The 115343-nt window shown below is 43.1% G+C and carries 107 protein-coding genes, 1 tRNA gene, 2 pseudogenes and 1 riboswitch (1 of these 111 running past the window's edge); of the genes and pseudogenes, 57 read left to right on the top strand and 53 right to left on the bottom strand.

The genetic code is table 11. From position 1 onward, the window contains the following. Positions 1–357, bottom strand: partial view of a CoA transferase gene (locus AB2J24_RS14415; RefSeq protein ID WP_367385954.1) — the start only. The gene continues 1014 nt to the left of window position 1, outside the view; only the first 357 of its 1371 coding nucleotides appear in the window; the start codon lies at positions 355–357; its stop codon lies beyond the left edge, outside the window. Positions 358–462: 105 nt separating this feature from the next. Here AB2J24_RS14415 and AB2J24_RS14410 point away from each other — a divergent pair, with 105 nt between their 5' ends. Next, positions 463–1560: a citrate/2-methylcitrate synthase gene (locus tag AB2J24_RS14410; RefSeq protein ID WP_367385953.1), complete on the top strand. Its 1098-nt coding sequence runs from the start codon at positions 463–465 to the stop codon at positions 1558–1560. Here AB2J24_RS14410 and AB2J24_RS14405 read toward each other — a convergent pair. Then, positions 1535–2149, bottom strand: coding sequence for a TetR/AcrR family transcriptional regulator (locus tag AB2J24_RS14405; RefSeq protein ID WP_367385952.1), 615 nt, complete (start codon positions 2147–2149; stop codon positions 1535–1537). The genes AB2J24_RS14410 and AB2J24_RS14405 overlap by 26 nt on opposite strands. An 86-nt stretch (positions 2150–2235) precedes the next feature. On the opposite strand from AB2J24_RS14405, the gene AB2J24_RS14400 reads away from it, so the two are divergent. Further along, entirely contained in the window at positions 2236–2742 is a 507-nt protein-coding gene (locus tag AB2J24_RS14400) for a DUF1772 domain-containing protein (protein ID WP_367385951.1), read from the top strand. On the opposite strand, the gene AB2J24_RS14395 is transcribed toward AB2J24_RS14400, so the two are convergent. The 4 genes from AB2J24_RS14395 to AB2J24_RS14380 all read right to left on the bottom strand — a co-directional run bounded on the left by AB2J24_RS14395 (position 2731) and on the right by AB2J24_RS14380 (position 5282). After that, the gene (locus AB2J24_RS14395; RefSeq protein WP_367385950.1) at positions 2731–3156 is read right to left on the bottom strand and encodes a hypothetical protein; all 426 of its coding nucleotides are present in this window, start codon (positions 3154–3156) and stop codon (positions 2731–2733) included. The two genes, AB2J24_RS14400 and AB2J24_RS14395, sit on opposite strands and share 12 nt — an antisense overlap. Positions 3157–3184: 28 nt before the next feature. Further along, complete coding sequence (locus AB2J24_RS14390) at positions 3185–4063, bottom strand: AraC family transcriptional regulator (protein WP_367385949.1); 879 nt, start codon at positions 4061–4063, stop codon at positions 3185–3187. Between the two features lie 88 nt (positions 4064–4151). Continuing rightward, positions 4152–4358, bottom strand: a complete 207-nt coding sequence (locus AB2J24_RS14385; RefSeq protein ID WP_367385948.1) for a DUF1737 domain-containing protein — start codon at positions 4356–4358, stop codon at positions 4152–4154. 3 nt (positions 4359–4361) lie between these two features. After that, positions 4362–5282, bottom strand: coding sequence for an HpcH/HpaI aldolase/citrate lyase family protein (locus tag AB2J24_RS14380; protein WP_162654634.1), 921 nt, complete (start codon positions 5280–5282; stop codon positions 4362–4364). A gap of 210 nt (positions 5283–5492) precedes the next feature. Here AB2J24_RS14380 and leuD point away from each other — a divergent pair, with 210 nt between their 5' ends. The 5 genes from leuD (at position 5493) to AB2J24_RS14355 (ending at position 9881) form a co-directional block, all read left to right on the top strand. After that, positions 5493–6098: a 3-isopropylmalate dehydratase small subunit gene (leuD, locus tag AB2J24_RS14375; protein WP_367385947.1), complete on the top strand. Its 606-nt coding sequence runs from the start codon at positions 5493–5495 to the stop codon at positions 6096–6098. A gap of 31 nt (positions 6099–6129) precedes the next feature. Beyond that, a complete protein-coding gene (locus tag AB2J24_RS14370; protein WP_367385946.1) occupies positions 6130–6513 on the top strand; it encodes a RidA family protein in 384 nt (127 codons plus the stop codon). 14 nt (positions 6514–6527) lie between these two features. Continuing rightward, positions 6528–7637, top strand: coding sequence for a 3-isopropylmalate dehydrogenase (gene leuB, locus AB2J24_RS14365; RefSeq protein ID WP_162654631.1), 1110 nt, complete (start codon positions 6528–6530; stop codon positions 7635–7637). Positions 7638–7935: 298 nt separating this feature from the next. After that, positions 7936–8958, top strand: a complete 1023-nt coding sequence (locus tag AB2J24_RS14360; protein ID WP_162654630.1) for an aspartate-semialdehyde dehydrogenase — start codon at positions 7936–7938, stop codon at positions 8956–8958. 116 nt (positions 8959–9074) lie between these two features. Further along, on the top strand, positions 9075–9881 hold the full coding sequence (locus AB2J24_RS14355) for a lytic murein transglycosylase (protein ID WP_162654629.1): 807 nt from the start codon (positions 9075–9077) through the stop codon (positions 9879–9881). A gap of 28 nt (positions 9882–9909) precedes the next feature. Here the strand turns inward: AB2J24_RS14355 and AB2J24_RS14350 are convergent, their stop codons facing one another. Both AB2J24_RS14350 and pdxY read right to left on the bottom strand, forming a co-directional pair. After that, the gene (locus AB2J24_RS14350; protein ID WP_162654628.1) at positions 9910–10554 is read right to left on the bottom strand and encodes a carbonic anhydrase; all 645 of its coding nucleotides are present in this window, start codon (positions 10552–10554) and stop codon (positions 9910–9912) included. Between the two features lie 66 nt (positions 10555–10620). Continuing rightward, positions 10621–11508, bottom strand: coding sequence for a pyridoxal kinase PdxY (pdxY, locus tag AB2J24_RS14345; protein WP_367385945.1), 888 nt, complete (start codon positions 11506–11508; stop codon positions 10621–10623). Positions 11509–11786: 278 nt separating this feature from the next. On the opposite strand from pdxY, the gene AB2J24_RS14340 reads away from it, so the two are divergent. Continuing rightward, positions 11787–16574: an NAD-glutamate dehydrogenase gene (locus tag AB2J24_RS14340; protein ID WP_367385944.1), complete on the top strand. Its 4788-nt coding sequence runs from the start codon at positions 11787–11789 to the stop codon at positions 16572–16574. Positions 16575–16603: 29 nt separating this feature from the next. Here AB2J24_RS14340 and purH read toward each other — a convergent pair whose 3' ends face one another. The 3 genes from purH to AB2J24_RS14325 all read right to left on the bottom strand — a co-directional run bounded on the left by purH (position 16604) and on the right by AB2J24_RS14325 (position 21493). Next, positions 16604–18226 carry a bifunctional phosphoribosylaminoimidazolecarboxamide formyltransferase/IMP cyclohydrolase gene (gene purH / locus AB2J24_RS14335; RefSeq protein WP_162654625.1) on the bottom strand — a complete coding sequence of 541 codons (1623 nt, stop codon included), beginning with the start codon at positions 18224–18226 and terminating at the stop codon, positions 16604–16606. Between the two features lie 113 nt (positions 18227–18339). Continuing rightward, on the bottom strand, positions 18340–19983 hold the full coding sequence (locus AB2J24_RS14330; protein ID WP_367385943.1) for a heparinase II/III family protein: 1644 nt from the start codon (positions 19981–19983) through the stop codon (positions 18340–18342). 163 nt (positions 19984–20146) lie between these two features. Further along, positions 20147–21493, bottom strand: coding sequence for an RsmB/NOP family class I SAM-dependent RNA methyltransferase (locus AB2J24_RS14325; RefSeq protein ID WP_367385942.1), 1347 nt, complete (start codon positions 21491–21493; stop codon positions 20147–20149). Between the two features lie 340 nt (positions 21494–21833). Between AB2J24_RS14325 and nadA the strand changes: the two genes are divergently transcribed. The 8 genes from nadA (at position 21834) to AB2J24_RS14285 (ending at position 28708) form a co-directional block, all read left to right on the top strand. Beyond that, positions 21834–22883, top strand: a complete 1050-nt coding sequence (nadA, locus tag AB2J24_RS14320) for a quinolinate synthase NadA (RefSeq protein ID WP_367385941.1) — start codon at positions 21834–21836, stop codon at positions 22881–22883. Positions 22884–22891: 8 nt separating this feature from the next. Then, positions 22892–24463 (top strand): L-aspartate oxidase, encoded by a 1572-nt coding sequence (locus AB2J24_RS14315; protein ID WP_367385940.1) that lies wholly within the window; start codon positions 22892–22894, stop codon positions 24461–24463. After that, complete coding sequence (gene nadC, locus AB2J24_RS14310; RefSeq protein ID WP_367385939.1) at positions 24460–25308, top strand: carboxylating nicotinate-nucleotide diphosphorylase; 849 nt, start codon at positions 24460–24462, stop codon at positions 25306–25308. The genes AB2J24_RS14315 and nadC overlap by 4 nt, the downstream gene beginning before the upstream one ends. 21 nt (positions 25309–25329) lie before the next feature. Then, positions 25330–26175 carry a pantoate--beta-alanine ligase gene (gene panC, locus AB2J24_RS14305; RefSeq protein WP_367385938.1) on the top strand — a complete coding sequence of 282 codons (846 nt, stop codon included), beginning with the start codon at positions 25330–25332 and terminating at the stop codon, positions 26173–26175. Further along, positions 26168–26980, top strand: coding sequence for a 3-methyl-2-oxobutanoate hydroxymethyltransferase (panB, locus tag AB2J24_RS14300; RefSeq protein WP_367385937.1), 813 nt, complete (start codon positions 26168–26170; stop codon positions 26978–26980). Before panC ends, panB begins: the two co-directional genes overlap by 8 nt. Before the next feature lie 138 nt (positions 26981–27118). Further along, positions 27119–27331, top strand: a complete 213-nt coding sequence (locus AB2J24_RS14295; protein ID WP_367385936.1) for a DUF1674 domain-containing protein — start codon at positions 27119–27121, stop codon at positions 27329–27331. Between the two features lie 52 nt (positions 27332–27383). After that, positions 27384–27842 (top strand): thermonuclease family protein, encoded by a 459-nt coding sequence (locus AB2J24_RS14290; RefSeq protein WP_367385935.1) that lies wholly within the window; start codon positions 27384–27386, stop codon positions 27840–27842. 152 nt (positions 27843–27994) lie between these two features. After that, positions 27995–28708: a DUF1013 domain-containing protein gene (locus AB2J24_RS14285; protein ID WP_162654616.1), complete on the top strand. Its 714-nt coding sequence runs from the start codon at positions 27995–27997 to the stop codon at positions 28706–28708. An 85-nt stretch (positions 28709–28793) separates the two neighbouring features. Here the strand turns inward: AB2J24_RS14285 and AB2J24_RS14280 are convergent, their stop codons facing one another. The 3 genes from AB2J24_RS14280 to AB2J24_RS14270 all read right to left on the bottom strand — a co-directional run bounded on the left by AB2J24_RS14280 (position 28794) and on the right by AB2J24_RS14270 (position 32249). Further along, complete coding sequence (locus AB2J24_RS14280) at positions 28794–29573, bottom strand: SDR family NAD(P)-dependent oxidoreductase (protein WP_162654615.1); 780 nt, start codon at positions 29571–29573, stop codon at positions 28794–28796. Positions 29574–29588: 15 nt separating this feature from the next. Continuing rightward, positions 29589–31487, bottom strand: coding sequence for a propionyl-CoA synthetase (locus AB2J24_RS14275; RefSeq protein WP_367385934.1), 1899 nt, complete (start codon positions 31485–31487; stop codon positions 29589–29591). A gap of 93 nt (positions 31488–31580) precedes the next feature. Further along, positions 31581–32249 (bottom strand): YggS family pyridoxal phosphate-dependent enzyme, encoded by a 669-nt coding sequence (locus AB2J24_RS14270; RefSeq protein WP_367385933.1) that lies wholly within the window; start codon positions 32247–32249, stop codon positions 31581–31583. Positions 32250–32468: 219 nt separating this feature from the next. On the opposite strand from AB2J24_RS14270, the gene leuS reads away from it, so the two are divergent. Genes leuS through holA form a run of 3 tightly spaced genes read left to right on the top strand, consistent with a single transcriptional unit; the run spans position 32469 to position 36615 of the window. Then, positions 32469–35084 carry a leucine--tRNA ligase gene (leuS, locus tag AB2J24_RS14265; RefSeq protein WP_367385932.1) on the top strand — a complete coding sequence of 872 codons (2616 nt, stop codon included), beginning with the start codon at positions 32469–32471 and terminating at the stop codon, positions 35082–35084. Further along, complete coding sequence (locus AB2J24_RS14260; RefSeq protein WP_367385931.1) at positions 35071–35580, top strand: hypothetical protein; 510 nt, start codon at positions 35071–35073, stop codon at positions 35578–35580. Before leuS ends, AB2J24_RS14260 begins: the two co-directional genes overlap by 14 nt. A gap of 6 nt (positions 35581–35586) precedes the next feature. Beyond that, on the top strand, positions 35587–36615 hold the full coding sequence (gene holA, locus AB2J24_RS14255) for a DNA polymerase III subunit delta (protein WP_367385930.1): 1029 nt from the start codon (positions 35587–35589) through the stop codon (positions 36613–36615). A gap of 14 nt (positions 36616–36629) precedes the next feature. Here holA and AB2J24_RS14250 read toward each other — a convergent pair whose 3' ends face one another. The 8 genes from AB2J24_RS14250 to hemE form a co-directional block, all read right to left on the bottom strand. Then, entirely contained in the window at positions 36630–37520 is an 891-nt protein-coding gene (locus AB2J24_RS14250) for a ParB/RepB/Spo0J family partition protein (RefSeq protein WP_162654609.1), read from the bottom strand. 40 nt (positions 37521–37560) lie between these two features. Beyond that, positions 37561–38379 (bottom strand): ParA family protein, encoded by an 819-nt coding sequence (locus AB2J24_RS14245; RefSeq protein ID WP_305792186.1) that lies wholly within the window; start codon positions 38377–38379, stop codon positions 37561–37563. A 25-nt stretch (positions 38380–38404) separates the two neighbouring features. Further along, positions 38405–39043: a 16S rRNA (guanine(527)-N(7))-methyltransferase RsmG gene (gene rsmG / locus AB2J24_RS14240; protein WP_162654608.1), complete on the bottom strand. Its 639-nt coding sequence runs from the start codon at positions 39041–39043 to the stop codon at positions 38405–38407. Next, positions 39033–40916, bottom strand: coding sequence for a tRNA uridine-5-carboxymethylaminomethyl(34) synthesis enzyme MnmG (gene mnmG / locus AB2J24_RS14235; RefSeq protein ID WP_367386009.1), 1884 nt, complete (start codon positions 40914–40916; stop codon positions 39033–39035). Before mnmG ends, rsmG begins: the two co-directional genes overlap by 11 nt. Before the next feature lie 157 nt (positions 40917–41073). Next, on the bottom strand, positions 41074–42399 hold the full coding sequence (mnmE, locus tag AB2J24_RS14230; RefSeq protein ID WP_367385929.1) for a tRNA uridine-5-carboxymethylaminomethyl(34) synthesis GTPase MnmE: 1326 nt from the start codon (positions 42397–42399) through the stop codon (positions 41074–41076). A gap of 49 nt (positions 42400–42448) precedes the next feature. Then, entirely contained in the window at positions 42449–43714 is a 1266-nt protein-coding gene (gene rho / locus AB2J24_RS14225; protein WP_174244260.1) for a transcription termination factor Rho, read from the bottom strand. 124 nt (positions 43715–43838) lie between these two features. Beyond that, positions 43839–44303 carry a protoporphyrinogen oxidase HemJ gene (hemJ, locus tag AB2J24_RS14220; RefSeq protein WP_367386008.1) on the bottom strand — a complete coding sequence of 155 codons (465 nt, stop codon included), beginning with the start codon at positions 44301–44303 and terminating at the stop codon, positions 43839–43841. 40 nt (positions 44304–44343) lie between these two features. Next, entirely contained in the window at positions 44344–45378 is a 1035-nt protein-coding gene (hemE, locus tag AB2J24_RS14215) for a uroporphyrinogen decarboxylase (protein WP_367385928.1), read from the bottom strand. A gap of 437 nt (positions 45379–45815) precedes the next feature. On the opposite strand from hemE, the gene AB2J24_RS14210 reads away from it, so the two are divergent. From AB2J24_RS14210 to dnaQ, 4 genes are read left to right on the top strand one after another with little or no spacing between them, the layout of a single operon-like run. Further along, the gene (locus AB2J24_RS14210) at positions 45816–46415 is read left to right on the top strand and encodes a Maf-like protein (protein ID WP_367385927.1); all 600 of its coding nucleotides are present in this window, start codon (positions 45816–45818) and stop codon (positions 46413–46415) included. Further along, positions 46408–47244: a shikimate dehydrogenase gene (locus AB2J24_RS14205; protein ID WP_367385926.1), complete on the top strand. Its 837-nt coding sequence runs from the start codon at positions 46408–46410 to the stop codon at positions 47242–47244. The genes AB2J24_RS14210 and AB2J24_RS14205 overlap by 8 nt, the downstream gene beginning before the upstream one ends. 29 nt (positions 47245–47273) lie before the next feature. After that, a complete protein-coding gene (gene coaE, locus AB2J24_RS14200; protein ID WP_367385925.1) occupies positions 47274–47858 on the top strand; it encodes a dephospho-CoA kinase in 585 nt (194 codons plus the stop codon). 22 nt (positions 47859–47880) lie between these two features. Next, positions 47881–48585 carry a DNA polymerase III subunit epsilon gene (dnaQ, locus tag AB2J24_RS14195; RefSeq protein ID WP_162654602.1) on the top strand — a complete coding sequence of 235 codons (705 nt, stop codon included), beginning with the start codon at positions 47881–47883 and terminating at the stop codon, positions 48583–48585. Positions 48586–48635: 50 nt separating this feature from the next. On the opposite strand, the gene secB is transcribed toward dnaQ, so the two are convergent. Continuing rightward, positions 48636–49139 carry a protein-export chaperone SecB gene (gene secB / locus AB2J24_RS14190; RefSeq protein WP_162654601.1) on the bottom strand — a complete coding sequence of 168 codons (504 nt, stop codon included), beginning with the start codon at positions 49137–49139 and terminating at the stop codon, positions 48636–48638. Between the two features lie 114 nt (positions 49140–49253). Beyond that, positions 49254–49835, bottom strand: coding sequence for an FxsA family protein (locus AB2J24_RS14185; RefSeq protein WP_367385924.1), 582 nt, complete (start codon positions 49833–49835; stop codon positions 49254–49256). Between the two features lie 163 nt (positions 49836–49998). Here AB2J24_RS14185 and AB2J24_RS14180 point away from each other — a divergent pair, with 163 nt between their 5' ends. Genes AB2J24_RS14180 through AB2J24_RS14165 form a run of 4 tightly spaced genes read left to right on the top strand, consistent with a single transcriptional unit; the run spans position 49999 to position 52818 of the window. Then, a complete protein-coding gene (locus tag AB2J24_RS14180) occupies positions 49999–50706 on the top strand; it encodes a Tim44/TimA family putative adaptor protein (RefSeq protein ID WP_162654599.1) in 708 nt (235 codons plus the stop codon). A gap of 24 nt (positions 50707–50730) precedes the next feature. After that, positions 50731–51834 (top strand): murein transglycosylase A, encoded by a 1104-nt coding sequence (locus tag AB2J24_RS14175; RefSeq protein ID WP_367385923.1) that lies wholly within the window; start codon positions 50731–50733, stop codon positions 51832–51834. A gap of 43 nt (positions 51835–51877) precedes the next feature. Next, positions 51878–52465, top strand: coding sequence for a Smr/MutS family protein (locus AB2J24_RS14170; RefSeq protein WP_367385922.1), 588 nt, complete (start codon positions 51878–51880; stop codon positions 52463–52465). Next, entirely contained in the window at positions 52462–52818 is a 357-nt protein-coding gene (locus AB2J24_RS14165; RefSeq protein WP_162654597.1) for a helix-turn-helix domain-containing protein, read from the top strand. Before AB2J24_RS14170 ends, AB2J24_RS14165 begins: the two co-directional genes overlap by 4 nt. A gap of 20 nt (positions 52819–52838) precedes the next feature. Here the strand turns inward: AB2J24_RS14165 and AB2J24_RS14160 are convergent, their stop codons facing one another. Genes AB2J24_RS14160 through hslV form a run of 3 tightly spaced genes read right to left on the bottom strand, consistent with a single transcriptional unit; the run spans position 52839 to position 55768 of the window. After that, the gene (locus AB2J24_RS14160) at positions 52839–53783 is read right to left on the bottom strand and encodes a DUF1402 family protein (RefSeq protein WP_367385921.1); all 945 of its coding nucleotides are present in this window, start codon (positions 53781–53783) and stop codon (positions 52839–52841) included. Positions 53784–53837: 54 nt separating this feature from the next. Further along, a complete protein-coding gene (gene hslU / locus AB2J24_RS14155; protein WP_162654595.1) occupies positions 53838–55145 on the bottom strand; it encodes an ATP-dependent protease ATPase subunit HslU in 1308 nt (435 codons plus the stop codon). 59 nt (positions 55146–55204) lie between these two features. Beyond that, positions 55205–55768, bottom strand: a complete 564-nt coding sequence (hslV, locus tag AB2J24_RS14150) for an ATP-dependent protease subunit HslV (RefSeq protein WP_162654594.1) — start codon at positions 55766–55768, stop codon at positions 55205–55207. Between the two features lie 228 nt (positions 55769–55996). On the opposite strand from hslV, the gene hisB reads away from it, so the two are divergent. The 8 genes from hisB to AB2J24_RS14110 all read left to right on the top strand — a co-directional run bounded on the left by hisB (position 55997) and on the right by AB2J24_RS14110 (position 61772). Beyond that, a complete protein-coding gene (hisB, locus tag AB2J24_RS14145) occupies positions 55997–56593 on the top strand; it encodes an imidazoleglycerol-phosphate dehydratase HisB (protein WP_420883659.1) in 597 nt (198 codons plus the stop codon). A gap of 23 nt (positions 56594–56616) precedes the next feature. Then, entirely contained in the window at positions 56617–57051 is a 435-nt protein-coding gene (locus tag AB2J24_RS14140) for a DUF2628 domain-containing protein (RefSeq protein ID WP_367385920.1), read from the top strand. Between the two features lie 8 nt (positions 57052–57059). Then, positions 57060–57710 carry an imidazole glycerol phosphate synthase subunit HisH gene (gene hisH, locus AB2J24_RS14135; RefSeq protein ID WP_367385919.1) on the top strand — a complete coding sequence of 217 codons (651 nt, stop codon included), beginning with the start codon at positions 57060–57062 and terminating at the stop codon, positions 57708–57710. Positions 57711–57726: 16 nt separating this feature from the next. Then, positions 57727–58461 carry a 1-(5-phosphoribosyl)-5-[(5-phosphoribosylamino)methylideneamino]imidazole-4-carboxamide isomerase gene (hisA, locus tag AB2J24_RS14130; protein ID WP_367385918.1) on the top strand — a complete coding sequence of 245 codons (735 nt, stop codon included), beginning with the start codon at positions 57727–57729 and terminating at the stop codon, positions 58459–58461. Beyond that, complete coding sequence (gene hisF / locus AB2J24_RS14125; RefSeq protein ID WP_367385917.1) at positions 58454–59227, top strand: imidazole glycerol phosphate synthase subunit HisF; 774 nt, start codon at positions 58454–58456, stop codon at positions 59225–59227. Before hisA ends, hisF begins: the two co-directional genes overlap by 8 nt. A gap of 77 nt (positions 59228–59304) precedes the next feature. Continuing rightward, positions 59305–59628: a phosphoribosyl-ATP diphosphatase gene (locus AB2J24_RS14120; protein ID WP_367385916.1), complete on the top strand. Its 324-nt coding sequence runs from the start codon at positions 59305–59307 to the stop codon at positions 59626–59628. Beyond that, entirely contained in the window at positions 59621–60598 is a 978-nt protein-coding gene (gene coaA, locus AB2J24_RS14115) for a type I pantothenate kinase (protein WP_367386007.1), read from the top strand. The genes AB2J24_RS14120 and coaA overlap by 8 nt, the downstream gene beginning before the upstream one ends. An 85-nt stretch (positions 60599–60683) precedes the next feature. After that, positions 60684–61772 carry a phosphatase PAP2 family protein gene (locus AB2J24_RS14110; protein WP_367385915.1) on the top strand — a complete coding sequence of 363 codons (1089 nt, stop codon included), beginning with the start codon at positions 60684–60686 and terminating at the stop codon, positions 61770–61772. A gap of 4 nt (positions 61773–61776) precedes the next feature. Here the strand turns inward: AB2J24_RS14110 and AB2J24_RS14105 are convergent, their stop codons facing one another. The 4 genes from AB2J24_RS14105 to AB2J24_RS14090 all read right to left on the bottom strand — a co-directional run bounded on the left by AB2J24_RS14105 (position 61777) and on the right by AB2J24_RS14090 (position 65146). Then, on the bottom strand, positions 61777–62391 hold the full coding sequence (locus AB2J24_RS14105; protein WP_367385914.1) for an alpha-ketoglutarate-dependent dioxygenase AlkB: 615 nt from the start codon (positions 62389–62391) through the stop codon (positions 61777–61779). 63 nt (positions 62392–62454) lie between these two features. Then, the gene (gene lysM, locus AB2J24_RS14100) at positions 62455–62907 is read right to left on the bottom strand and encodes a peptidoglycan-binding protein LysM (RefSeq protein ID WP_162654584.1); all 453 of its coding nucleotides are present in this window, start codon (positions 62905–62907) and stop codon (positions 62455–62457) included. A 90-nt stretch (positions 62908–62997) separates the two neighbouring features. Then, a complete protein-coding gene (gene arfB / locus AB2J24_RS14095; protein ID WP_367385913.1) occupies positions 62998–63432 on the bottom strand; it encodes an alternative ribosome rescue aminoacyl-tRNA hydrolase ArfB in 435 nt (144 codons plus the stop codon). A 100-nt stretch (positions 63433–63532) separates the two neighbouring features. Beyond that, on the bottom strand, positions 63533–65146 hold the full coding sequence (locus AB2J24_RS14090; RefSeq protein ID WP_367385912.1) for a phosphoenolpyruvate carboxykinase: 1614 nt from the start codon (positions 65144–65146) through the stop codon (positions 63533–63535). Positions 65147–65472: 326 nt separating this feature from the next. Here AB2J24_RS14090 and AB2J24_RS14085 point away from each other — a divergent pair, with 326 nt between their 5' ends. From AB2J24_RS14085 to trxA, 11 genes are all read left to right on the top strand, one after another. Continuing rightward, positions 65473–66180, top strand: coding sequence for a response regulator transcription factor (locus tag AB2J24_RS14085; protein WP_162654581.1), 708 nt, complete (start codon positions 65473–65475; stop codon positions 66178–66180). A 183-nt stretch (positions 66181–66363) separates the two neighbouring features. Further along, positions 66364–68034 (top strand): stimulus-sensing domain-containing protein, encoded by a 1671-nt coding sequence (locus AB2J24_RS14080; protein WP_367386006.1) that lies wholly within the window; start codon positions 66364–66366, stop codon positions 68032–68034. Between the two features lie 161 nt (positions 68035–68195). Continuing rightward, a complete protein-coding gene (locus tag AB2J24_RS14075; RefSeq protein WP_367386005.1) occupies positions 68196–68600 on the top strand; it encodes a PTS sugar transporter subunit IIA in 405 nt (134 codons plus the stop codon). Next, a complete protein-coding gene (locus tag AB2J24_RS14070) occupies positions 68597–68887 on the top strand; it encodes an HPr family phosphocarrier protein (RefSeq protein ID WP_162654580.1) in 291 nt (96 codons plus the stop codon). The genes AB2J24_RS14075 and AB2J24_RS14070 overlap by 4 nt, the downstream gene beginning before the upstream one ends. A 125-nt stretch (positions 68888–69012) precedes the next feature. Next, positions 69013–70404: an adenosylhomocysteinase gene (ahcY, locus tag AB2J24_RS14065; RefSeq protein ID WP_162654579.1), complete on the top strand. Its 1392-nt coding sequence runs from the start codon at positions 69013–69015 to the stop codon at positions 70402–70404. Positions 70405–70552: 148 nt separating this feature from the next. Then, positions 70553–73144 (top strand): sensor histidine kinase, encoded by a 2592-nt coding sequence (locus AB2J24_RS14060; protein WP_367385911.1) that lies wholly within the window; start codon positions 70553–70555, stop codon positions 73142–73144. A 9-nt stretch (positions 73145–73153) separates the two neighbouring features. After that, positions 73154–74665 (top strand): tRNA (adenosine(37)-N6)-threonylcarbamoyltransferase complex ATPase subunit type 1 TsaE, encoded by a 1512-nt coding sequence (gene tsaE / locus AB2J24_RS14055; protein WP_367385910.1) that lies wholly within the window; start codon positions 73154–73156, stop codon positions 74663–74665. An 18-nt stretch (positions 74666–74683) separates the two neighbouring features. Next, positions 74684–75400 (top strand): nucleotidyltransferase family protein, encoded by a 717-nt coding sequence (locus tag AB2J24_RS14050; protein WP_367385909.1) that lies wholly within the window; start codon positions 74684–74686, stop codon positions 75398–75400. Between the two features lie 8 nt (positions 75401–75408). Continuing rightward, on the top strand, positions 75409–78639 hold the full coding sequence (gene addB, locus AB2J24_RS14045; RefSeq protein WP_367385908.1) for a double-strand break repair protein AddB: 3231 nt from the start codon (positions 75409–75411) through the stop codon (positions 78637–78639). Continuing rightward, entirely contained in the window at positions 78632–82186 is a 3555-nt protein-coding gene (addA, locus tag AB2J24_RS14040; protein ID WP_367385907.1) for a double-strand break repair helicase AddA, read from the top strand. Before addB ends, addA begins: the two co-directional genes overlap by 8 nt. Positions 82187–82257: 71 nt before the next feature. After that, the gene (trxA, locus tag AB2J24_RS14035) at positions 82258–82578 is read left to right on the top strand and encodes a thioredoxin (protein ID WP_162654575.1); all 321 of its coding nucleotides are present in this window, start codon (positions 82258–82260) and stop codon (positions 82576–82578) included. A gap of 65 nt (positions 82579–82643) precedes the next feature. On the opposite strand, the gene AB2J24_RS14030 is transcribed toward trxA, so the two are convergent. The 8 genes and pseudogenes from AB2J24_RS14030 to AB2J24_RS13995 form a co-directional block, all read right to left on the bottom strand. Then, complete coding sequence (locus AB2J24_RS14030) at positions 82644–84005, bottom strand: bifunctional folylpolyglutamate synthase/dihydrofolate synthase (RefSeq protein ID WP_367385906.1); 1362 nt, start codon at positions 84003–84005, stop codon at positions 82644–82646. 22 nt (positions 84006–84027) lie between these two features. Continuing rightward, positions 84028–85011 carry an acetyl-CoA carboxylase, carboxyltransferase subunit beta gene (gene accD, locus AB2J24_RS14025; RefSeq protein ID WP_367385905.1) on the bottom strand — a complete coding sequence of 328 codons (984 nt, stop codon included), beginning with the start codon at positions 85009–85011 and terminating at the stop codon, positions 84028–84030. 54 nt (positions 85012–85065) lie between these two features. Continuing rightward, positions 85066–85890, bottom strand: a complete 825-nt coding sequence (gene trpA, locus AB2J24_RS14020; protein ID WP_162654573.1) for a tryptophan synthase subunit alpha — start codon at positions 85888–85890, stop codon at positions 85066–85068. Next, complete coding sequence (gene trpB, locus AB2J24_RS14015; protein WP_367386004.1) at positions 85890–87110, bottom strand: tryptophan synthase subunit beta; 1221 nt, start codon at positions 87108–87110, stop codon at positions 85890–85892. Before trpB ends, trpA begins: the two co-directional genes overlap by 1 nt. 57 nt (positions 87111–87167) lie before the next feature. Continuing rightward, a pseudogene (locus tag AB2J24_RS14010) lies at positions 87168–87791 on the bottom strand (phosphoribosylanthranilate isomerase); the annotation flags it as partial. 71 nt (positions 87792–87862) lie between these two features. Further along, on the bottom strand, positions 87863–88609 hold the full coding sequence (locus tag AB2J24_RS14005; protein WP_420883658.1) for a M48 family metallopeptidase: 747 nt from the start codon (positions 88607–88609) through the stop codon (positions 87863–87865). Between the two features lie 90 nt (positions 88610–88699). Beyond that, entirely contained in the window at positions 88700–89143 is a 444-nt protein-coding gene (locus AB2J24_RS14000) for a DUF2852 domain-containing protein (RefSeq protein WP_162654570.1), read from the bottom strand. Positions 89144–89343: 200 nt separating this feature from the next. Then, a complete protein-coding gene (locus AB2J24_RS13995) occupies positions 89344–90582 on the bottom strand; it encodes a polyhydroxyalkanoate depolymerase (RefSeq protein ID WP_162654569.1) in 1239 nt (412 codons plus the stop codon). Positions 90583–90861: 279 nt separating this feature from the next. On the opposite strand from AB2J24_RS13995, the gene grpE reads away from it, so the two are divergent. Together grpE and AB2J24_RS13985 are read left to right on the top strand one after the other, a co-directional pair. Further along, on the top strand, positions 90862–91521 hold the full coding sequence (gene grpE, locus AB2J24_RS13990; RefSeq protein ID WP_162654568.1) for a nucleotide exchange factor GrpE: 660 nt from the start codon (positions 90862–90864) through the stop codon (positions 91519–91521). A gap of 194 nt (positions 91522–91715) precedes the next feature. Beyond that, positions 91716–92471: an SDR family oxidoreductase gene (locus AB2J24_RS13985; RefSeq protein WP_367385903.1), complete on the top strand. Its 756-nt coding sequence runs from the start codon at positions 91716–91718 to the stop codon at positions 92469–92471. Positions 92472–92552: 81 nt separating this feature from the next. Here the strand turns inward: AB2J24_RS13985 and AB2J24_RS13980 are convergent, their stop codons facing one another. From AB2J24_RS13980 to AB2J24_RS13965, 4 genes are all read right to left on the bottom strand, one after another. Then, positions 92553–93548 (bottom strand): adenosine kinase, encoded by a 996-nt coding sequence (locus AB2J24_RS13980; protein ID WP_162654566.1) that lies wholly within the window; start codon positions 93546–93548, stop codon positions 92553–92555. A 1-nt stretch (position 93549) separates the two neighbouring features. Beyond that, positions 93550–96273, bottom strand: a complete 2724-nt coding sequence (gene mutS, locus AB2J24_RS13975) for a DNA mismatch repair protein MutS (protein ID WP_420883662.1) — start codon at positions 96271–96273, stop codon at positions 93550–93552. A gap of 165 nt (positions 96274–96438) precedes the next feature. After that, positions 96439–97092 carry a peptide-methionine (S)-S-oxide reductase MsrA gene (gene msrA, locus AB2J24_RS13970; RefSeq protein ID WP_367385901.1) on the bottom strand — a complete coding sequence of 218 codons (654 nt, stop codon included), beginning with the start codon at positions 97090–97092 and terminating at the stop codon, positions 96439–96441. Positions 97093–97106: 14 nt separating this feature from the next. After that, positions 97107–97427 carry a hypothetical protein gene (locus tag AB2J24_RS13965; RefSeq protein ID WP_367385900.1) on the bottom strand — a complete coding sequence of 107 codons (321 nt, stop codon included), beginning with the start codon at positions 97425–97427 and terminating at the stop codon, positions 97107–97109. Positions 97428–97659: 232 nt separating this feature from the next. Here AB2J24_RS13965 and AB2J24_RS13960 point away from each other — a divergent pair. Continuing rightward, positions 97660–97749, top strand: a tRNA-Ser gene (locus AB2J24_RS13960). A 173-nt stretch (positions 97750–97922) separates the two neighbouring features. On the opposite strand, the gene AB2J24_RS13955 is transcribed toward AB2J24_RS13960, so the two are convergent. The 4 genes from AB2J24_RS13955 to AB2J24_RS13940 all read right to left on the bottom strand — a co-directional run bounded on the left by AB2J24_RS13955 (position 97923) and on the right by AB2J24_RS13940 (position 102676). Beyond that, positions 97923–98606, bottom strand: a complete 684-nt coding sequence (locus AB2J24_RS13955; protein WP_162654563.1) for an energy-coupling factor ABC transporter permease — start codon at positions 98604–98606, stop codon at positions 97923–97925. A gap of 50 nt (positions 98607–98656) precedes the next feature. Then, a riboswitch (cobalamin riboswitch) is annotated at positions 98657–98870 on the bottom strand. A 161-nt stretch (positions 98871–99031) separates the two neighbouring features. Next, entirely contained in the window at positions 99032–100069 is a 1038-nt protein-coding gene (locus AB2J24_RS13950) for a substrate-binding domain-containing protein (protein ID WP_367386003.1), read from the bottom strand. A gap of 49 nt (positions 100070–100118) precedes the next feature. Then, positions 100119–101141, bottom strand: coding sequence for an ABC transporter permease (locus AB2J24_RS13945; RefSeq protein ID WP_162654561.1), 1023 nt, complete (start codon positions 101139–101141; stop codon positions 100119–100121). A 2-nt stretch (positions 101142–101143) separates the two neighbouring features. Beyond that, positions 101144–102676: a sugar ABC transporter ATP-binding protein gene (locus AB2J24_RS13940; protein WP_367385899.1), complete on the bottom strand. Its 1533-nt coding sequence runs from the start codon at positions 102674–102676 to the stop codon at positions 101144–101146. 137 nt (positions 102677–102813) lie between these two features. Between AB2J24_RS13940 and AB2J24_RS13935 the strand changes: the two genes are divergently transcribed. After that, a complete protein-coding gene (locus tag AB2J24_RS13935; RefSeq protein WP_197742897.1) occupies positions 102814–103833 on the top strand; it encodes a LacI family DNA-binding transcriptional regulator in 1020 nt (339 codons plus the stop codon). 11 nt (positions 103834–103844) lie between these two features. Here the strand turns inward: AB2J24_RS13935 and AB2J24_RS13930 are convergent, their stop codons facing one another. Beyond that, a complete protein-coding gene (locus AB2J24_RS13930) occupies positions 103845–104744 on the bottom strand; it encodes an SMP-30/gluconolactonase/LRE family protein (protein ID WP_367385898.1) in 900 nt (299 codons plus the stop codon). Between the two features lie 69 nt (positions 104745–104813). Between AB2J24_RS13930 and AB2J24_RS13925 the strand changes: the two genes are divergently transcribed. Further along, positions 104814–105236, top strand: a complete 423-nt coding sequence (locus AB2J24_RS13925) for a GlcG/HbpS family heme-binding protein (RefSeq protein WP_367385897.1) — start codon at positions 104814–104816, stop codon at positions 105234–105236. 19 nt (positions 105237–105255) lie between these two features. Here AB2J24_RS13925 and AB2J24_RS13920 read toward each other — a convergent pair whose 3' ends face one another. Further along, complete coding sequence (locus tag AB2J24_RS13920) at positions 105256–106293, bottom strand: L-idonate 5-dehydrogenase (RefSeq protein WP_367385896.1); 1038 nt, start codon at positions 106291–106293, stop codon at positions 105256–105258. Positions 106294–106302: 9 nt separating this feature from the next. After that, a complete protein-coding gene (locus AB2J24_RS13915) occupies positions 106303–107250 on the bottom strand; it encodes a 2-hydroxyacid dehydrogenase (protein ID WP_367385895.1) in 948 nt (315 codons plus the stop codon). A 100-nt stretch (positions 107251–107350) separates the two neighbouring features. On the opposite strand from AB2J24_RS13915, the gene AB2J24_RS13910 reads away from it, so the two are divergent. From AB2J24_RS13910 to AB2J24_RS13890, 5 genes are all read left to right on the top strand, one after another. Further along, on the top strand, positions 107351–108118 hold the full coding sequence (locus tag AB2J24_RS13910) for an SDR family oxidoreductase (RefSeq protein WP_367385894.1): 768 nt from the start codon (positions 107351–107353) through the stop codon (positions 108116–108118). Between the two features lie 10 nt (positions 108119–108128). Further along, positions 108129–108656, top strand: a complete 528-nt coding sequence (locus tag AB2J24_RS13905; RefSeq protein WP_367385893.1) for a gluconokinase — start codon at positions 108129–108131, stop codon at positions 108654–108656. Continuing rightward, positions 108657–109544, top strand: a complete 888-nt coding sequence (locus AB2J24_RS13900; RefSeq protein ID WP_367385892.1) for an NAD(P)-dependent oxidoreductase — start codon at positions 108657–108659, stop codon at positions 109542–109544. It begins immediately after the preceding gene. 61 nt (positions 109545–109605) lie between these two features. Further along, positions 109606–110622, top strand: coding sequence for a LacI family DNA-binding transcriptional regulator (locus AB2J24_RS13895; RefSeq protein WP_367385891.1), 1017 nt, complete (start codon positions 109606–109608; stop codon positions 110620–110622). 220 nt (positions 110623–110842) lie between these two features. After that, positions 110843–112084 carry an NAD(P)/FAD-dependent oxidoreductase gene (locus AB2J24_RS13890; RefSeq protein ID WP_367385890.1) on the top strand — a complete coding sequence of 414 codons (1242 nt, stop codon included), beginning with the start codon at positions 110843–110845 and terminating at the stop codon, positions 112082–112084. A 4-nt stretch (positions 112085–112088) separates the two neighbouring features. Here AB2J24_RS13890 and AB2J24_RS13885 read toward each other — a convergent pair whose 3' ends face one another. From AB2J24_RS13885 to AB2J24_RS13875, 3 genes and pseudogenes are all read right to left on the bottom strand, one after another. Further along, positions 112089–112163, bottom strand: a complete 75-nt coding sequence (locus tag AB2J24_RS13885; RefSeq protein WP_367386002.1) for a hypothetical protein — start codon at positions 112161–112163, stop codon at positions 112089–112091. A 25-nt stretch (positions 112164–112188) separates the two neighbouring features. Further along, positions 112189–112932, bottom strand: a complete 744-nt coding sequence (locus AB2J24_RS13880; RefSeq protein ID WP_367385889.1) for an SDR family oxidoreductase — start codon at positions 112930–112932, stop codon at positions 112189–112191. A gap of 304 nt (positions 112933–113236) precedes the next feature. After that, a pseudogene (locus AB2J24_RS13875) lies at positions 113237–113946 on the bottom strand (IS6 family transposase). A gap of 186 nt (positions 113947–114132) precedes the next feature. Between AB2J24_RS13875 and AB2J24_RS13870 the strand changes: the two are divergent. Continuing rightward, positions 114133–115221, top strand: coding sequence for a Fic family protein (locus AB2J24_RS13870; protein ID WP_367385888.1), 1089 nt, complete (start codon positions 114133–114135; stop codon positions 115219–115221). The last annotated feature ends 122 nt before the right edge of the window (positions 115222–115343 follow it).

Here is a 115343-nt window from a genome sequence, read left to right as displayed (position 1 = left end):
AACATTTCGATGATGGGGTGCATTTGTATGCAATCTTATCCACCCATCTTGAGTTTGATAATCACCTGCAAGATCATCCCACGGTGAGGCCAAAGACCAGCGAACCGGGCGCACAGAACTGCCAAGCCAGAAATAAGACAATCGTTGATCTACTATAATTTGCCTATCTAAAGCATCATGACCAAAAGCATATTGGATAAGCGCAGCACCAGCTAATGCAATCGAGTTTGCTGCCAGTTCTGTAACGGAAAAAACATCTTCGGAACCAATATTTCTGTTTCGAAAACTAATTTGGTCAATATACAAATTACCTTCAAAGGCAGGTAATGTGTCACACATTTTTTGAAGAAGCTTCATAGATACTCCAATCATCCATCATTAAAGAATGGCTGAAAGCTTGACAGAGCGTCAAGGTTGATCAACATAATCAACATGAATAAAGTGGACAGAAACCCATTTTCCATGACAGCTAAGGAGGTTTGCGAAGCATTAAATATTTCGCGGCAAACCCTTTACGCTTATGTCAGTCGCGGCAAGGTTCGAGCCAGCGCACAAAAGAGCGATGCGCGCAAAAGCCTTTATCACACACACGATGTGGATGCATTGATCGCCAATAAAAAACGAGGGAGATCGCGGCGCGCAATTGCTAAATCGACGCAAAATTTTGGCGAGCCTGTTCTTAAGTCAGAAATCAGTCACATTGACCAAGGCAAGCTCTATTACAAAGGCCAAGATGCAATCAAACTATCGCAAACTAAAACATTTGAAGATATTGCAAAGTTGCTAATCAATGTGGATTTGGAACCAGATGTTGATCAAAAATTTGACCTCATCAAAGGTCGAAACTCATTCGAACGTATGTTTGCAGCTACGGCTGAGATAACTATTTCCAAAAATACACCACCAAATAAAAATACAAATAGCTTTATCATAAAACGCTTACTGGCAGCGATCTGTAATACCAATACGCTTAGTGACGAACCTATTCATATGCAACTGGCGAAATATTTCTCTGACAGCATTGATTTTATTGATGTAACACGCCGTTGCCTTGTTCTTTGCGCAGATCATGAATTAAATCCATCAGCCTATACCGCTCGAATTGCCGCTTCGACTGATGCCCGCACTCCAGCTTGCATACTTGCCGCCTTATCAACCTTTTCCGGTACAAAACATGGATCGATGACATCCATGGCTCGCTGGTGGGTAGGGCGCGCAACCATGAAAGATGATCATCAAGAAGCGGCGTTCATTAAAACTATAAAATCACCGCCTGGATTTGGTCATCCAATTTACGCACAAACAGATCCACGAACACAAGAACTTCTCAAACATTTCGAAATACCAGAAGGATGGGAGAGGATTAGTCGGCACGTCAGCAAAACATACAAGATATACCCTAATCTTGATTTCTCACTCGCTGCCATGGAGAAAAGCTTTAAACTCCGACCAAAAACAGGACAAACCCTTTTTGCCTTTGGCCGTCTGTTAGGCTGGATTGCCCATGCAGAAGAACAGCGCAAAAATGGCGCACTTATTCGTCCACGATCTTGGAATTAGATAATAGCATAAGATATTGAAGAGCTTGCGAGGCCTGATCATGAATTTGCTTTTGCGATAAAACTTCATGTGCACCGATCAAACGACGAATTTGAAGGTCACCAACGAGGAGCTTCATATAAAGTGAACACAACTCATCCATTGCAAAACCGAGAAATAATCCATCATCTTGTACTCGTTCAAAAATCAGGGCAATGATTGGTAATATATCTTGACGACCGGCTTCTGATAACTCCGCTCCCAACACGCCAGACGCATCCGCAGCTGCAGCTCGGTTAAGCGCAATAGCCCGTTCACTTGTTAAAAGCTCTAAAAGAAGTGGGCTGATCTTTTTAATCGCTTCAAATGGTGCGTCTTGCACCTTAAGATCATCTTCTAATTGTTGTTTAATATGCACCGCATTTTGCGAAACCAGTGCTTTGAACAAACCAATTTTATCACCATACCACCTATAAAGTGTCTCATTGGAAGCTTTTGCTCGTTTAGCAATACTTAGCATTGAAACATTGAGAAAACCTTTTTCATCAATCAGCTCATAAGCTGCCTTCTCAATTTCAGCTCGCCGCTCTTTCTGCAATTCTTTGCGCATATATCTTCCTTCAACATTGACAATAAATGTACACTATATTACGGATATGTAAATCAGTAATATAGTGTACGCTTTTGGAGAAGCAAATGTTCAACCTATTAAAACTAAGTGCAATAACATCACTCACACTAGGAGGTGCTATCTTTGGTTTCTTCTACGCTTGGATATGTTCGACAATGTGGGGTTTGGATGCAACTGATCCCAGAATCGCGATCGCTGCCATGCAGGCAATGAACGCATCGGTTAGAAATGCAATTTTTGCTCCGGCATTTTTTGGTACCGCGCCAATAATGATCATTACAGGCATTATTGCTTTTTCTTGCCACAAAAAAGCTGCGGCAATAATGTTTATTGCGGCAGGTATTATTTATTTTATTGGAGGAAATGTCCTGACCTTTAGTATCAATGTCCAGATGAATGAAGCTCTTGCACTTGTCAAAATTCCACAAGCAATCGACGAAGCTCACACAATTTGGCAAGCCTACTCACAAAAATGGCAATTCTGGAACCAGATTCGTACAATAGCGTCTGGTATATCACTTCTACTCATAGGTTTAGCGATAATGCAGATCGGACAAAAATCAGAGGCTTAAACGTTCGGCATCCTGTTGCTCAAAGTAAGGTGCTAAATCAAACGATACTTTCTTTGTGATCGGTGCTTTTTCACCTATCACACGCCAAAAAGGTAAAAGTTCGCTCATGGGGCAACCGGCTTCATAATCTTCATGTGCGGCCTCTACTGCAACACGTAAAAAAATACCAGTTGTTATAGGACACGTAACGTCAGCCCCCACTCGTTCTGACAATATTTTACGTAAGTAAGGGGTATCTTTCACCTCACCTTTCGGAATTTCCTTGATTACTTCCGACACCATATCTGGTGTCGGAATAAGCATTAATTGTCCCTTTTTCATACCCATCATATCCTTAGCAACAGGCTTAACAATATGACCTTTGGCATTAATTTCAGCGTATTTTTCGCCCCATGTCTTATTTGACTTTGCCATTAAACTATCTCCTATGATGGTCTTCAATTCAGCTCTTCAATGGAACATGAATTTCAGTTATCAAGTCTGCTGGTGCTGTATCATGTGGACTGTTGAGATATTTCTCAAATGGCGGTGCATCAGCAAATTCCAAACCAGACTCTGCCATCCACGTTCCATAAAACCAAGTATAGGCTTTTGATAACTCACCATACGGTCCTTTATGAGTAAGGACAGCATATTTACCGACATCTATATTTGCAATTTCAAGCGGGGCTTCAACAGATTGACCCTTTTCAATCACAGCACCTGCAAATGATCGTAACTCATCAAGAGCAACGGCCCCTGGATCATCATAATAAATTCCGATCATAGCAACCATATCTTTGATAGCGCCTTGACCAATGGCCAGGCCAACAGCTTGCTCAAATTTACCACCGATTTCCATATAAGAACCTTTATGCGGCAAACCTGCCAAGGTCATAGCTTCAATGGTTTTTATCTCTACATCGTACATTTTTGCATCTCTTTCTGAACTAGGAATGTCATAAACCGTATGATACCCGCGACGACGATATTCACCGGGCGGCATATCAAAGTGGCTTGCGAAAATGCGTGTGAAAGATTGCAAGTTAGGATAACCATAGCGCTTGCCAATATCTTCTACCGATAATTCGGTAGATATCAGATCATGACCAGCACGCTGCAAACGAAGACGTTTGACAGTTTGTGTAATCGTTTCACCCTTCATTCCGGCATATACGCGATGCCAGTGATAAGGTGACAAACACGCAATATCTGCCAGAACCATCAGATCAAGGTCTTTATCAAGATTCTTCAAAATAAAGTCAGTCACCCGCTCCATCCGATCATGATAGTTAATCCAAAGGCCCTTGGAGTTCATGGGGGCATCAGATGATGTTTTCATACATATATCCTATCGCAATTTTCACTCGCAAATTAGATGTAACACCACCCGATTTGACAAATCTTGCTGACTTGAAAACAAATTAAAATTATTGTTCGCCAAGCTTCATATCTGGTGTGTAAGCCTTGTCATTAACATCTTTAACAACAGCTTGTCCGCACTGCATTTTCCCTGTTTCCTGGTTAAACACATAACTTGGCGATCCATGTAAAACCCACCCTTTATTCAAAGCATCAGTTACACGATGACAAAAGGAAGAATCATCTGGACCTGTTAAAAATCTGTATAGTTTCAAAACCTATCCTTCTCTCTGCTTGATAATATTAGCTTTAAGTACAATCTTTTCGGCCATTTCCAAGTGAAGCCTCTCTACCATTTCTCCCGCGATCTGGATAACGCCTAATTCTTTATTCTCCGGCTCCCGAAACGCTGCAATTATCGTTTCCGCCTTGCTAAAATCCTCATCACTAATACCGAATATATCATTTGCTAACGAAATTTGATTTGGATGAATAAGACTCTTACCATCAAAACCCATCGCGCGAGCATTATCACACTCGTCTTTATAACCAACAAGATCATTGAAATCATTGAAAACACCATCAATGACATCAAGTTCATATGCACGGGCAGCCAGAATAATCTGCATCAGCCATGTTGAAATATAAGGTCGCCCTTTTATTGGCTTAGCACCAGTTTCTTTTAGAAGGTCATTCGTACCGACAACGAAACAATCTAATCTTGTTCCGGGTGTTCTAGCATATTGCGCTATGGTAGGCGCGTTCAACACACCCTTTGGTGTTTCTATCATCGCCCATAAGCGCAATGTATTTGGCGCATCCAGCTCAAGTAATGCATCACTAATTTCAATGACATCATCAATCTCAGATACTTTTGGCGTCAAAATCGCTGATGGCATCAATGAGCGAGCGGCAAGTAAGTCTCTTTTGCCCCATTCGCTAGCAAGACTATTAATGCGAATTATGATTTCACGTGAATCATTTGAAGTACCATTTGGAAAATTCTCAGTTAAAAATGCATGCAGCTGTTCTCTTGCATCATCCTTATGGTCCGGTAAAATTGCATCTTCCAAATCATATATAACGGCATCGCAATTTAGCTTAAGTGATTTAACCAACGCGCGTGTATTGTCAGCTGGTACATATAAAACAGAACGGCGTGGCCGGGATGGCCTGACATAAAAATTGTTACTACTCATATGACTTAATCCAATGGTCGTAAAAACAACCAAACCCTGATTATTATAAAAAACACTTCTTTTTCTCACATATGTTTGGTAAACGCAGCTAGAAACTTTCATTAACGCAGATCTTTTGCAAATGGGAACATTCAAAAAAGATCAAAAAAGCTTACTGACTTAATTGAATTTCTTATTCAACTGAAGTCTGGCATAGTTTGGGTAAATATTATGGACAAATTTACAACGCTCACAGGTGTCGCAGCACCTTATCCGGTTATCAATATCGATACGGATATGATCATTCCAAAAGACTATTTGAAAACAATTAAGCGCACAGGTCTTAGTGTTGGTCTTTTTGCTGAATCCCGCTTCAACGAAGATGGCTCTGAAAAACCCGATTTCGTTTTGAACAAACCCGCTTACAGAAATGCTGAAATTCTGGTTACTGGCGATAATTTCGGCTGCGGTTCATCCCGTGAACATGCCCCTTGGGCCTTACTTGATTTCGGCATTCGCTGCGTGATCTCAACAAGCTTTGCAGACATCTTCTATAATAACTGCTTTAAGAATGGTATTCTTCCGATTGTTGTAACAGCAGATGAACTTGAAAAATTGCTAGACGATGCTGATCGCGGCTCAAACTCGACAATGACTGTTGATCTTGAAGCCCAAGAGATCAAAGGACCTGATGGCGGTACAATTCGCTTCGATATCGATCCATTCCGCAAGCATTGTTTAATGAATGGTCTTGATGACATCGCGCTAACACTTGAGAAGGCAGCTTCTATTGACACATATGAAGGCAAACTTGCTGAAACTCGCCCTTGGGCATAGACTTAAACGAATACCAACTTGATGGAAGTACATGTCACGTAAACTAATCTCAACCGGATCAACAACAGAAGTAACGGCCGGTTATTCACGGGCCGTTGTTCAAGGGAATTGGTGTTTTATCGCTGGTACCACTGGCTACGATTATAGCACAATGAAAATACCAGCTAACATCGAAGACCAGTGCGCAAATTGCTTTGATACAATTGACAAAACGCTGCAAGAAGCAGAGTTTGAACGGGCAGATATTGTTCGGGCCAATTATATCGTAACAGATCAAAAATTTGTCGATATAGTGTTTCCGCTTTTGGGGCAATATTTTGACGGGATACGTCCAGCAGCGACGATGATTATTGCCGATCTCATCAAACCAGAAATAAAATTTGAAATTGAAGTAACCGCTCTTAAACAGAGCTAAAAGACAGGCAAATTATGACAAATAAACTCTTCCTTCTTCCTGGCGATGGTATTGGTCCCGAAGCCATGAACGAAGTTCGTAAATTCATTACCCTTATGAACGAAAAGCAAGGTTCAAATTTTGAAACCGACGAGGGTCTTGTTGGCGGCTCAGCCTATGATGCGCACGGCCAGTCTATTTCTGATGCCGACATGGAAAAGGCAATGGCAGCCGATGCTGTGCTCTTTGGCGCTGTTGGTGGACCAAAATGGGATGATGTGCCTTACGATGTTCGCCCCGAGGCAGGATTGTTACGCTTACGTAAAGACATGGAACTTTTTGCGAACCTACGCCCCGCGATTTGTTATCCCGCGCTAGCGGCTTCATCATCATTAAAAGCTGATGTTGTTGAAGGCCTCGATATTTTAATCGTTCGTGAGCTTACAGGCGGTGTTTACTTTGGTGAACCAAAGGAAATTCATGATCTTGGTGATGGACAGAAACGTGCAATTGATACGCAAGTTTATGATACATATGAAATCGACCGGATTGCAGGCGTTGCATTTGAACTTGCACGTACACGTCAAAATAAAGTCTGCTCTATGGAAAAGCGTAATGTGATGAAATCTGGTGTTCTTTGGAACGAGGTTGTCACAGCTACTCACAAAGCTAAATATTCTGATGTTGAGCTAAGTCATATGCTTGCAGATGCAGGTGGAATGCAACTCGTTCGCTGGCCGAAACAGTTTGATGTGATCGTTACAGATAACCTGTTTGGTGATATGCTGTCTGATATTGCAGCAATGCTAACAGGTTCACTCGGCATGTTACCATCTGCTTCATTGGGTGCACCAGATGCTCAAACAGGTAGTCGCAAAGCACTTTATGAACCCGTTCATGGCTCAGCGCCTGATATTGCTGGTCAAGGCATTGCAAACCCGATTGCTATGATCTCATCATTTGCGATGTGCCTAAGATATTCATTTAATATGATCGAAGATGCTGATCGCGTCGAAAAAGCTATTGCCAATGTTTTAGAGACTGGCAAACGCACAGGCGATATCATGACGGACGGCATGACAAAAATCACAACATCTGAAATGGGTGATGCGATTTTGGCTGAATACACGTCTCTACTTGGCTAATTTAACCAAGAATTGAAGACTTACGCTGTAAGATCAATTGACTCTGAAACCAAATCGGGGCATTACCGCCCCGATAGGAAAAGACATGAACTTTTATGAAGCTCAAAATTTGGAAGCATTTCAACTTGCACTTTGTGTAAGTGATGCATCTGTGCGCTCTTTTCAAATCAATCAGACAATGACCAAGACGACAAAAACAACCTAACACCTCTCGTCTGTCGCACTCTCCCCGATAGTCGGGGATGAAGGACACGAGTTTTCGTGGACCAAAGCGGAGAGAGACAGGATAAACCAAAAAATGAGTTTTAAAATTGCAATCGCTGGCGCTACCGGCAATGTGGGCAGAGAAATGCTCAATATTCTCGAAGAGCGTAATTTCCCAGCATCGGAAATCATCCCGCTAGCATCATCTCGATCAGTCGGTAAAGAAGTCTCTTACGGTGATAAAACGCTTGTCGTAAAAAATCTGGAGAACTACGATTTTTCAAACACGGATATCTGCCTTATGTCAGCTGGTGGTTCTGTCTCTAAGAAGATGTCTCCAAAAATTGGCGCACAAGGCTGCATTGTCATCGATAATTCATCGGCATGGCGTTACGATTCAGAAGTTCCATTGATCGTTCCGGAAGTGAATCCAGATGCAATTGATGGTTTTCGCAAGAAAAACATCATCGCCAACCCAAATTGCTCAACGGCACAATTGGTTGTCGCGCTAAAGCCTTTGCATGATGTTGCAAAAATCAAGCGTCTTGTTGTTTCAACTTACCAGTCTGTTTCTGGCGCTGGTAAAGATGGCATGGATGAACTGTTCAACCAAAGTCGCGCTGTTTTTGTCGCTGATCCGATTGAAAACAATGTGTTTACAAAACGCATTGCGTTTAACGTTATTCCTCATATCGATAGCTTCATGGAAGATGGCTACACAAAGGAAGAATGGAAAGTTCTGGCTGAAACTAAAAAGATGCTTGATCCTAAAATCAAGGTCACTTGTACAGCGGTTCGCGTGCCTGTGTTTATTGGTCATGCTGAATCTGTCAATGTCGAATTTGAAAGCGAACTTTTAGCGGATGACGCACGTAATATCTTGCGTGAAGCTCCGGGTTGTTTGGTCATCGACAAGCATGAAGATGGTGGATACATTACACCTGTAGAATGTGCAGGCGATGATGCGACTTACATCTCTCGAATTCGTGAAGATGCAACGGTTGAAAATGGCCTTAATCTTTGGGTGGTTTCAGATAACTTGCGCAAAGGTGCAGCACTCAACACAATTCAAATCGCTGAACTTCTGATTAATCGTGGATTACTAAAAGCAAAGTAGATTGAGTTTATGCCGAATAAACGAAAGCGCTGGATGGCAACATCCGGCGTTTTTTGCGATTATATGATCTTTGATCTATCATTTGATTCGTATCAATTTAGATAGAGAGAAGCTTCATGATCCGCGCTTATACAATTGCCGCTGTTTTAGCGATTGGCCTGAGTTCAGCAAATCCAGCATTCGCAGCTAAATGCTCTAATACATCAGCAAATTTCTCGAATTGGGTTACACAATTTAAAAAAGAAGCCGTGCGCAACGGAATCTCTAAGAAAACACTCGATAGAGCTTTTGCAAAAGCCAGCTACGCTAAAAAGACGATCAGCCTTGATCGAAACCAACGCAGCTTTAAACTTACGTTTAATCAGTTCATGAAAAAGCGCGGGGCCGCTTCCATCATCTCCAAAGGCAAACGACTTAAGAAGCAAAATGCGAGTTTCTTTGGTAAACTAGAACGGAAATACGGCGTACCGTCAGGTGTACTTATTGCAATTTGGGGTATGGAAAGTGGCTTCGGCTCATTTACTGGAAACCAACACACCGTGTCAGCGGTTGCTACACTCTCCTATGATTGCCGAAGATCAGCATTCTTCACAAAGGAACTTTATGCGCTTTTAACACTCATCCAAAAAGGTTGGATTAGCCCGAATTTTAGGGGTGCTGCTCATGGTGAAATCGGACAGACCCAATTTCTGCCAAGCAATGTTTTAAAATTCGGCGCAAATGGCGACGCAAACCGCCGCGTTGATCTATCCAATAAATTTGATGCTCTTGCCTCAACCGCTAATTTTCTGCGTGGTAAAGGGTGGAGAAAAGGTGGGGGGTATCAGCCCGGTCAAACTAACTACCGTGCGATACAAGCTTGGAATGCAGCAGGCGTATACCAAAAAGCAATTGCGGCAATTGCTGCAAAAATCGATGGTTAGATATCTACACAATTTTGCATAAAGACCTCTAGTCAAACTCCGGTCGCTTGAAATCTCCCGTATCTCCATCCATGATCCACAGTTCGCCTGTCGATATATCAAACCAGGCACCATGAATAGACAGTGTTCCGCGTTCCTCTAAAATTTTAACGCAAGGGAAAGTCCGCAGATTATCGATAGAGTTTCTAACCGAGATTCGTTCTAAAGCGGTCTGACGTTCAGACTGTGTCATTAATGGGCTATCTTGAATAGTTTCAGCCGCAGGCTTTAACATTTCCATCCATCGGCCAATAAAATCACCGGGAGATAACGGTTCAGAATCTTGAGCAAGAGCCGCAGAAATACCACCGCAACGCCCATGACCCATGACAACAATTTGCCGAACCTTGAGTGATTGAACTGCAAACTCAAGAGCCGCAGATGTCCCATGATTTTCACCATCGGGCTTATAAGTTGGAACAAGGTTAGCAACATTACGAACAACAAACAGTTCACCCGGACCGCTATCAAATATTGTCTCAGGCCCTGATCGGGAATCACAACAAGCAATAACCATTGTATGAGGTTTTTGCCCACGATCTGCGAGTTCTTTATATCGAGAACTTTCCGTTAAATAACGACCACTCATAAAATTCTGGTAGCCAGTAAGAAGATCTTTTGGAAATTTATTCATAAAATCAGATAACCAATTTATTAGACATATAAAGGCTATATCAAACTATAATACAATGTGCCAATTTCAAATCCTGCCTATTGGCAATTTTGTAATTTTGATGGGTATATTTGGTGTTTTAAGACTCGAGATATTTTGTTCCAATATCAATTCGTTACCACCCGCATGAATAGTCCGCTCCAATATTTCATAAACACTGGATGTCACTAAACCAAGTGTGGTACGCGCATCATTTTCACCCATCAAACGCGACATCAAGATTGCTGAGGTTAGATCGCCTGGACCATTTATGGGTACAGCAAATGAGCGATGCTCGGCTACAAAGCAATTCTTACCATCAAAATACAAATTCGCGGTTTGCTCAACCTTGTCAGAAAATGCTGATGTAGCCAAAACACACTGAATATCAGTTGTTTTGATGCAAGATAAAATATCACTATTTGTTTGAATATCCATACCTGTCAGCCACGACAATTCAAATCGATTTGGAGTGATAATATCAGCAAGAGGCAGCAGATCACTTTTAATAGAAAGAGCAATATGTTCCGGCACATACAACCCGCCTAGATCACCAATAACAGGATCACATAGATATAAAGCTTCTGGCGACGCGCATTTAACTGCATGGACCAGCTTTGCAACGCTTTTTGCTTGATCCTTATCGCCCAAATAACCTGAAATAATTCCTCCAACTTCCGATAACCAGGGCGAATTACACAGATCTTCGATGACAGCATCAAATTGTTTCGCATCAGGTACAATTCGCGTTGAAGGCCCATGACCAGGATGCCAAGGCAAGGTAACCGTCTGCAATGCCCAAACCTGATGGCCCAAAGCTTCCAACGCAAAAACCGCAGCACGATTACCAACACTTCCACGAACAACATGGCTTGAAATAACAATGACCGCTTTCTTTAAATCAGACAGTTTATCATTCCTCTTAACTAACCCCATGAAAACAGAAAACTCTGCTCTAGTTCTAGTAACAGATAAGCTATATCACACAAAAAATTGCGATCTGAAATTTGATCTAAAGTGATTCGATCACAAGCCTCAAATTCCATTTCGTTCATATATTAGGCAATTACGAACCAAATTTATTCAAATTTACGAGTAATTTTCACAGAATTACATTTTTTATACCCAAATGGTTACATTATTTGGGAATTTTCTCGCCATATTAATTTCTTTTGTTAGGCTTCTAGAAATTTCGAAGCAAAGGGGACAGGCGCATGGCAAAAGCAAACGGTTCGAATGATTCAGATTTTAATACGCTTATCAAAGATACTGAAAAGCTTCTTAAATCCAAAAAGATGGGTCACATATTTCCGCTAACCGCATTTGATCAATCCAATAGTGATGATATCGAACTATTTTCCGCATCCATGCTCGCTGATATTGCAATATATTCAGCAGAAGAAATCAATTCATGGGGAGGACGAACCCCACGTGTGATCATTGATGATATTCCTGGCATTAAGGTAGAAGGCGAACAGACATCTGTCATCTCCGTTATTTCTCAAAATAAGCCATTCCTCTATGATTCGATCATTGGTGAAATTACCAATGGTGCACGGCAAATCCATATGGCATTGCACCCTATATTGGTGAAAGATGAAGATGGACATTTGGCACTTCGAAATAAACGCCATAAACCAGCCCAAAAACTTCAGATAAGTTACATCCAAATACATCTTCCTAAACTCTCAAAAGCAGATGCAGTTGAACTTAAAAAACGCATCAACCATGTGCTTAAACAGGTCACTCAAGCCGTTAATGGCTGGAAACCAATGTTGACTAAACTTGATCAGGCCATTGCCGGAATTAGTAATATTCCAGGCTCCATAGAGCTTAAAAAACGCCAGGAAGCAGTGGCATTTCTCAACTGGTTGCGCGAGGAGAATTTCACATTTTTGGGCATGCGTGAATATAGCTATTCTAAGCGCGGTAAAAAAGCCGAGCTTAAATATGACGGCAAAAACGGCCTCGGTATATTATCGGATCCCAAACTAGCTGTGCTACGTCTTGGCACAACACCTGTGATTTCTACACCTGAAATTATTGCCTTTCTAAACGGCAAGGATCACCTCCTTGTTACGAAAGCTAATGTGAGGTCTGTAGTTCATCGACGCACGTATATGGATTGTATTGGCATTAAAAAATACGATGCTAAAGGCAATGTCTGTGGTGAATTAAGAGTTATTGGCCTGTTTACGTCTTCAGCCTATAATCATTCTGTCACGAAGGTACCTGTGTTGCGTGAAAAAATGCATCGGGTAACGACAAAATTTGGCTTTGACGAAAACAGCCATTCAGGCAAAAGCCTGCTAAACACGCTTGAATCCTACCCCCGCGATGAACTCTTCCAGATCTCTGCAAAGCAACTTTATGAATTTTGCGTTCAAATCAACGATATGGAAGACCGCCCTCGCGTCCGCGTTCTTACACGAATTGATAGGTTTGATCGCTTTGTATCCATTATCGTTTACGTGCCACGCCATCAATATAACTCACTCTCGCGCGAGAAAATCGGCCTTTACCTGAAAGCAATTTATGGAGATCGAGTGTCTGCATATTACCCAGCATTTCCAACAGAAGGCGTTGCACGTGTCCACTTTATAATTGGGCGGTCAGGCGGAAAAACCCCCATTCTAGATCAAAAGCTTATTGAACAAGATATCAAAGCAATTGCGACCCGCTGGGAAGATAAGTTTGCTGATTTAGCAAAGGACGAAAAAACTCGAATTGAAGTCAATCAGTCCTATATGGAGCACTTTACAGCCGAAGAAACCTTTGCTGATTTGGACCATCTTAAAGCATGTACAAGTGCAGGAGAGATGCGTGTCATCTTTATGCGCAGACCAATCGCAAGCGACGATCAGCTTTCAATTAAAATATTTCATGCACGAAAACCACTTAGCCTTTCAAGACGAGTACCCCTCTTAGAAAATATGGGCTTCGGTGTAACCAGCGAACATACCCTTGAAATCGATGTGCGTGATAAAGACAATCAATTACAAACCGTTGTCATCCACGATATGGAGCTGGAACTACCGCAAGGCGCCAAAATCGATCTCGATAAAGATCATGATCGATTAGAAGATGCATTCTTGACTGTTTGGAGCGGTGAAGTGGATAACGATCCATTTAACCGGCTTATTACCCAAACCAATCTTACGATATCAGAAATCAAAGTCTTACGTGCCTATGCAAGATATCTCAAACAAGCAGGTGTTACATACTCACAACGGTATATGGCCGAATGCCTCATTCGATATCCTAAAATTACGGCTTACTTATTTGATTTATTTAATACTCGTTTTGATCCATCACATCATGATGAAATTCGCGAAACAGAATTGAGTAATATCCAAAACAATATCAATATCGAACTAGAAACAGTGCCTAGTCTTGATGATGATCAAATTATCAAACGGTTTTCAAATATCATATGGAGCACACTACGTTCAAATTACTTCCAAATCATGCAGAATGGCGCCCGCAATCCAATTTTAGCCTTCAAATTTGATCCCAACGCGATCGAAGGATTGCCTGAACCTGTACCTTTCCGCGAAATATTTGTTTATGGAGCCGATGTTGAGGGTCTGCATTTAAGATTTGGACCAGTTGCACGTGGTGGTCTTCGTTGGTCTGATAGAGGAGAAGATTATCGCACAGAGGTTCTAGGTCTTGTAAAAGCTCAACAAGTCAAAAACGCTGTTATTGTGCCGGTTGGTTCAAAAGGTGGATTCTATCCCAAACAACTCCCGGCAGGAGGAGACCGAGATGCAATTTTTAACGCCGGGCGTGAAGCTTATAAGCTCTTTATTTCAACCATGTTATCAATCACCGATAACTTAACTGGTGCCAAAGTTATACCGCCAAAGAATACGATACGTCATGATGGCGATGACCCGTATTTTGTCGTGGCTGCAGATAAAGGGACCGCAACATTTTCTGATACTGCAAATGCAATCAGCCAGGAACACGGATTCTGGCTTGATGATGCTTTTGCATCGGGTGGTTCAGCTGGTTACGATCATAAAAAAATGGGCATTACCGCCAAAGGTGCATGGGAAGCTGTTAAACGCCATTTCCGTGAAATGAACACCGACATACAGTCTGAACCATTTACAGTCTCCGGTGTTGGCGACATGTCGGGTGATGTGTTTGGCAACGGCATGTTGTTATCAAGGAAAATATGCCTAAAAGCTGCATTTGATCATCGTGACATCTTCATCGATCCAGATCCTGATTGCGATACAAGCTTTATCGAACGAAAGCGCTTGTTTGAGTTGGATCGTTCATCTTGGCAATCCTACGATACGTCGCTATTATCCAAAGGCGGCATGATAATTTCTCGGCAGGAAAAGTCCGTAAACCTGACCAAAGAGGTCGCTGACTTTCTTCAAATCAATGGTAAAAATGTTTCACCACATGATATCTTGCGAGCAATTTTAAAGGCACCAGTAGATCTCTTGTGGTTTGGGGGCATCGGCACTTATATCAGAGATGTAAGTGAAAATGACGCAGAGGTTGGTGATCGTGCAAATGATCCAATCCGAATTATAGCCACCGAAGTTGGTGCGAAAGTAATAGGAGAGGGCGCTAATCTTGGCATCACGCAAGAGGCACGTATTGCTTATGCTGCGTCAGGTGGCCGTTGTAATTCGGATGCGATTGACAACTCGGCAGGCGTTAATTCCTCTGACGTCGAGGTAAACATCAAAATTGCTCTGGCAAATGCAATGCGCGAAGACAGGCTAACGTTGCCTAAACGAAATCGCCTGTTATCATCGATGACCAATGATGTATCCAAACTAGTATTGCGCAACAATTACCTTCAAACATTAGCTATATCGCTTGTGGAGCGCAATGGCGTGGCAGCTGGCGACGAGCTAGCTCGACTTATGTCCACATTAGAGGCAGACGGCTTACTGAATCGCACAGTTGAAACACTGCCTGATGATCAGGAAATGCAAGAACGATTAGCGGCTGGGAAATCACTCACAAGACCCGAAATTGGCGTCCTCTTATCCTATTCCAAAATAGTACTCTTTGATGAGGTTATTGCCAGTTCCTTACCCGATGATACGTACTTTAATGATACACTTAATGGCTATTTCCCTAAAAAAATGCTGACTAATCACTTAGGAGATATTGAATCTCACCGTTTGAAACGCGAAATTATTTCTACTGTGATTATCAATGACGCAATCAATCGTGGCGGACCTTCTTATATCTCCAGGATGCAGGAACACACAGGAGCAAGTGCATCAGATATTGTAAAATCATACATATTATCAAGGGATGGTCTATTCTTTAACCAGATATTTGCTGCAATAGATGCACTAGATAACAGGCTTGGTGGCCATGAGCAAAATATGCTTTATTTCAAAACCTGCAATGCTCTTATTAAAACATCTAGTTGGGCAATTAAAACCAATGCATTTGCAGGTGATTTAAGTACCAGTGTCATTGAAATGCAGAAAGCCTTTGATGCACTTTCACCTAAAATAACAGATCATCTACCTGAATTCATCAGTACACATATTGAACAAATAAAAGATAAACTACTAAGCCTGTCGGTGCCCAAAAAACTTGCAAAAGATATTGCTGAACTTGAAACACGTGTTTTAATACCGGAGATCAATCAGGTAGCAACTACAACAAAAACTGACCTTGAAAAAACAGCGGCAACATTCTTCGCGATCACCGAAACACTACAGATCGGTAAGATTCTGACCGCAGCTGATAATGCTACCATGACTGATCATTATGATATATTGGCGCTATCAAGAAGCCTAAATGAAATTTCACAAGCACGCCGGACAATGACAATAAACGCCCTTGAAGCATTTGCTAAAAAACCGAATCCAGCGAAACTTTGGGCAGAACAAAACAATGTAAAAATTGTTCAAGCAGCAAGCTTAATCAACGATATTATAGAAAGTGGCCAAGCGACTGCGGCCAAACTTACTATTGCATCAGGCGTCATAAATGATCTCGCACGGAGCTAATGCTCCGGTGAGAATTCATATCTGGTCTATTAATGGCGGAAATGGCGCATTCCCGTAAAGACCATTGCAATACCTGCTTCATCTGCCGCGGCAATGACTTCGTCATCACGCATAGAGCCACCTGGCTGAATAACTGCGGTTGCACCGGCTTCGATAGCTGAGATTAAACCATCAGCAAATGGGAAAAATGCATCCGATGCAACTACACTACCTTTGGTTTGTGGTTCTGAAGCACCAATTGCATCTGCGGCATCTTGTGCTTTTCGAGCTGCGATGCGTGATGAATCTACACGGCTCATTTGGCCAGCGCCAATCCCAACTGTTGCACCCTCTTTTACATAAATAATGGCATTAGACTTTACATGTTTGCCCACGCGGAAAGCGAACTTAAGATCGGCAAGTTCAATCTCTGTCGGAGCACGCTTAGTGACAATTTTCAAGTCTACATCGTCAACGTTTCCTGCATCCCTGTTTTGAACGAGCATACCGCCGGCAACAGTTTTTGCTGTCATGCCCTTTGCGCGTGGATCTGGCAGACCGCCTGTTACTAGAAGGCGCAAATTTTTCTTAGCAGAAATAATCTCTTTCGCCTCCGCACTAACAGATGGCGCGATGATAACTTCTGTAAAAATTTTGATAATCTCTTTCGCCGTATCCGCATCCAGCTCTCGGTTAAACGCAACAATCCCGCCAAATGCTGATGTAGAATCACATGCAAACGCTTGTAAATATGCATCCTTCAACGTCGCTGCTTCGCTAACACCACAAGGGTTTGCATGCTTGATAATCGCGCAAGCTGCTGTCCGATCAGGATCAAATTCACCTATCAGCTCAAAAGCTGCATCAGTGTCATTGATATTATTGTATGAAAGTTGCTTACCCTGAAGCAATTGCGCAGTTGCAACACCGGGGCGCTGTTCGCCAGTGACATAAAAACCAGCAGACTGATGTGGGTTTTCACCGTAACGCATAACGTCTTTCAATGTGCCACCAAATGCACAATGACGCGGATTTTCCAAACCCAATTCCTGAGCGAACCATGATGAAACAGCACTATCATAAGCCGCAGTCCGGGCATACGTAAGTGCCGCTAATTCTTTTCGAAGCTCAAATGGTATTTGACCATCATTTTGATCCAACATCTGTCCAATGCGATCATAATCCTGTGGACTGGAAACAACCGTAACATAGGCATGGTTTTTCGCAGCAGCTCGAAGCATTGCTGGACCGCCAATATCGATATTTTCAACTGTCGTCGGATAATCACCTCCTGAGAAGCGAACTTCTTCAAAGGGGTAAAGGTTTATCACCGCCATATCGATATCAACAATACCATGTTCGTCCATTGAAGCGGCATGATCTTTATCATCACGAATGGCCAATAATCCACCATGAACATTCGGGTGAAGTGTTTTTACACGTCCGTCCATTATCTCTGGAAAGTTTGTAATCTCAGAAATATCTTTACACGCAAGACCAGCATCTTTGAGTGCTTTCGCAGTACCGCCAGTTGATAAGAGCTCTACTCCATGGTCTGATAGTTTTTGAGCAAGCTCAATAACTCCAGTTTTATCAAAAACGGATAGTAATGCTCTTTTAACTCGTACAAGTTCGGGTGCAATGTGTTTTTTCGATTGGATATGACCAGCCATTTCTTAGCTTTCTAATTGACCTTAGCAATATGATTGCCAGACGGAAGATAAATGAAGTTGCGGGCTCGGTTAGCACACTGGCTTGAATAAGAAAACAGCCGGCACCAAAATGTTCATATATATGATGTATGCAAAGCTTTAAATATCCACGCCACTTTACGCTCTTGGTCTGTTATAAAAGACAGTGTGATCTGCTGGCTATTTACGGGTCCAAGTAATTCCGAAAAGAAAATATCCTTTTCAACATTAGCTTTAACCGTTGAGGTAAATGCCCAACGTTCTCCGTCTTTTGTCGACAAAAATATCATCCCATTTTCTGATTGGCTAATTTCAACAGAAGGGTGAATATGAAAACGAATAACGATTGGTTGATTTGCAATTTCGCCGGATTTTACTGATTCAATAGTGTCCAGCCCAGAGAATAACTGACCATCATTTTTTAATCGTAACTGTCGTTTATGAATAATGTTAAATTCTCGTGCATAACCATCATGTGAAGCTGTAAAACCTATCTCTTCGTCATTCAACTCATCTTCACAAGTTATAATATTGGGTTCTTGAATGATTATCGGCCCAACAATTTTGGAAGACGATAATCGCGCCGATGAAGTATCATTTACAATCAATGTCGAATGTGCGGCAGTCAGCCGTGAAAATTCACCATAATCTTTTTGCCTATATGTTGGGTATCCGGAATTAACAACCAATCGATTAGCGCCGGAAGAAAATTCAAATGATAGACATCCAGCATGAGCATCTTTGGATAACTCACCTTTGGGAGCATGACCAACATCTGATAATATAACAGATCTTGCGGCATCTAAACGAACATAACCGCTATCACGTAGATTCGATTGATTTTCCTTGGTTTTTTCATCATTCTGCAAAATCGACATTAAATAGTTTGCCGACACGTAATTAGACCCATTAAATAAAGCTATATCTCCACTGGAATGCCTGAAGAACCGCAAAGCCGCAAACATCTGGTCCATAACGTCCAGCAGATTTTCTGGTACAGCTTGATTAAGGTTCAAATAGGTTTGGCGCAACGGCAAAAGATCGGCAAGCAAATCCATTAAGACTTGTGGATTTCTGGAAACATGCCCCCCATCGGGTAAGATCTGCTTATCTAATTCCTGCTCCAATGTAGCAGCATTAATGCGAATATAGGTCTTTGATGAAGGAAGACAAATACTAGACATAGCAAGAGCTATTCTGACCTTAAGCCGTGCAGCATTTCGCTCTTGTGCTGGCACAACACGTCGCAAATAACGAACATGCTGTGCAATACAGTGGAGAAACCGTTGATAAAAATCCTGTTCAGCTTTTTGCAGAATAATGGGCGAATGAGAAAGAAACGCAATTAACCTTTGGGTTGCAGTCTCCAATTCCCATGCATAACCACTCATTTTATTTAAATGAGATGCCATCCATTCATCAGTTAACTGCATCGCACGATGACCTGCACGCAGATCATCACTGACACGCAAGTGTCTAAGCCACCTAAAAGCATGCAACTTATGCCTGAAGTCAGTGTTAGTGGTATTTTCAAGAAATGGGTTTTTGCCATTTGCATCAAAAGCGGTACCAGCGAGAGGAAATCGACCCTCAATAATTTCGCTTGCCACAAATACATCTGCTTGCCGCAAATCTACTGGTGCAACAACCAAGCGAGTTGGATTTTGGTTTGACGTACTCAGCGGATTTCGCACAATATATGAAACAGCCTGGCGCAAACGTCGCCAAGCTCGTCTCATTACCAATCCAATTATACGGCCAAAGCCTGACATTATCCTCATCAACCTAAATTCAAGCCTACATTCAAAATAAACCTGAAATTCATCCCTACTCAAATAGTAAACGCTCTTAATTTAGTAGACGTTTTAAGCAAAAATGTATTAAATACCAATAGGATATTGCCTAAATTACGCGCAAGCTGGCTGCAAAAAACCCATCGACGCCTTTTTCATCACCAATTTTAAAGTTCGGTGTCGTACGCAAAATACCCGATGAAGCAATGGCCTCCTCAAAACCTGGGCATAAGTTAGCATCAATTTTTTCAAGTTTTACCTTGTCACTATTCTTCTCTAAAAATGCTTCAAGCATCTTTTCACCTTCATCTAACTCCATCGAACAATTAGAAAAGATAATCTGCCCACCGGGCTTTACCAATGTTAAACTGTGCTCGAGTAACTTAAACTGCAAATTCGCTAAGAAGCCTATATCCTCTTCAGACTTAGTCCACACGACATCGGGATGACGCCTGATGGTTCCCGTAGACGAACAAGGCGCATCTAATAGCGCAGCATCATATAAGTCATCTGTCTCGAAAGCTTCCATCTTGCCCAATTTAAGGTCAGCAGAAAGCTTTAGACGAGATAGGTTTTCGTTCAAACGATTAAGGCGATTTTTTGAACGATCAAGCGCTGTTACGCGTCCTCCGGCCATAATCAATTGCGCCGTTTTGCCACCCGGTGCAGCGCAGAGGTCAATCACTCGTTTACCTGTTAGATCACCAAATAATTTTGCGGGCAAACTCGCAGCCACATCCTGAACCCACCATTCGCCGTCTTCAAAACCATCAAGTGAAGGAATAGCACCAGAAATCGTCTCAAGCCGGACAGAACTATCCGTCAAGGCTTTTCCGCCAAGCCTCTCCGCCCAACCCTGAGCATCACTTTTAACAGTAATATCGACTGGTGCAGGTGTCGATATTGTCTTTGCTATGTCTTGCGCTTGCTCTTCACCATAAGATGTTACTAACCGATCGTAAAACCAAGTTGGTAGATTAATAGATTTATGAATAAGCCCAGGCATACGCTTCTTCTTCTCACGAGACATACGCCGCAAAATAGCATTTGTTAGATTGGCGAATCTTCTGTTTCGCGGATCGGCATTAGCCTGTTCAACGCTCAGATCCACTGCAGAATGATCGGGAATATCTAAAAACAAGATTTGCGCTGCGCCAACACGCAAAATATGGCGCAATGACACTGCGCCACCAGGGAGCGGACTTTCCAAAAGCTTATCAATAAAAGCATCGATAATGCCATAATTGCGCAATGTTGAAAGTAATATAGCTTTCACCAGAAGACGATCTTGTTGCGAAAGAACAAGATAACTTGGATTACCACCTTTTGAATCCAAAAGGCCATCCATAGATGTTTTTTTATCAATAATTGCGGACAAAAGTTTTGTCGCTGCAACGCGTGTCGCTAAACCTGGTTTGATTAATTCAGATTTTTCCGCACCGGATTTATGTGCCAAAGATCAAGCCCTATTTCTTAGCACTTTTACGTTCCAATGGATCCGAAAATTTAGTGCGTTTGGATTTCTGCGGCTCCATATTACGCTGTTTATGCGCCACTTCATCATGCATATGCGCATCAGAATTTGAATTGTCAAATTTCTTGCGGTTATAAGCCTTCTGGTATTTTGATCATAAATAACAACAATAATAAGCTCACATTATTGATCACCCTGCTAGAGAAAACCACTCTAGGTACAAGTACTGGGTGGATAATGCCAAATGAGACGGCGGCTTAGGGTAGGCCTCTAACGAAAAACGCTCTACAAGAAAGCCATTATGATATCTGGAGAGTACGACTTGTCTAATTCTTTACCCTTGAGCACCTCACTCGCCGACCACTACGATCTTGCACCTTCACTCGAATTGGCAACATCGATGCAGGATATTTATGATCGGATGAAACGTGTTGTAACTCCGCCGGAATGGGCTATTTACGCACCTTATGTGAAGGCAATAAACGAGTTAAAGAAAGAGCGAAACGCGGTTATACTTGGCCATAATTATATGACACCTGAGATATTTCACGGCGTATCGGATTTTGCCGGAGACAGCCTTCAGCTCGCTATAAAGGCAACTGAAGTAGATGCCGATATTATCGTACAAGCTGGTGTGCATTTCATGGCAGAAACATCCAAAATTCTTAGCCCAGAAAAGATCGTTCTTATGCCAGATATGGAAGCTGGATGTTCTCTGGCTGAAAGTATTACCGCAGATGGTGTGCAAGAAATGCGTGATAAGTATCCCGGCGCGGCTGTGGTATCTTATGTAAATACCACAGCGGAAGTCAAAGCAGCTTCCGACATCTGTTGTACTTCCGCAAACGCATTGCAAATAGTGGACGCAATGGAAGGCGATACAGTTATTATGACGCCGGATAAATTTCTGGCTCAAAATGTCGCAAATCAGTCAAAAAAGGAGATCGTTTTCTGGCCAGGCTCCTGTATTGTTCACGAACTTTATACTGCAGATGATCTGCGGTCTTATCGGCGTTATGATCCAGAAGTGAAAATCATTGCTCACCCAGAATGCACCCCCGACGTTGTGGCTGAAGCTGACTTCACCGGATCAACGAGTGGTATTGTCAAATGGGTGCACGATCATAATCCGGCAAAGGCCATGCTTGTGACAGAATGCTCTATGGCATCCAATATAGCAGATCAATTGCCAGAGGTGGAGTTTGCCAAACCATGTAACATGTGTCCCTACATGAAGAAGATCACACTTGAGAAAATACTATATTCTTTACACACAATGGACCATCAGATTGAGCTCGATCCGGCTATTTCCGCAAAAGCACGTTTATCAGTCCAACGGATGATAGATCTCTCACAAAAATTGAGTTCCTGATTAATAACATGGAAGAAATTACAACAGAACGAGTTGTCATTATTGGGGCTGGTCTTGGCGCACTTTATGCTGCGTTGAATCTCGCACCACGCCCTGTGATTGTGATATCGCCAGAAGTTTTAGGCGAGGGGGCGAGTTCAGCTTGGGCGCAAGGCGGCGTGGCAGCAGCCATGGATATAAATGATAGTCCGGAGAAGCATGCACTTGATACAGTACGCGCCGGAGCTGGTACAGTAGACATAAATGTAGCAGATATGGTGACGAACGTCGCAAAGGACCATATTTTAGCATTAACGAGAATGGACACACCGTTTGATCGAACAGAGGATGGAGGCTATACTTTATCTCGCGAGGCGGCGCATTCTTTTGCTCGTGTGGTTCGCGTGAAAGGCGACCAGGCCGGGTTTGAAATTATGGCTGCACTCATCAAACAAGTTCGCCAAACACCCTCAATTCAAGTGCTCGAAGGCACGATGGCGGTTGAATTGCTCAAAGAGGGCAATAGGATTTCCGGTGTTGTCATTGAAGATGCGAATATGCCATGTTCAAATCAAATTCGGCTAACCACGTCAGTCGTTCTTCTTGCAGGAGGTGGTTCGGGAGGACTTTACGCATTAACAACGAACCCGCCGAGAATACGCGGACAAGTCATTGGAATGGCCGCCCGCGTTGGCGCTTTGATTGCAGATGCTGAATTTGTTCAGTTCCATCCAACAGCTCTCAATGTTGGTGAAGACCCCGCTCCGTTGGCAACGGAAGCTCTGCGAGGTGAAGGGGCAATATTGGTTAACAAGCATGGCGTTCGTTTTATGGAACCAATTCATGAAGACGCAGAACTTGCACCGCGCGATATAGTGGCCCGTGCCATTTTTGAACAAACACAAGCCGGACTTAATCCGATGCTGGATATTCGCCCAATTCAAGGTGAAAATGTGAAAATGCGATATCCTGCTTTATTTGAGGCTTGCGCGCGCAATAATATTGACCCGACTAAAACGCCTGTCCCCATTGCCGCCGCCGCACATTACCACATGGGTGGCATTGCGACAGATACTGATGGACATGCAAGTATTAAAGGGCTTTGGATTTGTGGCGAAGCATCTTCAACCGGCTTACATGGCGCAAACCGTTTGGCATCAAATGGCCTGCTTGAAGCCTTGGTCTATGCCCGTATTTGTGCTCAAAGTATTGTTGCAAAAACACCTCAGATAATTGAAAGTCCACAACTCGATGTTTCATTTGAAGCAAGCAGCGAGAAACACAATGATATCGAGGCCATGAACCAGTTGCGACAGATCATGGCGGACTTTGTTGGTGTGTTACGAAATGGTGATGGATTGCGTGAAGCACTTCAACAGATTGCTGAGCTTGAAGAAAGCCAACGAACTAATATTTCATTTATCAATATGTGCGCAACGGCGACCTTAATTGCAGTATCAGCACTCCTGCGCGAAGAAAGCCGTGGAGCGCATGAGCGAACAGACTTTCCAAAAACCAATAAATTAGCTGAGAAAAGATCACAAATTTATCTTTCTGAGGCACTCGACATACGTGCCGAAATTAGTCAGGACACATCATGAGCTTTGCAAATGTGCCAAACCTATTGTTGGAACCGATAATCCGGACAGCTTTAATGGAAGACCTGGGTAGTTACGGTGATGTGACAACCCGGGCAGTTGTTCCGGCAACAACAACCTGCCACGCCGAATTAGTCGCACGAGAAGATGCCGTAATATCTGGAATGCAAGTGGCTGTGATCGCATTTCAGCTTATTGATGCCGATTTGGAGATTACAACACACATATCTGACGGGCAGCGCTGTCAAAAGGGTAATACCCTGATGACAATCAAAGGATCAGCGGCTTCAATATTGTCAGGCGAGCGTGTGGCTCTTAACTTTGCTGGCCGACTATCAGGAATTGCTACCAAAACAGCCCGATTTGTTGACAAGACGAAAGGTACTAAAGCGCGCGTTACCTGCACACGTAAAACGACACCAGGCCTACGTCTTGTCGAGAAATTGGCAGTACTGCATGGCGGAGGCTCCAATCACCGCTTTTCACTATCAGACGCCATTATGATTAAAGATAACCACATTGCAGCAGCAGGTGGTGTGCGTCAGGCGTTAGAAGCTGTCCAAACCCAGGCGAGCCATATGATGGCTGTAGAAATCGAAGTTGATCACTTAGATCAATTGTCCGAAGTGCTCGAAATTGGAGGTGCCAGTGTTGTTCTTTTAGATAACATGGATACTGACATGATGCGTGAAGCCGTTACCATTGTGGATGGACGGATGAAAACTGAAGCCAGTGGAAACGTCACACTCGAACGAGTTCATTCAATCGCAGCAGCAGGGGTTGATTATATCTCATCAGGAGCGCTCACCCATTCAGCACCTTCAATTGACCTCGGTTTGGATTTTTGATTGCTATAGGAGTATTTGAAATTGCATATTTGCAGAACCATACCTGAGATGCGCAGCATCACAACTAAAATGCGTCAGGAAGGTAAACTTGGGTTTGTGCCTACAATGGGTGCCCTACATGATGGACATGTAGCTCTCATTGATCAGTCCGTGAAGGAAAATTCAAATACTGTTGTTTCAATTTTTGTTAACCCAACTCAGTTTGGGGACTCTAACGATTTAGATAATTACCCACGTAATGAAGCAACTGATTTTGCCATACTTCAAAAAGCGGGTGTTAAAGCTGTTTTTGTGCCGGGTGCAGGTGAGATCTATTCGAACAATGATGAAACCATCGTGGAAACAACCAGGCTCGCAAACTCGTTCCATGGGATAACTCGCCCTGGTCATTTTCGTGGTGTAACAACCGTCGTCGCGAGGCTTTTCAATATAGTTCAAGCAGATCACGCATATTTTGGAAAAAAAGACTATCAACAACTAGCGATTATCAGAAAGATGGTCGATGACCTGCATTTTCCTATAAAGATTGAAGCGGTTGAAACCGTTAGAGATATTGATGGGTTGGCGTTATCCTCACGAAACACACTTTTGTCCAAACCCCAGAGGGTTGCGGCCTCAATATTAAATATAGCACTTGAAGAAGCAGGGCTGCAATTGAAATCCGGGGAAACTATTGAGACGGCAATAGCAGCAATCACAAGTATTATTAAGCCCGAACCACTTGCAGAACTAAAAGCAGCTGATGTTGTAAATGCTAATACTTTTCAACTTGCCACAGGAAAGCCGATCGATACCATTTGCATAATGATCTCGGTGCAATTTGGTGACGTTTTGTTAATTGATCAGAAGGAACTTACCTTTGAGTAAACAGACCAAGAATATTAGCCGGACAACAACCACTCAAATTGGGTCGCGTAAAGGTGGCGAGCCCATTGTTTCGCTCACATCGTATCATGCACATACCGCGGCCATCGTCGATAAATACGCTGATTTTATACTCGTCGGCGATAGTTTGGGCATGGTAATGCACGGGATGGATAGCACTGTAGGCGTGCCGCTTGATTTAATGATTATGCATGGAAAAGCAGTCGTGCGCGGAACGAAGCAAGCATTGATTGTTGTAGATATGCCGTTCGGTTCATACGAGGAAAGCCCAAACGTTGCTTTCCGCAATGCGGCCAAAATTATGAAGGAAACCGGATGTGGTGCCATTAAGATTGAAGGTGGCGCGCGTATGGCTGAAACAATCCGATTTCTGGTGGAGCGCGGTATACCCGTCATGGCTCATATTGGATTGACCCCACAATCAAGCAATGTCATGGGAGGCTTCAAAACCCAAGGGCGCAATAAAGAAACATGGCCAACACACATCGCCGACGCCCAAGCAGTCTCCGAAGCTGGCGCTTTTGCTGTTGTTTTGGAAGGCATGGTTGAACCACTTGCAGCAAAAATAACTAAGGAAATAACAATTCCAACCATCGGCATAGGCGCCTCTCCCACATGCGATGGGCAAATCCTAGTTTTGGAAGATATGCTTGGCATGAATCCCTGGACCCCAAAATTTGTCAGAGTTTACGGCCAATTAGGCCCCATGATCGAAGACGCTGTGCAACGTTATGCAAATGATGTTAAACTTCGTTCGTTCCCAAACAGTGATGAAACTTATTCTTGATTACGAAATAAGCAACTTTCACCCAAATACATAAAGCGATGTTATTTCAAGTAAATTGATTGTACATACCTGTTTAATTCGCACCGTAGAAATGGTACTATTTACAAACAAGTTGAATATTCTAATTAGGATAATCATATGACCAATAATCTAACATCCAAAAATAGAGATGAAACTAAATTGCCGACAAAGCAACTCTCTGGCACTGCAAAACGCGCATTAAAAGAAGCAGGAGAACGCCGGCAGGCTCAAAATATCAACGAACCAGCCAAAGAATACGGCGGCAGGGGTGGCAAGGATCCATCTCGGTTTGGTGATTGGGAAATTGATGGCAGAGCGATCGATTTTTAATCAAAATTATTCTACTTGACGAATCATATAAAGGAATATATTCCTTTTAAGTATGAAGACAGTGATTATATTCCTATTTAATGCAATTGTATATATCTTAGCAAGCTCACTATATGCGCATGCAAAAGATACTATTCGTTACATAGAAGGTCCAGTTTTCGCGAAAATTATCAGGATAGTAGATGGCGACACTGTATTGGTTGACGCAACACCATGGCCGTCTCACACAATCCGTGTATATGTTCGGCTTCGCAATATCGATACACCGGAACTTAAATCTAAGTGCAAAAGAGAACGAATCGCCGCTCATCACGCAAAACATGCTCTGAGCAAAATGATAGATGGCAATACAATAACCTTACGCCGTATTTCTGGCGGAAAGTATTATGGCCGTATTCTAGCTGATATTGAAACATTATCTGGTATTAACGCCAGCGATCAAATGCTCAAAATAGGCCATGCTAGACCATATCAAAAAGGCAAACGGGCAAATTTTTGTCAGACAAGCTGAACTTTATTTTCGAGTACTTTTTATCTCTTGCAATGATGACAATTGCTTTTCATTAAAATTATGGATATAGAGATCTCCAATTCCTCCGGAAATTGTGGTAACAAGTACACAGCCTGCGGCACCGGCGCGGGGTTAAGAAAAGGATTCTGTCTATGGCACAACAATTACTTATGCCAAAAGCAACAGCGATTTGGCTAGTTGATAACACAGCGCTAACATTTGATCAGATCGCATTATTTTGTAAAATGCATCCGCTGGAAATCAAAGCCATTGCTGACGGTGAAGCATCGCAGGGTATTAAAGGTCTGGACCCTATATCAACAGGCCAGTTGACTCGCGATGAAATTAAGAAAGCTGAAGAAACGCCAACATATAAGTTAGCTATTGCAACGGCTAAAGTTCATTTGCCGGAGAAAAAGCGCAAAGGACCACGTTACACACCACTATCTAAGCGTCAGGACCGTCCAAACGCTATTTTGTGGTTGGTGCGCAATCATCCTGAACTGAAAGACGCAGCAATTTCTCGCCTGATTGGTACAACGAAGAATACAATTGGCCAAATTCGTGAGCGTACTCACTGGAATTCAGCAAAACTTACACCAATGGATCCTGTAACTTTGGGCCTTTGTAAACAAATTGACCTAGACCTTGAAGTAGAGCGCGCTGCGAAAAACCGCCCTGCAAACATGCCATACACACTTGAGGAAACATTATTGCCAGCTTCTGAAACACAGAACCCTGATGCTGATGTGATGGACATGACACCACCAGCACCAAGCGAAGAGAACAGCAAAATATATGATGCTGATGCCGTATTTTCTAAGCTTTCATCTTTGAAAGACGATAACACTTCAGATGAAAGCTAGATCTTTATTTAAAAAGAACTAGATCTAAAAATTGGGCGCTCAAACATAAGTTTAGCGCCCATTTTACTTATCCAAAAATTTGGTTTCAATCCTCTTCGATTGTCACCGGATAGTTCTGAGCAAGTCGTCCACCATCTGCATAGATGGTTTCACCTGTTATAAAACTAGCTGCTTTCGAAGCTAAAAAAGTGGCTATGGAAGCAATTTCAGATGCTTCACCGATACGATATAGCGGTGTACGCTCCAAAACTTTCTGTTCCATCTCACGATTCCCAATCACATCGATAAGCATATTCGTTTTAATAGAACCCGGTCCAATCGCATTTACACGAATACCATAAGGTGCCAAAGACAGCGCAGTAGCACGCGTAAGCTGTTTCACAGCCCCTTTTGACACCGAATATGGTATCTGCGAAGGAATGGCGACCGTATCGTTTATAGATGACATATTGATAATACATCCAGCGGGTTCGCCATTTTTAACCCGTTCGACCATATGTTTAGCTACAGCTTGGCTTAGAAGAAAAACTCCTTTGAGGTTAACCGCCATAACGCGATCAAAATCTTCCTCTGTAATATCTAAAAAATCCGCCACATGAACGACGCCGGCATTGTTTACTAAAACATCAATCTGTCCAAATGCCCCTATAGTCTGTGCAATTAGATTATGAACATCAATTCGCTCGGCAACACTCCCAACAAAGGTTTCCACCTCACCAACTTGCGAAAGTGCTTTCTGGGTTTCCATCAGCGCTTTCTCGTTAATATCTGTAATCATAACGCGAGCATTATCTTTTAAAAATCGTTCGGCAATAGCTCGCCCGATACCTTGCGCGGCACCAGTAACAACAACAGATTTCAACATAGAAGCCTCTAAATCTTACTTTGATCGATAATTATCAATCGTTGTTTTAATTTCATCAAGAATTGCCGGATCATCAATTGTTGCCGGCATTTTCCATTCCAGGCCGTCATGGATTTTTTGCATAGTCCCACGCAACATTTTGCCAGAACGTGTTTTCGGTAAACGAGATACTTGGATAGCTGTCTTAAATGCTGCAACAGGCCCGATCTGATTACGTACATGCGCAACGATCTCAGCTTCGATTTCATCAGCACCACGATCAACGCCTGAATTTATAACCACAAACCCAATCGGCAACTGACCTTTCAATTTATCATTCACCCCAATAACAGCGCATTCAGCAACGTCTTTATGTCCGGCAATGGCCTCTTCAATGGCACCTGTTGAAAGACGGTGGCCTGCAACATTAATTATGTCATCAGTCCTCGACATAATATAAAGATAACCATCGTCATCCCTATATCCAGCATCCGCCGTTTTATAATATCCCGGGAACTCTTCGAGATATGCTTCAATAAAACGATCTTCTGCATTCCACAATGTCGGCATTGCTGATGGCGGAAGTGGTAATTTCACCACGATATTTCCAAGCTCGTTTGCTCCAAGAGGCTCACACCCGTCATCAACAATTTGCACATCATAACCTGGCATTGGAACGGCAGGTGATCCGTATTTGACAGGAAGCAAACCAAGCCCGGCTGGATTACCTGCAATTGTCCAGCCAGTTTCCGTCTGCCACCAATGATCAATCACGGGAACTTTGAGCATGTTTTCTGCCCACTTAATGGTATCAGGGTCAGCTCTCTCTCCAGCTAAGAAAAGCAACTCAAAATGGGATAGGTCGTATTTCTCTATAAATTCACCAGCTGGATCTTCTTTGCGAATTGCTCGAAAGGCAGTTGGTGCTGTGAAAAGGCTTTTTACTTTATATTCTGAAATAATTCGCCAGAATGTTCCAGCGTCAGGTGTCCCAATCGGTTTACCTTCAAAAAGCACAGATGGATTACCCGTCATCAACGGACCATAAATAATATAAGAATGACCCACAACCCAGCCAACATCTGATGCAGCCCAAAAAACCTCTCCAGGCTTAACGCCATAAATTGACTCCATCGTCCACGATATGGCAACCATATGCCCACCATTATCACGCACTACGCCTTTTGGCTGACCAGTCGTCCCTGACGTGTAGAGAATATAAAGTGGGTCTGTCGCTAGAAGACGCTCACACTCTATATTAGCACCCTTAAATTCTTCCAATAAACCAGCATAATCATAATCACGACCATCAATCATATCCGCTAGGACTTGCTCGCGCTGAACAATGATTGTCGAGTTTGGTTTATGATTGGATAACTCTATCGCCTGATCAAGAAGCGGTTTATATGCTATATTTCTGCTTGGCTCTATACCACAAGATGCGGCAATAACTAACTTCGCTTCACAATCTTCAATACGGGTTGCCAGCTCATTAGCAGCAAAGCCACCAAAAACGACTGAATGAACAGCACCTAGGCGCGCGCAGGCCAGTGTCGCTACAATTGCTTCAGGGATCATCGGCATATAGATAATGACCCGATCACCTTTCACGATACCCTGTGCTCGAATTGCAGCAGCACAAGCTTGGACATCACTAAGCAGTTTACCGTATGTAATCTTGTCTTTAGAACCCGTGACAGGACTATCATAGATCAATGCAACATCGTTGCCTTTGCCGTTATTTACATGACGATCGAGGCAATTATAGCAGGTATTGGTTACACCGTCGGGAAACCATCGACCATAAACTCCCTTGCTTTCATCAAAGATAGTCTTCGGCTCCTCAAACCAATCAATTGATTTACTGGCTTCTTGCCAAAAACCCTCTGGATCAGATTGCCAGTTTGCATAAACAGAATGATACTTACTTGTCACGAAGACCCCTCCCAAAGGTTTTACTTCGTCAAGCAATGACCTAAATTCTGAAATATTTCAAGCTGGATGATTGTCGCACGACAACACATGCGATCAGATTTTGTAACGCTCGCCAAAAATAGCAGATCCCACGCGAACATGTGTAGCTCCAAATTCGATTGCAGTTTGGTAATCAGAACTCATTCCCATGGATAAATTCTCTACACCTGCCTCTCCCGCCAATTTCTGCAAAAGCGCAAAATGTGGACCTGGGTTTTCACCATTTGGCGGGATGCACATCAAACCAATAATGGGTAATGATAAATCATTCTTACAATGCTTTACAAAGGCAACTGCATCCTGCGGTGCTATGCCAGCCTTCTGCGGCTCGAGCCCCGTATTTACTTGAACATAAAGATCGGGGCATTTCCCAATTTTAACGGCTTCTTTTTGAATGGTTTTTGCAATTTTTTCGCGATCTACAGATTGGATAACATCGAACAACTCGATTGCATCTGCAGTTTTATTAGACTGCAATGGCCCAATAAGGTGAAGTTCAATATTCGGTGTTTCAGATTTTAGTTCTAGCCACTTACCCTGGGCTTCTTGAACGCGATTTTCACCAAATACGCGTTGACCAGCTTCGATAACCGGGCGAATTTTATCTGCATTATGTGTTTTTGAAACTGCGATGAGTTGCAAATCTTTTGATGCACCTTTGGATTTCGAAGCCACGTTTTGGATGTCTTCTAGTATGGTTTTTAGATTTTCTTCTACAGACATTATCAGCCTCAATTAGCGATTCACGTGAAACATTTGTTATAGGATCCCTATTAAACCCATATCGAAATTGGCAAGCTTTGCGAATTCCAAAGCAGCTAAGCTCCTTTTAATATCAAAAGCGAACATTTGAATAGTCTTTAGTGTTGACGATGCGCAGCTTTCATGGTGAAGCTCCGCAACAAATGTAAAAGCTCACCGATTGAACTATCAGGAATAAAAATGGCCGTTGAACGTTATAACCCCAGACAAACTGAACCAACATGGCAGAAGCGCTGGGACGAACAAAAAATCTACGAAACACACAATGATGATCCGCGTGAAAAATATTATGTGCTCGAAATGTTCCCATACCCGTCAGGTCGCATTCATATGGGCCATGTTCGCAATTATGCGATGGGCGATGTAGTTGCACGTTATCGCCGAGCGAAAGGTTGTAATGTTCTTCATCCCATGGGTTGGGATGCTTTTGGAATGCCAGCCGAAAATGCCGCCATGCAAAACAAAGTCCACCCCGGTGAATGGACATATCAAAACATCGACACGATGCGCCGTCAGCTTAAATCAATGGGTCTATCACTTGATTGGTCCCGTGAATTTGCGACCTGCGATGTTGAATATTACGCGCAACAACAAAGCTTGTTCCTAGACTTTTTGGACAAAGGCCTTGTTTACCGCAAGAATGCAAAAGTAAACTGGGATCCTGTCGACATGACAGTGCTTGCCAATGAACAGGTTATCGATGGTAAAGGCTGGCGCTCGGGTGCCGAAGTCGAACAACGCGAACTAACACAATGGTTCTTCAAGATCACAGATTTTGCAGATGACCTATTAACTGAACTAGACGGTTTAGATCGCTGGCCAGAAAAAGTACGCTTGATGCAATCCAACTGGATCGGCAAATCAGAAGGCCTGCAAATTCGTTGGGCTTTGGATAGTTCTGCACCAGAAGGCTTCGATGATGTTGAAGTTTACACAACACGCCCAGACACATTGTTTGGTGCGTCTTTCCTGGCCATTTCCGCAGACCATCCGCTAGCAATCGCATTGTCAAAAGACAATTCAGATCTTGCCAACTTCTGCAAAGAATGCAGAAACATGGGCACCTCTGCTGCCGAATTGGAGACAGCTGAGAAACATGGTTTTGACACCGGAATTACAGTTGCTCACCCGCTTGATGAAAATTGGAAGCTTCCAGTTTATATCGCCAATTTCGTATTGATGGATTATGGTACAGGTGCAGTATTTGGATGTCCGGGTCATGATCAGCGCGACCATGATTTTGCTAGCAAGTATGGTCTACCTATCTTGCCTGTTGTAGCGCCAGAAAATAGTAATGGTGAAACTACTGATATTACGAAGGAAGCCTACACTGGTTCCGGTATCATGATCAATTCCAGGTTCCTGGATGGAAAAACACCAAAGCAAGCTTTTGAAGAAGTTGCGAGTGCACTCAAAGCAACTATGCTTGGCGGGGAACCACAAGGCGTTCGTAAAACCCAGTTTAAACTTCGCGATTGGGGTGTTTCCCGTCAACGTTATTGGGGTTGCCCAATTCCGGTTGTTCATTGCGATACCTGCGGCGTTGTTCCCGAGAAGAAAGAAAATCTTCCAATTAAACTGCCCGATGATGTTGATTTTGAAAAACCGGGTAATCCACTTGACCGACATGACACATGGCGCAATACAGAGTGCCCATCCTGCGGTAAGCCAGCAAGACGTGAAACAGACACGATGGATACATTTGTGGATTCATCGTGGTATTTCGCACGTTTCACAGATTCTAAAAACGCTAATCCAACTGATCCAAAAACTGCCAGCGAATGGCTTCCTGTTGATCAATATATCGGTGGTATTGAACATGCGATCTTACACTTACTTTATTCCCGTTTTTTCACGCGAGCTATGCAAGTCACCGGTCACCTCGATATAAAGGAGCCCTTCAAAGGTCTCTTCACCCAAGGTATGGTTGTTCATGAAACATATAAAGGTCCTGAAGGATGGGTCACCCCAGCTGAAATTGATATCAGTGATGTTGATGGAAAACGTACAGCAACATTGATCGGCAAAGAAACCAAGATTGAAATTGGTTCGATTGAAAAAATGTCAAAATCGAAGAAGAACGTAGTTGATCCGGATGATATTATTGAATCATACGGTGCTGATACGGCTCGTTTCTTTATGTTATCCGACTCTCCACCGGAACGTGACGTTATTTGGACCGAAGGTGGCGTCGAAGGCGCACATAAGTTCGTTCAACGCGTTTGGCGTATTATTGGTGAGGCAGCACCTGAACTTAAATATATTAAGAGCAAATCTGCTACAGATGGGCCAGCAAATGACATTTCAAAGATTGCCCATAAGACATTAAAACTTGTTGGCGCCGACCTTGAGAAGCTCGCATTTAATAAATCAGTCGCCAGAATTTACGAATTCGTCAATGCGATTGCTGCGCCACTTTCACAGGTTGCAAATGGTGATGCTGACGACACCATGAAGGCAGCTTGTCGCGAAGCATGCGAGATACTAGTTCACCTAATTGCTCCTATGATGCCTCACTTAGCCGAAGAGTGTTGGATGGCACTAGACTGCAAAGGCTTGGTTGCACAGTCTGCTTGGCCTGAATTTAACCCAGATCTTGTGGCAGAAAGTACTATTATGATGCCGGTTCAGATTAATGGAAAGAAACGGGGCGAACTAATAATTGAGGCCAATGCCGACAAAGAGACAATTGAAGAAGCTGTTTTAGCACTTGATTTTGTTGCTGATAAAATCAATGCTCAACCTATACGAAAACTAATTATCGTGCCTAAAAGGATTGTGAATGTTGTTATCTAATGTGCTCTCAAGAGAAGCCAGACGAATTAGTTTTGTTGCAGGATTTGTCAGTATTCTGGCCGGATGTCAGGTAACACCTCTTTATAACAGTGCAACCTCTAGTGCGCTACCAGCAATCGAAATATCAGATGCCGACGATCGGCTTGAGCAGGTGGTTCGAAATCAATTGGTTTTTCTAAATGGCGGGTCTGGGAATCAAAGTGCTAGTGACTATAAACTCGAATTGAACGTTACACGCAGTGCTTCCGGTGTACTTGATTCAGGAACTGATAATAATTTTTCCGCCGGACGAATGGTTGCAAATGGGACTTATAAACTCATGAAGTTCAGCGATGGGACAGTTATTAGAGAAGGAAAGCGCAGTTCTACCGCGCTCTACGACCTTCCAGATCAAGAATTTTCAAAAATTCGCGCACTTAGGGATGCTGAGGACCGAGCGGGACGTGAATTGGCCGAACTTATTTACGCTGATCTCGCCATAGCACTGCGCAAATAGTCTAGTATGGCGCAGATTAAGGCACATGAGTTCGATGGTTTAATCAAACGAACGGGTATACCCTATCGTGCTTTTCTTATTTATGGCCCCGACAATGGTCTTGTTTCGGAGCGCGCACGAGAACTTTCCAAAAAAATTGATGTCGATTTAGCTGATGATTTCGCCACCATAAGGCTCGAGTCATCTGAAATTTCATCAGATCCTGGTCGACTAGCCGATGAGATCGGGTCCATCGGTCTGTTTGGTGGTGATCGACTTATCTGGGTAAAGAACGCCGGCGGCGACAAGAAATTGCCGGCAATTATAAGTGGGGTTCTTGAAGAGATTACCGAGAGTGTAACATTAATCATTGAGGCTGGCGACCTTAAGAAATCCTCACCCTTACGTAAGATGATTGAAAAAGCACCTCCTGCTCTTGCAATTCCTTGTTACGCAGATGATGGTCGTTCATTACAAGCTTTGATTGATCAAGAACTAGGGGCAGCGAACTTACGTATTGAAAATGACGCGCGCCAGTTATTGCTGAGTTTTTTAGGTGGAGATCGCCTAGCGAGCCGTGGTGAGCTGCAAAAACTAACGCTCTATTGCCAAGAACAAAAAAATATTACCGCAGAAGATGTCACTAATGCCATTGGGGACGCTTCTTCGATCTCAGTTGACGAAACAGTTGATGCTATATTAACCGGTAATATCAATGAGTTAGATAAATCTTTTTCAAAAATTATCATCTCCAAAACACCTATCTTTCTGGTTTTACGCTCTTGCCTCGCTCAACTACAGCAGATCGACATCATGCGATCAGAAATTGAAGTAAACAAAAAGCAAGCTGGGCAAGTTATGTCTGAAATGGGACGATATATTCATTTCAAACGTAAACCAGCTTTTGAGAAAGCATTACGAAAATGGACTTGTAGCAAACTGAGTAAGGAAATGGATCGTTTATCTAACACTATTTTGGAAACGCGAAAAAATGCAGCGCTTGAAGAAAGCATCGCCAGACAGGCTTTGATGCGTGTTTGCCTTCTAAGTCGCTAAATTCACATTGAATCTTAGCCGGCAACGCCAAGTAATTTGCAAATATTATCAAGTTGTTCGAGCGATTTGTAGTTAATCTGCAGTTGACCTTTTTCACCTTTATGGTTCAAAGCTACCTTTAACCCCAGAACATCACTAAGGCTTTGTTCAAGAGCAAGAGTATCCGCATCCTTTTGCACGACTTGATTTGATTTTCCCGCTGAAGAGCGTACATCTTCACCATTTATATCAAGCTGCGCTAAACGCTCTGCTTCGCGAACAGATAAACCTTCACTAACAATTCTTTTTGCAAGCTCTAAGGGATTAGACGTAGATACAATTGCGCGGGCATGGCCTGCTGATAATGATCCATCGACAAGCATCTGACGAACTTCATCTGGTAGCTTTAATAGTCGTAAACTATTTGCGACATGACTTCGGCTCTTACCAATTACCTCACCCAAATCATTTTGAGTATATCCGTAATGAGACATAAGCTGCTCATAGCCAAGCGCCTCTTCCAGAGGATTAAGATCTGAACGCTGAACATTTTCAACGATAGCAATTTCTAACGCTGTCTTATTATCTACGTTACGAATAAGCACAGGTACATTAGTAAGACCTGCTTGTTGTGCTGCCCGCCAACGACGTTCGCCTGCAATAATTTCATATCTATCTTCAGATGTTTTACGAACAACAATCGGCTGCACGATGCCATGTTTTCGGATAGAGCGAGCAAGATCAGCTAAGCCCTCCCGATCAAAATATTGACGAGGGTTTTCTGAATTACGAACAATAAACTCAATCGGTAAGTTTTGATCAGGTGCTATCGCAGAAGGTTCAGCTTTTTGCTCAGCAGTATCCATCTCACCAATAAGAGCGGCCAGTCCACGCCCTAAACGTTTCTTTGATTGTTCATCACTCATATAACACCTATTAAATTAGCTTATTCTACTATCAAACGAATTAAGCAGCTTTATGCTCACGCTCTCTTTGAATTACTTCTGAGGCTAACTGCAGATATGCCTGACTACCTGAGCAAGCAAGGTCATACAAAATTGCAGGTTTACCATAAGAAGGCGCTTCAGAAACTCGAACATTTCTAGGGATAAGCGTTTGATATACTTTTTCACCCAAATTTTCTCGCACATCTGCAACAACTTGATGTGCAAGATTGTTTCGTGCATCATACATGGTCATCACAACTCCTTGAATCTCAAGGTCTGGATTAAGAGTATCTCGAACCTGTCCAACAGTTTCCAAAAGCTGACTTAAGCCCTCCAAAGCAAAAAACTCACATTGAAGCGGTACAAGAACAGAGTGAGCTGCGGCCATTGCATTCATGGTAAGTAAATTTAGAGATGGTGGACAGTCAATAAGAATATAACTATATTTCTGAGCAGCCGGACCGTGCAATACTTCTTTCAAACGGTAAGCTCGTTTTGGGTCATTAGAAATTTCCATTTCGAGACCAAGAAGATCCATCGTCGAAGGAATAATACTCAAGTTAGGAACGGCGGTTTTTAGAACAGCTTTAGATAACTCCGCCTCAAAAATTAGAACATCATAAGATGACAATTCCCGATCACGTCGTTCTATTCCAAGTCCGGTACTCGCATTACCTTGCGGATCCAAGTCAACAACCAATACTTTCTCACCAATAGCAGCAAGAGCAGTTGCTAAATTGATTGCTGTCGTCGTCTTGCCGACACCGCCTTTTTGATTAGCAATAGTAATAATACGATTGAGATTTATCTTCTTACTCTTTGGCATAGGTATCAACATATTTACATCGAAGGTTCTTTAGTGACTATTTCTGCCTTAGATGACTGATACTCAAAATAACGGAGTCGTCTTCAATCTGGCTATCATATTTTACCAGATCAAACGTCCAACGACTACGGGCAATATCCAATTCCGCGGCGTAATCCCTACCTTTGTGAAACCATGCACAACATTTTTCATTCTTGGCAAACCAAGGTGCGGACATTTCCAAAAGATCAGACAATGATGCAAGTGCGCGTGCAGATATTGCATCTACGCTTGCTATATCCTTGATTGCATTCGATACTCGAACAGGATGAACACTTGCTCGAGCACCTGTTTTAATAATACAATTTCGCAGAAATGCGGCCTTCTTTTGATTACTTTCAATCAAATGAACCCAACCTTTTTCATTCTCCGCAAGGCAAATACCGGTTACGATCCCAGGAAAACCTGCTCCACTCCCCATATCCAACCAAGTTTTAGGCTGTTGGTTATATCGATAGATTTGTAGACTATCTAATATATGTCTACTCCAGAGATTATCCACGGTGGACGGAGATACTAGATTTATGGTTTTCTGCCATTTTCTTACGAGATCAGCATATAATTGCAATCTTTCCCATGTTTCACGTGAAACATCAAAAACATCGTTACCTGCCTCCAGTTTCTCTCTATTGCTCATTCTGCGCCATCTCAACTCTGATCGAGGCCTGTTCTCGCTTCATATATGTCAGAATAATAGCAATCGCAGCAGGTGTCATTCCATCGATTCGATTCGCATGAGCAATAGATACAGGTTTAAACCTGTTTAACTTAGATTTCAGTTCATTAGATAAGCCTGGTAAAACATCATAATCAAAATTTATGGGTATCAAACGAGACTCCTCACGCTTTTGATTCTTAATATCTGCTTCCTGACGCAATAGATATACTGCATAAGTCGCATCAACCTCAATTGTTTCCAACAGTTTAGTATCGTAAACACCAAGTTCTGGCCAAACGCGCAAAATATCTTCCAAGCAAATTTGAGGATAAGACAAAAGCTGAAATGCAGACCTAACAACGCCGTCCTTATTGAGTTTAATATCAAACTTCTCTGCCTCAGAAGGCGAAAGATGTCTACTTTCAAAATCATTGCGGCACTTCTTTAGAGATTTCTGCCATTGCTCGAATTTTTGCCGGCGTTCATTACTTACACAGCCTAACTCTATTGCAAATGGTGTTAATCGAACATCAGCGTTATCAGCACGAAGTGTTAAACGATACTCCGCCCGAGAAGTAAACATACGGTAGGGTTCAGTAACGCCATGCGTCGTAAGGTCATCAATCATAACTCCGATGTAAGATTCGGTACGACTAAATAAAACAGATTCGCCACCCTGAACCACTCTCGCCGCATTCAAACCTGCAACTAACCCCTGAGCGGCTGCCTCCTCATAACCAGTCGTTCCATTAATCTGTCCTGCTAAAAACAATCCAGACAACTTCTTCAACTCAAGAGTTGATGACAATTCCCGCGGATCGATATAATCGTACTCGATAGCGTATCCGGGTTGCAAAATATTTACATTCTCCAAACCAGGAATAGTTCGAATAAATTGATCCTGTATATCTTCCGGTAAAGAAGTCGAGATACCATTTGGATAAACGGTATCATCATCCAAACCCTCAGGCTCAAGAAAAATTTGGTGTCCATCTCTATCACCAAATTTTACTATCTTATCCTCAATCGATGGACAATAACGAGGACCCACGCCCTCAATCTGTCCCGAATACATGGCGGATTTAGAAATATTATCTTCAATAATACGATGTGTGGCGTTTGTTGTTCGAGTGATACCGCATGGAATTTGCTTTTGCGTTATAGCCCCTGACATAAATGAAAAGGGCACCGGATCGGTATCAGCCTCCTGAGTAGCTAATTTGTCCCAGGCAATTGTTTTTCCGTCCAAACGCGCAGGCGTTCCAGTCTTTAGTCGTCGCAGATCTAAGCCAAGATTTTCCAAACGATCAGATAGGCCCAGAGCTGGAGCCTCCCCCATGCGACCAGCAGGGATTTTCTTATCACCAATATGTATAAGACCGCGAAGGAAGGTTCCTGTCGTTAGAACAACGGCGGAACACATAAACGAACGGCCATCTTTAGTCAGAACACCATCAATTTGACCAGCGTTAACAATCAAGTCATCTACTTCACCTTCTACTACATCCAAATTTTCAATCTCTGAAATATTTTTTTGCATAGATTCACGATAAAGTTTTCGATCCGCTTGAGTTCTGGGACCACGAACCGCAGGACCTTTGCGGCGATTCAACATACGATATTGAATAGCTGCATCATCAGTCACTCGACCCATAAGACCATCCATCGCATCGATTTCACGAACCAAGTGCCCTTTGCCAAGCCCACCTATGGCCGGATTGCATGACATAACACCGATTGTATTAAGCTTGTGAGTAATCAGCGCTGTAGAAGCGCCCATTCGCGCTGAAGCTGATGCCGCTTCGCAACCAGCATGGCCACCGCCTATAACTATTACATCGTACTTCATAATTCACCTTCTTTTCGATATCTTGTTCAGTCAGTATCGAATAAATGTCAAGCAAATTTGGCGTTTCACGTGAAACTCTCTAATATTCCATGTTTCACGTGAGTCATGCTATCGCCCCCGATGTTTCACGTGAGTCGCCAACAAATATGTTTCACGTGAATCATTTACCAACGCAAAATTCGCCGAAGATCACCCCCAGTAAATCTTCAACATCAGTTCTGCCTGTTATTTTGCCCAAAGCATCCTGCGCCAAACGTAGATGTTCCGATCTAATTTCAATCGGTTCATCAATCAGTAGAGTAGCTTCAACTAACTCTAGCTGCGCGATTTTCAACAGATCTATATGTCTTTGTCGTGTCGGAACCACGAAATCATCCGGGACAACCAAAATTTCCAACGCTTGCTCAACCCTATGCAGTAAACCTTCCAAACCATCTTCCGTAGTAGTGGAAATTAACGCGTCAAACTGTTCACCAAAATCTGCATTCACAATATCAGTTTTCGTACCAATTTTTAGTACATTATTTTTTGAAATCAATCTCTCCGGTAAGGCATCACGATCTAGAGATAGATCTACAAGATGTAAAATTAAGTCAGCAGTTTCAAGTGCTTGCTCCGCACGTCGAATGCCTTCTCTCTCCAGCTTATTGTCAGTATCTCTAATACCCGCCGTATCTTTTACAACAACGAGATGTCCCGCTATATCTAAGCGAACTTCCAATATATCTCGCGTAGTTCCTCTCTCCTCAGATACTATAGCCACATCCCTTCCAGCCAAAGCATTTAGAAGTGAGGATTTTCCAGCATTTGGAGCTCCAGCGATAACTACAGAGAAGCCATTACGCGTTATTTCACCCGCGCGAGACTTTTTTAGATGACGGGATATCTCTTTTGCGAGTAGACCAACATCTGACCAAACCTGATCTGAAATAGCCCCAGGAATATCATCTTCGTCCGAAAAATCGAGTTCTGCTTCTATTAATGCCCGAGATCTCAATATCCGTGCTGCCCATCCATCGTATAAATCTTTAAGAACCCCATCTGACTGTTGTATAGCCAGTCTCCGCTGCATTTCGGTTTCGGCAGATATCAAATCGGCCAATCCTTCCGCTTCGGTCAGATCCATTTTTCCATTATCAAATGCGCGTTTTGTAAATTCACCAGCTTCTGCAATACGAAGACCCTGCAAGATCGATAAAGCATTAAGACAGGCACTGACAACTGCACGTCCGCCATGCAAATGAATCTCCGCGCAATCTTCACCGGTAAATGAATTTGGGTTGGGGAAAAAAAGAACCAAAGCCTTATCAATAGCCAGATCGTTCCGATCTCGAATCGTTTTCAACACTGCCATTCGTGGTTTAGGTATCACTGAACAAAGTGTTTCGAGCGCGAATCGAGTCCTGGAACCACTGATACGAACAATAGCAACACCGCTGGGTAATGAGCCAGATGATAAAGCGTAAATAGTATCCTGTTCAGACATAACTCAAAGCCCTAAGTTTCAAGTCGTACGGATATTTAGATTCTAAAACCTAAGTATTCATTGAATCGAAGAAATCGGAATTACTCTTTGTTTGCTTTAATTTATCGATAAGGAATTCAATCGCGTCCGTTGTTCCCATAGGTGACAAAATACGTCGTAATACGAATACCTTCTGTAAATCTTGCTTATCAACAAGAAGATCTTCTTTGCGAGTACCTGATTTCAAGATGTCCATCGACGGATATATACGCTTATCAGCAATCTTACGATCAAGAACAATCTCAGAATTACCAGTACCTTTAAACTCTTCAAAAATCACTTCATCCATACGGCTGCCAGTATCAATCAAGGCAGTCGCAATAATCGTCAAAGAACCACCCTCTTCAATATTACGCGCAGCACCAAAGAAACGTTTCGGGCGTTGCAAAGCATTTGCGTCAACACCGCCTGTTAAAACCTTACCGGATGAGGGCACAACAGTATTATAAGCACGTCCAAGTCTTGTGATAGAATCAAGCAAAATAACAACATCGCGTCCATGTTCGACAAGACGCTTAGCTTTTTCAATAACCATTTCAGCAACTTGTACATGACGTGTTGCAGGTTCATCGAAAGTTGAAGAAACAACTTCACCCTGTACTGATCGTTGCATATCCGTAACTTCTTCAGGGCGTTCATCGATTAAAAGAACGATCAGATAGCATTCTGGATGATTTTCTGTGATACAATGCGCAATATTCTGCAAGAGAACAGTCTTACCAGTTCTGGGCGGCGCAACGATCAAACCACGCTGACCTTTACCCAAAGGTGCGACTAAATCAATAACCCGAGCAGATAAATCTTTCCGCGTTGGATCATTCATCTCCATATTAATTCGCTCATCTGGATAAAGAGGAGTCAAATTATCAAAATGTACTTTGTGTCTAATCTTTTCCGGATCTTCAAAGTTTATTGTATTGACTTTTAGGAGTGCAAAATAACGCTCACCTTCCTTCGGTCCACGTATTGGACCTTCAACAGTATCACCGGTTTTTAAGGAAAACTTTCGAATCTGAGACGGAGATATATATATATCATCAGGACCTGGCAGGTAATTAGCTTGTGCTGAACGCATAAAGCCAAACCCATCCTGAAGAACTTCAACAACACCTTCACCAATAATCGTGACGTCCTGAGCAGCTAGCTGCTTCAGGATGGCAAACATCAATTCCTGTTTGCGCATAACACTCGCGTTTTCGACATCAACACCTTCTGCGAATTCTAATAACTCAGCAGGTTTTTTACTTTTAAGCTCTTGAAGCTTCATTTCTTGCATGGAAAATCCAGATATAACTATTGAGAAGTAAACCCGAAATGACAAAGCCGAAGAAATCGGACGGGCTTGGATATAGCTAGCATAACGATTCTCAAACGGAATCGCAAGGCCCTATAATTTTGCATTAAAATGGCCGTACAATTACCATGATAACAACACTGATCATTAACAATGTTGGGACCTCATTAAGATATCGCCATTGTTTCTCGGATTTTGTATTTTCATCCATTGCAAAACGTTTTTGTGCTTTAGATAAAACACCATGAAATCCAGACAAAACCAAAACCAATATAAACTTAATGATAAACCACGTCTCAAGTGGTACAAAGCCACTAAATATCAACCAAATACCACATCCCCAAGCCACTATCATCGCTGGATTAATGATAATTTTCAAAAGCTTAAGTTCCATCACCTTGAATTGCTCAGAAACATCCGATCCAACTTTCGATGCAGCATGATAAACAAAAAGCCGTGGCAAATAGAGCATACCAGCCATCCATGAGATAACAGCAATCACATGCAAAGCTTTAATCCAGGGATAAGCATAAACACTCTTCCAAGTTATAGCTAATATTGCAAAAAACATGATGTAGATAACACCTGAAACGACCTTTTTTTTCACAGAACTATCCACGCTGATATCCTCTTATCCGTTTCAATAAGCGAGTGACATTTTCCGGATCAGCTTGAGGTGTTATTCCATGGCCAAGATTAAAAATTAGGGGTCCGTCGGATAACTCAGCCATAATCCTATCAACCCCTTTATCAAGGGCTTCTCCACCTGCAACCATTAACATAGGATCGAGATTGCCTTGGACAGCGCCCTGTTTTTGTAATTCTTTTGCAAAAGTAACAGGTACGGTCCAATCGAGACCTATAGCATCAGAACCTACTTGAGAACGATAGTTTTGGAGTAAAATACCAGCGCCCTTTGCAAAGGCAATTATCTTAGCATCCGGGCGGGCAGCTCGAACCTGATCAATAATTCGCTTAACAGGACGAACAGCATATTTCTCAAATTCTTTCTCCCCTAAAACACCTGCCCAAGAATCAAATATTTGTACAGCATCTGCACCGGCATCTATCTGAGCGATTAAATACTGAGCGGACATATCCGCCAAAATATCGAGTAGTTTGTTAAAAGCTTGCTCATGTTCATAAGCAAATAATCTGGCTGGAGCTTGATCAGGTGTTCCGTGACCAGCAATCATATAGGTTGCTACCGTCCACGGAGCACCACAGAAGCCTAGAAGAGTAGTTTCATTAGGGAGCTCTATTCGTAACCGCTTAAGCGTTTCAAGGACCGGCGTAAGATGGTTCAGAAAATTATCTGTTTTCAAAGCATCAATGCCTGCAGGGTTGATAGGATCCATTTTAGGTCCTTCACCCGTTACAAAATGAACATTTCTATTCAAAGCATCCGGAATAACTAATATATCAGAAAACATAATAGCTGCATCAAAACCAAATCTGCGAATTGGTTGCATTGTAACTTCAACAGCTAATTCCGGATTATAACAAAGTGATAAAAAATCTTTCGCTGTTTTTCGAGTGGCACGATATTCCGGTAAGTAACGTCCTGCTTGTCTCATAAGCCATGTGGGTGGTGGAAAAATAGTTTCTCCATCGAGAACACGTAGTAATTTTCTCTTCTCTGACACTTATACACTCCGGGCTAATATATAAATTATATATGTATTTGTATTTTTATTCTTAGAGTCTGTGAATAATGGTGATTAACAATAAACCACAATTCATCCACAAGGTATCCACAATCTTGTCGCATCAAATATCGATCATTTCAAAACCGAAACATCGCAAAAATATATATTTTTCAATATAATATAACTTACAAAAAAAGTTATACCTTATAATCACAGAGTATCTTGAGATTTTAATTAATAGTTATTCGACTTATTCACATTGTGGATAAACTGAGCATTGTTTTAATAACTTATCTAGTGCTGTTTTGTTAACCAAATGTTATCCAATTTCATTAACAGGTCAAAATTATAATTGTGCGTAGATCAGCAAAATGATTGACCAAAGTAACGAACTTAGAAATTGAAATGTAACTTTCAGAGAATCAGTGAGCTTCATGAATTCCAAAATTATTCTTGCTTCAAAAAGTATCCATCGGAAGATGCTAATGGAAAATGCTGGTCTTAACTTTGATACTGCTTCAGCAGATATTGATGAGCGTACGATTGAAACCGCAGTTAAAGATACTGGTGTGATACCAAAAGAACTAGCTCTTATTCTAGCTAATGCGAAAGCCTTAGATGTATCACAAAAAAATACTGATCAATATGTAATTGGTTCTGATCAAACGATGTCAATGCAGGACAAGATGTTTCATAAACCCAAAAATATGGATGATGCAAGGCGCCGTTTATTGGAATTATCAGGTAGTACGCATGAATTAAACAGTGCTGTAGTAATTGTAAAAAATGGTGAAACGATATGGCAACATGTATCAACCGCTGAATTAACAATGCGAAAATTAACACCAGAATTTATAGACCGCCATCTTGCTCAAGCAGGCGATGATGTTCTTACCTCTGTTGGTGCCTATCAATTGGAAAAAGAAGGTGTGCAATTGTTTGACAACATCAAGGGTGATTTTTTTACAATCGTCGGGTTGCCTATGTTACCACTTTTGGAAGAGCTGCGGAACTTGGGAGTGATTGATGGCTGAACAGGTTTTTAAGAGAGCGTTTGTTGTAGGGCATCCGATTTCGCATTCAAAATCTCCGCTAATTCATGATTACTGGCTTAAAAAATATGGGCTAGAAGGTTCTTATGAGGCTGTAGATGTTTCTCCAGATGAATATCCGTCATTTATTCAGATGTTGAAATTAGATGATGCTGAATTTTTAGGTGGAAATGTGACAATTCCTCACAAAGAACAGACCTTTAAATTAGTTGATTATGTTGATGATATTGCCGCTCAGATAGGTGCAGCTAATACGATTTACAAAGAAGGTGGAAAACTTCATGCCACAAATACGGATGTTTATGGCTTTACTGCAAATCTAGACGATTTTGATAAGGGCTGGCGCAAAGGAAAGAAGGCAATTGTTTTAGGTGCCGGTGGTGCTAGTCGCGCTATTTTATTTGCTCTTAAACAGATAGGTTTTGACGAAGTCTTCCTTTTTAATCGAACTATAGAGCGAGCTGAAAATCTAGCACAGGCTTTTGGTAATTATATCACAGTCTTATCCGTGAATGAATTACAATCTGGTCTGCAGGATGCAGATCTTTTTATCAACACAACATCTCTTGGCATGGGCGGAACAAAAGTTCCGAGTTTAGATTTTACAGTTATGGCAGATGATGCTTTGGTCACTGATATTGTTTATACGCCATTGATCACACCATTTCTACAGATGGCAATGGATCAGAATATTAAAATAGCAGATGGATTTGGTATGTTGCTTCATCAGGCAGTTCCTGGATTTGAACATTGGTTTGGTGAGAGACCGCAAGTAACAAAAGAACTTCGAGAGATTATTTTAAGCGCCTAGAAGCTAACCCGTCTATAACTGGAGACAAAATGAAGATAATTGGCCTCACAGGTTCTATTGGAATGGGTAAAACCACAACGACCAAAATGTTTGAACAACATGGCGTTCCTGCAATCGGCTCCGATGATATTGTGCATGCACTTTATGATAATGAAGCCGTAGAACCTATTGAATCATTGTTTCCGGGATCAACAAAAGATGGCAAGGTGAATAGAGCTGCGCTTTCTAAATATGTAATAGGAAATTCTGATGCATTTGCTAAACTTGAAGCTCTGGTTCATCCCCTTGTGAAACTTAAACAAGATGAATTTGTCGAAGTTGCGCGCCAAAAAGGTCATGATCTTGTTCTTTTAGATATTCCGCTCCTATTTGAAATAGGTGCTGAAGAACGTTTCAATGCAATTATAGTGGTAACTTGTGATGCCGATGTTCAACGACAACGCGTTTTATCCCGCAAAAACATGACAACTGAGAAATTCGAAGCGATATTAGCCAAGCAAATACCGGATCATGAAAAACGTCGCCGCGCGGACCATATTGTGGATACGTCTGTGAGTTTAGAAGAAACAGAAGCCCAAGTCATAGCAATTATTAACATTTTGCGACATTCTTAACACTGTAATTAGGAATTATTCCATGCGTGAAATCATCTTCGATACTGAAACAACAGGGCTTAGCAACAAGGAAGATAGAATTATTGAGTTTGGTGGTCTTGAACTTGATAACAAATTTCCAACGGGAAATTCCTTTCATATCTATATCAATGCCGCTGGTAAAAAAGTACATCCTGATGCGCTTGAAGTTCATGGTATTACTGACGAGTTCTTGAATGATAAGCCTCTGTTTAAAGACATCGTTGATGATCTTTTGACGTTTGTAAAAGGTGCAAAACTTGTTGCGCATAATGCTAGTTTTGACATGGGTTTTTTAAATGCTGAACTTGCTCGATTAGATATTCCGCCAATTGGCAATGAGCATGTTATTGATACATTGGCAATTGCTCGTCGTCGTCATCCAATGGGCCCAAATAGTTTGGATGCTTTGTGTCGTCGTTATGGAATAGATAATTCTAGACGTGAGAAGCACGGCGCGTTGCTCGATGCTGAGTTGCTTGCGGAAGTCTATATCGAAATGTCAGGTGGTCGCCAAACAGCTCTAAGTCTTGTGAATAATCAAGATGATGGCGATCAGACGTTTGAAGCAACGGATGGAACAATTGTCCGATTCGGCCAAAGACCTGAACCTTTGCCATCGCGTGTTACTGATGAAGAAAAACAAGCCCATGATTTATTAATTGATGGCCTGGGCGAAAATTCCATCTGGGCAAAATATAAGCAATAAAAAAACCGGTTTACGCTTTTGCATAAACCGGTCTGAAATAATCGAAATGATTAGTTAGCTTTAGGAGCTTCAACTTTTTGCTTTGCTTGTTCTTCAGCCATGCGCTGTTGGAACATTTGTGCAAAATCAATTGGATCGATCATCAATGGTGGGAAACCGCCATTACGTGATGCATCTGCAACGATCTGACGTGCAAATGGGAATAAAAGACGTGGGCACTCAATGAAAAGAACAGGAAGAACATGTTCTTGCGGGAAGTTTTCAATACGGAAAACACCGCCATAAACCAAATCAATGTGGAATAAGGTGTCTTTGCCATCTTTGGCGTCAGCTGTAAGGTTGAGTACAACATCAAAATCTGTTTCTGAAAGCGGATTAGCATTCACATTTACATTAATGTTAATGTCTGGAGCTTTTTCCTTTGGGCCAAGAGATTTAGGCGCGCCCGGGTTTTCAAATGAAAGGTCTTTGACGTACTGAGTTAGGACATTTAGTGATGGCGCAGCAGCAGCTTCACCATTTGCAGCGTTATTTTCAGCTGGTTTATCCGACATTTAATTATCCTTGTTTGGCTTAGTTTTGGAAAAGCATATCAGAGGTAATAGGCTTATTGATGGTTTAATTGAGGTGGAGCTAGCATTTCAGCCCATTTGTGACAACAAAAAAATCTATTTTCGTTTATATTGGTCGCTGACCTGATTTGTCTTTGATGTTTTGTGTTCTTCGTTCTTCCCGCCATCTCCCCACGGTGAATCTGGGTTTGGTTCAGAGGTATATTCATCTTCGTTCAAATCAACATAAGGTTCTTTTGGGTAATTCGGATGTCTATCTGTCGAATGAAAACCTCCCATTCCACCATTCGGGCCACCGCCTAGTCCACCTCCAAAATTAACGACGTTAATTCGTGATTTTATGAAGTTCCACGCTAAATCGCGAAACGGTGGAAAAAACAAAAGAAAGCCGATGGAATCTGTAACAAATCCAGGTGTCAGCAATAATACACCCGCAATCATGATCATGGCACCATGAACAAGCTCTCGACCAGGAAGTCTACCTGCTTTCTGTTCGCTTTGTAGACGTTGTAAAATGCCCAGTCCTTGCTGGCGTAAGAAGAATGTTCCTAATATTGCGGTGACGAAGATCATTGCCAGTGTTGGAAAGACACCAATTTGCCCACCAATGAGAATGAATACAGCAATTTCAGAAATTGGAACTATTAAGAGCAAAATTGGAATAATTGATAAGCGCATTTTATAATTTCTTACTAAATTTGGCCAAGTATTATGGCCTTAATATTGATTTTATTCTTTAGATAATGAATTGAATGTCATTTTTAAAGAGAAAGTCATTTGAATGATAGGCCTAAGCACTCTATATGCCTAGTAGATGATTTTTTAAATAACGGCGATAATTATGGGTTCTTTTGACTTTGTAACATTTTTCTTCTTTGCAGTAGCAATTATTGTATTCATGCAATTGCGCGGTGTTTTAGGAAAACGCACCGGCCATGAGAAGCCTCGTAATGAAAGACCGGAAGCTTTGCACCGTGATGATACAAGAGCAGATCATGATGCTGATTCAAATGTGGTAACTCTTCCACAGCGTGATAATAAACGAGACGATAGTAAGAAATATGCAGCTATCGATGATTATGCCGATATAGGTTCCGACCTGAATAAAGGTCTCCGTGCAATTTTCGATAAAGATCCGCAGTTTACGCCCAAACAATTCGTTGAAGGCGCGCGGATGGCATATGATATGATCGTAACGTCTTTTGCAGATGGCAATCGTAAAGAGTTGAAAAACCTTTTGTCCCGCGATGTTTATGAGAGTTATGCAACGGCGATCAATGAACGCGAATCGCGTGGCGAGGTGGTTAAATTTAACTTTGTTGGTGTTGAAAAAGCTAATATCGTTCAAGCAGAAGTTCAAAATCGCGTCGCGAACGTAACAGTTCGCTTGGTTAGTCAGATTATCTCAGCGACATTTAATAAAGATGGTGAGATTATAGAAGGTGATGAAGAAGATATCGCCGAAGTTATCGATGTGTGGACATTCTCACGCGATCTTAAGTCACGTGATCCAAACTGGCGTCTTGTTGCTTCTGAACCTGACGCGTGAGCTAAAGGTGTAAAGTTAAAACAAATGACTTTTATGTGCCAGCCTTGTAGGTTTGATGATCTTGATGGTTGGCAGGACGATGATCATAAGGCGGCTTTTGCCGCCTTTGTTGTTTCAGCTAATCACCATATAAATCAAAAACCATACCCAACGCGGGCGATTAGTGTATCGCAACAACGCTTTAGCGAGATCTGCAATCAAGCGATACAGTTAAGCGAAGGGCAGGATATTACCACCGCGCAGGCGAAAATATTCTTTGAGGAGAATTTTACACCACATTTCATAGACGATGCCGGGAAATCAGGATTCGTCACCGCATATTATGAGCCAGAGGTGCGGGTATCATTTATAAAGGACAGTGAATTTCAATACCCCATCTATCGGCAACCAGAAGATTTAAAATCGATCAAACACCTCACGATAAAGCCAAACACTGTTCCAAAAAATTTTGATTTCGCGCGGCAGGTCGATGATGGTTATGAGGTTTATTCGGATCGAAAAGCTATAGATTGTGGCTGTTTAGAAAGCAAAGGCCTGGAAATTGCCTATGTCGCTGAGAGATCTGATGTTTATTTTACTCATATTCAAGGTTCCGCAAAGCTTATCGATGATCATGGTCAAACCATGCGTGTTTCTTATGCTGCAAAAACAGGTCATCCCTATACGAGTATTGGCAAAATACTGGTCGAACGAGGGATAATTTGCCAAGAACATATTTCTATGGAAGCTATTCGGAGTTGGATAGCTGAAGGTATGAAGGAAAATCCGTATCGAGTTGATGAAATATTATGGCAAAATCAATCATACATCTTTTTTTCTCAAAATAGTCAGCTTGAGGATAATCTCGGGCCGGTGGGTGCAGCAAAGGTTCAGCTAACACCTCGACGTTCTCTTGCTGTTGACAGGTCAATACATCAATTTGGTTTGCCGATATTCATAAACATGCAAACTGATTTATTGGAGGATGGAGACCGGTTTAGAAGGCTTATGATTGCCCAAGATACAGGTTCTGCCATTCTTGGTGCATCTCGTGGGGACATATTTATGGGCAGCGGTGAAGATGCTGGCCAAATAGCAGGTAAAGTCTGCCACGATGCAGAATTTTACATTTTGCTTCCAAAGAATTAGATCTGGTAACGAAATCTTTTAAGGCAGTATCTAAAATCAGATTATGACCAAACGGCAGAAAAAACTTACAGAAGATGATCGCAAAATTTGGCACAAAGTGACCAAAACTGTGACGCCTTATGGAAAAATGACCGCGCTCGATGAGGATGATCTGCTTGATATTCATCATATTGATGAAAAGGAACGAAAACCCTTTTTAAAGAAACCGGTCCTGCGGTCTGTAGCCGAGAGCTATCAACCGCCAATTTCAAAACCAAAAGTAGCTTCTAAGGGTGTTAAGCATCAATCGTTAAATCCAATTGAACGACCCGTTCATCGCAAAATTTCAAAAGGTCGTGTTTCTATAGATGCTCGTATTGATTTGCATGGCATGACGCAACAATCTGCACATTGGGCACTCTACAATTTTCTAGATGATGCTTATCAGCAAGGTTTACGCCATGTTCTGGTTATTACTGGCAAAGGAAATTCTTCCGGTGGGCAGGGTGTTTTAAAGCGCGCAGTACCTGACTGGTTCACAAAATCAGATTTTAAAATGTTTGTCTCAGGGTTCCGTAATGCTGCTCAGCATCATGGCGGTGAAGGAGCACTTTATGTTAGGTTGCGTAAGAAAACGGAAAAAATCAGATGACCCCATTTGGTGAAGCTATCCGAAAATTGCGTGAAGATCGCAATGTAACACAAAAACAAATGGCCATAGAGCTAGGTGTTTCGGCAGCCTATTTGTCAGCGCTTGAACACGGCCACCGTTCAAAACCAAGTTGGCAATTTGTTCAGCGGACCATCGGGTACTTTAATGTAATTTGGGATGATGCAGAGAACCTGATGGAACTTGCAGGCTTGTCTGATCCTAAAATTACAATCAATACGTCTGGGTTAAATGCCAAGGCGACAGAGGTTGCCAATCTTTTGTCCAAATCTGTTCAGACATTGTCATCAGAGGATCTTGATAAAATTCGTATGATTATTGAGAATGCGAAATAAACCGACATTGATGGGGAAAATTACCATTTTTTGACGATTTCACGCAGTTCTTTTTCGTGTTTATTAACAAACCAGCCATAGTAATTTTCACGTGGGTATCGTCGGCCACTACGCGCATGTCTAACAGCGCGGGCTTCTGGATTACCTAAATTATAAAGTGTAGCTGTAATCCCCGGATTCTTTGAAATATCAAGCTTAGCTTTCTTTTTATAAGCATCAATGGATACACGAATAAGAGCAGCCATATAGCTTAGCGTCGTATTAGGATCCATAATTGTTTTGTAGACATCCTTAGCTTTATTTGCATTTAGCTTTTTATGTCTTGAAACGGATGAAACTTTATCTGTTAGTTTTAAAGCTGTGAGAGGGTTAAGTTGCCCTAAACCAAATGTTTGCCCTGCAAAAAAGGGTTGGAAAAATACCGCGCTAAATCGATCTTTCGGATATCGTTTTCCATCCACTTTTTTACCACGAAATTTCTTCTGCCAAACATTTTCACGGCAGGACCATAATGCATATGATCCTTTTATGTCTTTGCACTTTGCAAATTCTTCTCGATTGACAAAATCCATGACTTTTTCGCCATCATACTCAAAGGTAAAATTGTTTGTCGCATAGGCAATCGCTTTGACATAGTATGATTGAAAAGTGTCATAAACATCGACATTGAACGTATGCTCACCAACCAAGGCGCCAACAATATGTATTGGATCTATTTTGTAGGCCTTTGACACGCGTTTAATGCGATTTTGAAGATTACGATCTTTTTCGAGAAGCTTTTTTATCTTTTCATATTTTCGATCAAAACTGGTTTTCTTTGCAACGGTTCTATTTTTTGAACCAGAAGGAATGGCAGGTTGGCGCGATAGGCGATTGCCACTTGGCACCTCGCGAATAGATTTAGCCACAGAATATTGTGTAGCAAGCAGGCTGAAAAGCGCTGCAAAGATCAATATAATTCGCATATTTCTTGGCATCCCATAGCAACTTCGGCTTGTGCACCGGTTTTTATCGCTGATTTATAGAATGAATTTAGACAAATCTGTGTCCTGTGCAAGATCACCAACGTGTTTTCGTACATATTCCGCATCAATTTTAAGTGTTTCACCATTCATATCGGGTGCCTTGAATGAAATTTCATCTAAAACGCGCTCCATAACGGTCTGCAAACGTCGCGCACCGATGTTTTCAACCGTTGAATTTAGGTGAACAGCAACATCTGCGAGTGCTTCAATCGAATCATCAGTGAAATCGAGGTCCACATCTTCTGTTTTCATCAGCGCCACATATTGCTTGATGAGGCTCGCTTCTGGTTCAGTTAAAATACGGCGGAAATCATGTTTTTCAAGCGCACGCAATTCAACTCGAATTGGCAAACGACCCTGTAGTTCGGGTAAAAGATCAGATGGTTTTGCCACATGGAATGCACCTGATGCTATGAAAAGAATATGGTCGGTTTTAATCGGGCCATATTTCGTCGCAACGGTGGTTCCTTCAACGAGAGGTAAAAGATCGCGTTGAACACCTTCGCGAGATACTCCAACGCCTGAACCGCCATCTTTAGCCGCAATTTTATCTATTTCATCAATAAAAACAATGCCGTCATTTTGAGCAGAAGCGAGCGCTTCCTGTTGAATTTGTTCATCATCAATAAGTTTTTCAGCTTCATCATTGATAAGCTGCTCATATGATTCTTTAACAGACGTCTTTATTTTTTTTGTTTGACCGCCCATCGCTTTGCCAAACATCTCGCTAATATTCATGACACCAATATTTGCACCAGGCATGCCAGGGATTTCGAAGTTAGGCATATTGGATTGATTATCTGCGATTTCAATTTCAATTTCTTTATCGTCAATTTGCCCTTCGCGAAGTTTTTTGCGGAACGAATCTCGCGTCGCAGGTGAAGCAGTGTTTCCCACAAGTGCATCAAGCACGCGTTCTTCAGCGTTTACATGGGCTTTGGCTTTCACCTCGGCGCGCTTTTTCTCTTTGATGATGGAAATACCAGCTTCAATCAGATCACGGATGATTTGCTCAACATCTCGACCTACATAACCAACTTCAGTGAATTTTGTTGCTTCCACTTTGATAAATGGCGCGCCAGCGAGTTTAGCCAAACGGCGAGAAATTTCAGTTTTACCAACGCCGGTGGGTCCAATCATCAGGATATTTTTTGGCATCACTTCATCACGAAGGCTTTCAGGCAATTGTTGACGACGCCAGCGATTACGCATGGCAATAGCAACGGCGCGTTTTGCATCTTTCTGGCCGATAATATAGCGGTCGAGTTCTGATACGGTTTCACGTGGGGAAAAAGCTGTCATAAAATAAATGTCCAAATAATATAAATACTTAAGATAAATAAATGCGTCTTGAGGATTGCCTAATCACTTGTCTTAAGCGTTTCAACGACAAAATTGTGATTTGTGTATACACAGATATCGCCAGCGATTCCCATTGCTTTTCTGGCAATATCTTCTGCTGACATATCTGTGTCCATCAATGCCCTGGCGGCCGCATAGGCGTAGTTACCACCAGAGCCAATCGCCATTGTTCCATGTTCTGGTTCAAGTACATCACCGTTACCTGTGATTGCAAGTGTTACATCTTTATCTGCTACCAGCATCATGGCTTCCAGTTTGCGTAAATATCGATCTGTCCGCCAATCTTTGGCAAGCTCCACGGAGGCGCGCATCAATTGACCTGGATATTGTTCTAATTTTGCTTCTAGGCGTTCTAGAAGCGTAAATGCATCGGCTGTTGCGCCGGCAAAACCTGCAATAACATTACCATTTTTACCAATACGGCGCACTTTTCGTGCATTTCCCTTCATCACCGTTTGGCCAAGACTGACTTGTCCGTCGCCTGCCATTACAGCCACACCGTCTTTTTTGACAGTAATAATAGTTGTCGCATGCATTGTGCCAAAAGGGTTATGTTCACTCATATTCATTCCTAATTAGTGTGCTGTGCCGCCTATATCGGGCAAATTCGTGATCTTCTAAGCCTCTATGTAGGTCAAAAGAAACAAAAATCAAAAGCTAAACATCATCTATTCTTCGGATGCGTATGGAAATTTACATCTTTGCCTGTTATTTAGCACCTTAAGAATATGATTTTTAGATGCATTTATAACTTCATATATGCACATACGATATAAGATGTGAGAATTACTATGAGTAACAGGCTAGGTTCGGTTGATCGTAAAACCAACGAGACAGATATCTCAGTGACGGTGAAAATAGATGGCACAGGCCTATCAAACATCGAAACTGGTGTTGGATTTTTCGATCATATGCTTGAACAATTGTCTCGGCATTCTTTGATCGATATGGATATTCAGGCGGATGGTGATCTTCATATTGATGATCACCATACGGTTGAAGACGTAGGCATCGCAATTGGCCAGGCCATCTCAAAAGCACTTGGCGATCGTAAGGGTATTACCCGATATGCATCTCTTGATTTGGTTATGGATGAGACTATGACCAAAGCCGGTATTGATATTTCCGGTCGTCCATTTCTGGTGTGGGATGTTGATTTTTCATCTCCGAAGATTGGAACGTTTGATACCGAGCTTGTGCGCGAGTTTTTTCAGGCTCTTGCACAAAATTCAGGTATGACGTTGCATATTAACAACTATTACGGCGTTAATAATCACCATATTGCAGAAACTTGCTTTAAAGCAGTTGCTCGCGTGCTGCGAACAGCTTGCGAAATTGACCCACGGCAAAGTGATCGTGTGCCATCAACTAAGGGTTCATTAAACTAGGTTGTATTTTCAGGAATTAATCCATGAAGCATTTTACCGTTTTAGGCCAGCGACCTGGGATACAAAGCCAAGAGGACCTGTTTGCCATCCGTGATGGGTTTAGCTTTTTTGCTTTTATCGTGCCGCCTTTGTGGTTTTTATGGAGAGGCATGTGGCTTCACGCAGGAATAAGCTTAATGGCATTCTTAGTCGTCTCTCTTTTACCGCTCGATGCTTTGCAATTAGTTTTGAGTTTATTGATTGCATTTTGGGTGGGTTTTGAGGCGCGATTTTTCTATTTAGAATTTTTACAGAAGCAGGGATTGGTTGTTTTGGCACGTGTTTCGGCATTAAATTCTGAAATGGCACGAGATATATATCTTGCAGAGCAGCCAAAATCTCATATGAAAGTCGTAAATCCGATATTAAAGACAAAACCGTCCCCACAACAAGCCGATATGGTTTTCGGCAGAAATTAGGACCATAAATGAAAGTTGCAGTGATTGACTATGGGTCGGGTAATTTACGATCCGCTGTTAAGTCATTTGAGCGCGCTGTTCGTGAAGCTAATCTAAGAGCAGAAGTCATACTGACTAATCATGCGGAAGATGTTTTACATGCAGACCGCATTGTCTTGCCGGGTGTGGGGGCTTATGCCGATTGCCGCAAAGGCCTTGGTGCAGTTGACGGTATGGTCGAGGTGCTCAATGAAGTCGTTATCAAAAAAGCACGTCCGTTTTTTGGAATTTGTGTGGGCATGCAACTCATGTCAGATCGCGGCTTGGAAAAAACGACGACAGAAGGATTGGGCTGGATCTCTGGTGACGTGACCGAAATCGAGATTGATGACCCTGATCTTAAAATTCCGCAGATGGGTTGGAACACCATTAATCTCAAACGAGATCATGCGCTGTTTGAAGGCATTAAAACGGGTGATGGTGGTAAACATGCCTATTTTGTTCATTCCTATCATTTTAAGGCGGTAAATTCTGTCGATGTGCTTGCAACCACCAATTATGGTGGCGAAGTTACTGCAGTGATTGCTAAAGATAATATGGTGGGTACGCAATTCCATCCTGAAAAAAGTCAGGAACTTGGCTTGTCGCTTATTACGAATTTTTTGAAGTGGCAAATATAGAACTAGGAAAACATAAATGATTTTATTTCCGGCAATTGATCTTAAAGATGGTCAATGTGTACGTCTTAAACTTGGCGATATGGATCAGGCAACTATTTATAATGACAGTCCAGGCGCGCAAGCAAAAGCATTTGAGGATCAGGGATTTAGCTGGCTCCATGTTGTCGATCTAAATGGCGCATTCGCTGGTGAAGCCGTAAATGGCGCTGCGGTTGAAGAGATTTTGGCATCTACATGTAATCCTGTTCAGCTTGGTGGAGGTATCCGCAACCTCGATCACATTTCCAATTGGCTCCAAAAAGGTGTCAAACGTGTCATACTTGGTACAATAGCAGTTCGAGACCCAGATTTAGTAAAAAAAGCCTGTCGTGAATTCCCAGATCAAATTGCTATTGGAATTGACGCCAAAGGTGGAAAGGTTGCTGTTGAAGGCTGGGCCGAAGCATCCGAGCTTGGTATTGTGGAGTTGGCAAAAGAATTTGAGGATGCAGGTGTTGCAGCCATCATCTACACGGATATTGATCGTGATGGGATTTTAAAGGGTATTAATTGGGATTCCACACTGCACTTGGCAGAAGAAATTTCAATTCCTGTGATCGCGTCTGGTGGTTTGGCATCGATGGATGACATTAAAATGCTCGCGAGTGATAAGGCGAGAAAACTCGAGGGTGCTATTTCAGGCCGTGCGCTTTATGATGGCCGTATTGATCCTGATGAAGCGCTTGCGGTTTTAAGAGGATCAGATGCTTAAATCACGTATTATTCCGTGCCTTGATGTTAAAGACGGACGCGTCGTAAAAGGCGTCAACTTTGTGGATTTGATTGATGCTGGCGATCCGGTGGAAGCCGCAAAAGCTTACGATGCTGCCGGCGCCGATGAACTGTGTTTTCTGGATATTACTGCCTCATCTGGTAATCGCGACACAATTTTTGATGTGGTCGCAAAAACAGCCGATCATTGTTTTATGCCTCTCACTGTTGGCGGTGGTGTGCGAGAGGTTAAAGATATTCGCAAATTGCTTTTGTCTGGTGCGGATAAGGTTTCAATCAATACGGCCGCAGTCAATAATCCGGAATTTGTAGCAGAAGCTGCCGATAAATTTGGTAATCAATGTATTGTTGTTTCCATCGATGCAAAACGTGTTTCTAAAGATGGTGAAACAGACCGATGGGAAATTTTTACCCATGGTGGGCGTAATGAAACCGGTATTAATGCGGTGGATTTTGCCATTGAGATGACAGAGTTAGGTGCAGGTGAGTTACTTGTGACATCTATGGATCGTGATGGGGCTAAAATCGGGTATGACCTAGGTCTAACCCGTACCATTGCTGATGCGACCTCAGTGCCGGTTATTGCATCTGGTGGCGTAGGTAATCTCGATCATTTGGTTGAGGGTATCCGTGATGGGCATGCGACAGCTGTACTTGCAGCTTCGATATTCCATTTTGGTACCTATACAATCGGTGAGGCAAAACAATATATGGCTGACAACGGTTTGGCAGTTCGCCTCGACTAGCCTTATCTTGACTAATGAAACAATCCATACCATTTAGGTATGATGACGGGGACATTTGAATAAAGGGAGCGGTTCAAATGACAGATTTTGTTCTTTCTGATCTCGAAACGATCGTTGCAAGTCGCGCTGCGGCTTCGCCGGATGAGTCTTGGACGGCAAAACTTATTTCCCAAGGTCAGGAAAAAGCTAGCAAAAAACTAGGTGAAGAAGCGGTTGAAACTGTTATTGCGGCGATGAAAAATGATCGCGGTGAACTGGTATCAGAATCTGCCGATCTCCTATTTCACTTACTTGTTGTGTTGAAAATTGCCGATATTCCATTGGATGATGTTATGGCTGAATTGGCAAAACGAACGGGCCAGTCGGGTATTGATGAAAAAGCTTCGCGTGCCAATGGATGATACGTCGGTAGATATCGATCATTTGGGTCACGATAAATATTCGCCTTTTTTAAAATTCAGTGCTGACCAATGGTCAGATTTTCGTGCTGATACCCCTCTCACATTAAGTGAAGAGGAAGTAAGGCGCCTGAGATCGCTTAATGATCCCGTTGATCTCAATGAAATCCGAAAAATTTACCTGTCTTTATCGCGCATGTTGTCTGCTCATGTTGAGAAGACCCAGAGTCTATTTGCTCAACGGCAACATTTTCTAGATATGGAAGGTGCCATTCAGGCTCCTTTTGTCATTGGGATTGGTGGATCTGTCGCGGTAGGTAAATCTACAACCGCGCGTGTCTTGCGAGAGCTTCTGAGCCGTTGGCCATCGCATCCAAAAGTTGATTTGGTGACAACGGATGGGTTCCTTTATCCAAATGCCTATTTAAAAGAGCATGATCTGATGGCAAGAAAAGGATTTCCAGATAGTTATGACATCGGTGCACTTTTGCGGTTCCTCGCTGCAATTAAGTCTGGAAAACCAAAGGTAAAAGCACCTCTTTACTCGCACATGTCATATGATGTTTTGCCGGATAAATACCAATTAATAGAAAAGCCGGATATCCTCATATTTGAAGGAATTAATGTCCTTCAAGTTCGGGAACTACCATCTCACGGGCGAGTGGTGCCATTTGTCTCAGATTTTTTTGATTTCTCGATTTATATCGACGCTGAAGAGGATAAAATCGAAGAATGGTATATCGAACGTTTTATGCGTTTAAGAGACACAGCATTTAAAGATCCAAAATCTTTCTTTCACCGTTATGTTGAAATTGGTGATAAAGACGCTTTGAAAATAGCTAATGATCTGTGGCAAAATATCAATCTTAAAAATCTTTATGAAAATATCCTGCCGACACGGCCACGTGCGGATTTGATCCTACGAAAAGGTGATGATCATCTCATCGAAGAAGTTTTTCTTCGCAGATTGTAGTAGATGTTCTCGATCTGACTTAATCGATAATTAAGAGCAAGATACTACCATGTGAGCACTTAGTGCTAAATGGTTGGTTTTGCTTATGATGTTACAAAATAAAGCTCAAATGATTTATATGCCTACGCGGGAAGAGTTTGGCGTGCAAATATTTGAATTCAGAGAGCATTTTTTATCCAGTATTTCCAAAACAAAACCTGTAATTATGCTCATGCTCGCATATTGGGGTATTGGGTTTGTCTATTTAGGTTATTTTGAAAAGCTTGCCGGACAACATTTCTTTATTTATCTTGAGACACTTCTTCCGTTAGTGGTCGTTGTTCTACCTACTTTTTTTATACTTAGCGCAACCCTTGGTGCCGTTAGGCGTGGTAAACATCGCTCGCGTTGGGCACTGAAACGGACGTTTTCCAATCAGAACATCGCAAATTTCTTTGTTGGTGTCGTTTTGATGATCCTGCTTTGTATGTTTATGGGAATGTATACCGCAATTAAAACCAGTTTTGCAGATTTACAGGGCTTTCAGCATGATATTTGGCAAGCCGATTTAGATAAATTACTATTTTTTGGTAGTGACCCTTGGCGTATTATGTTTGATTCAATTCATAGTATAGCGCTACAAAAGTTCGTTGAAATCAATTACAATATGTACTGGCATATTCAAGTTTTTGCGATCATTGCTCTTGCAGCATATGCAGATTCTCGCAGTGAAATGAAGGTTAGATATCTTTCTTCCATTGTTTGGGTTTGGGTAATCGTGGGAACAATATTTGCTGGGTTATTTATATCTGCGGGACCTGCTTTTTATGGTCTTGTTACCGGTGATGAGATGCGTTTTGGAGAGCAGTTAGCAATACTTGCTCAGCATGAACAGAGCAGCGCTATCAGATATCAAGCTTATCTTTGGAGTGCTTATGCCAGCACGACACCTAGTCTAGGTACAGGTATATCCGCATTTCCCAGCATGCATGTTTCGCTTGTGTGTATGAATGTTTTCTTTGCATTTGAGATCAATCGTAAACTCGGATTTATCGCGCTAATTTATGCGCTCTTTGTTTGGGTTAGCTCCGTTTACTTGGCATGGCATTATGCAATTGACGGGCTTGCAGGGGCACTCTTGGTCGCCGTAATTTATTATTCAACACGTCGTTTTATGAAGAAAGCATCTGGCTGATTATTTAAGTTTGGGTTACCCGCCGCAGGGTGAGATTAATCCGGCCACCGTTTTTAAGAAGCGGTGATGTATCAGGATAAATCTTATCGACACCATGGAAACAAAGACGAGATTCTCCACCAAGAACAACAACATCACCGCTATGGAGCTTAAAGCTTTTGGTTTGACCTCCGCGCGTTGTTTGACCGATGCGGAATTGACATGTGTCGCCCAATGATATTGAAAGCACTGGCGCTTCTAGATTATTTTCATCATTGTCCTGATGCAGCCCCATGCGCGCTGATGTATCGTAAAAATTGATAAGACAAGCTTCAGGTGAATATTCAACGCCAGATAATTCTCGCCAGATTTGCATAAGCTGATCAGGTATTTTGGGCCAGGGCTTGCTGGTTTTAGGGTGATTGGGCTGGTAGCGATAGCCAGATTGTTCATCAGAAACCCAACCCAGCTCTCCACAATTGGTCATGCGAACAGAGAAGGGTTTACCAGTTTTCGGCATTTCTGGCCGATATAACGGGGCTTGTTTGACGATCTCGCGGATAACATCAACAAGTTCGCGCTGCGTAGAAATATTGAGATGGTTTGGAATATGAGAAAAGCCTTTGGGAAGAACTTGCATTTAACTGGCTTCTCCCCAAAGGTTTATTTGGTACGGTAATCTTAATGACCGGTCTCGCAGAGACTAGTCTAGCGCTGGAATGCGCAATACTTGACCGGGATAGATAAGATCAGGATCTGATAACATCGGTTTATTAGCTTCAAATATAACAGTGTACTTGCCACCTTTGCCTTTGCCATAGGCAGCTTCAGCTACTTTCCAAAGATTGTCGCCTTTTTGAACAGTGTGAAAAGTTGGTTCAGCTGCTGCTGGTGCATCAGCAACTTTTAGTTCAGCCGCTTCAACCTTTGAAATACCTAAAGTGTTGCCAACAGCAAGAATGGCTTTTTCGAAAACAGATTGATCTTCAACATTGCCTTCAAGCACAACAGTATCGCCTTTAACGACAACCTTAACATCATCGGTACCTAACTTATGCGATGCGAGTTCCTTTTCAACAGCTTCTGCCACTGGTGGTTCATCATCAACAAGGCCTAGTTTTTTACCCGCAGATTTTACAAAATCAAAAAAGCTCATGGAATTCTCCCCTATTATTACGATTTTAACTATTGATAGTAGATTTATAACTGATTGCGAAGTCTTTTATGTGACCCGCGTGATTTTGGTTTAATCATCACTGACACTCCCGCGCATCTTCTTGATGCCAGAACGGTTAGATTTAGCTTTGAGACGTCGTTCTACTGAGCCACGTGTGGGTTTTGTTTTTCGCCGCGGTGGTGGCAATGGTTTGCTGGCTTCTAGCAAGATTTCTTTGAGGCGCTCGCGCGCATCTTCCCGATTTCGTTCTTGCGAGCGGTGTTTTGTTGCTTCAAGTACGAGAACACCATCTTTATTGAGACGCCGCCCTGCAATCTTAACGGTACGATTTTTCACAAATGGAGGTACAGAGGGTGAGTTCTTAAGATCAAAGCGCAACTGAACGGATGTCGCAACTTTATTGACATTTTGCCCACCAGGGCCTGCAGAGTGAATGAAAGACTCAACTATTTCCCATGGCTCAATGGTAATCTTATCGCTGACATAAAGTGCTCGTTGCGCCAAAACCTATCCTTTAGTGATATTGTTAAATACAATATAAACGAAACCCGCCGATTGAAAACCGGCGGGTTTGTAACATTATACACAATTGACTGGAGGAGGCTTACTCGGCAGCGATACGGATGCCCGGGGCAGCATCGCGCACAGTACCATCGACATGGTCTTCAAATTTGTCAAAGTTCGAAACAAACATATCAACAAGTCCTGAGGCCATTTTATCGTATGCTTCTTTGTCATTCCATGTAGAGCGAGGGTCAAGGATTTGAGTGTCAACACCTTCCACTGAAACCGGGACTTGGAAACCAAAATTGTCGTCTGGGCGGTAGTCAGCCTCATTTAATGACCCATCAAGTGCTGCGGTTAGAAGGGCACGTGTTGCTTTAATCGGCATACGCTCACCAACGCCATAAGCGCCTCCGGTCCAGCCTGTATTGACCAACCAGCAATTTACACCATGCTCGGCGATAAGTTTGCGCAAAAGATTACCGTAAACTGTTGGGTGACGTGGCATAAATGGTGCACCAAAACAGGTTGAGAATGTTGCTTCTGGTTCCGTAACACCTTTTTCTGTACCAGCTACTTTTGCAGTGTAACCGGATAGGAAGTGATACATGGCTTGATCTGGTGTTAATTTCGCAATTGGTGGCATAACACCAAATGCATCAGCCGTTAGCATGATAATGTTTTTTGGGTGTTTTGCTTTGCCTGTATCACTTGCATTTGGAATAAAATGTAGCGGGTAAGCACAGCGTGTGTTTTCAGTCAGCGATCCATCGTCAAAATCGGGGACGCGATTTTCATCTAAAACTACATTTTCAAGCACAGTGCCGAAGCGCTCTGTTGTGCTGAAAATTTCCGGCTCTGCTTCTTTGGAAAGACGAATGGTTTTTGCATAACAGCCACCTTCGAAATTAAAGATACCATCTTCACCCCAACCATGCTCGTCGTCACCAACAAGTGTGCGCGCAGGGTCGGCAGAAAGAGTTGTTTTACCTGTGCCAGATAGGCCAAAGAAAACAGCAGCATCGCCATCCTTGCCCACATTGGCTGAACAATGCATCGGCATCACACCTTTTTGTGGAAGCAAGTAGTTAAGCATTGTGAAGACAGATTTTTTCATCTCGCCAGCATATGATGTACCACCAATAAGAACGATCCTTTTGGCAATATTGATCGCTATAACTGTTTCAGAACGACAACCATGTCGTTCTTTGTCCGCACGGAAACTTGGAAGGTCAATAACCGTCATTTTTGCTGTAAAATCTGCAAGTTCACTTCGCTCGGGACGAATAAGAAGATTACGGATAAACAGTGAATGCCATGCAAATTCAGTCACCACACGTGTTGGCAATGCATTTTCTTTGTCTGCACCTCCAACAAGGTCCTGAACGAACAGATCACGACCTTCTGCATGAGAAATCATGTCATCATAAAGATTTTCAAAATGTTCCGGTGACATGGCTTTGTTATTATCCCACCAGATTTGATCTTCCGTTGTTGCATCACGAACTGTAAATTTGTCAGCGGCAGAGCGACCAGTATGTTGACCGGTGATTGCGCGCAGAGCACCATGAGCGGTCAAAGTTGCTTCTTTGCGTTGGAGGGCTTTTTCATAAAGCTCGCCCTCAGTAAGGTTATAATAGATCGAAGAAATGGATGTTAATCCACACTGATCTAAACCAAACTGTTTATTGCGAGTACCAAATTCCTGTTGCATAGCAGGAGCCTTTCCAGAGATAAAATGACATTTAAATATTTGGCTATAAATAATTAAAAATTTTAAATTGGCAAGTGAAAAAAGTTGAAAAATCAATAAAAACAAATATTTAATCGATTTAAAAAACTGTCACAATTTTTCAAACGATTTAAAATTAGTCTTTGAAAAGATTATGGTTATCGGACCATTTATAGGAATATTAAAAGTTAAATGAATGTTTGTTTTGATAAAATTTGAGCTTTGCCACAATTTGTTCTCTTTTTATCCGCAAGAGAGATGGTAAGCGTAACCGTATGTGGTAAAAACGAGCAAATCAGGAGAAATCCATGCAAACCATTGCCTTAGTGGATGATGATAAAAATATTTTGACTTCTGTTTCCATCGCGCTGGAAACAGAAGGTTATAAAGTTGAAACATATACAGATGGTGCATCAGCGCTGGATGGGTTGCTTGCGAGGCCTCCGCAGTTAGCTGTTTTTGATATTAAAATGCCAAGAATGGATGGAATGGAGCTTCTACGTCGGTTTCGTCAAAAATCTGACGTACCTGTTATTTTTTTGACATCAAAAGACGAAGAAATTGATGAATTGTTCGGTTTAAAGATGGGTGCAGATGATTTTATAAAGAAGCCATTTTCCCAAAGACTACTTGTCGAGCGGGTTAAAGCCATTCTTCGCCGTGCGGCAAATAGAGAAGCTGGCGCGTCTGCGAAGGCGGATGGTTCTCAGCAGAAGAATTTGGAGCGCGGACATCTTTCGATGGATCAAGAGCGGCATATTTGCTCTTGGAAAGATCAAGTCGTTACGCTCACGGTAACAGAATTTCTTATCCTCTTGTCCCTTGCTCAACGTCCAGGTGTCGTTAAAAGCCGTGACTCTTTGATGGACGCCGCTTATGATGATCAGGTCTATGTGGATGACCGGACCATTGATAGCCACATCAAGCGTTTACGTAAAAAATTCAAGATGGTCGATAATGATTTTAATATGATTGAGACACTATATGGTGTCGGATATCGCTTTAAAGAAGCATAAGCTGTCGTTAGTTTGGGTGACGTGTCTGATAATAACAAACCAAGTGAAGATTTGGACGAGTCAAATCCTTTGAGTAGGCAGGTTGCTCGCACCCAAGCTGGTGAGACCAAGGTTACCCAAGACCAAGAGAACCAAGGGTTTTCAAGTCGAGGGTTTACGCATCCTTTTACCTATTTAAGACGTATTTTTGGCGGAATTTTGTTTTCAAGTATTGCCCGTCGAATATTGTTCTTAAATCTCTTGGCGCTTTTAGTACTTGTATCGGGTATATTATACCTGAACCAATTCCGTGAAGGCCTTATTGATGCGCGCGTCGAAAGCCTTCTCACCCAAGGCGAGATTATCTCTGGTGCGATTGCAGCATCTGCAAGTGTTGAAACGGATTCCATAACGATTGATCCGCAAAAGCTTCTGGAATTGCAAGCGGGGCAAAGTGTATCTCCATCTGTTTCAGATGATTTAGCATTTCCATTCGATCCAAAAGTGATTGCGCCAGTTTTACGTCGTGTCATATCACCCACGAGAACGCGTGCCCGTATTTATGATCAAGATGCTAGTCTTTTGTTAGATTCGCGTTTCTTATATACCAGCGGACAGGTCTTGAAATTTGACCTCGATGCACCAGATTCAGATGATTTTCAGATCTATGATTCAATTTCACGCCTTTTTAATCAGCTACTTCAACCTGGCGGACTTTCCGTCTATCGCGAAGCACCCGGTGCCGATGGAACAATTTACCCTGAAGTAATGAGTGCGTTAACTGGTGGACGCAGTGCGGTGGTGCGTGTTACCGAAGCGGGCGAGCTTATTGTATCAGTGGCCGTACCTGTTCAGAGATTTCGCGCCGTGTTAGGCGTTCTCTTATTATCAACACAAGCGGGCGATATCGATAAAATTGTTCATGCTGAACGGATGGCGATTTTCCGCGTATTTGGCGTGGCGGCGCTTGTAACAATTGTGTTGTCTTTAATTTTGGCAAGCACGATTGCAACACCACTACGTCGTTTATCGGCAGCTGCAATTCGCGTGCGCCGCGGTGTCAAGGCAAGAGAAGAAATCCCTGATTTTTCTGCACGGCAAGATGAAATTGGTAATCTATCAACTGCATTACGAGATATGACTACTGCTCTTTACGACCGTATTGAGGCTATTGAGAGCTTTGCCGCAGATGTTAGCCATGAACTAAAAAATCCACTCACGTCATTGCGAAGCGCTGTTGAAACACTACCGCTGGCAAAAAAACAAGAATCACAAAAACGCCTTCTAGACGTCATCGAGCATGATGTTATGCGTCTTGACCGATTGATAACGGACATTTCTGATGCGTCACGTCTGGATGCTGAGCTTGCTCGTGATGATTCAGAGTTGGTAGAATTAGTAAAACTTCTATCAGATATCGTTGATCTGTCATTGCAGATGGACAGAGGTAAAAAAGTTGATATCACATTTGATATTAAAGAAGGGGCCAAGGATTCAGAATATAAAGTCTTGGGTCATGAATTACGGCTCGGGCAAGTGATTACAAATTTGATTGAAAATGCCCGAAGCTTTGTTCCAGAAGACCATGGCCGCATTCATATTGAATTATCAATAGAGAATGATGCCTGCATTATAAAAGTGAAAGACAATGGGCCAGGTATTCAAATCGAAGATATTAATCGTGTTTTCGAACGTTTTTATACTGATCGACCTGCGGATGAAGATTTTGGACAGAACTCCGGTCTGGGTCTGTCAATCAGTCGGCAAATTATAGAAGCTCATGGTGGCACCATTGATGTTGAAAATTTGGCGACTTCTTCGAACAATGAAGAATCAGGTGCTTGTTTCGTAATCTCTCTTCCTTTGATGCAGTAACGTCCTCAACTTTGATAAGTTTCAGTAAAGTTGCATCGAATAGTAGAGGTTCTTAGCGTTTTTAGGATTGAACTCTTTTTTTCGCTTGAACTTATATCAAACCTGTTGAAGATAGGTTTAAATTGGAAAAACTGTTGCTATCCACAGGAGTATGGGAAAGCATGATTGGTTTGGTGCTTGTCACTCACGGAAATTTGGCAGATGAATTTCGAAATGCGCTTGAGCATGTTGTCGGCCGGCAAACTGCATTTGAAACCATATGTATAGGTCCAGATGACGATATGGATTTGCGCCGTCGGGACATTATCGATGCGACAGCTAAAGCTGATCAAGGCAAAGGCGTTATCATTTTGACAGATATGTTTGGTGGAACTCCATCTAACCTTTCAATTTCTGTCATGGATGAAAGTGGGAAAATTGAAGTTATTGCAGGTGTAAACTTGCCAATGCTGATTAAGCTTGCCCGAATTCGCGAAGATGATGATATGGAAAAATCACTTTCTGAGGCCCAGGATGCAGGGCGTAAATACATTAATGTTGCCAGTGGGTTGCTCAATAAAAAATGACTTCTGTAAATTCGTCTGAACTTTCTCGTATTCTCGACATTACGAATAAACGAGGTTTGCATGCACGTGCATCCCACCGTTTTGTGCAAGTTGTTGAAAAATTTGATGCCACTGTGAGTGTTTCGAAAGATAATATGAAGGTTGGCGGTGATGAGATTATGGAATTACTCATGCTAGCTGCCAGCCCAGGATGTTCTATCCTTGTTGAAGCTTCCGGACCAGAGGCTGTAAACGTCCTTGATGCACTGGAAGAACTTGTTACAAGTAAATTCGGTGAGTCTGAATAGTTACCATAACGATATAAACATTTCTTTATATGTTTCTTGCTACAAATCCAAATTGTTGATAAATGAATTTAAAAAGGGCGAGTGTTTCTCCCCTTTAGCAATTTGATAAGCCCTTGGAGACCATCATGTCAGATTATATTGTAGCAGATATTTCGTTAGCCGATTTCGGCCGGACAGAAATAGACATCGCAGAAACCGAAATGCCGGGCCTTATGGCTTCCCGTGAAGAGTTTGGCGAAAGCCAGCCACTTAAAGGTGCTCGTATTTGTGGCTCGCTCCACATGACCATTCAAACAGCAGTTTTAATTGAAACTTTAACAGCGCTAGGTGCAGATGTTCGTTGGGTTTCTTGTAATATCTTTTCAACACAAGATCATGCTGCGGCTGCAATTGCAGCAACTGGTGTTCCTGTTTTTGCTGTTAAAGGTGAGACGCTAGAAGAATATTGGACATACACAGACCGTATGTTCCAGTGGCCAGATGGCGAACCTTGCAACATGATTCTGGATGATGGTGGTGATGCCACAATGTACATCCTTCTTGGTGCGCGTGCAGAAGCTGGTGAAGATGTCTTGTCGAACCCAGGCTCGGAAGAAGAAGAAGTTCTTTTTGCTCAAATCAAAAAACGTATGGCTCAATCACCTGGTTTCTTTGCCAAGCAACGTGACGCCATCAAAGGTGTGACAGAAGAAACAACAACTGGTGTGAATCGTCTTTATCAATTACAAAAAGCCGATCAATTGCCATTCCCTGCAATTAACGTGAATGACTCGGTGACAAAATCAAAATTCGATAACAAATACGGTTGTAAAGAATCATTGGTTGATGGCATTCGTCGAGCAACAGATGTGATGATGGCTGGTAAAGTTGCTGTTGTTTGTGGCTATGGTGATGTGGGTAAAGGCTCCGCCGCTTCGTTAAGTGGTGCTGGCGCACGTGTTAAAGTCACAGAAGTTGACCCAATTTGTGCATTGCAAGCCGCAATGGATGGATTTGAAGTTGTTCAACTTGAGGATGTGGTTTCATCAGCGGATATATTCATCACGACAACAGGCAATAAGGATATCATCAAAGTTGATCACATGCGTGAGATGAAAGATATGGCCATCGTTGGTAATATCGGTCACTTTGATAACGAGATTGAAGTTGCTGATCTGAAGAATTTCAAATGGAACAATGTTAAGCCACAAGTCGATATGATCGAATTTCCAAAAGGAAATCGTATGATCTTACTGTCAGAAGGTCGCCTCTTGAACCTCGGTAATGCAACGGGTCATCCATCATTTGTAATGTCAGCTTCATTTACCAACCAGGTACTAGCTCAAATCGAGCTTTATACGAAAGGTGATGAGTATAAGAACGAAGTTTATGTTCTTCCAAAACGTCTTGATGAGCATGTAGCTCGTCTTCACTTGGCGAAACTAAATGCAAAACTAAGTGAACTATCTGAAGAACAAGCCGATTATATTGGCGTCAAAACAGATGGTCCATACAAGCCAGAACACTACAGATATTAATTTTTAACTTTGTATACACAACATATTGTGGCCGCGCTCTTGACTCTTCGGGCGCGGCTTCTTTTTTCTCGGTTTCCCCTTCACGCTGATTCCCAATAGGGTTATATTTTACAAAGATGATTCGATTTGCGTCGTGGTGGTTTGCAAAATGGATCGGCGTTGTCTTATCAGATTGAGCGGCTACAAGGATCAGGACATGCCGGGTGAAAACTCGATACGGGAAACATTAACTGGCATATACCCATGTTATTTGTCTGGGTTGAAGTTGTTTGGGCACAAAGTGCTTAGATCTTCGAAATTACTCTCGCTTTCTTGTTCAGCGTTAATTTCACTCCCTACTATTGCCTGTGCGCAGGACGCAGCTATTCAAGCGATGAGCTTTGGCGCTTCACCAAAAGATATTCTTTATTTCTCGATGGTTATCGGCGCCATTACGGCAACGATGATTTCTGCTGTTTGGTTGATCCGCGAACGCAGCAAAGTAGACACTGAAAACACAGAATTGCGCGCGAAACTGCGTGATATGCAGGCGATTAAAGGGCGATATAATTCGCTCATTGTAGATTCTGGCCAAAAAGTTGTAATTTGGGAATCAAAAGACAAACCAACGGAAATGCTGGGTTCATTACCAGCTGAGTTGAGCATTCCTTCATCTGAGCGAGAATTTTTAAAGTTCGAACGTTGGCTCGATGTCCAATCGGCGACGAAACTTGATCTAAGTTTAGAAAAGCTCAGACATGATGCGGAAAGTTTTGATATTGTTATTGAAACCATTCGCGGTGATATGCTTGAGGTCCAAGGCCGAGTGTCGGGTGTGTGCGCATTTTTGCGATTTGTACCGCTCGGCGATGTTCGCGCAAAACAAGCATCATTAGTGTCTGAGCGTGATCGCCTGGTTGGTGCGCTCGAAACTTTCCAGAACCTACTTGATGTTATCGAAATGCCTGTTTGGATGCGCGGTTCCGATGGTAAGCTTCAATGGGTTAACGAAGCATTTGCACATGCAACAGAAGCTAAAAGCCGACAAGATGTGCTTGATCGTGGTTTGGAGCTATTAGGTGTACAGGCACGCGAAAACATTAAATCAAATTCAACTCCGGAACGTCCGTTCTATGATAAGCTTTCAACTGTTGTTCGTGGCGAGCGCCGTTTCTTTGAAGTTGCAGATTCAAAAAGCCCATCAGGGTCGGCAGGTCTTGCTGTCGACATAACAGCGGAAGAAGATATTCGCAGCGAACTTGAGAATACGCTTCAAGGTCATGTTGATTTAATTAATAACCTGTCGACACCAGTTGCAATTTTTGACAGGCAGCAGCAACTGCAATTTTATAATCAGGCATTCCAAAAACTATGGGATTTGGGAACGGACTTCCTCGCCGACAATCCTGATAACAATGCTTTCTTTGAACGTTTACGCGCAGATAGCAAGTTGCCGGATCAGCCGGGATGGAAAGAATGGAAGGCTGAGATGCTTTCTATTTATCATTCTGCAGACCCACAACAACATTTGTGGCATCTACCAGACGGTCAAACGGTGCATGTGCTTGCCAATGCAAATCCGCAAGGTGGCACAATTTGGGTATTTGAAAACCTTACGGAAAAAGTTGACCTGGAAACCAGATATAACAGATTACAGCAAGTTCAGGGCCAAACGATTGATCATCTAGCTGAAGGTGTTTGCGTATTTGCGTCAGACGGTACACTTGCCCTTTCAAATCCAGCCTTCCGGGCTCTATGGGCGCTAACTGAAGATCAAGTCAGTCAGGGCACACATATTAAGTCGATTGTTCCCGAGTGTGAAAAATCTTATCAAGGAACAGATGGCTGGCGTCACTTTGCTGAGATTATTACCAGTCTTGATGATCAGAGAGTGATTGTTGAAGGTCGGTTAGAGCTGGCTACCGGACTTATTCTTGATTATGCGCTTGTTCCCGTGACCGGTGGTCTTACTATGCTCACATTTGTTAACATGTCGGACAGCGTCCGCGCTGAACGTATGTTAACAGAAAAAAATGATGCTCTCATAAAGGCTGAATCGCTTAAAAATGATTTCGTGCAGCATGTATCTTATGAGCTTCGTTCACCGTTAACCAACATCATGGGCTTTACAGATCTTGTTCGCACACCAGAAATTGGTGTTCTCAATGAACGCCAGTCTGAATATCTTGATCACATCGCGACTTCGTCATCAGTCCTTCTAACAATTGTGAATGATATATTGGATCTTGCAACGGTTGATGCTGGTATCATGAAGCTTGATATTCAAAATGTTGAGATCACTGATTTAGTGGAGCGAACGCAGCGCCAAGTCGCTGACCGTATGAAGGAAAACCTACTTACGCTTAATGTGGACCTGGTCAATGCACCGGACCTTGTTAGAGGTGATTTCCAACGGTTAAAGCAGATCCTCGTAAAGTTGTTAGGTAATGCAGCAAGCGCGTCTCCGAAAGGATCGAATGTTGACCTGGTCGTTTATGCCGATGAAGATAGAGTTGTTTTCAAAGTCACCGATAATGGTGCTGGTATTCCTGCTGAGGATGTAGAGCGTATTTTTGCAAGGTTTGAATCGAAAGGCCAAAATGGGCAACGCGGTGGTGCAGGTCTTGGCCTATCAATTGTTCAGAGTTTTGTTGGATTGCATCACGGAGATGTGCACATTGACAGCATTTTGGGTGAAGGTACGACGGTGATTTGCACGTTGCCGCTTAATTGCGAAAACGTTGTGAGCCAAACTGCGTAGGCGGGTGATTTGGCTACGTCATCACAAACTCTCACTATAAAACTTGAAAATTTGGATGCAACGCAAAGATTTGCCGAAGATTTAGCTCTCATCGTCAAAAAAGAGGACTGTATTTGCCTCACAGGTGATTTGGGTGCTGGCAAAACAACACTTGTGCGAGCTACCATTCGAGCGGTGGCGGATGATCTAAATTTGGAAGTCCCTAGTCCGACTTTTACCCTCGTTCAACAATATGACTTGCGTATACCTATTGGTCATATCGATCTTTATCGTGCTAGCGACCCGGATGAAATTTTTGAATTTGGATTGGATGAGATACTAACAAATGGTGCAGCATTCATTGAATGGCCTGAAATTGTTGAAGACGAACTCCCAAAAAGTAGAATTTCTTTCAATATAACCGGCTTGGATAGTGTTCGAGATATAGAAATTTCTGGACCGGAAGATTTCATGATGCGTTTGGATAGAACGCAAAAAATCCGCCGGTTTTTAGATAATAATGGATATCAAACGGCGCATCGTGCGCATCTTCAAGGAGATGCATCATATAGGCATTATGAGCGGATCTCGGTGGATGGGTTAGAGAGCTTAATTCTGATGAATTCACCAAAAATTTCTGGTAGCCCAATTTTGAGAGATGGCCTGACTTATTATGATTTGGCTCATCTTGCGCAGGATATCATTCCGTTTATTAGGATCGCAAATTATCTACAATCCATCGGATTAAGAACGCCGAAACTATATGAGACAGATCTCGAAGAGGGGTTTCTTCTCCTTGAGGATCTGGGTGATGATAAACCAGTAGATATACAGAATATTCCGTATACGGAACGATATATCGCGGCAATAGATGTACTTGCCCATCTTCACGGGCAGGACATTCCGTCTATTTTAACAGATGACGCCATGGAGCCCTACTCCATTCCGAAATATGATGCGGATGTTATGGAATTGGAGATAAGCCTTCTTGTTGATTGGTATTGGGAATTTAAAACCGGATCAATCATTGAGCCGCAACAGTCAGATGTATATTTTCAAATCTGGCGTGAGCTAATTCATCGTATGAAATCAGCAGAAACATCGCTTGTTCTTAGAGATTATCATTCGCCTAATATAATTTGGCAATCTGGAGAAAGTGGCCTTGCGCAAGTTGGGTTGATTGATTTTCAAGACGCACAAATTGGGCCTGCCGCTTATGATGTCGCATCTCTTGCCCAAGACGCGCGCGTCGTTGTTTCGGAAGAGTTAGAGACACAATTGCTAGATCGGTATAAATCTCTTCGATTGGACCAAAGGCATAATTTTGATCCCGTGCAATTTGATGAAGCTTATAAAATTATGGCAGCCCAACGTGCCTGCAAAATCCTTGGAATTTTCGTTCGAATGAATAAACGCGACGGAAAATCAGAGTATCTTACGCTTATCCCACAAATTGAGCGTTATTTAATACGGACAATGGCACATTCCGTGCTTAAACCCTTGCAAAAGTGGTTTGATGAGGCTGATCTCTTCAGACGCTAAACACAACGGATATCAATTTTGAAAACTGCAATGATCTTGGCTGCTGGTTTGGGGAACCGTATGCGGCCTTTAACTGATAAGACCCCAAAGCCACTTGTTGAAGTTAATGGAAAAGCCCTTTTGCAATATTCGCTAGATGCAGCGAAAGAAGCGGGTATTGAGAGCTTAGTCATAAATGTACACCATCTTGCAGATCAGGTTGAAAATTATCTGAAAAATCAAGACAATTTTAATGTTACCATTTCAGATGAGCGTGATGAGTTGCTTGATTCTGGCGGTGGTATCGCTAATGCATTGCCGTTTATCTCAGATGATGAATTCGTACTTTTGAATGCAGATACATTTTGGTTGGATGACCAAGCAGAAAACCAGTCAAATCTCTCGGCACTAATATCGGTTTTTGACGAGAGCAGAATGGACATTCTGATCATGTGCGTACCGATATCCCGTACAACTGGACATACGGGCAAAGGTGACTTCAAAATAGATAGTCAAGGTAAGTTAGAGCGTTATAAAGGCGTGGAAAATGACCCGCTGATTCATGCAGGTGTCGCTATCTTACATAGGCGGATATTTGACGGCATCTCCGACAAGAAATTCTCTATCAATCGTTGTTTTGATACCGCAATTTCGCATGGTAGGCTGTTTGGTCACATTATGCATGGATCTTGGTTGACCGTTGGTACGGTGGATGCAATTCATGAAGCGGAAGCAGCAATTAAACGCATTGGCTAGGGAAATTGATGACACAAGACCAATCCCCCAATCTTTATACGATCCCCCCGGGCGTAGCCTTCTTGCCATCATTTGCGGAAGCTCTCCTTAATGGAGATATGTTTCTAGGTTTCAAATATGATCCAAGTGAACCACATCACTTAGCAGATATTCGCATATATGTGCCTACACGCCGAGCGGTACGCTCTTTGCGATCAGAATTGGCAGAACAGATCGGAAAAGGTTCGGTTATCCTACCCGATATCAGGCCGCTTGGTGAAGTCGAAGATGATCTCGGTTTTTTTGATATTGCATCTAATGAAGAGCTTTCTACTTTAGATGCCATTTCGCCAATTCAGTCGAAGCTAATTCTGGGTGAGTTGATCCTTTTATGGAAGCAGGCCTTACCCAAAGCGTTTCACCAACAGTTAAAATCGGTTCCCATGGTTGCTCCAGCTAACCCCACCGATGCGATCTGGCTGGCTGATGAATTACTTAGTCTAATTGAAAGTGCTGAAAGCGAAGAAGTAGATTTAGCTGGCATTGATCTGATTGATGCGGAAGATCATGCAAAATGGTGGCAATTAACATTAGAATTTTTAAAGATACTACGAGAATTTTGGCCGACTCGTCTTAAAGAACTTAATCGGCAAAGTATAACAATCCGTCAAATCAACATGCTTGATAAGCAAACCGACGAATTAATGAAGAAAAGGCATTCTAAGCCTGTTATTGTTGCCGGATCTACTGGCTCTTTGCCGGCTACAGCGAGGCTTATCAGAACTGTTTCACAACTTGAGAATGGCGCTGTTATTCTCCCTGGTTTAGATCAGAATATGACACCTGATCAATGGCAGCCGATATACAATGTTGCATCTAACAATAGTAATGCTAAACATCGGTTTGATCTATCCACTGTTGTTGTTCAGGGACATCCGCAATTCGGTTTAGCGCGCTTATTATGGCGGCTTGGCCTTAAAGTTGAAGAGTTTAACTCTGTTAAACAGCTAGCAAAGCCTAGTTATGATCGAGATGTTCGGCAAAAAATTATCTCAAAAGCAATGCTGCCAGTATCGCAAACACAGGATTGGTTTGATCGGGCGTCCATTTTAATCGATGACGAACAAAAGGCTTGTCGTAATCTTACTCTAATTGAAGCAGGAAATGAGCGGGAAGAGGCCGCAGCTATTGCAACGGCCATTCGATTGGCTTTGGAGCCAAATGAAGACAGCGATGAGCCTGATGTTGCACTCATTACCCCTGATCGAAACCTCGCGCGGAAAGTATCCATTGAACTGCTAAAATTTGGAATTACAGCAGATGATTCCGGCGGCATTTCATTGTTACAAACCAAACTTGGTAATTTAGCAATCATCTGTCTTCATGCATTGTTAAAAGCAAAAGATAACCTGGCTTTGGCAGCTTTGTTGAAACATCCATTTGCGCATTTTGGGCTTGAGGAAGAAGAGAGATTACGTTCGGCATCGGTAATAGAGCGTCTGGTTTTGAGATCGGAGAAGAGTTGTATAGATCCGGCTTTTTTGCCGAAATTACTTTCAGATAATTTTGATGCGCTCCTGGCGCAAAAACATGTTCCGAAATGGTTACGGAACATTTCTAATGAAGATATGCAACGAACCGGATTACTCGCCCAAGCCGTTGCGGATATTTATTCGGCATTTCACGGTATCGATGGCCAAGCTTCTCAATCATCTACCAATCTAAATCTATCTATCGGTCACTGGACAAGGCGTACGATCGACGCATTGGAAGCGATAACCCGTTCTGGTGACGGTCTGTTTGCAGTTTGGGAGTGCGATGAAGGCGGACAGCTTGCGCGTCTGCTTGAAGAGGTTGAGGCCTGCCCTACATCGTTGCAAGTTACAGGTCGTGAATGGTGTGACATGCTCGATCCATTGATTAGCGGACAGACGGTGAAACCCAAAACCGGCAACCATCCACGCGTGATGATTTGGGGTGTGCTTGAAGCTCGACTGCAAAATGTTGATACAATGATACTGGCTGGACTAAATGAAGGGACATGGCCAAGTGTTAGTTCAAATGACCCGTTTCTTTCTCGATCTATGAAATCAGAAATTGGTCTCATTCCACCAGAACGTCGATTAGGTTTGGCAGCTCATGATTTCCAAATTGCCGCAGGGACAAAACGTGTTGTTTTCACGCGTTCTTTAAAATCATCTGGCGCACCCACAGTAGCATCACGTTGGGTGCAGCGGTTACTAACTGTTTTGCGGCCCGAAACTGTTGAGACTATTCGAAAACGTGGACGTGATATTGTGGACTATGCGGAGCTTGTACCTGCACGAGACCAAGCTAAATCTGCTCAAAGGCCGGAACCAAAACCACAAAAGAGCTTTCAACCGAAGAGCTATTCATTTAGCGAGGTTTCAACCTTGCGCCGCGATCCTTATGCAATCTATGCAAGAAAGATTTTGAAACTTGATTTGCTTGAAAATTTTGCATCCGAACCAGATTTGCGACTGCGCGGCACGATATTCCACGCAATTATAGAAAATTATTCAAAACAGCTGCCAGATATACAAAACTCGAAGCGTTATGAAACATTTTTGAACTGTATGAACAGCGAATTCTCAAAACATGACCTACCAACGGATTTAGCTTTTCTATGGAAGCAGCGTCTATTGGAGGTCTCGAAATATTATGTTGATTGGGAGCATGAGTGTGATCAACTAAATGTCAAACGTCATATTGAATTATCCGCCAGATGCACATTGCCTAACATAAGTGAAATACATTTAACGGGTCGTGCTGACCGGATTGATATTACAACAGATAATTCTGGCGGAACTTATGTTGATATTATTGATTTTAAAACAGGAACGAGACCATCTGCGAAAGAGGCGAGAAGCCTTCTAGATCCTCAGTTGGCATTAGAAGCATTTGCCCTAGAACAGGGTGGTTTTAAGGGGTTTGGCGGTTTAAAGGCTGATAGTTTGAAATATGTCCGTTTTAAACCATCAGATCATCTTATCATAGATCAAGTTGAACAAAGACCGACGAAGCAAAACCCTGATACGGAATCTGCATCCGATTTGGGCCAACGTGCGGCAGATGAGTTGTCATCTTTAATTAGTGCGTTGGGTGATAATCGAATAGGATTCTTATCTAGAGCAATTCCGGTTTCTGAATTTGATATGTCTGGTGATTATGATCATCTTGCTCGGGTATCTGAATGGTCGGCCGCAGAAACGTCCGATATGGAGGATGGCTATGAGTGATCTTCCTGAAACAAAAAAACTAATCGGAGAAACAACAGCTCGTCAAATGCGAGCCGCAACACCTGGTTTATCGGCATGGGTTTCAGCCAATGCCGGCTCAGGTAAAACACATGTTCTATCACAACGTGTTGTACGCCTATTGATGGACGGTACAGCGCCATCTGCAATTTTGTGTTTGACCTATACAAAGGCTGCCGCTGCTGAAATGTCATTGCGGATATTCAAGATACTATCTGAATGGACAAGCCTAGACGATGTTTCGCTCAACGCAAAACTAACGGAGTTAGAAGGTCGGCCACCATCACGTGATAAACTGCTGCATGCAAGACGTTTATTTGCCGCTGCATTGGAGACACCAGGTGGTCTAAAGATTCAAACAATCCATGCCTTCTGTGAAGCGATTTTACACCGTTTTCCGCTTGAGGCAAATGTTGCTGGTCATTTTCAAGTGCTCGATGATGATGCGGCTAAGCAAATGCTAGAAGATGCAAGACGCCTCATTATAAATAGCTCTGCAAATGAAAAGGAAACGGATCTGGCAAGAGCTGTTTCTAATATACTTTCAATTGCTGGTGAGCATGGATTCGATCAACTCATTGGTCAGTTCATAAACGCTCGACACGCGTTGTCCAGTTTTCTGCAAAGAGCTGAGACAGTAGGTGGTGTAAGAATTCAGCTAGCAACTGAACTGGACATTAGTCCTGATCAAACAGAAGATGAATTGATAATGAACTTATGGCCGCTTCCATCCATGAGTGATGAACAAATTGACCTTTACTATGAGTTGGCGCATGAACGGAAAAATAAAACACCAAAAGATCTTGCTCAAAGTTTGAAAACTGCGAGATCTGAGAGATCGCCAACACTTAGATATGAGATACTAAAATCCGGTTTTTTAACCAAAGCGGGAAAACCGCGTTCGATGTCAAAAGCTGTAAATGCAGATTTATTGGATGCGATGCCCGATCTTATGCAGATGCTAAGCGATGTCGCGGAACATATTCTTAATATTGAGGATCTTATAAAACGTCGCTATTGTCTTGATGCCAGCGAGCAAGCACTGGTCATTGCAAAACATTTTATAGAAGCCTTTGAAGGCCTCAAACGTCGTCAGGCTATGCTGGATTATGATGATCTCATTATTCAGACGGCTAATCTTTTTCAAAAAAGCGGTGCTGGCAGTTGGGTGCACTATAAACTTGATAAGGGGATTGATCATATATTGATTGATGAGGCGCAAGATACCAGTCCCAGTCAGTGGAATGTTGTCCAGTCCCTAGCGAGCGAGTTTTATAGCGGGCTTTCAGCAAGAGAGGTCGAGCGAACTATCTTCGCGGTGGGCGATGAGAAGCAATCGATATACTCATTCCAAGGTGCACAACCTGAACGGTTTGATTATGAGCGTCGCCAAACATCAAGAAGGGCAGAAAATTCGGCAAATGATTTTGATTCCATAGCCTTGCGGGTGTCATTCCGCTCAACGGCGGAGATATTGGATATGGTCGATCTCGTTTTTGGTGATGATAGTGCCAGTAAGGGTTTGAGTTTCTCAGGGGAGGCCATCATCCATGAAACTGTTCGGCAGAACGCTCCCGGTCGAGTGGAATTGTGGGAGATGCTCGCGAAACAGAAGAAAGATCAGAGCGAAGATTGGCTTCAGCCATTTGATTCCGTTTCAGAAACAGACCCGGTTAATCTGTTAGCGCAGCAAATTTCAACAACACTGGAAATGTGGGTTGGAAAAGAGCAAATTGAAGATCAGAAAACCGGCCAGTTGCGCCCAATTACCGCTGGCGACATTCTTATATTGGTACGAAAACGTGATGCATTCGTTCCAACGCTCATCCGTACTTTAAAATCTCAAACAGATATACCAGTAGCAGGTACAGATCGATTGCGGCTTACAGATCATATAGCCGTTCAAGACTTAATTGCACTTGGTCGTACTTTGTTACTCAAGGATGATGACCTATCTCTTGCAAGTGTCCTAAAAAGTCCATTTTTCAACATCTCTGAAGATCAACTATTTGAACTATGCGCAAAACGTGATCAGAACACCTCAGTATGGCAAAACCTTTGCTATTTGGCGTTATCGGACGATGTTTGGGAGAAGATAAAAGTCAAAATTGAGTATGTGGATGCATTATCGCAGCGGCTTTCAGTTCATGATTTCTATCAGCACGTTTTAGGACCAATTGGTGGACGACAAATTTATCTCAATCGCATGGGGCATGAAGTGTCCGATGTGTTGGACGGGTTTTTAGATGCCGCACTTGATCATGATATGAATGCTTTGCCTGGTTTGCAAAGCTTTTTGGCAAAGCTTGACCAGTCCAAACAGGAAATTAAACGAGAACAAGAACAAGGTGTTGATGCGGTTCGTATTATGACGGTTCACGCATCGAAAGGTCTGGAAGCACCAATCGTATTTTTAGTTGATCCCGGCAGTTCTGCGTTCCACACGTCCCATGCTGCAACCTTGCGCCCTATCTCGGATGATTCTGATCAACAAAGTCTACCGAAGGGGTTTCTTTGGGTGCCGACGGGAAAACTAGAAAATTCGAAGTCCGCTCTACTCAAAGACAAACAAAAAGAACTCGCTGAGGAGGAGTATCGGCGGCTTTTATATGTGGGCCTAACGCGCGCCGCCGATCGACTGATTGTTTGTGGTTATAGAGGCGTACGAGAAGCATCTAGTTTAACCTGGCATGGGTTGGTGAGTAATGGATTTGAACGTGCTCAATCCGAAACAGTTAAAGAAATACATAATAAATTCGGTCAATTGGAGTGGAAAGCAAAACATTATTCGCGTGACGTAGCTGAACGATCCATTGATACATTACCCACTATTATGAACGAGAAGAGAAGCGCGATTGAAAGGCCAGAATGCCTTGATATGCTAGTTAAGAAATCACGGTCTTTGCCGAGACCACTTATCCCATCCGGTGCACATACAATTCTTGATGAGGAAGATATAACATCTCCACTAAACTCCCCCTTTCACAAGTCAGATAGTCCTTCGATTAATGCGCTTGAATATGGAAAAGCGATTCACCGCTTGTTGCAGGTCCTGCCCGAAATGAAACCTGAGGACTGGGAGACCCAATCGCTTGGGTATTTAAGAAATGCATTACCTAATTTGAGCGCCGAAGCTTATAGTGGAATAATAAACAACATGATTGGTCTGCTGAATGATGTAGAGTTTGCACCGCTATTTCACGGAGGTGGTGCATCTGAATTCTCAATTATGGGGAATATTAATGTCGCTGGTGAAGAGCGGATGGTATCTGGCAGGATAGATCGGATCGCTGTTCTAGAGGATAAGGTTTTAATTATCGATTATAAAACCAATAGTAATCCGCCAACCGAGCTTGCGGATGTGCCAACTTCTTATATCAATCAGATGGCTATTTATCGTGCAGTTCTACAGCCGCTTTATCCTGATAGGTCTATCAGAGCTGCCCTTTTATTTACGCGAGCGCCCCGTCTTATTACGGTTTCTGATGAATATCTAGAACAAGCTCTATCGCGATTGAGTTCAAATTAACTTGAACTACTTGAAACGACGCTCAATATGCCTCACATATGGGGTACAAAACGATTCCAAAGGAGCCCAAAATGGCAACTGTAACTGTAAATAACGATAACTTTCAGGAAGAAGTCCTGAATTCAGATAGCCCTGTTGTTGTTGATTTTTGGGCTGAATGGTGTGGACCTTGTAAAATGATTGCACCTAGTCTCGAAGAAATCTCAAACGAGATGGGCGATAAAGTCAAAATTGCAAAGTTAAACATTGATGAGAATCCAGACTTAGCAGCACAATATGGTGTTCGCTCTATTCCAACTTTGGCCATGTTCAAAGCTGGCGAAGTTGCGGATATTAAAGTTGGTGCATTGCCGAAATCAGGCCTGTCATCTTGGATTGGTGATGCGGTTTAAGCGCGCTAATCAAACTTAGTGATATTAGATTAGAGAGCTCGCATGATAGGCATGCGAGCTTTTACTTATACTGGTGGCGTTCCATTTGTTAAAAGGACATCTCCAACCAGATAAAGTGAGCCACAAATTAGGATGCGTGGTGCATTTTGGGGATGTTTAGCTGTATGAAGAGCCGATATTTTCTCAAAAGCGGATCGAATACTGTCAATGCTTTCTGCAGCGATCCCAGCTTCATTTACAATTGTTGCCAGTTTTTCGTTCGGAATACCAGCATCCGATGATGTGATAGGCAAGATAGCGGCGTATTCAGCCAAATCTTTAAAGTTCGCAAAGAAAGCGCTTGGATCTTTGGTATTGAGCATTGCTGAGATAAGATAGAGAGGTCGTTGATCGCGCTGATCTAATTGATTGATTATGTTGACAAGCGTACCAGCAGCATCTGCGTTATGGCCACCATCGACATAAATTTCTGGCATGTAGTTTTTGTTAAAGCCGGTAAGGTTTTTGAATAATTCACCCTTCGGTAAAGCCTGAAAGCGACCAGGCCAATAAACGTTGCGCATCGCTTCTTCCGCAGCTTTTTGGGAGATGGGAAAACCTGCGTCTCTTACAGCCTTGATTGCAGTTGCCGCATTTATATACTGGTGTTTACCCATAAGCGCAGGTTTTGGAAGGTCCATCAAACCGTCTTCATCTTGATAGACAAAGCGACCATGCTCTTCAGAACCGGCAAAATCTTGACCAAAAATAGATGATGCGCAGCTAAGTTCATTGGCGCGGGCTTCAATCACGTGCAATGCCTCATCAAAAGGCTGCTTGCTTACAACAACGGGGCATCGTTTTTTAATGATGCCGGCTTTTTCGAAAGCAATTTTTTCAGCCGTATCACCCAAAAGAGACTGGTGATCGATTGATACGGGCATGATCACGCTGATCGCGGGTTCTTTGATGACGTTGGTGGCATCAAACCTGCCACCAAGGCCAACTTCTATGATGACGACATCTGCTGGTTGTTCTGAAAATAGAAGAAACATTACGGCAGATAGAATTTCAAATACGGTTATTGATTGGCCTTGATTAGCTTCTGCTACGCGTGAGATAGCATCTGCGAGCATGACATCGTCAACAAGCTGTCCTCCACCTTCTCTGCCAATGCGAAAGCGCTCGTGCCAAGACACAAGATGCGGTGAAGTGTGAACATGTACTTTATACCCTTCAGCTTCCAGCAATGCGCGTGAGAACGCGGTGAAGGAGCCTTTGCCGTTTGTTCCGGCAACATGAATGATGGGTGGAAGCTTATCTTGAGGGTTACCTAACCGTTCAAGCAACATTGTTATCCGGCCAAGGGATAAATCATATCCCTTGGGGTGTAATGTCATGAGATGGTCAATGAGCTGATCAGCACGAGTCGGAAGATTATCAGACATTTAAATCCCAGTCTTAAGGTTTTTAGGACTTAGCTTCGTCTGTTTCAGCTGCCTGAGTATCTTGTGCAGGCGCTTTCTCATCTGAAGATACTTCAGTTTCAGCCGCTTCGTTATCGTGAGTAGTTTCAGCAGGCAGTGCGAGAACTTCTTCTAGCTTTGCGGGCGTATTTGCAAACAGTCGCAATATACGAGCAAGCATTTTTGGTAATTCATGACGATGAATAACCATATCAACCATGCCATGCTCCAAAAGATATTCTGATGTTTGAAAACCCTCTGGCAATTTTTCGCGAATAGTTTGCTCAATCACGCGTTTGCCTGCAAAGCCAATTTCGGCGCCCGGTTCTGCAATATGAATATCACCAAGCATGGCATAAGATGCTGAAACACCGCCCGTTGTTGGGTTTGTCAAAACAACAATATATGGAAGGCCAGCTTCTTTGAGCATCTCCACAGCAACCGTTGTACGCGGCAATTGCATAAGGGACAGGATACCCTCCTGCATGCGCGCACCGCCAGAAGCTGGAAATAGAACGAGCGGACATTTTTCTTCAATTGCACGTTCAAACGCTTTAATTATGGCTTCGCCTGCCGCCATGCCGAGCGAGCCACCCGCAAAGCTAAAGTCATGCACGCATGCAACAAGCTTAACATCATCTACATGTCCAACACCTGATACAATTGTATCTTCTAAACCAGTTTTTGCACGATAATCTTTCAGTTTATCAGAATATCGTTTGATATCTTTAAACTTAAGTGGATCCTGCGTAACGTCAACATTTTCAAGTATTTCAAAGTCACCATCAAAGAGATGTGTCAGTCTTTGACTGGCAGTCATTTTCATATGGTATTCAGATGAAGGCACCACAAAGTGATTTTCTTCCAAATCCTTATGAAAAACCATCTCACCCGTTTCAGGGCATTTGATCCATAAATTATCAGGAACGTCACGGCGACCCAGCATTGAACTAATTTTAGGTCTTACGTAGTTAGTAATCCAATTCACGTGTTAATACTCCAAAACAGGTTTATACTTATCTGGCGATGATAGATGTCAATTTCAACGAGCCGAGGCTACTCCAGCGGCTAAATCCTCAATTAATTTGGCAACATTGGTGTTTGTTTGCGCAGTAGCATGGCCATTTTCATCCAATGAATCAGCAATTGTGCTTACAATTGCTGAACCAACTACAACACCATCAGCATCTTGGCCAATTGCCTTTGCTTGTTCGGCTGATTTCACGCCAAAACCAACGCAGATCGGTAGATCAGTGTGAGATTTAATGCGCTTTACCGCATCGCCAACTTTTACTGTGTCTGCTAGCGCTGACCCGGTAATACCGTTCATAGACACATAATAAACAAAGCCAGATGTATTTTGCAAAACAGTCGGTAAGCGTTTCTCATCTGTTGTTGGTGTCGCCAAGCGAATGAAATTAATTCCTTTCGCAATAGCTGGAATACATAATTCATCATCCATTTCAGGTGGTAGATCGACAATGATAAGACCATCGATCCCAGCTTCTAGCGCAGCATCTAAAAAGCGCTCCACTCCATAGATGTAAATCGGATTATAATACCCCATCAATACAATCGGTGTATCAGCGTCAAATTTACGAAATTCCCGTGCCATATTGATGGTTTTTTGCAATGTTTGGCCACCTTTGAGGGCGCGCCGCGCCGCCATCTGAATAGCCGGACCATCTGCCATTGGGTCAGAAAATGGCATCCCAAGTTCAATGACATCCGCACCGGATTTAGATAGTGTTTTCATGATCTCCAGCGATGCATCATAACCGGGATCTCCTGCCATAAAATAGGTGACAAGCGCAGGACGGTCTTCCTTAGCCAAGTCCGCAAATCTTTTATCCATACGTGCAGTCATTATAGCTCTACTCCCAAATGCTTTCCGACGGTGAACACGTCTTTATCACCGCGTCCGCAAAGGTTCATAACAATGATCTGATCTTTACCCATTTTAGGTGCGCGTTTCATTACTTCCGCAAGAGCATGGCTTGGTTCAAGCGCAGGAATAATGCCTTCAAGGCGGGTTAGAAGTTGGAATGCTTCTAATGCCTCATGATCCATAATAGGCACATATTCAACACGGCCCGTATCGCGAAGCCATGAATGTTCTGGGCCGATACCAGGATAATCAAGACCTGCGGAGATCGAATGACCTTCTTCAATTTGGCCATCATCATCTTGCAAGAGATATGTTCTATTGCCATGCAAAACGCCGGGTGAACCAGCAGTTAGTGACGCACAATGTTCATCACTATCGAGACCCTTACCACCAGCTTCTACACCAACAATTTTGACATCTTTATCATCAAGGAATGGATGGAATAGACCAATAGCATTGGACCCGCCACCCACAGCAGCAACTAGCATGTCCGGCAGGCGACCTTCACGTTCCATCATTTGCTCTTTAGCTTCCATACCGATAACGGACTGGAAGTCACGCACCATTTCTGGATATGGGTGAGGGCCAGCTGCTGTGCCAATAATGTAATAGGTATCATCGACATTGGTTACCCAATCACGCAAAGCTTCATTCATCGCATCTTTGAGCGTCCCATTACCGGCGGTAACGCCAATCACTTCAGCACCCAGCAACTTCATACGAAACACATTTGGTGCCTGGCGCTCAATATCTTTTGCACCCATGTAGACAACACAAGGCAGACCAAAACGAGCGGCAACTGTGGCCGATGCAACGCCGTGTTGACCAGCACCTGTTTCAGCAATAATGCGCTTCTTTCCCATACGCTTGGCAAGAAGAATTTGCCCGAGGCAATTGTTGATTTTATGAGAACCTGTGTGGTTTAACTCGTCGCGTTTAAAATAGATTTTTGCACCGCCAAGTTCTTCGGTCAGGCGCTCTGCAAAATAAAGCGGGCTGGGACGACCTGTATAATGCTTATTTAGATCTTCAAGTTCATCCTTAAATGTAGGGTCTGATTTTGCCACTTCCCAGTGATCCTGCAAATCAAGAATGAGAGGCATCAATGTTTCGGCAACAAAACGACCTCCATAGATGCCAAAACGTCCATCTTCATCAGGACCTTCCCGATAAGAATTCGGAATATTTTGTTCGCTCAAGGCCGTTCTCCCAATAGCTTTATTTACTGCTTGATGCCCCAAATTCTTATTGATGGTTTGAAAGAAGTTAGTCATCAAGGTTTTATCTTTTACGCCCGGCGAGCTTTCAATTCCAGAAGAAAGATCAAGCCCAAACGCATTTGTACTTTCAATTGCTATGCCAACATTATCAGCATTTAGTCCGCCTGAAAGCATATATTCAATCTCTGGATCAAGTGTATCAAGCAGAGTCCAATCAAATGATACCCCATTGCCACCAGGTAATTCAGAATTTTTGGGGGCTTTCGCATCAAACAACATACGATCAGCGATACCAATATACGGCTTTATTTTGTCAAGATCTGTAGCGCTCTGTATTGAAAAAGCTTTCATAACTGGTAAGCCGTAGCGATGTTTAACTTCTGCTACGCGATCTGGTGTTTCCTTACCGTGTAGTTGTAACATATCTGGCTGAAGGCCAGTTACGATTTCATCAAGATACTCGTCACTCGCATTTACCGATACGGCCACGATCTCAGCCTTGCCGCGTGCGGGTACTGCTGCATCACTGGCTTGCTGAACCGTCACATGTCGCGGGCTTTTTTCAAAGAATATAAATCCGATCTGATCAGCGCCGTTTTCAACAGAATGGGCCACGATTTCGGCAGATTTCAAACCACATGTTTTGATCGTAAGTTTCATAATTCCGCAAGTGCCATGAATAGCGCAAAGAGTCGAGTATTTTGATAGGTTTGAAGATGATTCAGCGTAATTTAGTTGAAATTTATGGCGTGAAGAAGACTACCATTTTTCTTTAGCCACTTTTTTGCATCCTGAGTATGCGGGCAAAGGTTCTCGCATAATTGCCAAAATTGTGGTTCGTGGTTCATTTCAACAAGGTGAGATACCTCGTGTGCAGCTAGATAATCCAGCACAAATGGCGGCGCCATGATTATTCGCCATGAGTAAGATAGACTGCCATCTGATGAACAAGAACCCCAACGACTTTTCGTATCGCGTAGGCTGATGGACTTAAAAGAGCGCCCTATTTTTTCAGCGTGATAATGTGTCGATTTTTCGAGATCTTTGCGTGCTTCTGATTTTAAAAAATCCGAAATGCGTCGTTTAAGGTGTGGCACATCCCCAGAAACTCTAAGGATAAATTCTCCATCCAACTGAACAGTTTCAGTTATTCCGCGAATTTTCCCTGTGCGTTCTATAAGATGATCTTGGCCGCGAATTTTAATATATCCACCCTCAATGAGTTCATCATCTTTGGGAAACTTGGCTAGCTTTGTTAAAATCCAGCCATGGTACTTCTCCAAAAATTCATTAATCTCATGTTCGGGAAGTTTTCGCGGGATCGTAAGGCTTAGTCCCCGCCCGCCAGGATCAATGCGTAAGGTGATGCGCTTCGCGCGCGCGTGGGGACGAATCTTGAGTGGTAATGATCGATCACCAACATCAATAAATCTGTCTTGGGGCCTATCATTGGCTGTTTTCTTCAAAAAGGAGAGCATGCAACCATTTTAACTGATTCGTTTTGCGTAGAATAATTTAATCATTCTAACGAAGAAAAACGGCGCTAAAGCGCCGTATCATCTAATCTATCAGTCAGTTGTTTTTGGAACTGACGATTTTTTGTTTTTTTTGCCTGACTTGGATCGAGATTGCATAAATGCATCAAACTCTTCTTTGTCACGCGCTCTGCGTAAATCACGCATATGTGCGTCAAATTCTTCACGCATTGCATCAAGCTTACGACGTTCTTCGTCCAAACGTTGAAGTTCTTCATCTCGCCATTCGTCAAAAGCCATATTGCCCGAATTGTAATGTGAGCGGCTTCGACCAAATCCAGAACCAGATCTACGACAAGATCTGAAGAATCCATCTGTTGCATTATTCATTTCAGATTTAAATTCATCCAAACGTTCACCCCAAATAATATAGGCGATCATGGCAAGACCAAGCGGCCAAAAAACCATAAAGCCCAATACCATCAGAGCGATGGTTACAGGCGTCCATGCGGGACGTACTAGTGCTGATTGTATCATTTTTTATCCTCATGTTGGTGAGGCATTTGTGCCTCCTTACAATATAGATGTTGTGAGGCAGATGGATAAATTCAACCACGTAAGAAGGTCATTCGCAATAAATTACAGAAAATTATAATGGAAAATAAATTAGAATCAATAACTTACACATATTCTAGATTTAGATAAATTTTTCAATAAATCGGAAAACCAATGTAACTCTAACCGACCTTGTTATTAAGATTTGCAGTAAACTTTAAAATACGGGGCGCAATTTCTTTTCTAAATCGGGAGCCGGAAAACACACCATAATGCCCAACATCTGGTTGCATATAGTGTTCACGTTTAGTCTTAGGAATATTAGGGCAAAGAGTATGTGCTGCTTGGGTTTGCCCAACACCAGTAATATCATCATTTTCGCCTTCGATTGTGAAAAGAGCGCACTTCTTGATGCTTCTTGTGTCAACAAGTTCGCCGCGATGCATCATTTCACCTTTCGGCAACGCATGTGTAATGAACACAACGTCAACCGTTTGAAGATAGAACTCCTCGGTTAAATCCATTACAGCCATATATTCATCATAAAATTCACGATGTTTTTCTGCTGTATCTCCATCACCCTTGACCAGATTCATGAAGAACTTACTCTTTGCTTCAACATGCTTATCCAAGTTCATAGACATGAAGCCTGATAGTTGAAGAAATCCTGGATAAACACGACGACCAAAACCTTTAAGCGGCCAAGGCACTGACATGATTACGTTTTCTTCAAACCAAGACAATGGTTTGGATTGAGCGAGTTTATTCACTCCGGTTGGATTCACACGCGTATCAATGGGGCCACCCATGAGGGTCATGGAGCGAGGCGTATTCTTACTCTTACGTGCTTCCATAAGTGAGACCGCAGCTAACACAGGCACAGACGGCTGGCAAACTGACATGACATGTGTATCTGGTCCCAATGTGTCAAACATATCAATTATGTAGTCGATATAATCATCAAGATCGAAGCTACCGACGGCTTTTGGAACAATGCGAGCGTCCGTCCAATCTGTTATATAAATTTCAGCATGTGGAAGGAGTGTTTCAACTGTTCCCCGCAAAAGTGTTGCGTAATGACCGGACATTGGAGCTACAAGGAGAATTTTTGGCTGTGACTTGCAGCTTTTTGGAAGGTCTCGCTTGAAATGCAGGAGATCACAAAAAGGTTTCGACCAAATAATATTTTCTTCGACGGCGACTGTCTTGCCATCGATCTGCGTAGTTTCCAATCCAAAATCTGGCTTACCATAACGACGTGTCGTGCGTTCAAATACTTCTAGGCCTGCGGAAAGAGAGCGTACCATTGGCGATTTGGAAAAGGGATTGGCAGGGCTCTCGTAAGCAAATCGGAGCGCATCTGCATAGGCACGCATCGGAGCAATAGCCGCATGATTAAGCTCATGAAAGTTATAAAACATATATATAGCCGCCTTTATAGTTTTCCGCATTTGGATGGATCAAGTTAGCATGCTCCGTGTGTATTGCAACGCAACAATGTGTGAAAATGGTACCAAATCGGCATTAAATATGCGTTATTTGCAATTCTTCGTCTCAAATTTCGTATCTAGGAGTAGATAATTCAATGTTTTGGATTGGAGGTTATTTACATATTTGACGGATTAGCTCTTGATTTTTGCCATATAATGTCGATATGCAGTTGGAAATTCAAAAATTGTAAAAAGTGAGAATTCCGAACAATGAGTCAGGAAGCCCCCGAAAATAGTGGTTCTGAAAACGTTGATAACAAACTTGAAGAAATTCTTGAGGCGTTAAACAAGGCTGAAGAAAAGATCGACGCTTCCTCGTTGAATGAAGAAGAGGCAGGCGAAGCTGATCAATCTAATGATCATGAAGTGCTTGAAAAACTCTTGCTTGAAAACCAGACGCTTAAAGATGATGCGCTTCGTGCAGTTGCTGACATGCAAAACCTGCGGAAACGCACGCAGCGTGAAATACAAGATGCTAAAACATTTTCTGTTTCTAGTTTTGCAAAAGATATGCTTGGTGTTGCGGATAATTTACGTCGTACGATTGAAGCTGCTCCAAAAGCAGAAGATGGCGCTGCAGATGAAAATCTGAAAGCGCTATTGGAAGGCGTTGAAATGACTGAGCGTTCAATGCTTTCTGCATTGGAACGACATGGTGTTAAGAAGCTTGACGTAATGGGTAAGAAATTTGATCCAAATTTCCATCAAGCGATGTTCGAAGTTCCTGATACAGAAACACCAAACAACACGGTGGTTAATGTGGTGCAGGATGGTTACGTTATTGGCACCCGTGTTTTACGACCAGCAATGGTTGGTGTCGCCAAAGGTGGACCTAAAATTGTCGAACAAGATATTGATTCTAAAGAATAACTTGGACATTATTGGTTTTAAAGATCGATAGGTCTAATTTTTCAATTCAGCTCCTTACTTTCAGGTGATGATTCATCTGGAAATGTATTCCCTTGCGCACTGATTCCATGCATTTTGATTAACGCAAGAATCGGGTGGTTTGAATAGGGGTGAATTTAATAAAGCATAGTCGTGCAAAACAGAAAGGCATGATTATGGAACTAAAAAACAAAACAATCATTATTACTGGCGCAAGCAGTGGTATCGGCGCTGCCGCCGCTCTGCTTTTTGCCTCGGAAGGCGCTAACGTAGTTCTCGGCGCAAGGCGTAAAGCCGAATTGAAAAAAGTAGTTGATCAAATTATTCTTAGTAATGGCAAAGCATCCTGCTTTATCGGTGATGTGACTGACGAAGCCTATTCCAAGCAGCTCGTGGATCATGCATTAGAAAAGTATGGCAAACTTGATGGTGCATTTAATAACGCGGGAATCATGGGGAACATGGGTCCGGTTTCTGAGATGGATTCAGCAAATTGGGATGCTGTAATTGCGGCCAACTTATCCAGCGCATTTTATGCTTCTAAAGCCCAAATACCAGCAATGATTACACAGGGAAAAGGAGCTATTGTGTTCACTAGTTCTTTTGTCGGGTCCAGCAATGGCGGTATGCCGGGAATGGCCGCTTATGCTGCCTCAAAAGCTGGGATGACCGGATTAACGCAGGCGCTTGCATCTGAACATGCTGGCGAGGGTATCCGTGTAAACGCTATCCTTCCTGGAGGAACAAAAACTGCAATGGCGGGAGATGATCCCGATACTCAGGAATTTATTGCGAACTTGCATCCGTTGAAACGCCTGGCTGACCCAAAAGAGATTGCGCAATCGGCGTTATACTTGTTATCTGATCGATCAAGTTTTGTAACAGGCGCACAGCTTAGCATTGATGGCGGAATATCTGTTCGGTTGCTTTAATCTTACGCTGCTGGCAATTGTGTAGCCAGCAGCTTTATTGTTAAAATTGATACTTCGATCAACCTGTTATTGTGCGTTAGTTTATTTCAGAATACCGGATTCTTTAACAAGATCTGGAATTGATACTTGCAGTCTTGGTCCAATATACTGAATGACTTGCGATGCAATAAAGTTTCCTAATTTGGCACATGTTTCCAAGTCATGATCGTGGGTAAAGCCATATAAGAAACCAGCTGCATAAAGATCGCCAGCGCCAGATGTATCAACAATATTTTCGACATGATGGCCATCTACGATAATAGTTTCATCTCCATTGATAACGATCGAGCCTTTTGGGCCACGTGTCACGGTCGCAAAATTGCAATCGCGGCGCAGATTTTCAACCGCTACATCAAAACTATCGGTCTCGTAGAGAGATTTTACTTCATCTTCATTGGCAAAAACGATGTCAATCGTACCTGTTCTAATAAGGTCCAAAAACTCTACGCGATGACGATCAACACAAAAAGAATCAGAGAGTGATCCGGCCACCAATCGGCCATTCTCATGAGCTATCTTTGATGCCAAGCGGATGGCATCTTTTGCACGCGGCGGATCCCACAGGTAGCCTTCGAAATATGTAACCTTTGAATCAGCTACGACTTGCACATCGATATCTTCTGGCCCGATCTCAACGCAAGCACCAAGGTAGGTGTTAAATGTTCGTTCCGCATCAGGTGTAACAAACACCATGGATCTAGCAGTCGGTGGTGTTCCGTCTAATGGCACACTTTCAAATTGCGTGCCAATGGCACGAATGTCATGGGTAAAAATCTCACCGAGTTGATCATTGGAAATTTTTGCAAACAAAGCTGTTTTTGCGCCAAATCCTGCTGCGCCTGCGGCGGTGTTGCAAGCACTTCCGCCAGATGTTTCAATGGCCGGTCCCATGCGTGCATATAGTGTTTTAGCTCGATCAGAATCGATCAGATTCATGGCACCTTTGATAATGCCATTGTCTTCGAGAAATTTATCATCACAACGCGCGATAATATCCACAATAGCATTTCCGATACAAAGGATATCAATAGATGGCATTTTAAGTCTCATTTTTGTTTTGATGGCGCTTTAGCTCGTAAAGCTTTTCAAGGGCTTCGCGTGGCGACATATCATCTGGATTGAGGCTTTGCAAAAGATTTTCTACTTCACTCGGTTCATTCTTTCCATGATGCGTTGGTATATCGGCTTTGACGGAAAATAGCGGCAAGTCATCAATAAGTTGTTGAGCTGGATTTTCTCTATCATTTTCTTCGAGTTGTTTTAGAACTTCGCGCGCGCGATGAACAACAATATCTGGCAATCCAGCAAGTCGGGCAACTTGAATTCCATATGATCGATCTGCAGTGCCAGGCCCGACTTCATGCAAAAAAACTACATCGCCATCCCACTCTTTGACCTTCATGGTGGCCGTCGAAAGACGGACCAATTTATCTGATAAGGCTGTAAGTTCATGAAAATGTGTCGCAAATAGTCCCCGGCTACAGTTTACTTCGTGTAAATGTTCAACGGCAGCCCACGCAATTGAAAGCCCATCAAAAGTTGATGTGCCGCGGCCAATTTCATCCAGGATCACGAGTGATTTTTCGGTAGCTTGATTAAGGATAGCTGCTGTTTCGACCATCTCGACCATAAATGTCGAGCGTCCACGAGCCAGATCATCGGAAGCTCCCACGCGAGAAAATAGGCGGTCCACGATACCAATATGAGCATGCCCCGCGGGAACATAAGAACCCATTTGTGCCATTATAGCGATAAGTGCATTTTGGCGAAGAAAAGTTGATTTACCACCCATATTAGGACCAGTAAGCAACCAAATTGCTGCGTTTTGTTCTGTTTCATTCGGTGAAAGATTGCAATCATTTGCAACAAACGGATCAGCTGATTGTAGTCGAAGTGCTTGTTCAACAACCGGGTGACGACCTGCGACTATGTTAAATTCATGTGAATGGTCCACTTGTGGACGGCAATATCCCTGCTCTTGGGCCAAATCAGCATTTGCGATGGCAACGTCAATTGTAGATATCGCATCAGCTATATTTTTGATTAAGGATGCATGTTTGACGACGAGCTCGCAAAGTTCGTCGAATAAGCTTAATTCTATTTGTATTGCTTCATTGGCAGAGTTTGCAATTTTGCTTTCAAGTTCCGCCAACTCTGTGGTGGTAAAACGCATAGCGTTGGCCATCGTTTGCCGGTGAATAAATTTAGCCTTTGCTTCATCATCTGATGTTAAGGCACTAGCGTTTTGTGCAGTTACTTCAATGAAGTAACCAAGCATATTATTGTGCTTGATCTTAAGGTTTTTTACAGATGTTTCTTCTGCATATTTGAGTTGCAACCCGGCAATAACCTGCCGAGATTGATCACGCAAAGCTAGGCATTCATCTAATGTTTCGTGGTAGCCTTTCTTTATGAAACCACCATCGCGTTTAAGCAGCGGTAATTCGTTAGAAAGTGTCTTATTTAAGCTATCAAGAAGTTCCGCTGGTAGTGAAGATAGATGTGTAACAGCATCTGAGATCTCAACCGGCATATGCCGATCCCCAAATATGGATAGAACTTCCCTTGACGTGCTAATGCCCATACGCAATGTACCGAGGTCTCGTGGACCTCCTCGATTGAGAGCAAGACGTGATAATGCACGTAGCATATCTGGCATAGCCTTGAGTGCTTCTGCAAGTTGTTCGGATAGCATATTGTCTTTGATAAACCAACTCACCGAATCAAGCCGAGTATTAATTTCGTCAGGGTCAGTAAGTGGTGACATGAGGCGTTCTGCTAAAAGGCGGCCACCACCTCCAGTTACAGTTCGATCTATTGCTTTAAGCAGACTTCCGTTTTTCTCGCCAGATAAAGTCCTGACAAGTTCCAGGTTCGCACGTGTTGCTGGGTCAATAAACAGATTTTGCCCATCTCCATCCCGAGAAGGTTTTTCCAATGGCGGGCGTTCATCCAGTTGCGTTTTTTCGATATAGCCGATGGTAGCCGCAATTGCTGCCAATTCTACCCGAGAAAAATTACCTATGCCATCAAGTGCGGAAATATCAAAGAACCGCTTTATACGATCTTCGGCAACCGTACTATCAAACATCACAGCGGGTTGAGGGACAGCTGTCGTTCCCAAAATATCAAATGTTGCGCGAAGATCTTCATCATGAAAAAGGTTTTCTGAAACAACCAATTCACTTGGTTCAATGCGCAAAATATCAGCTAGGAGTCTGGTCTTTGTTGATGTACAAACCCGAAATTGCCCTGTTGAGATATCTGCCCATGCAAGTGCGAACTCATGCTCACCACTTGTTTTAAGGCGAGCGGCTGTCATCAGATAATTTGATTGCGATGGGGTAAGAAGTTTTTCCTCTGTCAGCGTTCCCGGTGTGACAAGCCTGACGACATCACGCCGCACAACAGACTTGGCTCCACGTTTTTTTGCCTCGCTTGGAGCTTCTGTTTGTTCGCAAACAGATACACGGAAACCTAGAGCAATTAGTTTTTGCAAATAATCATCAGCAGCATGAACGGGCACGCCACACATGGGAATATCTTCGCCCATATGTTGACCGCGCTTAGTCAGCGTTATGCCCAGTGCGCGAGATGCATCCACAGCATCGTCAAAAAATAGTTCATAAAAATCGCCCATACGGTAGAACAAAAGTGAGTCTGGGTTTGTCGCTTTGATCTCAATGAATTGTTCCATCATCGGCGTCGCTGATGCACGGCTTTCTTGGCTAACAAGATTACTTAATAAATGGGGATCTTTAATAGATTTTTTGTTAGTCAAAATGTGTGCCGGCTCATGCGAATGCGGACAGATGGGAGTTTGCCCGTGAGAGAAAAATCATCTGCTCACACTAAACATTGGCAGGAGAATAACAACTGTAATAAGCAATTTCTCACAATTCAATCATGTGATTGATGAGTAATTTACTTAGGATTTAACACAAGTAACGCCCGTTCCTCGAAGGTTACAATAGCCACCGGGGTTTTTTGCCAGATATTGCTGGTGATATCCCTCAGCATAATAAAAAGTATCAAGCGGCTTAATCTCGGTTGTAATTTCTGAGGAAACACCTGCTTTACTAAGGTTTTTTTGATATTGTTTTAAACTTAATTTGGCGGCTTCTAGTTGAGCTCTGGTAGTCGTATATATTGCAGAGCGATAAGTTGTACCCACATCATTGCCTTGGCGCATGCCTTGAGTTGGGTCGTGTTCTTCCCAGAATGTTTTTAGAAGCTGTTCAAATGTAACTTTTCTGGAATCAAAAACGACTTGCACAATCTCTGTGTGTCCTGTTTGTCCTGTGACCGTTTCTTCATAAGTAGGGTTAGGTGTAATGCCCCCGGCATAACCAGTTGCCGTGACAAAAACACCATCAATTTGCCAATAGAGACGTTCAACACCCCAAAAGCAGCCCATCCCAAAATAGGCAGTTTCCAGGTTATCCGACCATGGGCCTTTTAAAGACATCTGATTGACAAAATGAAACTCAGATGTCGCTATGGCATCACTGCGACCAGGTAATGCGTCTGCCGTAGTTGGCATTTGTGTTTTTTTCGAAAAAAAATTCTCAAACAACATCATTCATCCTTTGCAACTTATCGCGTAAAAAAACGATCTTCGGGTTTTTCGCGTTTATAGCTTAGCGCATAGAACAAAAATGACAGCACTAAAAATACTACCGAACTTGGCTGCAGTAATATCCATTGCGCGACCGGGTCCCACGCTTCTTTTAAAAGATAAGTCTGAATGAGCGTTGTTGCAAGTTCCAGAGATTCCGGATTAAACCCTTCCCAAGATTCACCGAGAGGAGCAAGCGTTAGCTGACCGACAACGACCGAGTGAAGTGCATCCACAACCCCAACAATGATTGCAATAATGAGGCAGATGATACTGATAAAGCGGAAAATAAATCTCATTCGTTTTAAACTTTTCTGAAGGTCGTATTGTAAATCTTGGCATAGACTTAATTTACGTATCTAGATTGTGCAATGCCACCAGATATCTTGCGTCTATCAGCTTGTCGAATTTTGCAACAAAAATACTAGAAAGTGATTGCTAAAACATTGGTTCTGGCTATATTGCGCGGAAATCCTAGCAAGAACTACCGAGCTAGTGTTTAATCTTATCACCGTATAACGCGATAAGAACGGAGAGGTGGCCGAGTGGTCGAAGGCGCACGCTTGGAAAGCGTGTAGGCGGGCAACTGTCTCGAGGGTTCGAATCCCTTCCTCTCCGCCATTTCTAACTTTTGTGGAAATAGCATAGCGAATTTGCGGTAAAACAGGCAAATATTTGATCTGATGCCGCAAAGAAGTTTCTCTAGCACCAACAAAAATAGCAGCAAAATTATGCTGCTATTGATACTTTCCTTAAATGCTCCAAATCATTTTTGGATTTGGGAATAAGGACTACTATGCCGCAGGATTATGCAGGCGATTGTATAATATAGGTGAGTTTGAAGCCCCGCGAAGTGTTTTTGCACCGTATAGGACTGCCAAATCAGCAATTGGTTCAACAAGAATGACAAGCATATAAGCGGCACCGAATGACGCAACGCTAGACAGGTTTTCTGCGCCGAAGCCTTGGCCATAAAATGCCCAGAACGCAACCCAGCCAACAATGCCGGCTTGGTATGTTGTCGATAGCGCAAGTGCTTGTTTATAGGATAGATCCACATAAGCCGTTTTTGGCGCAATAATGCGCTTTGCAAGCATACCAACAGCCCAAAGCGGAACAAGCAATGTTGTTAAGTTGATGCCATATTGCGGCAAATCAATTGGCGCGAACAATACGCCTTGAAGAAGAAGGCCTGCCGCCAAACCAATTGCTGCGGCACCGCCGCCAAACAAAAGATAAAGGGTTGAGCCCAAAATAAAGTGAACTTCCGAAACGCCAACTGGATAATGGGGAAGTACTTGAAAGAAAACAAATACCAAAATGGTTGAAATTACACTTCTTACTGCTAGTGCTGAGATACCACCATCATGTTTAATTGTATCAAGTGCCATTTTTCCTAAAAGACCAGCAGCACCAACTGCAGTTGCATAGCTCAAAGCGATTTTTGCGCCATCAACGACGCCAGGTTCTACATGCATTATATTACTCCTTGTTCGCACCCACCGTGCGCGAGTTTAAGTTTTGGCCGATTCGGCCGGTTGCTGATGGCAGGTCTCCTGGCTCATGGTTTCATGTTTTTCTCACCTTCCCAGCCAAGTTGGCCAGTGGTATAACGAGATTAACAACCACATACAGTTGCGGGGGCAGCCATAGATTAGGTTCCTTTTGGATACGCCTTGCTATGTTCCCTTTTATTTTCGTCCGCTGTCTAGCTTTCAAAAACCATCTCTGTTGTTTTTGCAGAATCGCTTTGATTGAGCAAGTTATAATTCGCAAGTTTGGGGATTTCAGATCTGTTCTGATTAATGGGGAGATGGAAATGCAGTTAGAAACTGAATGCAATATCATTTATTACACGTAAAAAGGCGGCCAACTTGGCCGCCTTTTGTAACGCTTAGATGGCCTATTTGCCCCAGATTTTTGCGTATGCTTCACGGTATGGCGACTGGGGGTCAAATTGATTGCTATCACCCATAGCCTTAAGGCCTTCTTCCGTAACAAGTGCAGGTGAAGTTATGTAACCAGAACATGCTTCACCCTGGATTGCACGGTTCAACTCATCCACGAGCTGCCAACCTTGTAAATTTAAAGGCTCGGCTACGGTGATCGCTTGATACTGATTTGTGCGAATGCGCTGAAAAGCTGCCTCAGAACCATCGCCAGCCGAGCCGGCTTTAGGTGCCCCATCCCCAGCAATACCAGCTGCGGCAAGTGCAGGGCCCATAAAGTCAAAATATAAGTCATTAATAGCCAGGGCATGCGTCCATTTTGCACCGTATTTCTGCAATAATGACGTCGTCAGAGGGCCCATTCGAGCAGATGTATCGGCAATAGGCGTATCTACATACTCAAGAACGGTGCCACCCATTTTCTCAATGGTTTCTTTAATGCGATCTGCTTTATCAATCGCAATCTGGTAGGTTGAATCTGTGAAGATAACAACGGCAGGCTTACCGCCAGCATCTTCAACTGCCCATTCAGCGGCCGTTTCAGAAACAGTCATGGCATCCGTTGATACATTTGCGAAGATGCCGCCCGGTGCATCGCAGCCAATTTTTGGACCTGAGTGCCAGGATACCATAGGGATTTTTGCGGCTGCAACGGTTTCAAGCGCAGCTTGTTGTTCAACAGCATCAAAACCGTTGATAACAATACCTGCGGGTTGCAATGCCATCGCTTGTCCAAATGCAGCAGTACGGCCTGAAATTGAACCAGCGCCATCAATTACGCGTACGTTCCAACCAATTTTTGCGGCAGCTTCTTCAACGCCATTGGTAACACCCAAGATGCCACCGTTTTTTAGATCGCCAGCCAGAACAACAATTGTCTTATTATCTGCTGCTTTTGGTCCGGTGGTTGGGCCATCCCATTTCGCCATCTGAGCGTTCGCAGCCGAAAAGCTTGAACCTGCAATAATTGTGCCTGCTAGCAGGACTTTCATAAATGTACGTTTCAGCATGGTTACCTCCATAGTTGCTGATGAAGTTTAATTATTTTTTGACTGCGCCCTTTCGTCTTTGCGCATAGCCAGCAATTCCAATGGCGATCAATAATGTTGCGCCATTAAACATCGGCTCAACCCAGAACGAGCCGCCAAATTGCTGAATTCCTGAAATGCCCACAGCAAGAATGGATACACCAATAATGGTGCCCCACACATTTACGCGGCCGGGTTTTATTGTCGTTGATCCTAAGAAAGCGCCTACAAGAGCGGGGAGTAAATATTCGAGGCCAACACTTGCCTGACCAATTCTTAGTTTTGCCGCAAGGATAACGCCTGCCAGAGCCGTCATGATCCCTGACGCTACGAAGGTGCCAACAACAAATTTTCGTGTTGGAATGCCATTGAGTTCGGCAGCTTTTTGATTTGCGCCAATCGCATAAAGATATCGGCCCATGGGTGTATATTCAAGCACAAGCCAGAGCGCTATCGTAATGACAAATACGTAATATGCGGTGATCGGTAAGCCAAAGATGAATGTACCGCTGATGGAATAAAACCCATCGGGCAAAGCGCCTACAACCTGACGGCCACCAGTGTGCCATAAAGCTAATGCATAAAGTACAGTGCCTGTTCCCAATGTTGCGATGAAGGAGTCAATTTTTGCAACCTCAACCAAAACACCATTTAGAAAACCAACCAATGCGCCAAGTATAATGACAATCAATACAGCAGCAGGCCAGGGAACTCCGTAAAGTGTTTGAAGTGAGATCGCTAGAATATGCCAAAGCACAATTCCATATCCAACCGTTAAATCAATACGCCCTGCGGCCATGGGGATCATTGCAGCAAGGCTAAGTAGTGCAATAATGGCTTTGTCGGATAAAATGGCGCGAAGATTCAGCATCGTCGGAAAAGTATCCGGCAACATGATGGAGAAAAGAATTATCAGAGAGATGGTAAGGATTAACAGACCATAAACTGGTATATAGCGGACTAGTTTTTCTCCGAAACTCAAACCCTTTACTTCTGCTTTTGTTGGCTCAAGAGCGCCAGATTCAATAGATTGCATAACTAACTCCTACCCGCTTCAAGTTCGGGTGAATTTTGAGCAACGTCCCCAGCGGAAGCTGCTTGAATAAGTGTTTCGGTCGAAAGGCTAACGCCGGAAAGTTCTTCGACGACCTGTCCCCGACTAAAGACAATAGCGCGATGACAAATCGCGGCGACTTCTTCAAAATCCGTAGAAACCACGATCACGCCCATTCCAGTGGATAGTGCTTCAAACAACAATGCATAGATTTCAGCTTTTGCGCCCACATCAACACCAGCTGTAGGGTCCTCTGCAATCAATAATTTGCGGTTAGTCGCTAACCAGCGCCCGACAATAACCTTTTGTTGGTTTCCGCCCGATAAGGCTTCAATCGCGAGTGTTGGATCATTTGGGCTAAGTCCTAAATCACGCCCCAATTCATATGCTTTACTGTCTTCGGTCTTTGACGACATGAATGAGAATAACCCGCGTCCGGTAGCTTCAGGGTTCAAATAAGCATTCTCGCGAATGGTTAGACTTGGTGCGATAGATTCAACAACACGATCACGTGCAACAAGACCGACCCCTGATTTCATTGCCGCTCTTGGTGTGCTTAGATCGGGCTTCTCTCCATCAAGAATAATTTCGCCGGTAAATGGACTGGCACCGTAAAAACTGCGCCCAATTTCCTCGTGGCCTGCGCCGCGTAGTCCAACCAACCCTACGATTTCACCATGATTGATTTTCATATCAAGCGGGCCGGCAATACCTGAGCATAAGGCACGAGTTTGAATAACAGGTGCGCCAAGATTAACCCCTGGACGATCAATCTCCCGGGTTTTCTTACCCACGATAAGGTTAACCAATTCTGGAGGGTTCGTATGAGCAATGTCACGCATCCCGACCATCATTCCATCCCGCAAAACAGCAACGCGATCAGCAATTTTGAAGACTTCATCAAGGCGATGAGAAACATATATCATCCCCACGCCTGCTTCCTTTAACGGACGAAGCGCATTGAACAAGCGTTCCACTTCGTCCGCAGGGAGAGAGGCTGTTGGTTCATCCAAAACTAAAAAATCGCATTCAACAGATAAAGCTCTTGCAATTGCTACAAGTGATTTTTCTGTTCGGCTAAGGTCAGACACTCGGGTTGTTGGGTCAAAATCACAATTAACTTTTCTAAGTGCACGCGCTGCATTATCTTCAGCGTTCTTCCAATCGATTAAACCAAGTCTACGTGCAAAACCTTGTGCTAAAGCCATGTTTTCAGCAACAGTCATCCATTCCACCAAACCTAAATCTTGGTGGATAAATGCTACCGCTTGCCGTTCATCCAGTCGTGAAGGAGAGTGAGTATAGCGTGTTCCATCAATAGAGACATGGCCTGAATCTGGATTGTGAATACCGCCAAGAACCTTGATAAGTGTTGACTTGCCAGCGCCATTTTCTCCCAAAAGCGCAACGATTTCACCGCGAGCAACATGTAATGATACGCCACGTAGTGCAAGCGTACCGCCAAATGATTTGACGATATCATCGAAAAACAAGCCATTTTGCGCTGACTTTGGCATTTTATTCTCCTCCACCACCCAGTTAACAGTACCTCAATTTGCATGTTACCGGTAACATGCGCCTATAATGTCTTGCAAATATTATCAGAGTCAAGCAAAATGTTACCGATAACTTACTTTTTTAGAGCGGCGCGAAATTGGCAAAAAAATCAACGAGAAAACGAGGGGCAACATTAAGTGAAGTGGCTGCTGCTGCAGGAGTTTCCAAGATGACCGCTTCACGCGTGTTAAGAAATGCTGATGGTTTCACAGAAGAAACGCGCAACAAGGTTATGCAGCAGGTTGATCGTTTGGGCTATGTGCCTAATCGGATTGCAGCCGCATTTGGCTCATTTGAAACATCAACTCTCATTGGTGTTTCCGTTCCTAGTTTAACCAGTGGCCTTTATGGCCCGGTGTTGGATTCAATAGATCGTACATTTCTAAAGTACGGTTATCAGACGATGATTGGTGCGCACGAGAGATCGTCTGACACTGAGGAAGAATGGTTACGCGCCATTTTGGCATGGCGCCCGGCAGGTGTTATTCTGAGCGGTCGAAAACATACGCCAGCGACGCTCGATATTTTAAAAGCACAAGCTATACCAATTGTTGAGATTTGGAACTTAAATACCAGCCCATTAGATGTTTCCGTGGGTTTCAATCATTTCGATTGCGGGCACGAGATGGCTAGATATATGCTGTCTAAAGGCTATCAGAAAATCGCCTACGTTGGGGCTAATCGAAATGAGGGTGGTACCAATGAGACGAGACTTGATGGGTTTGAGGCAGCATTAAGTGATATGTCGCTTGGCTTGGTATCCAAAGAGATTTTGGTTGATCATGCAGGTTTTTATTCAGGTTATTACGGAACCGAAAATGTACTTAGCCGCACAAGTGACATCGATGCTATTTATTATCAAGATGATACGATGGCTGTAGGTGGCCTATTCTATTGTCAAAAACTTGGCATAGATGTTCCTGCCGATATCGCGATTGCCGGTTGGGGCGGGATGGAGGTTACCTCTGTACTCCCACGGAAACTGACGACCACAACAGTGGCAACCCAGACTTTAGGAAAGGCGGCAGCCGAGGCGCTTGTTGCCCGAATTCGGAATGAGCCGACAAAAGACGTAACCGTTGTTGAAACGCGCCTTATTCCTGGTGAAACTGTTTAACTAGGTGCAATCTAGGGTTTCTGAATACCGCTTCTGTTTAAAGTAATGGTGTAGAGGCTGGTTGTCGCTGTGATGAACAATTGATGCTTTGCTCTACCACCAAAACATATGTTCGAGACAGTTTCAGGAACAAGGATTTTACCCAGAAATTTACCAGTCGGGCTGATGCAATGTACGCCATCTCCTGCAGATGTCCATACATTTCCGTCTTCATCTAGCCGGAAACCATCGGCACACCCAGGCGCTACTGTATGAAAGTCTGTGCCGTCATCGACATTGTTTCCCTCAACGGCATAACAGCGAATAAGGCGATTGGCATTCTCGTCAAATATCTTTCCCGTGTCAGCCACATATAATTTCGTCTCATCATGAGAAAAGGCGAGCCCGTTGGGACAGTCAAGATCGGTAACAACAGCCGAAATCTCTTTGGTATCGGGATTAATCCGATAAACCTGACACGGGAGTTCTTGTTTGGACTTGAAGCCTTCATAATTGGTCATGATGCCATAATGCGGATCGGAGAACCAAATTGAACCATCTGATTTTACGATAACATCATTTGGCGAGTTTAGCGGTTTTCCTTCGAAACTGTCGGCAATAATGGTGATTGATCCATCATGCTCGGTTCGCGTTACTCTACGTGTGCCATGTTCACACGAAACAAGCCGCCCTTGCAGATCCCGCGTATGGCCATTGGTGTAGTTTGATGGTTCGCGATAGATAGAAATACCATCACCCGGGGTCCATCTCATGATTCGATTATTTGGAATGTCAGAGAACAGAAGGCAATTTGCATCTCCGAACCAGACAGGGCCTTCTACCCAGTCAAAACCAGTTGCTAATTGTTTAACAGGCGCATTTCCCAGCACATAGGTAGAAAAGAGTGGATCCGCTGCTTCATAGAACGACATCTATTTATCTCCGCATCAATTTTTGTTATCGATAACATATATTTTGTAAACAACAAGTGGAAAACCCACATGAATTTTAAAACAAGTCTCATCCTAACTCACAGCGCAACTTTGGCAATGCTTCAGGCTGCTGTTAATAAAGCAGAAGCTCTGGATCAGCCGCAATGTGTCGTCATTGTTGATGCAAGCGGCGAGCTTCTTGGCGAAATCAGAATGACTGGCGCAAAGTTCTTAAGTCGCAAAAGTGCCCTGTCGAAAGCATTAACGGCGGCATCCATTCGTGGACCAAGTTCAAATGTCCCAGAAGCTGTAAGGCCTGCAATCTCTGCAGCAACATCTGGTAATGTTACTGGCTTAGCAGGCGGTTTACCTATCATCAAAGATGGTGTTTGTGTAGGTGGTATCGGAGTGGGATCAGGTTCTGGCGAACAAGATATTGAGGTTGCGCTCACAGCGCTTGAGGCTGTCGGCGCACAGGTAGATTTCAGCTAAAGAGCTTGTCTCCACTTGGTTAAGTGGAGAACTCTATTTGGGCCTTCATTGCTTGGGTGCGGTCTCCGGCGATTTCAAAACCTTTGATGGCGTCATCCAGTTTCACTGTGTGGGAAATTAAAGGGCGTACATCAATTTGTTTTTGCTGCATAAGGCGAACAGCAATTTCAAATTCCTCATGAAAACGGAATGAGCCGCGTAAATCTAGCTCTTTGGCAGTAAGTGCCTGCATTGGAACTGTCATATCCCCGCCAAGGCCGAGTTGCATTACCAGGCCACGAGGACGCATGGTCGAAATTCCAGCAGCGAGAGCCGGAGCTGCGCCCGAGCATTCAAACAAGACATCAAAATATCCTTTGCCAGCTTTGTACTGATCAAGGTCTGCGCTTGCTTTGGCCATATTAATAACTTTATCTGCGCCAACTTTTGTAGCATAGGCAAGAGCTGCATCTTCGAGATCTGTGACTATAATTTCTGCAGCACCCGCTGCACGCGCTGCCAGTACACATAATGTGCCAATGGGACCTGACCCCGTGATCAGTACTTTCTTTCCTAGCATTTCTCCAGCGCGACGGACACCATGTAGGCAAACTGACAATGGCTCACCCATCGCAGCTTCTCCAGCAGTTAGCCCATTCGCTTTGACGCATTGGTTTGCATTGGCGACAATCTTCTCCCGGAATGCGCCTTGAATATGTGGGAACGGCATTGCTGATCCATAAAACCGCATATTTTCACAATGATTTTGTAAACCTTCGGCGCAATATTGGCAGTTATTGCAAGGTCGTGATGGTGACAGAGCAATAAGGTCACCAACGGCAAACCCACTAACACCTTCACCTAGTTCCTCGATGTAACCGGAAACTTCGTGGCCCAGAATCATTGGTTCTTTGACTTTAATTGTATCGCCAATTCCGCCATGATTGTAGTAATGGAGATCGGAGCCGCAGATACCGCCTGTTGCGATGCGAATTAAAACTTCACCTGCCTTTAGCGTATCAAGTTGAGTCTCTTCAATTCGAAGATCTTTAGCTTTGTGAATTACAATCGAACGCATAAAATTACCTTATGTAACCGGAGATAGTAGTGGTTTACCATCAAATTGAGCTATGAGATTTGCAAGAACAAGGTCACCCATTGCCTCGCGTGTTTCGACTGTACCAGAGCCATGGTGAGGTTGTAATAACACATTATCAAGCTCAAGAAATCGTGGGTTGAGATGAGGTTCACCTTCAAACACATCAAGCGCGGCTGACCCGACAGTGCCCGCCTCTAGCGCGTCCAGAAGTGCAGTTTCATCTATATTTGCAGCACGAGAAACATTGATTACCATCCCATCCGGTCCAAGCGCATTGAGCACGTCTTTGTTGATAATATGTTTTGTTTCTGCCGAGGCCGAGAGCGATACAAAGAGAATGTCGCTGTTCTTTGCTAATTCTATGGTGTTAGCGATAAACGGCCAATCTTCTTTAAGATTATGCGGTGCACGGGCGCTGTAGGAAATATCCATGTCAAAACCGGTAAGCCGACGCGCGATCTCATAACCAATTCGCCCCAGACCTAGAATGCCGACACGTTTTCCATGAACACGCCGGGTAAGAGGGAGCATGCCTTTGCGCACCCATTCTCCCGATTTTACGAAGGTTTCGGCACCTGCAACGTTTCGGCCAAGAGCTAACATCATTGCGACGGCTAGATCCGCCACATCCTTTGTCAGAACATCCGGTGTGTTCGTTACATGGATATTCTTTTCTTTTGCCGCCTCAATATCAACGGCATCAAAACCAACACCGTAAACGCTGATAATCTCCAGATTTGGAAATGAATGGATTAATTCACGATCCGCGCCGAGGTCACCACGTGTCGCGATCGCTTTAATTGATGAGCTATGCATTTTTATAAAATTTTCTTTGTCATCAACCTCAAAATATCGATGAACATGGAAGTGTTCTCGCAGCATTTTTTCATCTCGCTCCGAATAAGGGCCGATTTGGAGAATTTCAACTTTTGCCATTCAATGTTCCGATATTGCTTGTAATTGTTATCGATAACATATAGACGTGGAGCTAAACACTGTCCAGTAAAATTTGCCAACAGAATTCGAAAGTTAAACGATGACACAGAACTTATTTGACCTTAATGGAAAAACTGCATTGATCACAGGCTCATCTCAAGGGATTGGATACGCGCTTGCAAAAGGTTTGGCGGCATCAGGTGCCAAGATCATTTTAAATGGTCGAGATGTCGAAAAACTAAAAAATGCCGCTGATCAACTAAGGTCTGAGGGTATTAATGTTACTGAACTGGCTTTTGATGCAACAGATCATGACGGCGTGCGAGACGTAGTCGACGGATTTGAAAAAGAACACGGAGCCATTGATATTTTGGTCAATAATGCCGGTATGCAATTCAGAACTGCACTGGAAGACTACCCCGCAGATATGTTCCAAAAATTGCTGACTACAAATGTCGCTTCTGTGTTCAGTGTTGGGCAAGCAGTTGCGCGTCATATGATAGGGCGTAAGGCTGGAAAGATCATCAATATCGCATCAGTCCAAACCATGCTCGCTCGGCCTGGTATTGCTCCTTATACCGCCACAAAGGGTGCCGTTGGAAACTTAACAAAAGGCATGGCAACAGACTGGGCGAAATATGGTCTGCAGTGCAATGCGATTGCACCGGGTTATTTTGATACGCCGCTAAATGCAGCATTAGTGGCTGACCCTGAATTCAGTGCCTGGCTTGAAAAGCGAACACCTGCGGGTAGGTGGGGAAATGTAGATGAGCTTGTTGGCGCGTGCGTTTTCCTAAGTTCTGCCGCATCCAGCTTTGTAAATGGCCATACGCTTTACGTGGATGGTGGAATCACGGCTAGCTTATAAGCATTTTTGTATGATTGAGATCAATAACAATAAACGTCTCTTTGTGGTTATGGGAGTTGCAGGTTGTGGTAAGTCCACAGTTGGAAATGCTCTTGTTGGCCAACTTGGAGGAACTTATCTAGAAGGAGATGAGTTCCATCCTATGGTCAATATCAAGAAGATGAGCAATGGCGAACCGCTAACAGATGAAGATCGTTGGCCATGGCTAAAAATAATAGCTCAGGAAATGTCAAAAACAGAGGGTCTTGCTTTTACAGGATGCTCTGCTCTTAAGCGTTCATATAGAGATTTGTTGCGTCGGGAAGCTGGCGAAGGAATTACTTTTATTCATTTGTCTGGATCCAAAGAGGTCATCGCCGATCGTATGAAGAGGAGAGCAGGTCATTTTATGCCGACAGATCTACTGGATAGCCAGTTTGCAGCGCTTGAACCTTTATCAAACGAAGAAACTTCTATTACTGTTGATATCTCCTTCTCACAGCAGCGGATTTTGGATCAAATTTTAAGTTTAATAACAGATCAGAACAAAGGCAATTAGATGGCATATAAAGTTGGATTAATCGGCGCTGGTGCTATGGGTGGAGCAATAGGAACTCGTCTTCTATCTGAAGGTTGTGAGCTGTTTGTCTTTGATCTTGATAAAGAACGGGTAGCCGAACTTGTTGCCAAGGGTGCAATCTCGTCAAACTCAGCAGCTGATGCTGCACAAGCTTCAGAATTTGTAATTTTCAGTTTGAATGCGTCGAGAATTGTTGAAGTTGCTGCTTTTGGCAATGGCGGTGCAGTTGAAGGCGCAGGCCCTGAAACTTTGTTTATTGATATGTCCTCAATTGATCCCACTGAAACCCGCAGATTTGCTGAAAAGGCGGCAGAGCATAATATTGGCTGGGTGGATGCACCTTTATCCGGCGGAGCACCAAAGGCCCTTATCGGTGAACTGACATTAATGCTGGGTGGAGAAGGTGGCCATGTCAAGAAGGCAATGGAATGCCTTAAGCTTCTTGCATCCAATATGTCTCACATGGGCCCAAGTGGCGCTGGCCAAACAACGAAGATTATCAATCAAGTGCTATGTGGACTTAATTTTGTTGCGGTCGCTGAGGCCACTCAATTGGCCCTGGATGCCGGTGTTGATGCGACTAAAATTCCGGCAGCCCTTGCAGGAGGTCGCGCAGATAGTGCCGTTTTGCAAGAATATATGCCGCGCTATGCTATTAAAGATTATGACCGTCAAGGTCGCCTGGCTAATATGGTCAAGGATCTAAATTTTGCCCAGAATTTGGCATTGGAAACAAATACATCTATGCCTGTGACAGCGGCATGTATGGAGATTTATAAAATGTTGGTTGCGTCAGGACTGGGTGAAGAAGATTTGCCTGTTTTAATGGAATATTTCAAAGGGCCTGATAAGGCAAACTTTAAGTAAATGGAAATAGCTTGCAAAGAGGATCGGTCAAAGTTGGTTCAGGCGGGGTAGAGGAAAAGTTGTGAAGGATAAACCAAAACTAGCCACTATGGCGGATGTTGCAAAACTTGCTGGCGTTTCTAGCATGACTGTTTCGCGCGCCTTAAAGCCTGAAACGTCCGTTAGTAAAGCGACACGAGACAAAATTCAAAAAGCAGCTGACGATCTGGGCTATGTTCTTGATACAAGGGCCTCTGAATTTTCCTCAGGTCGCTCTGGTTTCGTTGCTGTTACGATACCATCGATAAACAATGGAAATTTTGCCGACACAGTAAAAGCGCTCTCTGACGTTTTAGCAAAAAATGACCTTCAGGTCTTGTTGGGTTACTCAAATTATCATGTGGATCGTGAAGAACAGCTTATCACTCAGCTTCTAAAAAAGCGCCCGGAAGCGATTATCGTAACGGGTGGTGTTCATACAGACAGATGCAGAAATTTACTTGAGAATTCGGGCATACCGGTCGTAGAAACTTGGGATATTCCTGAGAATCCAGTCGACCAGGTTGTGGGTTTTTCAAACGCATATGCTGCAGAATTGATGATCGAACATTTCATCAAGCAAGGTCATACAAAGATTGGTTTTATTGGTGGTGATAATTCTCGAGATAGCCGCGGACGTGATCGTTATGAAGGGTTTTGTAAAACGCTCGAAAAACACGGTTTAGATGCGAGCAGAATATCGTTTCAGGAACAGTCCCCATTTTCTATGGAACCGGGTGTTAACGGCCTAAAACATATCCTGAAAGAATGGCCCGATACTCATGCGATTATGTGTGTTTCAGATCCCGTCGCATTTGGTGCGGTAACCGAATGTAAGAGACTTGATCTATCAGTACCTGATACTATAGCAATCGGAGGGTTTGGTGCCTATGAGCTTGGTCTATTTTCAAATCCATCAATTACAACAATTGATGTTGGTGCTGCATTAATTGGACAGTTAGCTGCTGAAAAGATCGTTGATCTTCTGTCTGACAGCAGACGTGAGAGTAACAAGGTTGTTCAAACCAAACCGCGCCTAATTAAACGTCAAAGTGCCTAATAGTACGATTGTGGTTGTCAGTTTTTAGAAGTGCGCAGAGCATGGTTTACTTACCCTAACCCGCTATGCCTAAATATAGCTGTTTCAGGTTGTAAAAGTTGTATCTTGCTTGATCGGATCAGGCAGGATGGACAAATCGTATAAATCATCTAGATAGGTAAGATCCACTTGAGCGTTGGTGAATATGCTGAGGTTATCACTCTAAGTTGTGAGAGTTTAAATGAGTTCAAAAACCACTGTTGTCGTCGGCGCTGGAATTATCGGCGCATCGATTGCATATGAGCTGCAAAAACGTGGTCGAAATGTTGTGATGGTTGATGGCAATGCTCCAGGTCAGGGAGCATCGTTTGGAAATATGGCATCTGTTGCCGTGACTGAATTTATGCCATTGGCTCGCATGTCGACCTGGAGGCATATGCCTGGTTGGCTAATCGATCCGGAGGGACCGGTAAGTGTCAGCCCAAAATATTTCCCCCGCCTGATCCCTTGGTTCTCTCGTTTTATTCTTGCCAGCAATCCATCGACGGTTCAAAAGTTAGAGTGTGCGGGAGCCGAGCTTTGTCAAAGATCGCTGGCTGATACAGAGGAACTATTAGCTGAGATTGATGGCGGTGTGCGGGTATCAAAACAAGGCTGCTTGTCACTATATGCAAATGATCGTGAGTTTGCGGGGGACCGTGAACGTATTGAAATGCTTCATCGTCATGGGTTTGACTACGAGATAATTGAGCATAGCAAAATTCGTGATCTGGAGCCGGAAATATCCGATAAAATCACTAAAGCAGTTTTATTGCCAGACAACCGTACACTCACGGATCCATACCAAATGGTTGTTCAGCTTGTCGCAAGATTCAAGGCTCTTGGAGGTCAAGTACAACAATCAAAAGTTACTGGTTTTAAACGTGGAGCACGTATTTCCGGGGTGCATTTACAAGGTGGAACTATTTTAGAAGCTGATAATGTGGTGCTTTGTGCTGGTGCATTCACCGGCGGCCTCTCAAGGTTGTTGGGAGAGCCTATACCACTGGAAACGGAACGCGGCTACCACACTCAGATCATGGCTCCGGACATCACAATCAAACATTCGATTATTTGGCCAGCCAAAGCATTTATGGTTAGTCCAACGGCGGGAGGCATTCGTGTCGGAGGTACTGTCGAATTGGCAGGTTTGAATGCAACACCTAACTATAAACGCGCTAAAATCACAGTTAAGCATGCTCGCAAAGCGTTGCCAAACCTGAAAATTCAGAACATTTCCGAGTGGATGGGTCATCGCCCGGCATTGCCGGACACCATTCCAGTCATGTCACCATCAGCCAAAACACCCGGTGTCTTCTACGCCACCGGTCATGGTCATCTTGGAATGACTTATGCAGCAACCACGGCAAAGTTGATGGGGCAGCTAATATGCGGTGAGCGTCCTGATATTGATCTTTCGCCCTATAGTGTGACCCGGTTTTAGATGTTTATTTTAAAACTGTAGAATGAGTTAGAAATCCATTGGCTACAATAAAAGCTTCACTTTCTTCCACATGTGCCACTTGGCAAGTGTTTTAATTACAGCATTCAACCGCGGCCTATAAATGGCATTGTCGTTGCCATAACAGTCATAAACTGAACATTTGCATTAAGTGGAAGGTTAGCCATATGCAGAACAGAATCTGCGACGTGTTGAACGTCCATAACTGGTTCTGGTTTAATGGATAAGTCGGCTTGAGGCACGCCAGCACCCATCTTGGCTGTCATATCAGAGGCGGCATTACCAATGTCTATCTGGCCACAAGCGATATTGTAAGGCCGACCATCTAATGAAATTGTCCGCGTTAATCCAGTGATAGCGTGTTTTGATGCTGTGTATGGAGAAGAACCTGGACGCGGCATTGATGCAGAGATAGAACCGTTATTAATAATACGGCCACCTTGCGGTGTTTGTTTACGCATAAGATTAAATGCGCCGCGAGCCATTGTAAATGCACCTATAAGGTTGACGTTGATAACGGTTTTAAAGTCGGCAACAGGCACATCACCAATTGGTGCAGCGGGCACATTGTTACCAGCATTGTTAAACAACACATCCAGGCGGTTATGATCCTTTTCGATCTGAGCAAATAATGCATCAACATCTTCTTCTGACGTAACATCGCAGGCAATTGCAGAGCTTCTATCAGTTCCGATCATCTCACATGCTTCAATCAACGCCTGCTCTCTGCGGCCTGTTAATATGGTATGGTACCCACTCTGAGCCAATGTTCTGGCGCATGCAAAGCCGATACCTGAGCCACCACCAGTGATAAGTGCTATTCTTGTCATATTGTTTCTCCCATCCAATTAGGCATGCAAAACTTGCGTACCATATTGATAAGTCGTTTTTAATTTCGACGTCGTGTAGTTGGAATTATTATAGAATGTTATCGGTAACAAATATATAGAAAACTTGAAAAAATGGTGAGAAAACACGGACAATTGGATTTGTCAATTATGAGTTTAGCCAGAAAACAGCAACGTTGAACAGTAATGAACATAGCGATCTTTAAACAGTCCAGGATGGCGTAATTCTCAGAGTGGTATTGCCAGGTTGTTGACGGTCAATTGTAAAGAGTGGGCAAAGGCAATTTCATGCCTCCATTTCAGCGGTATAGTCGGCCCAGAGGCTGAATGCATCGTTGCGGGCGTGACGGTATGACCTCGCGGTGAGTTGGTAACGGCGGGTCGGAAGATTAGATTGATCTGGTCATGTGCAGACAGAAACCCCTGAGCCTGTCGATGAGACTTGAATCGACCAATTATTTTCTCTCGTTTGTGGGTTGGCCTGTGTGATACTTCGATCGCGTTGTTTAGGCCTTTGTGGGCGCGGTGCTCCGCGTCCGGTGCCAGTGTTTTGATAGGCTTGATGTAACTGCGTAATTTGTCGGTGATGACGACCCTTAGTTCGCCAAACTGGGCAACCAGTCTTGGGAAAAAGCGCTTTGCTGCCATGGCATTACGGCGTGTTTGCACCAGAATGTCTAGCACGTCACCATCCGCGTCGATCGCACGCCACAACCAGAGCTTCTTGCCACGGATCGTAATCACGACCTCGTCTATATACCGCTTGTCGTTCGGCCGCGGACGATCGCGCCTAATGCAATCTGCGTAATGCCGGCCAAAGCGATTGACACAAAGACGGATCGCTTCATGGCTAACAATGATTCCGCGTTCTGCCAAAAGATCTTCGACATCGGCGGTGCTCAAATTAAAGCGGTATTACGTCCAAACAGCGTATAATATGATCGCTCGCGGAAAACGGAAGCCCTTGATGCTGGGCAAGACTGCAAAATTATTCATCGCATTTGACTACAAGATGCGGAGACCTGAAACAACTTGGCAATATCCTCGCGGTAGATATCGACCCAAGTCTTCATTTAACGCAGTGAATCCGCCATTTGGGCCATAGGTTATGAGTTATAGAATTTGCTTCTATAACTCATGAAATGATGATATTGTGAGTTATAGAAAGGAATCTTATAACTCATGAGATGGAACTGGCAACACGAAGAATGGCCGTATTTCAGCTATGATAGCAATAAACTATCAGAGCTGGAAGCATCGTTTCTGCGCCAAAGCGGTATCGTTATTGGAGCGCTTAAACATGTCAGCACTGACCAATATGATGAATTGGTCGTTGATCTAATCAGCACAGAGGCCATAAAGACATCTGAGATTGAAGGCGAATACCTTAATCGAGATTCGGTTCAATCATCTATCAAGCGTAATTTCGGACTAGAAACGAAATTAGGTCGCGTGGCACCCGCTGAACAAGGTATTGCGGAAATGATGACCGTTCTCTATCGAACTTATGAAGAGCCTTTATCTGACAAAATGATGTATGACTGGCATAAGATGCTCACAAGTGGTCGCAATGATCTAACTGATATTGGTCAGTACCGCACCCATAAGGAGCCAATGCAGATTGTTTCCGGCGCAGATTATACTGCAAAAGTTCATTTTGAAGCCCCACCATCGAATTCAGTTAAAGCTGAAATGATCAAATTTATTGATTGGTTTAACAACAGCACTAAATTATCGCCGCTAACACGCGCGGGGATTGCACATTTATATTTTGAATGTATTCATCCCTTTGAAGATGGAAATGGACGTATTGGACGTGCAATCGCCGAAAAAGCACTTTCCCAAAGCCTAAAGCAACCAACATTGCTTTCTTTATCTGCTACTATCCAATCAAATAAGAAAGCCTATTATCAAAAGCTTGAAGAATTCAATAAAGGGATCGAGATTACGGGATGGCTTGAATACTTTGCACAAACAATTCTTGATGCCCAAAACTATTCGCTTCGCTTGATCGAGTTCCTGATTGCTAAAACAAAGCTATATGATGCTCTCAGAGATCAGTTGAACGAACGCCAGGATAAAGTTATAGCGCGTATGTTTAAAGAAGGCCCCGATGGTTTCAAAGGTGGTCTAAGCGCGGAAAATTATATCTCAATCACTGGAGCCGCGCGCGCTACAGCGACACGCGATCTGGCAAACCTCATCGAAAAAGGTGCGCTCAAGCGAACAGGAGAGCGGCGGTATACAAGGTATTGGTTGGATTTACCCTAGGCTCAGGACCCATTAATTATCTTGCAAAGTTACATCAGCTCTGATTCATTTTATTGACTAAGATGGAGTTTATAATGAGCAATCTTTACTGGTTAACTGAGGTTCAAATGCTGCGGCTACGG

The sequence above is a fragment of the Lentilitoribacter sp. EG35 genome (assembly GCF_040784015.1).
Classification (GTDB): domain Bacteria; phylum Pseudomonadota; class Alphaproteobacteria; order Rhizobiales; family Rhizobiaceae; genus Lentilitoribacter.
This window is presented reverse-complemented; position numbering and strand designations above follow the sequence as displayed.

Bases quoted from the DNA above. Each gene is read 5' to 3' on its own strand.
- ahcY (WP_162654579.1), top strand. From the start codon at position 69,013: ATGTCAGATTATATTGTAGCAGATATTTCGTTAGCCGATTTCGGCCGG.
- AB2J24_RS14085 (WP_162654581.1), top strand. From the start codon at position 65,473: ATGCAAACCATTGCCTTAGTGGATGATGATAAAAATATTTTGACTTCT.
- AB2J24_RS14390 (WP_367385949.1), bottom strand. From the start codon at position 4,063: ATGAAAACATCATCTGATGCCCCCATGAACTCCAAGGGCCTTTGGATT.
- AB2J24_RS14285 (WP_162654616.1), top strand. From the start codon at position 27,995: ATGGCACAACAATTACTTATGCCAAAAGCAACAGCGATTTGGCTAGTT.
- AB2J24_RS14400 (WP_367385951.1), top strand. From the start codon at position 2,236: ATGTTCAACCTATTAAAACTAAGTGCAATAACATCACTCACACTAGGA.
- AB2J24_RS13915 (WP_367385895.1), bottom strand. From the start codon at position 107,250: ATGGCAAAAGTTGAAATTCTCCAAATCGGCCCTTATTCGGAGCGAGAT.
- holA (WP_367385930.1), top strand. From the start codon at position 35,587: ATGGCGCAGATTAAGGCACATGAGTTCGATGGTTTAATCAAACGAACG.
- hslV (WP_162654594.1), bottom strand. From the start codon at position 55,768: ATGAGTGAACATAACCCTTTTGGCACAATGCATGCGACAACTATTATT.
- AB2J24_RS14105 (WP_367385914.1), bottom strand. From the start codon at position 62,391: ATGCAAGTTCTTCCCAAAGGCTTTTCTCATATTCCAAACCATCTCAAT.
- AB2J24_RS14330 (WP_367385943.1), bottom strand. From the start codon at position 19,983: ATGAGACGAGCTTGGCGACGTTTGCGCCAGGCTGTTTCATATATTGTG.
- lysM (WP_162654584.1), bottom strand. From the start codon at position 62,907: ATGAGCTTTTTTGATTTTGTAAAATCTGCGGGTAAAAAACTAGGCCTT.
- AB2J24_RS14005 (WP_420883658.1), bottom strand. From the start codon at position 88,609: ATGCTCTCCTTTTTGAAGAAAACAGCCAATGATAGGCCCCAAGACAGA.
- AB2J24_RS14185 (WP_367385924.1), bottom strand. From the start codon at position 49,835: ATGCGCTTATCAATTATTCCAATTTTGCTCTTAATAGTTCCAATTTCT.
- AB2J24_RS14260 (WP_367385931.1), top strand. From the start codon at position 35,071: ATGTTGTTATCTAATGTGCTCTCAAGAGAAGCCAGACGAATTAGTTTT.
- AB2J24_RS14165 (WP_162654597.1), top strand. From the start codon at position 52,462: ATGACCCCATTTGGTGAAGCTATCCGAAAATTGCGTGAAGATCGCAAT.
- AB2J24_RS14210 (WP_367385927.1), top strand. From the start codon at position 45,816: ATGAATTCCAAAATTATTCTTGCTTCAAAAAGTATCCATCGGAAGATG.
- addA (WP_367385907.1), top strand. From the start codon at position 78,632: ATGAGTGATCTTCCTGAAACAAAAAAACTAATCGGAGAAACAACAGCT.
- AB2J24_RS14120 (WP_367385916.1), top strand. From the start codon at position 59,305: ATGACAGATTTTGTTCTTTCTGATCTCGAAACGATCGTTGCAAGTCGC.
- hisF (WP_367385917.1), top strand. From the start codon at position 58,454: ATGCTTAAATCACGTATTATTCCGTGCCTTGATGTTAAAGACGGACGC.
- AB2J24_RS14350 (WP_162654628.1), bottom strand. From the start codon at position 10,554: ATGAATAAATTTCCAAAAGATCTTCTTACTGGCTACCAGAATTTTATG.
- nadC (WP_367385939.1), top strand. From the start codon at position 24,460: ATGAGCTTTGCAAATGTGCCAAACCTATTGTTGGAACCGATAATCCGG.
- hisB (WP_420883659.1), top strand. From the start codon at position 55,997: ATGAGTAACAGGCTAGGTTCGGTTGATCGTAAAACCAACGAGACAGAT.
- AB2J24_RS13980 (WP_162654566.1), bottom strand. From the start codon at position 93,548: ATGCCATCTATTGATATCCTTTGTATCGGAAATGCTATTGTGGATATT.
- AB2J24_RS13900 (WP_367385892.1), top strand. From the start codon at position 108,657: ATGGCATATAAAGTTGGATTAATCGGCGCTGGTGCTATGGGTGGAGCA.
- coaA (WP_367386007.1), top strand. From the start codon at position 59,621: ATGGATGATACGTCGGTAGATATCGATCATTTGGGTCACGATAAATAT.
- AB2J24_RS13940 (WP_367385899.1), bottom strand. From the start codon at position 102,676: ATGCCAAAGTCAGCGCAAAATGGCTTGTTTTTCGATGATATCGTCAAA.
- AB2J24_RS14410 (WP_367385953.1), top strand. From the start codon at position 463: ATGACAGCTAAGGAGGTTTGCGAAGCATTAAATATTTCGCGGCAAACC.
- rho (WP_174244260.1), bottom strand. From the start codon at position 43,714: ATGCAAGAAATGAAGCTTCAAGAGCTTAAAAGTAAAAAACCTGCTGAG.
- AB2J24_RS14170 (WP_367385922.1), top strand. From the start codon at position 51,878: ATGACCAAACGGCAGAAAAAACTTACAGAAGATGATCGCAAAATTTGG.
- AB2J24_RS14070 (WP_162654580.1), top strand. From the start codon at position 68,597: ATGACTTCTGTAAATTCGTCTGAACTTTCTCGTATTCTCGACATTACG.
- purH (WP_162654625.1), bottom strand. From the start codon at position 18,226: ATGGCTGGTCATATCCAATCGAAAAAACACATTGCACCCGAACTTGTA.
- msrA (WP_367385901.1), bottom strand. From the start codon at position 97,092: ATGATGTTGTTTGAGAATTTTTTTTCGAAAAAAACACAAATGCCAACT.
- leuS (WP_367385932.1), top strand. From the start codon at position 32,469: ATGGCCGTTGAACGTTATAACCCCAGACAAACTGAACCAACATGGCAG.
- AB2J24_RS14290 (WP_367385935.1), top strand. From the start codon at position 27,384: ATGAAGACAGTGATTATATTCCTATTTAATGCAATTGTATATATCTTA.
- AB2J24_RS13890 (WP_367385890.1), top strand. From the start codon at position 110,843: ATGAGTTCAAAAACCACTGTTGTCGTCGGCGCTGGAATTATCGGCGCA.
- AB2J24_RS14030 (WP_367385906.1), bottom strand. From the start codon at position 84,005: ATGTCTGATAATCTTCCGACTCGTGCTGATCAGCTCATTGACCATCTC.
- AB2J24_RS13995 (WP_162654569.1), bottom strand. From the start codon at position 90,582: ATGTTTTATAACTTTCATGAGCTTAATCATGCGGCTATTGCTCCGATG.
- AB2J24_RS14355 (WP_162654629.1), top strand. From the start codon at position 9,075: ATGATCCGCGCTTATACAATTGCCGCTGTTTTAGCGATTGGCCTGAGT.
- hemJ (WP_367386008.1), bottom strand. From the start codon at position 44,303: ATGTTTTTTGCAATATTAGCTATAACTTGGAAGAGTGTTTATGCTTAT.
- mnmE (WP_367385929.1), bottom strand. From the start codon at position 42,399: ATGTCTGAACAGGATACTATTTACGCTTTATCATCTGGCTCATTACCC.
- AB2J24_RS14075 (WP_367386005.1), top strand. From the start codon at position 68,196: ATGATTGGTTTGGTGCTTGTCACTCACGGAAATTTGGCAGATGAATTT.
- AB2J24_RS14180 (WP_162654599.1), top strand. From the start codon at position 49,999: ATGGGTTCTTTTGACTTTGTAACATTTTTCTTCTTTGCAGTAGCAATT.
- AB2J24_RS13880 (WP_367385889.1), bottom strand. From the start codon at position 112,932: ATGACAAGAATAGCACTTATCACTGGTGGTGGCTCAGGTATCGGCTTT.
- leuD (WP_367385947.1), top strand. From the start codon at position 5,493: ATGGACAAATTTACAACGCTCACAGGTGTCGCAGCACCTTATCCGGTT.
- coaE (WP_367385925.1), top strand. From the start codon at position 47,274: ATGAAGATAATTGGCCTCACAGGTTCTATTGGAATGGGTAAAACCACA.
- AB2J24_RS14395 (WP_367385950.1), bottom strand. From the start codon at position 3,156: ATGGCAAAGTCAAATAAGACATGGGGCGAAAAATACGCTGAAATTAAT.
- AB2J24_RS14160 (WP_367385921.1), bottom strand. From the start codon at position 53,783: ATGCGAATTATATTGATCTTTGCAGCGCTTTTCAGCCTGCTTGCTACA.
- AB2J24_RS14000 (WP_162654570.1), bottom strand. From the start codon at position 89,143: ATGATACAATCAGCACTAGTACGTCCCGCATGGACGCCTGTAACCATC.
- trpA (WP_162654573.1), bottom strand. From the start codon at position 85,890: ATGACTGCACGTATGGATAAAAGATTTGCGGACTTGGCTAAGGAAGAC.
- AB2J24_RS14175 (WP_367385923.1), top strand. From the start codon at position 50,731: ATGACTTTTATGTGCCAGCCTTGTAGGTTTGATGATCTTGATGGTTGG.
- AB2J24_RS13930 (WP_367385898.1), bottom strand. From the start codon at position 104,744: ATGTCGTTCTATGAAGCAGCGGATCCACTCTTTTCTACCTATGTGCTG.
- AB2J24_RS14245 (WP_305792186.1), bottom strand. From the start codon at position 38,379: ATGTTGATACCTATGCCAAAGAGTAAGAAGATAAATCTCAATCGTATT.
- AB2J24_RS13945 (WP_162654561.1), bottom strand. From the start codon at position 101,141: ATGCAATCTATTGAATCTGGCGCTCTTGAGCCAACAAAAGCAGAAGTA.
- AB2J24_RS14110 (WP_367385915.1), top strand. From the start codon at position 60,684: ATGATGTTACAAAATAAAGCTCAAATGATTTATATGCCTACGCGGGAA.
- AB2J24_RS14315 (WP_367385940.1), top strand. From the start codon at position 22,892: ATGGAAGAAATTACAACAGAACGAGTTGTCATTATTGGGGCTGGTCTT.
- AB2J24_RS13925 (WP_367385897.1), top strand. From the start codon at position 104,814: ATGAATTTTAAAACAAGTCTCATCCTAACTCACAGCGCAACTTTGGCA.
- AB2J24_RS14090 (WP_367385912.1), bottom strand. From the start codon at position 65,146: ATGCAACAGGAATTTGGTACTCGCAATAAACAGTTTGGTTTAGATCAG.
- hisA (WP_367385918.1), top strand. From the start codon at position 57,727: ATGATTTTATTTCCGGCAATTGATCTTAAAGATGGTCAATGTGTACGT.
- AB2J24_RS13910 (WP_367385894.1), top strand. From the start codon at position 107,351: ATGACACAGAACTTATTTGACCTTAATGGAAAAACTGCATTGATCACA.
- AB2J24_RS14295 (WP_367385936.1), top strand. From the start codon at position 27,119: ATGACCAATAATCTAACATCCAAAAATAGAGATGAAACTAAATTGCCG.
- leuB (WP_162654631.1), top strand. From the start codon at position 6,528: ATGACAAATAAACTCTTCCTTCTTCCTGGCGATGGTATTGGTCCCGAA.
- AB2J24_RS13965 (WP_367385900.1), bottom strand. From the start codon at position 97,427: ATGAGATTTATTTTCCGCTTTATCAGTATCATCTGCCTCATTATTGCA.
- secB (WP_162654601.1), bottom strand. From the start codon at position 49,139: ATGTCGGATAAACCAGCTGAAAATAACGCTGCAAATGGTGAAGCTGCT.
- AB2J24_RS14270 (WP_367385933.1), bottom strand. From the start codon at position 32,249: ATGTCTGTAGAAGAAAATCTAAAAACCATACTAGAAGACATCCAAAAC.
- AB2J24_RS14280 (WP_162654615.1), bottom strand. From the start codon at position 29,573: ATGTTGAAATCTGTTGTTGTTACTGGTGCCGCGCAAGGTATCGGGCGA.
- AB2J24_RS14140 (WP_367385920.1), top strand. From the start codon at position 56,617: ATGAAGCATTTTACCGTTTTAGGCCAGCGACCTGGGATACAAAGCCAA.
- AB2J24_RS14370 (WP_367385946.1), top strand. From the start codon at position 6,130: ATGTCACGTAAACTAATCTCAACCGGATCAACAACAGAAGTAACGGCC.
- rsmG (WP_162654608.1), bottom strand. From the start codon at position 39,043: ATGAGCAATAGAGAGAAACTGGAGGCAGGTAACGATGTTTTTGATGTT.
- AB2J24_RS14250 (WP_162654609.1), bottom strand. From the start codon at position 37,520: ATGAGTGATGAACAATCAAAGAAACGTTTAGGGCGTGGACTGGCCGCT.
- addB (WP_367385908.1), top strand. From the start codon at position 75,409: ATGACACAAGACCAATCCCCCAATCTTTATACGATCCCCCCGGGCGTA.
- AB2J24_RS13905 (WP_367385893.1), top strand. From the start codon at position 108,129: ATGATTGAGATCAATAACAATAAACGTCTCTTTGTGGTTATGGGAGTT.
- AB2J24_RS14060 (WP_367385911.1), top strand. From the start codon at position 70,553: ATGGATCGGCGTTGTCTTATCAGATTGAGCGGCTACAAGGATCAGGAC.
- AB2J24_RS13955 (WP_162654563.1), bottom strand. From the start codon at position 98,606: ATGCATGTAGAACCTGGCGTCGTTGATGGCGCAAAAATCGCTTTGAGC.
- AB2J24_RS14360 (WP_162654630.1), top strand. From the start codon at position 7,936: ATGAGTTTTAAAATTGCAATCGCTGGCGCTACCGGCAATGTGGGCAGA.
- AB2J24_RS13870 (WP_367385888.1), top strand. From the start codon at position 114,133: ATGAGATGGAACTGGCAACACGAAGAATGGCCGTATTTCAGCTATGAT.
- pdxY (WP_367385945.1), bottom strand. From the start codon at position 11,508: ATGGGGTTAGTTAAGAGGAATGATAAACTGTCTGATTTAAAGAAAGCG.
- hslU (WP_162654595.1), bottom strand. From the start codon at position 55,145: ATGACAGCTTTTTCCCCACGTGAAACCGTATCAGAACTCGACCGCTAT.
- AB2J24_RS14205 (WP_367385926.1), top strand. From the start codon at position 46,408: ATGGCTGAACAGGTTTTTAAGAGAGCGTTTGTTGTAGGGCATCCGATT.
- trxA (WP_162654575.1), top strand. From the start codon at position 82,258: ATGGCAACTGTAACTGTAAATAACGATAACTTTCAGGAAGAAGTCCTG.
- AB2J24_RS14405 (WP_367385952.1), bottom strand. From the start codon at position 2,149: ATGCGCAAAGAATTGCAGAAAGAGCGGCGAGCTGAAATTGAGAAGGCA.
- grpE (WP_162654568.1), top strand. From the start codon at position 90,862: ATGAGTCAGGAAGCCCCCGAAAATAGTGGTTCTGAAAACGTTGATAAC.
- AB2J24_RS13985 (WP_367385903.1), top strand. From the start codon at position 91,716: ATGGAACTAAAAAACAAAACAATCATTATTACTGGCGCAAGCAGTGGT.
- AB2J24_RS13920 (WP_367385896.1), bottom strand. From the start codon at position 106,293: ATGCGTTCGATTGTAATTCACAAAGCTAAAGATCTTCGAATTGAAGAG.
- AB2J24_RS14340 (WP_367385944.1), top strand. From the start codon at position 11,787: ATGGCAAAAGCAAACGGTTCGAATGATTCAGATTTTAATACGCTTATC.
- AB2J24_RS13950 (WP_367386003.1), bottom strand. From the start codon at position 100,069: ATGAAAGTCCTGCTAGCAGGCACAATTATTGCAGGTTCAAGCTTTTCG.
- hisH (WP_367385919.1), top strand. From the start codon at position 57,060: ATGAAAGTTGCAGTGATTGACTATGGGTCGGGTAATTTACGATCCGCT.
- AB2J24_RS14380 (WP_162654634.1), bottom strand. From the start codon at position 5,282: ATGAGTAGTAACAATTTTTATGTCAGGCCATCCCGGCCACGCCGTTCT.
- dnaQ (WP_162654602.1), top strand. From the start codon at position 47,881: ATGCGTGAAATCATCTTCGATACTGAAACAACAGGGCTTAGCAACAAG.